Genomic DNA, 115,343 nt, shown 5'->3' with positions numbered 1-115,343 from the left:
GTCGGCGGTGTCGCACCTGCACGGTGTCGCCGACACGCCGGAGCTGCGCCTCGCCTATGCCGAGGGCATGGGCCGGCTGGTCGAGGCGAGCACGCGGCTGCACCAGAACCGCGACATCTACGACCTGCTCGTCGCCTTGACCGCCGCGCCGGCCTTTGCCGACCTTCCCCGGCCCGACCGGGTGGCGGTGGAGCGGGCGACCCGCGACTTTACCCTGTCGGGCGTCGCGCTGGAGGCGGACGCGCGAGCGCGCTTCGCCGCGATCTCTGTCGAGCTGTCGCAACTCGGCACTGAATTCGGCAGCGCGGTGCTGGACGCCACCGATGCCTGGTCCGAACACATCACCGATCCGGCGCGGCTGGCGGGTGTGTCCGATGCCGATCGCGGCATGTTCGCCGCCGCCGCGCAGGCCAAGGGGCTGGACGGCTGGCTGGTCACGCTCCACCAGCCGAGCGTCAGCGCGATCCTGACCTTCGCCGAGGATCGCGACCTGCGCGCCCGCGTTTACGAAGCCTTCGGCACACGCGCATCGGACCGGGGGCCGGACGCCGGTCGTTTCGATAATGGCGCGCGCATTGCCCGGCTGCTGACGTTGCGTCACGAGCTGGCGCATCTGCTGGGCTACACCGATCCGGTGGCCTTGTCGCTGGCGACCAAGATGGCGCCGGACGCGGGCGAGGTGCTGACCTTCCTGCGCGACCTCGCCAAACGGGCCAAGCCGATCGCCGAGCGCGAACTGGCCGAGCTGCGTGATTTCGCAGCGGCCGAGCTGGGCATCGTGGATCTCCAGCCCTGGGACGTCGGCTTCGCCAGCGAACGGTTGCGCGCCTCCCGCTATGCGGTCGACGAGCAGGCGGTGCGCGCGCACTTCCCGGTCGAGCGGGTGCTGGAAGGATGGCAGGCGCTGCTCGGCCGACTGTTCGGCATTCGTCTGAGCCGGCGCGAGGATGTCGACCTGTGGCATCCCGACGCACGCTATTATGACGTTGCCGACGAGGATGGCGGCGTGTTCGCAGGTCTCTATCTCGACCTGCACGCCCGGCCCGGCAAGCGCGGCGGCGCCTGGATGGCGGAGGCGCGGCCGCGCCTGCGCGACGGCAATATCGTCAGCGTCCCGGTCGCCTATCTGGTGTGCAACTTCGCCCCGCAGGGGACGGACACGCCGTCGCTGCTCAGCCATGGCGATGTGTTGACGCTGCTGCACGAGACCGGCCATTGCCTCCATCACCTCTGCACGCTGGTCGACCGGCCGGGCATCGCCGGGACCAGCGGCTTCGAATGGGACGCGATCGAGCTGCCCAGCCAGTTGATGGAGGATTTCGCCTGGGATCGGGCGGTTCTGACGAGCATGTCCGGCCATCACGCTACCGGTGCGCCGCTGCCCCCGGCGATGTTCGAGGCGCTGGTCGCGGCGCGACGCTACCATTCGGCGATGATGGTGGTGCGGCAGATCGAGTTCGCCTTGTTCGACCTGCTGCTCCATCTCGGCACGATGGGCACCGATCCGATGGAGGTGCTGGAGGCGGTGCGCGACGAGGTGGCGGTGATCCGGCCGCCCGAATGGCACCGCTTCCCACACGCGTTCAGCCATATCTTCGCCGGCGGCTATGCGGCGGGCTATTACAGCTATCTGTGGGCGGAGGTGCTCGCCGCCGACGGTTTCCAGCGCTTCGCCGAGGCGGGGCTGGTCGACCGCGCGACCGGCGACGCCTTCCGCGCCGAGGTGCTGGCGCGGGGCGCCAGCCGGCCCGCGGCGGACAGTTTCCGCGCCTTTCGCGGCCGCGATGCCGGGATCGACGCCCTGCTGGTCCGGCGCGGGCTGGCCTGAGCCGAGTGACGGAGACGCGTCAGCCGCGCGTCTCCGCCACCGGCGTCAGCGCGCGGCCGGTCGTGAACCAGGTGGCAAGGTTGTCGACCACCAGCCGGCCCATCGCCGCGCGCGTCCGCTCCGACGCCGAGCCCAGATGCGGGAGCAGCACGACCTGCTCCATCGCGACCAGCGCCTCGGGCACGTTCGGTTCGTCGGCATAGACGTCGAGTCCGGCGGCGAGGATGCGGCGTTCCGCCAGCGCAGCGACCAGCGCATCCTGGTCGACGACGCTGCCGCGTGCGACGTTGACGAACACGCCGTCCGGCCCAAGCGCGTCCAACACCGCCGCATCGACCAGATGGCGGGTGCCGGCCCCACCCGGCACGATCGCGATCAGCACGTCCGATGCCGCCGCCAGTCCAGTCGGGCTTTCGTGATAGGCATAGCTTACGTCCGGCTGTCGCGAGCGGCCGTGATAGGCGATCGGAACGTCGAACCCCTCCAGCCGCCGCGCCACTGCCTTGCCGATCGCGCCCAGTCCCAAAATACCGACGCGCCGGCCGCGCAAGCTCGGCGACAGCGGAAAGGGGCCGCCGGGCCAACGTCCGTCGCGCACGAACCGGTCGGCCTGGGGCAGGCGGCGCAGCGTCGCGAGCAGCAGGCCGATGGTCAGGTCGGCGACCTCCGCGTCGAGCACGCCCGGTGTGTTGGTGACGGTGATCCCGCGCGCGGCGGCGGCGGCGGCATCGATCGTCTCGTAGCCGACGCCGAAATGCGCGACGATCTCCAGCGCCGGAAGCCGGTCGAACCAGCCCGCGTCGATCCGCCCGGCCGCGCCGCCCACCGCCATGCCCCGGATGCGGGGGGCGATGCTCGTCAGATAGCGGTCCGGATCGGACTGCTCCCACAGACGGTGCAGTGCGAAGCGCTGGTCCAATGCCTGGACCACGCCCCGCGCCATCGGGGCGGGCATCAGGATATCGGTGCGATTCGGCGCCGTCATCGCCGACGGCCGGTGCTGCGGGTGTTCAGATCGGGCCGGGGCGGCGGCGTCCAGCCGGGGGGCGGGGCGGGGCGTTGCTGGCTGGTGCCCAGGCCCATCGCGCCCGGTCGCTGGCGGGTCAGCCCCGCATCGCTAGCGGCCCGCGCCTCCTCGGCGCTCGCGCCGCCGCGCATCAGCGCGATCTGGTCGCGCAACCGCGACGCGCGCTCGAAATCGAGCGCCAGCGCCGCCGCCTCCATCTTGGCCTGCAAGGTTTGGATCGTGTCGTCCATCCGGCGGCAACGCGCCGAACGGCGGATCGGCCATGGACCCGGGGCGGAAAAAGGATCATGAATTCGGCATGAGCGACGATCCCGGACCGCCAGCGCCGATGATCCACCGGGCGCGCACCGTTGCCACCGGCCTCGCCTATGTCGGCCTGACCCATGCCGAGGATCTGCTGCGCCGCCTGTCGCCCGAGGGACGCGAGCAGGCGCGACGCGAGCGGGTGGCGAAGGCACGGCGGCAACAGCGGCTGATGATCCGGCTGGTCTTCGCCGCCGTCGCCGCGATGCTGGCCTGGGCGGTGCTGGACCTGCTGGTGCCGTCCGCCATCGCGCTGGTCCTGTCCGTCGCGCTGATGCTGGTGCTGGCGACGCTGATCGTCACGCGGGCCCCGCCGCGCGTGCCGGGGCGGGAGGCACTGGCCGGCGCGGCGCTGCCCGGACTGGCGGGGGAAGCGGGCGTCTGGCTTGCCGCGCAACGGCGCGGCATGCCCGTGCCGGCGCTGCGGCTGGTCGACGACCTTGGCCGCCGGCTGGATGAGCTCGCCCCCCGACTGGGCGCGCTCGACCCCCGCAGCCCCACCGCCGAGTCGATGCGCACATTGGTCGCAGTGGAACTGCCCGCCCTGGTCGAAGGCTGGCGCAGCGTGCCCATCGCGGCCCGCCGCGCCCGTCATGCCGATGGCCGCACGCCCGACGACCATCTGGTCAACGGCCTGCGCCTGATCGACGCCGAACTGGCCCGCGCCACCGAGCAACTGGGGCGCGGGGCGCTGGACGGGATCGCGGTGCAGGGCCGCTATCTCGAGCTCAAATATGACGATGGCGGCGGCCGGCCGCTATAGCGCGGCCCGTCGAATCCGCACCGTCAGCGCCAATTCGTCGCGAGCGGTCAGCAGCTTGCGGCGGATGTCGATCGGCAGGGCGGGTCGCGCCGCCAGGAAACCGTCGACCACCGCCAGCGCCGCCGGGTCGGCCTGGCCGCCCACGAACGCCTCGATCCAGGCGGGCAGGAAGAAGATGCGCCGGTTCTGGCGGATCCATTCCAGCCGGTCGAGCGCCGGACGCAGAAAGGGGAGGGTCAACGCTGCCTGTTCGATCGCGTTGAACGCGCCCAGGCTTTCGCTGGCCCAGGCCTCGTTGAGCGTCGCATCGTCGAAATAGCGGGTGAAATAGGCGGCCTTGACCGACCGGTCCGGCGTCGCGGCGCGGGCGACGAACGCGTCCTTCACCGCCTCGCTGGAGCGGTCCTGCCGCTGCTCCGCGGCGAACAGCGCCGCCGCGTCCGGCGCACCGAGCGCGATCAGCCGCCGTACGATCGCCCAGCGGGTCGGCTGGCGGATCGCCGCGCCCGCCAGCATCGCGCGACCCGCCAGGAAGTCGCGCAGCCGGGCGAGCGCCAGCGGCGTCCGCGCGGTGGCGACCAGCCGGTCGAGCGCGTCCTTGCGCAGGCCATAGCCGAGCTGCGGATCGTCGATCCGCGCGAGCAGCGCCGCCTCCCAGCGCGGGCGGAGCGAAGCGGCCTCGGCGTCGGGCAGATAGAGGTCGAGCGCGGTCGCCCCGCGCGCCAGGATGGTGCGCGAGATCTGCTCGTCGCGCTCGCCCGGCAGATGGTCGAGCAGCACCGTGACATAGTGGTCGGGCGCGACGCGAAGGTCCCGGACGCTGTCCCACAATCCGCTCCACAACAGGGCGCGGAGCAGCGGATCGGCGACGGTGCCGACCCGCGCGACGATCCAGGCGATGGTCCGCTCGTCAGGCAGGAACAGGCCATAGCCCTGGTCCTCGTCATTCGCCCAGACATAGTCCGGCATCGGCAGCCCCGCCGCGCCGGGCAGGCGTGCGGTCGTGCCGTCGAACGCGGCGTCGAGCACGACATCGTCACGGTCATGATAGCCCAGCCGGACGCGCACCTTCATCGGCCAGGCTCCCTCGGGATCGCCGGGCAAGGCGCGGACCGGGCGTTGGACCAGCGTCAGCGCGCCGATCCGGTCGCCCGCCGGCACCAGCTTCGTGTCGACGCGCGGCAGGCCGGTGCGCAGCATATAGTGCCGGCCGAACGCGCCCAGATCGACCCCCGACGCCGTGCCGATCGCGCCCAGCAGGTCCTGCCAGGTGGCATTGCCATAGCCATGCCCGCGGAGGAAATCCCGCAGGCCGCGGCGAAAGCCGTCCTCGCCGACCAGGAAGGCGAGCTGTTTGATGACCGCCGGCGCCTTGTTGTAGACGATCGGGCCATAATTGCTCTTGGCCGCGTCGAGATTGTCGAGCGGCTGCCACAGGGCCTGGGTGCCGCTGGTCGCGTCGGCGCGATAGGCGGGCGTCTTGGTCGACAGGAGAAAGCTGGTCCAGGCATTGCTGTCCGGTTGCAGCTCGGCCTGGATGCGGGCCGCCATATAGGTGGAGAAGCCCTCCTTCAGCCACAGATCGTCGAACCAGCGCATCGTCACGAAGTCGCCGAACCACTGGTGGCTGATCTCGTGATAGATGGTCGCGTCGCGGTTGACGCGCTGCGGCAGCGTCGGCGGCTCGCGGAAGACGAAGCGGTCCTCGTTGTAGAAGACCGCGCCGACATGCTCCATCCCGCCGAACGGGAAGGCGGGGGCCAGCACCAGGTCGAGCTTGGCGAACGGATAGGGGATGGCGAACCAGTCGGCGAGCCAGTCCAGCGCGGCGCGGTTGGCGGCGATCTGCGCCGCGGCGTCCACCTCGGCGCGGCGCGAGCGGCGCGCGAAGAGGCTGATCGGCCGCCCGGCTGCGGGGGCGGAAGTCCAGTGCGTCCAAGGGCCGGCGGCGAAGGCGGCGAGATAGGTGGAGATCGGTTCGGTCTCCGCGAACCGCCAGCGCATGGTGGCGCCGGCCGCTATCTTTTCCGCGAGCGGTCCGTTGGCGATGACCGTCCGGTCGGCGGGCGCGGTCAGCGCCCAGCGGAACCGCGCCTTCAGGTCGGGCTGGTCGAAACAGGGGAAGAGCAGATTGGCGTCGGACGGGACGAGCAGGGTGTAGAGATAGACGCCGCCATCCTTGTCGTCCCGGTAGCGGATGATCGCCGCGCCGGACGCCGCGATCGGGGTGGCGAACCGGGCGGTGACGCGGTTCGCGCCGGTGCGCAGCAGTGCTTGCGGCAGGGTCAGGTGGCCGTCCGCTCGCGCTTCGGTCGTCAGGGGGCGGCCGTTGACCATCAGTTCCGAAAGGCCGGCACCCCGGAAGTCGAGCACCAGGTCGCCGCTGCCGGCGACGCGGTCGAACCGGATGACGGCATCGCCGATCGCGCTGTCCTCGCCGGTCAGGTCGAGCGACAGGTCGTAACGGACGTTCGCAATCTGGCGGGCGCGGCGATCGGCCAGCGCATGGGCGATACCGGGGCCGGGGCCCGAGCCCGGTGTCAGGCCCGCGCTTCGGGCCCGGGCCGCGGTCCACAGGCCGGCGGGCGCGAGCATGGCGGCGCGCAGCAGCGCGCGTCGATCGTCGAGGAAATCCACATCGGCCCCTAAGTCGTTCAGCGCCGGACGATAAGGCGCGGTGCGCGCGCGGCAAGCCATGTCGCGACGGCACCGCGCCGGTCCACGCTCGTTGCGGACCGCATGACGCTCTTCTTCACCGCCGACACGCATTTCGGCGACCACCGCACGATCAACATCCAGAAGCGGCCCTTCGCCGATGTGGCCGCGATGGATGCGGTGCTCGTCGAACGCTGGAACGCCGTGGTCGGGCCGGAGGACCAGGTCTGGCATTTGGGCGATTTCGCGCGTCGCGCGGCGGACGTGCCAGCGCTGCTCGCGCGACTGAACGGGGCCAAGCATCTGCTCCGCGGCAACAACGATCCCGACGCCACGGTCGCGGCGGCAGGCTGGGCGAGCGTCGGCGACTATGCCGAGATCGAGGCCGAGGGCCATCGGCTGGTCTTGTGCCACTATCCCTTTCGTAGCTGGAACGGCCAGCACCGGGGCGCCATCAACCTGCACGGCCACAGCCATGGCCGGCTGAAGCCGATGCCGCGCCAGTTCGATGTCGGCGTCGACGTGCACGGCTTCGCGCCCGTCCGCCTGGCGGAAATCCTCAACCCGGCGGCATGACGCGCCCGGCTATCGCCGCTTCTTCGCCGTGGTGGCGGTGAAGTCCGGGTCCTTGTTTGCGACCCAGTCGACGAACTTGCGCACGTCGGGATGCGCCAACAGCGCGTCCACGTCCATGCCGTGGCGCTGCAGTTCGGAATTGGTGAAGTTCGCCATCAGCGTCTGCTGGCAGATCGGGTGCATCGGCACGACGTCGCGCCCGCCGCGGCTCTTGGGCACCGGATGGTGCCAGACGACGGCCTTGCCGGTCGGTCGGCCGCACAGCCAGCAAGCGACGATCGCGGGCGGCGCGTCGTCCTCGTCCGGCTCCGGCACCGGATAGGGTTCATGTTTCGGGTGCTTGCGCGCCATGGTTCGGATTCGTCTTCCTCTGTTACCGGCCGCCCTGATAGCGCAGGGTATTGGCGAAGCCGTCATTGGCCTTGGTCATCTTGGCGACCTTGCGCAGATGGGCGCGGACGTGGCGTTCGTACCGGCGGTCGTCGTGCACGCCCGTGGCCGGATACGCCTCCCGCGCCAGCAACGCCTTCACCTGCGCCGCGAAGGCCGCCTGATCGTCGGCATGGCCGCCGGTCTGGAGCGCGCGGCAGACCCATTCCTCGGCGGCGGCCAGGTCGTAATCGTCGTTCGCGGCGTAACCGCGCCGGTCCGCCGCCGCCTGGTCAAGCCGGGCCGCCTCAATCCGGCTGGCCAACCATCGGCGGACCTGGTCGCCGTCCCAGTGCTTCGACGCGTCGTTCATCGCTGGTCCCTTCGAGCGCTGGCGGTCGCCGCCTCCTACGCGCCGACCGGTCGCCCTGTCGAGGCGCGGACCGCGAGCGTCGCCGGCACGATGACCGGCGCGGCCAGCGGCGCGCCACCAGCCCGTTCGGCGATGACAAGCGCGACGGCCCGCGCGGTCACCTCGGCGATCGGCTGGACGATCGCGGTCAGCGGCGGGTGGACGAAGCGGACGATCGGCGTGTCGTCGAAGCTGACGACCGACAGCGCGCCCGGCACGTCCAACCCGCGTTCGCGGGCCAGTTCCAGCGTGGCAAGCGCCATCTGGTCGCTGCTGGCGATGATCGCGCTCGGCGGCGCCGGCCCGTCCAGCAGGGCGAGCGCGGCGGCGCGGCCGGTCTCGAAGCCGAAATCGCCCTGGGCGAGCAGGCCCTCGGTCGGCAATCCAGCCTCCGCCAGCACCGCGCGCCAGCCGGTGACCCGCCGGCCGCTCAGCTCATAGTCGTCGGGGCCGGCGATGAGGCCGATCCGGCGATGGCCCAGCGCGACCAGATGTTCGGTCGCCAGCCGCGCCGCGCCCTCGTCGTCGATCGCGACCGCGAAGCCCGCGCCGGGCTTCAACGACCCGATCCTTGCGAAGCTGATCCCCTGCGCCTCCAGCAGCCGGGTGATCAGCGGGTTCTCCGAATGCGGCGGGGTGAGGATGACGCCATCGGGCTGGATCGCGGCGATCGCACCCAGCAGCTCGCGCTCGATATGGTCGCTATGCGTGTCGACCAGCTCGACGAGCAGGCGATAGCCATGCTCCGCGCAGGTCAGCATCCCGCCCAGCAGCATCTGGTCGACCCAGTCCGTGCCCTGCCGGTTGCGCCAGCCGGCAATGGTCCGCTCGCGGTCGTTGAGCGCGACGATCAGATAGGAGCGCGATCCGGCCATGCGCTGCGCCGCGATCGACGGGACATAGCCGAGCCGGGCGATCGACGCCTGGACGCGCTCCATCATCTCGGGCCGGACGTTCGGCTCCTTGTTGATGACGCGGCTGACCGTCTGGAGCGAGACGCCCGCATCGGCGGCGACGTGACGGATCGTCACCGCCTGGCGACGGCGCGCCATCAGGCGGGGGCCGCGCCGCAATAGCGCGCGACATAGTCGGCATGGCGCGGGAGGCCTCGCACCGTCGTCGCCACGCCCTGGCGCAGGCCGCCCAGAAACCGCGCCAGTTCCGCGTCGGGCAGCTTGGTGGCGATCGGGTGATGCGCCTGCGGCACGATGCCCTGGCCCAGCATCACCTGAATCCAGCTATTCTCGGCGAACAATTCGTCGTTGCGTCGGAAGACGCGGCCGGTCTGGCGGAACAGGCCGATCTTCTGCGCCAGGCTGTCGGGGATGTCCATCGCCGCGCAATAGCGCCAGAAGCCGCTGTCGCGCCGCTCGGTGACCTTGTAGTGGAGGATCAGGAAGTCGCGGATCTGGTCCATGTCGGTCAGTTGCTGGTCGTTGAACTCGGCCACGTCGTGCGACGAGATCGGGCCAGCGGGCGGCAGCAGCCGGATCAGCCGCAGGATCGCGCGCTGGATCAGGTGAATGCTGGTCGATTCCAGCGGCTCCATGAACCCGCCTGACAGGCCTATGGCGACGCAGTTGCGGTGCCATTGGCGGCGGCGCGCGCCGGTGACGAAGCGCAGGTGGTTGGGCTCGGTCAGCACCGCGCCCTCCACATTGCCGAGCAGGCGGTCGAGCGCGCCCTCTCGGGACAGGTAGCGGCTGCAATAGACGATGCCGTTGCCGACCCGGTGCTGGAGCGGGATGCGCCACTGCCAGCCGGCGTCATGCGCCATCGCGCGGGTATAGGGGACGGGCGGACGGACGCTCTCGGTCTGCACCGCGATTGCGGCGTCGCAGGGCAGCCAATGCGTCCAATCGTCGTAGCCGACATGCAGCGCCTGTCCGATCAGGAGGGCACGAAAGCCGGTGCAGTCGAGGAACAGGTCGCCTGCGACCCGCCGGCCATCGTCCAGTCGCAGCGCGGCGATGTCGCCGCTCTCGCCATCGAGTTCAATCTCGGCGATCCGGCCCTCGACTCGCATCGCGCCGTCACCCTCCGCCATGCGACGCAGGAAGCGGCCATAAAGGGTCGAGTCGAGCTGATAGGCGTAGCTCATCCGATCGTCGGGCAGATGCGCGAACTTGCCCTCGCGCGCGGCGATCAGTTCGAGGCAATAATCGTCATAGGGCTCCATGTGGCCACGCGTCCGGCCATCGAGCCAGAAATGCTGGAAGCCGGCGGCCCAATGATCCTTGCCGGTCAGGCCGAAGGCGTGGAAATAGCTGTCCTCGGGTCCCTTCCACCCGTCGAACTGGATGCCGAGCTTGAAGGTCGCCTGGGTGGCGGCCATGAACTCAGCCTCGTTGATGCCGAGCAGCCGGTTGAAGGTGATGAGCGGCGGGATGGTCGATTCGCCAACGCCGATGGTGCCGATCGCGTCGGACTCGACCAAGGTCACTTCGACGGTGCGGCCCAGCGTGCGGGTCAGCGCGGCAGCGGCCATCCAGCCGGCGGTGCCTCCCCCGGCGATGACGATGCGGCGGGGCGTGACCGCGTTCATCGGCTGAGCGCCCGCAGCAGGAAGCCGCGCAGCCGCCCGGCCAGCTCCGGCGTCATCGGGTCCAGCACGCCGCGTCCCCCCTCCGGGATATGCGCGGTGACCCGGTCGTCATTGTCGAACACATAATGGTCGAACATGTCGCGCCAATGCGCCTTCTGGTCGGCGGGCAGGTCGCGGATCGCCATCATCGCATGGTTGAGCGCCTCCTGCGGCTGGCCCATCCAGCGCGGGCTCTCGCGCCACCAGTAGTTGACCAGCACGTTGAAGTCGTCGAGCCCCTCGACATGGTGCCACCAGAGCGCGGGGATGTGGAGCGCGTCGCCGGGCCCCATCTCCACCACCAGGCCGTGCGCCACCGCCTCGGCGAAGCGCGGGTGGCGGACGAGGTCGGGCGCGTGGAAGTCGACCATGCTCACCGCGCGGCCGGCGGGGGTGTTGTCGACCGGGCCCAGATAGAGGTTGCGGAACTGCTCGCGCGGGAACAGCGTAAAGCGGCGATGGCCGACCGCGACCACCGCCAAGTTGTGCGGCACGTCGTTATGCGCGGCGATGCGTGTGCGGCCGCCCATCCAGATGCTGGCCAGCGGCTCGCGATCGCCGAGGTCGATCTGATTGGCGGCGTGAAGGCCGTCGAAATATTGATGCACGTCGATCGAGGCGAGATACACGGTCGGCGCGTCCGGATGGCCGGCGAAGGAGGCCAGGCGCGCGAAGATTTCCGGCAGTTTGGCGTCAAAGGTGCGGAAGTTCATCGCCATCGCATCGTCGTAGAACAGCCGTCCGCCGCTGCCCGGCTGACCGACCGAGACGGTGAAGGGCCGGTCACGGTGATGCCGCAGCAGATAGTCGCGCGCCGCGTCCGCCGATCGCAGGCCCGCCTGCACGAGGGGCCAGTCGGCGGCGAGGCCGCGGACGACGAAGGGTGCGTCGGCCGCGCGCAGCCGGGCGTCGAGCGCGGCGGCATCCGCCACCGTCACCTCGGTCACCGGCGACAGGCCGGCGAGCGGTCCCTGATCAGCCCCGGCCATGCGCGATCCGTCGATTGCGCCGCCCGACCAGCTCGCCGAACTGTTCGAGCGATGCGATGGCCATGTAGATCGGCAGCAGATGGCCGGCCGCGTTCAGCTCCGCCAGCATGCCCGCGTCCAGCGTCGCCAGCCGATCTTCGGCGATGATGTGGAAGCCGACCAGCTGGTTGCGCGACCCGTCGTCCAGCGTCACGTCGAGCGTGAAGGGTTCGAGCAGGTCGTGGCGCTGGAGCGCGGCGAAGAAGTCGGGCGCGGCGCGATAGCCCTGGTCCAGCGTGCCGAGCAGGCCGGCGACCCGGTCCAGATAAGGGGTCGGCCGGCCCATCGTGTCGAACAGTCGCTCGCCCTGGCCGCCCTGGTCGATACGGGGGGAGGACAGGTCGATATGGACTTGGCCGATGCCGTCGTCGGTCGGCGAGCCGCCGATCAGGAAGGGCTGGATCTCTATCGCCAGCGGGCGATAGCGCGCGTCCCACCGGCCATCCTCCAGGAACAGGTTTTCGCCATTTTCGAATCCGAACATCGCCAGCGCGGTGAAGCGGTCGCGGGTGTCGCTCAGGCGGAACAGGATCGGATATTCGCTCTGCACCGCGCGGAATTCATCGGGCACGGTGATGCAGCACATCGCCGCATCGCCCAGCGCCGCCGCCCGCTCGGTGCGGATGGTCAGGTCGCGGTGCGCCTCGGCGGTCAGGATCGCGTGCTGGCTGGTCATCGAAGGCAACTCTCGTCGTTGGACGTCCGGCGGCCGGACCGTGCGCAGACGTGCCGGTCCCGCACGAAAAAAGCCAGCCTTCCCGGTGGGGAAGGCTGGCAGGCCGTGGGGGAACTCAGAAGGTGAAGCGCACGCCCGCGGAATAGCGCGCGTCCTGCTTGGTCACGAAATTGATATTGCGGTTGGAGCGCAGATGGCCGCCGCGATTCTCGCCCAGGATGTTGATCCCCTCGGCGAAGATGGTGACGTTGGGCGTGATCGCATAGCTCGCCGTCCCGTCGAGCTGGCCATAGGTGTTGACATAGACCGGGTTGGTCCCGGCCCCGGCCAGATAACCCTTGCGCCAGTTATAGGCGGCACGCGCGTTGATCCCGTATTTGTCGAAGAACAGGACCGCGTTGGCGCTGTCCGACAGGCCGGTGATCGCGAACTGCGACACGGTGGAGGGCAACTGGTTGTTGTACGTCCGGTTGCCGTTCACGATCGTGTAGTTGAGGATCGTGCCGAAGCCGGTGTCCCAGAAATTATGCTGGACGGCGAATTCGAACCCGTCGACCGCGGCGGTCAAGTCGCTGTTGAACGGCGTCGAGACGACGAAATTGACGGATGGATCGTTCGGCTGCGCCAGGATCGTCACCGGGTTGCCCTGCGCATCGCGGGTCACGGTGGTCGGATAGGCCGTGCCGATGAAGTCGCGGATGTTGGCGAAGGTCAGGTCGCGGCCGGCGGCGGTCAGCGCGGCGATCGCGGCCTGATAGCGCGGGCCGCCGACGGGCGTGGTGATGCCCGGCAGCGTCGTGTTCACCTGGGTCTGGCCGATATAGTTGGACACATCCTTGTGGAAGTAGCCAACCGAGAGATAGCTGTCGCTGGTATAGTACCACTCCGCCGACAGGTCGATGTTCTTGGACTTGTACGGGACGAGGCCGGGATTGCCGACCGCGCCGGTGCCGCCGCCGACGCGGAAGAGCTGGTCGATGCGGCGACCGCCCTGCAGGCTGCCATAATCCGCGCGGGTGATGGTGTGGCTGTACGAGGCCCGCAGCTTCACGTTCTCCAGCGGCTGGACGTCGAAATCGACCGAGGGAAGCCAGTTCTGGTAGCTGCCCTTGAAGGTCGTGAAGCCGCTGCCCTCGAACAGCACGTTGAACTCGTTCTGCGAATTCTGTCGCGCGCCGACCGGGGTCGGCACCAGCGCCGAGGCGGAGACGGTCGTGTTCTCGAACCGCAGGCCCGCGATCAGGTGCGCGGTGCGCGAGAACAGGTCGAACTTGCCGTTGAACTGGGCATAGGCCGACATCGTCTTCTCGCGGATGCGCGAGTCCGTATTGTACGGGATCAGGCACTGCCCGTTGCCGCCGCAGATGTTGTAAGCATCGTCGAGCAGCTTGACGACGCTGGGCAGGTCGAAGCTGTAGAAGGACTTGATGATGTTGGGGTCGTTCGCGCCGCTGATGCCCTTGAACTTGTCGGGAATGCCGGTCAGCGTGAACAGGCTGTCGGGCAGGAGCGCCGCTGCCGCCGCGCGCTGCGCCGCGCTGTCGCCGCCGGTGCCGCCCCAGGTGTCGTTCTGGAGCACGCTATAGGCCGAGCGGACCTTGTTGTCGGTATATTCCGCGCCCCAGTCCAGGCTGTCCATGACGCCGTGGCCATGGTCGTAATGGCCGCGCACCTGGACCTGGTTGATCCGGTCGCGGAAGTAGGAATTGCGGAAGGCGTTGCCGGTCGGCACGATGTTCGCCGCGTTCAGCGGATCGATGCCGGGATACATGTTGTACGAGATGACCGGCAGGTCGTTGTCGAAGTTCAGCGTCTGGTTCTGGATGCCGAACACCGCCGTGCCGACCGAGTTGCTGTTGCCATAGGGGCTGTTGGGCTTCGACACCGCGGTCGAATGATGCGCATCGAGCGTCATCGTCACGCCGCCCGGCGCGTTCCAGGTCAGGTTGCCGCCCAGCGACTTGTTCTCGCTGCGCACCGCCGTCTGCGAGGCGGAATAGGCCAGGTCCTTGGCCTCACCCGCGCCGAACCGCTCGGTGTAGAAGATCGGGCCGGCGACCGGGCCGTCGGTCCAGGCGCTCAACGTATCGTTGTGGTTGTACCAGATGCCGACGCTGTTGTCGCGGATGTCGATGGTGTTGCGCGAATAGGTATAGTCGACCGTCGCGGTCAGCTGGTCGGTCGGGCGGAATTGCAGCACCGCCTGGCCGTTGATGCGCTCGCGCCGGCCGTTGACCACGTCATAGCCGCCATTCTGCGGCACCTGGTAGACATCGGTCGCGTCGGGGCGGTTGGTGATGTTGGCGTAGCGCGGGTCGCCCGGCATCGCCAGCGACCCCCAGTTGTTCTCGTTGCCCAGATAGCCGTCGCGCCAGCCGATATTGGCGGAATTGGCGCTGAAGTTGCGGCGCTGGTACGCACCGGTGACCAGGATGCCGATCCGGTCGTCGGCGAAGGTGTCGGAGAGGATGCCCGACACCTCGGGCGTGATGTCCTTCTTGCCGTTTTGCGAAGTGTCGACGACGCCGCGCGCCGAGATCGAGCCGCGCAGGCCCGGCTTGTCGAGCGGGCGGGGGGTGCGGATGTTGATGGTCGAGCCGATGCCGCCGGTCGGCACCGTGGCGCGGCCCGACTTGTACACTTCGAGCGCCGCGACGCCTTCGGACGCCAGGTTGGCGAAGTCGAACGAGCGCGAGGCGGGCGCGCCGTTGCCGTCGCCGATCGTCGAGGTCGGCATCTGCCGCCCGTTCAGCGTGACGAGGTTATATTCCGGGCCAAAGCCGCGCACGGTGACGAACTGGCCTTCGCCGTTCGACCGGTCGATCGACACGCCGGTGATGCGCTGGAGCGACTCGGCCAGGTTGGTGTCGGGGAACTTGCCCATATCCTCGGCGCTGATCGCATCGACGATGCCCTGACCGTTGCGCTTGATATTGATCGAGTCGCGAAGCGAAGCACGGATGCCGGTGACGACGATGTCGCCATCCGCCTGACCGGCCGCGCCGTCGCTGGTCGCGGGCTGGGGGTCGGTCTCGGACGGGCCGGGCGCGCCCATCGTGGCGGCCGCATCCTGCGCGTGCGCGATGCCGGGCAGTGCGGTGAGCGCGATGGTGGAGACGGTGATGGCGAATTGCGAAAGCAGGCGAGCGTGGGCGCTACGCATGAAGAACCTCCCCTGTATGTCGCACGGTCTGCGGCCGTGTCGTTGAGAACGTTCACTTCGCTTAGGACAACGTTGCTGTCAAGCGGCTCTTGCAGATTGAAACTGCATGGTTGTGAACGTTCACTCGGTGTGCTTACAGAGCCACATAAAGGCTGCGGAAGGCGGCCCATCATGGGGAGGATCGCATGATCGCTGGACGACGGACGCATTGGATTTCGATGGCGGCGCTGGGCGTCGCGCTGTGTGGCGCGGCAGGGACGACGGCGCAGGTGCGGGCCGGGCAGGCGGCTGGTGCGCGGGTCTCGGACGCGCGGTCGCGCGCCGACGCCCTGGTGGCGCGGATGACGCTCGACGAGAAGATCGCGCTGCTCCACGGCCTGTTCCCGCCGATGGCGGCCGGCAAGACCGCGAACGAACTGATCCCCTCGGCGGGCCATGTCGACGGCATCCCACGGCTGGGCATCCCGCTGGTGCGCGAGAGCGACGCGTCGCTCGGCGTCGCCAACCAGGTCGAGCAGCGCAAGGGCGACGTCGCCACCGCCTTGCCCTCCAGCCTGGCGACGGCGGCCAGCTTCGATCCCGCGATCGCACGCGCGGGCGGCGCGATGATCGGGGCGGAGGCGCGCGACAAGCGCTTCAACGTGCTGCTCGCGGGCGGCGTCAACCTGACCCGCGATCCCTGGAACGGCCGCAACTTCGAATATCTAGGCGAGGACCCGCTGCTCGCCGGCCTGCTGGGCGGCGCGCATATCGCCGGCGTCCAGTCGAACCGGATCGTGTCCACCATCAAGCATTACGCGCTCAACGCGCAGGAAACCGGCCGCACCGTGGTCGATGCGCGGATCGGCGAGGCGGCGCTGCGGATGAGCGACCTGCTCGCCTTCCAGATCGCGATCGAGCGCGGCCGGCCCGGCTCGGTGATGTGCGCCTACAACAAGGTCAATGGCGACTGGGCGTGCGAGAACAAGCATCTGCTCACCGACGTGCTGAAGCGCGACTGGGGCTATCAGGGCTGGGTGATGAGCGACTGGGGCGCGGTCCATTCCACCGTGAAGGCCGCCAATGCCGGGCTCGACCAACAATCGGGCCAGGAACTGGACAAGGCGATCTATTTCGGCGCGCCGCTTCGGCAGGCGGTCGAAAAGGGGCAGGTGCCGGTGGCGCGGATCGACGACATGGCCGCGCGCTACCTGACCGGGTTGATCGAGACCGGGGCCTTCGCGGCGGCCATGCCGGCCAAGGCGATCACGCCCGATTATGCCGCCCATGCCGAGGTCGCGCAGCGGACCGCCGAGGCGGGGATCGTGCTGCTCAAGAATGACGGCGACCTGCTGCCGATCGCCCGCACCGCGAAGCGCATCGTCGTGATCGGCGGCAATGCCGATGTCGGCGTGCTATCGGGCGGCGGCTCCAGCCAGGTGCGATCGGTCGGCGGCGCGCCGGTCGAGATCCCGCTGTCGACCGGCGGCTCGGCCTCGTTCGCGCGGATCACCTATCATGCCTCCTCGCCGCTCCAGGCGCTGCGCAAGGCGCTGCCGGGGGTGCGGGTCGACTGGATCGACGGGCGTAGCCTCAATGCCACCGTCGAGGCGGCGAAGGCTGCGGACCTCGCCATCGTCTTCGCTACGCAGTGGACGACGGAGGCGGACGACGTGCCGGACCTGCGCCTGCCGAACCATCAGGACGCGCTGATCGAGGCGATCGCGGCGGCGCAGCCCCGCACGGTGGCCGTTATGGAGACGGGCGGACCGGTGCTGATGCCGTGGATCGCCAAGGTGCCGGCGGTGGTGCAGGCCTGGTATCCCGGCCAGCGCGGCGGCGAGGCGATCGCCGCGATCCTGACCGGGCGGGTGTCGCCGTCGGGCCGGCTGCCGATCACCTTTCCGGCCGATGCCTCGCAACCGCCGCGACCGCGTCCGATCGGGCTCGACCGCATGACCGGGCTACAGGCCGCCGCCGCCGCCAATCCCGCCGCCGCCGCCGGCTATACGCTGGAGAGTTTCCCGGTCGACTATGTCGAGGGGGCGGATGTCGGCTATCGCTGGTATGAGAAGAAGGGACTGATGCCGCTCTTTCCCTTCGGCCACGGGCTCACCTACACGCACTTCGCCTATCGCAACCCGGTGGTGCGCGGCGGCCGGACGCTGAGCGTGACATTCGAGGTGGTGAATACCGGCGCGCGCGCCGGCGTGGACGTGCCGCAAATCTATGTGGGGCGCGAGGGTGGGACCGCGCCGATGCGGCTCGGCGCCTTCACGCGGGTGGCTTTGGCACCGGGCGAGACGCGGCGGATCACGCTGACCGCCGAACCGCGCATCGTCGCCGACTACGACACCGGGCTGCCGGGCTGGCGGATCGCGGCCGGCCGCTATCGCGTCGCCCTGGCCCACGATGCCGCCGACCGGACGATGGTGTCGACCGCCACGCTGGAGGCGCAGACGATGAAGCCATGATCCGGTCATTGCCCGGCGGCGTGAAGCCGGGCAGGGCATGTCGATGACGACGTCTTGCATCCCGCTGCGATCGCGGACCTTTCTCAGCGTGATGGCGCTGGCGAATGTGGGCGGGGTGATAGCCTATCTGCCGCTCCTCACGCTGTTGCTGCCCATCAAGGTGGAACGGTTGAGCGGCGATGCGCGGATCGGCCTGTTCACGGCGACGGTCGTCGCCGGCGCGATCGCGGCCAGCCTGTCGAACATCCTGTTCGGCTGGCTGAGCGACCGGTCGGTCGCCCGGGGCGGCGGGCGGCGGGGCTGGGTGGCCGGCGGCCTCATCGCGACCGCGATCAGCTATGCGGGGATCGCACTGGCGTCGACCCCGACGGCGCTGGTCGTGGCGGTCGTCGCCTTCCAGGCGGCGGTCAACGCGCTGCTGTCGCCGATGATGGCGATCATGGCGGAGGAGGTGCCGGACGCGCAGAAGGGTATCGGCGGCGGCCTGCTCGCCTTGGGCAATCCGGTGGCGTCGGGCGTGTCGGCGCTGCTCGTCGGGCAGGCGCTGCTGCCGGAGGGGGGACGGTTCGCAGCCGTGCCGGTCCTCGTCGCCGCCTGCATGATGCCGCTGCTCCTGACTGGTCGGCGCTCGGCGGCGCCGCGAGATGCGCGAAGCGCCGATGCTCCGCTGGCGCGCCGCGACCTGGTCCTCGCCGGCGTCGCGCGGTTGCTCGTCCAGATCGCCGGGGTCGTCACCCAGACCTATCTCCTTTATTATTTCGAGAGCGTCACGACGCTGGCGGAATGGGCGATGCTGCCGGCGCGGATCGGGCATCTGCTGGTCGTGGCGTTCCTGATCCCGCTGCCGCTCGCCCTGCTGCTCGGCCGGCTGTCCGACCTCACCCGGCGACGCAAGCCGGCGCTGCTGCTGGCGGCACTGGTCGCGGCGGCGGGGCTGGTCGGCATGGCGCTGGCGTCGAACTGGCCGAGTGGGGCGGCGGCGTTCGCCGTCTATGCCATAGGATCGTCGGTGTTCGTCGCGCTCCAGGCCGGGGTGGCGATGCTGCTGCTCCCCGATCCCCGCCATCGCGGCCGCGATCTGGGTCTGCTCAACCTCGCCAATACGCTTCCGTCGCTGCTCGGGCCGCCGCTCGCCTGGCTGCTGGCGACGCCGCGCGATTTCGCCGGGGTGATGCTGGTGCTGGCCATGCTGACGGCGGGCGGCGGACTGGCCATGCTCGCCGTCCGGACCGGGCGGTGAGGTGGTCGCCCGGCCGCGGTGCAGGCGGTCAGGCCAAGGTCTCCGCCGCGTCGCCGCCGAGGAGCAGGAGCAGCCCGTCATAGGGCGTCGCCGCGACCTCGCGCGCGACCATCCGGCCATAGCTGCGGCGCGACAGCCGGCCCATGCGGCGCGGCACGTCCGGGATCACGACGCGGTAGCCCAGCAGCCGGAACAGCAGCGCACAGCGCGGCTGGTGATAGCGGCTGGTGCAGCAGATGACGCGCCGGCAATCGCCGCGCTCCTGCAACAGGCGATGGCAAAGCCGCACCGACTCCAGCGTGTCCCGGCCATGGCGTTCGACGATGATGCGTGACGCGGCGATGCCGGCCTCGACCAGCACGCGCCGCATGACCAGCGCCTCGGCCGGGCCATGCGCGCCGACGCCGCCGGTCGGCAGCAGCATCGCGGCTGGATGATCGCGCGCCCAGGCGAGCGCCCCCTCGATCCGCAGGCGCAGCGCCGGGCTGGGTCGCCCTCCCGGCCGGACCGCCGCGCCGAAGATGACGATATAGTCTCGGCGGCCGGATCCGGCGCGTCGCTGCCCCCGGGCTGGCGGATGGCGGCGGATGGTCGGGAAAGGGCGATTGTCACACTTGGCGGTCATGCCACTCCAATGACCATGTCCGCCGGGTCGTTCCGGCCGCGCGACCGGCCTGCCGGATCAGGCCACGACCGTGCCGGCGCGCTTGGTCGAATAGAGCTCCTCATCCGCGCGGTGGAGGATGATGTCGAGGCAGTCGGGGCCGGCCACGCCCGCGCCCGTGCCGACGCTTGCCGTCAGCATCAGCGGCTGGGGGGCAAGGCCCGGCATCGGTCGGCGGACCTCGCGGCGTACCGCGTCGGCCACTGTCGCCGGGTCCTGCCCGTCGGTGATCAGGATGATGAATTCGTCGCCGCCCATGCGAAAGACCAGATGGCCGCCGGCCGCCACGATCAGGCGTCGCGCAACCTCGCACAGCACCTTGTCGCCGATCAGGTGGCCGAAGGTGTCGTTCACCGCCTTGAACCGGTCCAGGTCGACCGACACCAGGGCGAAGGGCGCGCCATGCCGCATCGCCGTCGTCGCCGCTTCGAAGGCGGCGCGGTTGCCGATGCCGGTCAGCGGATCGGTCGCGGCCATGCGTTGGGCCAGCCGCCGCGCGCGCAGATTCGAGATCAGGCTCCGCCGGGTCTGCAGCGCCAGCGTGATCGAACCGGCGGTGACGATCAGGAACTGCACCGCCAGCAGTTCCGCATGCGGGATGGCCGACCGCGCCATGGTGACGGCGAAGGGCAGGGAATAGGCCAGGATCGCCGGCACGGCGAGCCGGGGCAGGCCCGCCCAGCGGGTCGCCATGCCGGTGGCGGTCGCCATGACGGAGATCACCGCCATCACCTGCAACGTCGTGTCGCCGCTCGCGAAGCATCGGGCGCAACCGAAGCCGAAGCCGACAAAGGCCAGGATCGACAGCGCCGATATGCGCCGCGCGACCCGCAAGGGCGTGGTGCGACCGGCCCGCGCGACGGTGACGAGCCGGGCCACGAACAACGCTCCGTTCAACATGCCCCAGCCCAGCGCCCAGCGCGCATGGGTCAGGTGGTAGGCGATGCCGCTCATCAGGAAGATGCCGACGCTGGACAGCAGCAACGCCGCCATCTTCAGCATGACCGCTTCCATGATGTCGGCGCGCAGTTCGGCGGCCTCGTGCCGGGGCAGGCCGGTGAACCAGTCGAACATCCGCTCCAGTCGCCGGTCCAGCCCCCGGTCCGGCTCCCGGCCCGGCCGCTCTGGCGGGGACATGGCGGCCGTCGCCGCCATCCCGTTCGGACGTCGCGTGTTCACATCACACCCCCCGGCGCTGCTGCGATGGTCCGTCGGTTGAAGGATCCATGCGGATGTCTCCGCACCGCTTCCCTGTCATAGCGCGCAGCTTTTTCAAAGGCCTAAACAGGCGGTATCGGCGGTCACCAGCGACCAAGTCTTTGCATTACGAGACTTTACTTGGTCACGACCTGGGACGACGCCGGCCCGGCCCGCGCCGACTGGGCAGGGGCGGCCTATGAACAGGCGGGGGCGACGAAGCGCGGACGCTCGGCGTGTGCCCCGGTGGCCCGCCGCCGACAGGCCGCCCGCGCGATTGCCGCTTGCATCGGACGCGGGCCTGCGCCTAAGGGCACCAACGCGTCGGGGAGTGGCGCAGTCCGGTAGCGCGCCTGCTTTGGGAGCAGGATGTCGCAGGTTCGAATCCTGTCTCCCCGACCATTTTCCTAGGCTTAAGCAGCCCTTCCATTGCCTCCGACCGGAACAATCCGGATACGAACGGAGCAATGTGGAATGACAATCCCCGGAATAATCCCGGACGATGTTCGCGACACGTTCCAATCGCGAATCGCTCGGCTTGTCGCGCGTGACCCCGCCATCGTCCTCGCATACCCCCAGGGGAGGGCGGCGTGACATGGCTCTACGTACCTTCAGCATCTGCGCCGGCGTTGGAGGCCTCGACCTCGGAGTCCGTATCGGTCGACCCGACGCGCGCTGCGGCGCTTTCGTGGAAAGGGAGGCATCAGCCGCCGCAAGCCTGGTCGCGAGCATGGAAGCGGGGCGGCTTCATCCGGCTGCTATCTGGTCTGACCTGCGAACCTTCGACGCTGGCGAGTGGCGTGGCGCAGTGGATTGCGTCCTGTCGGGCGATCCCTGCCAAGGCAACAGCGTCGCCGGAAAGCGGCTCGGTGCCGACGATGACCGCTGGCTGCTCGACCGCGCCATTGAGGTTTTCGACGAAAGCAGGGCTCACACCTTCTTCCGTGAGAACGTACCGGGCAATCTCGCCGGACAGCTCGAAGTCGCTATCCCCGCACTGGAGCGATTGGGCTGCTGCGTTGCGGCTGGAATATTCAGCGCGGCCGAGGCCGGAGCGAACCACCGTCGTGAGCGCTTCTTCATCTTGGCCCACCGCGACAGCGCTCAACCGCCCGCGATCACCGGAGACGATGGAGAAGTGCGCCGCTTTTCGGAAGCGCAACGCCAACCAGAACACCGTGCCGCTTTATCTAGAGGAGGTGGCGATCCAATGGGAGACGCCCAGCGTGGCAGTGACCGCTGGGACCAGGCTTACCCGGGGCGGGGATCGATCGTCGGAGTTGCTGCTTAGCGGGCAGGCAGTCGCGACGGCGGAACACTGGTCGACGCCGAAGGCCAGCGATGGGGAGGAGGGCGGTCCGAATATGCGGGGCAGCAAAGGCGATCAGCCGCTGCCGGCGCAGGCGGCACACTGGCCCGACCCTTGTTCGCTCCCGGACCGTCCGACCCCATCTGGGGAGAAATCATCCGAGACGCGCCGTCGCTTGAACCCGCTGTTTGTGGAGTGGCTCATGGGATGGCCGGAAGGATTGAGCGGCTTCGACACTGCGGGAACGGCGTCGTGCCACTCGCCGCAGCCCCCGCGTGGGTGCGGCTGCATGGACTGCTGGCTGACGAGGCAGCGGGAGGCGCTTTCCAAGCTGCTGACGATCGCACCGCCCGCGCAGGGCAGTCTGTTGTGAGGGCCGCAGCATGACCACCGCAGGTATCCCGGACACTACCCAGGATGGGAGAGCGTGATGGACGATACCGCTCGATTGCGCCGCACGATGACCGACCCGCAACGGATCCTCTGGGGAGATGACGTGCAGTGCACGCTCTGGGCGAAAGCCGCCTGACAGGAAGTAAGGCCATCCGTGGCGACCTTGTGCGATGCGGACGGTTTACATCTTGACGGCAACAGCAAGCGGCAGAGTCGCCTTATGCTCGGCTTGATCGCTGTCGCCGCGCTACTCATCGCACAACCCGGACCAGCCGGTCTTCGAAAAGTGGTGCTTGTTTGTCCGATCCCTTTGGGTTGTCTATCGCCGGTTTGGCCACTGACTGCTTCGGGGTTTCGGAATGGTATACCCACAGCATTCCTGCAAAACCGGCGATTCGCCGCAATTTTGGCGGTATGTCACACGATGTTATGTGAGACATGAGGGCGCAATGCTGGCACAGGGCTAGATCGTTGTTACATAGGGGTGGTTTGGCTATCGCCTCTAGTATAGTTCGAAGGAGCAGGCGTACTAATATGACCTTGCAGATCAACATCACGCCCAACGGGCGCATGAGCCTGCCGGCCGACGTGCGGAAGCGACTTGGTCTGAGTGGCGGTGGTGCGGTCTACCTCGACGAAACTGAGGACGGCGTGGTGTTGCGGACGGCAAGTCAGGCTGTGGCACGCGCCCAGGCTCTGGCCAAGCAGTACACTGGCGGTAATCCCGACGCATCCGTTGACGCATTCCTTGCCCGCCGTCGGGAAGACAGCGGCGAATGACCGATGCCCCGGTTCACATAGGGCTCGCCGGGAAAGCTTGCCGCCAGATTCCAGCGATCCGTGATTGAATCACCAAGAAATACGACCCGGCGCTCGCCAGGCTTGGGCGGGGGTAGTGCGCGATTAGCGGCGGCATAGATGTAGCGTTCACCGAAATCCTGCATCAAGCTCGGCACCAGCTTGGCACGGAAAGGCCCGAGCCACGGTCCCCAATCCTTGTCCACCACCACCCGCCGCTCAGGCGAACTCCGGTAGTCGGTGGGGGAGGGCGGCTCGGCCGGTCTTTGGGCGACGGCAGCATGGCTGACGCCAAGCAGGATCGCCAACAGCGTGGGTCTTATGGCAGCAGCTTGCATTATGCCGTTCAATGAGACGAGCGCCGCATCCGTCAGCTTACGCATTGACTAAATCCCCTCGGGACCTGCCCTACCGGCTTTTATCCGGAGCTCAACGACGTCGAACGACAAGGCTCAATCGTCATGCTGCAGGAACCGTCACAAACGGCCCTCATTAGGGAAGTGGCGGAGAGGTCCTTGATGAGCGCGATCGGGTCGATCTTGACTTATTCTGGAACGGCTCTGAAACCGGTTACGGTTCGTTCAGCCCAGAATGACCAGGCACCCCGTCCTCAGCCCTTTCACGCGGCGGGGTGCCTTCGATCCACAGCACTAGGTTACGAGGCGACGTGGATTGTGAACGGGCTTGCTTCAAGCGGCGGTGAGATCTGGCCGCGGCAGCGCCTCGCGCTCGGGTCGTGCCAGCAGATAGCCCTGGAACAGCTCGATGCCGATCGACCGAAGAACCTCGAGTTCGGCTGCGGTCTCAACTCCTTCGGCAATGCACCGAACATCCAGAGCATTGGCGATCTGCAGCACGCCGGCAACGATCGTGCGCCGTGCAGCCGATCCGTCAATTCCACGGATCAGGGCCATATCGAGTTTCAGCATGTCTGGCTGAAGGTCGGCAAGCAGCCCTAGGCCAGCATAGCCTGCACCAAAGTCGTCGAGCGCCGTAGTGAAACCACGCGCGCGGTAGGCCTCGACGATGCGCCGGACATGCGCCACGTCCTGCATGCGCTCGTTTTCGGTGAACTCGAACATCAGTCGGTTGGGATCGAATGCCACCCGTCTGGCGGCCGCCAGAGAGGCGCGAATGCATGCATCCGGCTCATAGACGGCGTTAGGCATGAAGTTGATCGACAGCCTGGCAGCATCGTCAGGCACGAACAGGTGACCGGCCAGCTCGATCGCTTTGACCCTGCAGGCCTGGTCGAACTTGTAGATCATGTCTGACTCGACGCCCGCCAGAACCGTGGCCGCACCCTCGCCACCAATACCGCGGACCAAAGCTTCATAGGCAAAGACCGAGCCCGTCGTGACATTGACAATAGGCTGGAACGCCATGGTGATAGCAAGGGGTAGCGGTGCACTGGTGCGACACCCGTGGCAGGCGTCATGCAAGGTCACGGGCATGGAACGTTCGACATCCTTTGTCGAGATAGGTGCGTGCATCATACCCAATCTTCCAGTTTACCCATCATGTTTCTGGGCAGTGCATCGCCGAAGCGGATGGCGCGGGGGCGTTCAGGCGGTGACAATCGCTCATCGCAAACGCGTTCGATCATGGCGGCGAGATCCGCAGCCTCAAGGCTGCCGGCGGGCACGATAAAGGCCTTCAGCCGTCCATTGGCCTGCTGACGGACCGCGACGTCGGCGACACCATCGATCCGCCGCAACGTGTCCGCTACGCGGCCAGGCCATACCTTTTCACCACCGACCTGAACCGCTCCGTCCCGCCGGCCAACCGGCCGGAGGCTTTGCTCTCCAATCTTCTCGACATGGTCGGGGAGACTATAGCTTTTCCCTTTGGCGTCACGGAGGCACCAGTCACCTTCTCCATCGGACGATAGCCGCCAACGAGGCAGGAGATCGTAAGCAGCGGCAGGCGCGCTGCGAACAGCAATCCCGCCGGTTTCCGAGGATCCATAAACGTCGAGGAGACGGCTGAGACCGGAGGCGAGTAGGCTGGTGGCAAGAGCATCGTCCAGCGGGCCTGCCGAGCTGCAACCGACAACGTCTGCAGGAAAAGACCGGACCAACCGACGCATGGCTTGCCATTGCTCGGGAACCGCAACGATCAGGTCGCCAGATGCGAGTTCGAGGGGAGCGCCGATTATGCGCGCGACCACCGGAACACCCAGCACGGCAGGCAGGATCGCCGTCCAGACGATGCCATAGAGGTGATGGGCAGGCACCAGGGTCACCACACGACGCCGCTCAGCCACATGCGTGGCAAGAAACTGAGCCTCTGCCAGAAGATCCGGTACAGCATGGACACAAGGCCGGGGTTGGCCGGTCGAACCGGACGTCATGACGGTCAACTCGCCGTCACCACCTTCATGTCGGGACATGATCCAGTCCACCCAGGCGCCGACCGAACGGGGCGGCTCGGTCCCGAGTAGACGGTCATCCAGCCCGAACATCTCCGCGAGCGCTCCGAGCGCGCCTAACTGCTCGAGAGAGTCCAAGCCCAAGCCATCGTCACCGATCGGCAGCGCTTCAGGCCACGTACCGGGCGGAAGGACCGGGTGGTGACGCTCGCGCAAGCGGCCCACCTCGGCCATGACGACGGCACAGGCGATCCCGTGTGCCGTCGAGCGTGGAAGCGCTGCACTCATGCAGCACAGGCTTGAGGTTGATGAACCTGGTTGCGGCCACTCCGTTTGGCTGCGTAGAGGCGCCGATCAGCCAGGGCGATCAGTGCATCGATCGAACCATCGGCTTCTCCAAGCGTGGCGCAGCCGAGGCTGGCGGTGGCGCTCAGCTTGCCCATGGTTGTGTCGATGGACAGTTCGGCGACAGCGGCGCGCATCTCCTCAGCGAGGTTCAAAGCCTGATCGAGGTCGAACCGCGGCAATAGCGCTCCGAATTCCTCGCCGCCAAGCCGGGCGAAGATACCGCGAGGAGGCAGGAGCGCCGCACAGGCTTGAGCCACGTGGCAGAGGAGCATGTCACCAATTGGATGGCCATATGTGTCGTTGACCGCTTTGAAGTGATCGAGGTCAAGAACTACCAGTGCCAAGGAATGGCGCAGCTCACGCCAGTGCGCCTGCTCCCGTTCCATCGCCTCGCTGAAATGCCGCCGGTTCGATGCTCCGGTGAGGTGGTCACAGGTGAGCAGGCGGCGCATATCCTCTGCCGCAGCTTCACGACGCGGCACATCGCGCAGCACCACGGAGTAGCCGCTAGGAGATGCCGAGGCGCTATCGGCCCGTGCAACCACCAGGCGCTGGCACCAGTAGCGCTCACCATCGCGGCGCTGCTGCCATCCTTCCTGCAGATGCCAGCCGTCCCGCTGTGCAATTTCTACCTGCTCCTCCAGGCGTAAGTCACCGCCAGAAGTATCCGAATGAAGGACGTCTGAGAGCTTGTGTCCGATCACCGCCACATAATCATGACCGGTCTGCCGGGTGAAGCAGGGGTTGGCGGACGCGATATGTCCATCCGGCGTGATCGACAGCGCGGCATACTCGTTGACACCGTCCAGCAGCGTTGCAAACCACGTATCGGCTTGCCGCAGCCGTTCCTCCTGAACGACCTGCTGGCTGATGTCGGACAAGGTCACCATCAGGCGGTCGATACCAAGCTTCACCATCGTACATGCCAGAACCTGCGGCGCCTGCTTGCGCCGTCCAGAACCCAGATCGACAAAAATCCGGTGCCCGTCGCAAATCTTGCCAAGGGCAGGCTTGTAGGCAGCCACCAGACTCCGCAACTCAGGAGCGTGTTGTTCGAAAGCGGCGAACAGGTTGCTGGCATCGCGAGGACCCGCGAGCGGCAACAGATGCTGCATCGCATGCGGGTTCATCATGGCGATCTCGCCGGCGAGATCACATTCAAGCAAGCCGACCGGGCACGCATAGAGAAACTCGAGAAGCTGCTCCTCGCTCGACTTTTCGCTCATGGCTATGGCCTCACCGTTCGATCAGGATGTAGCGATGCAGCACATCCTGATTGGCCAGCAGGCGAAGGCGGACCTTGGTTGGGCGCATTCGCAAGGTCAGGACATAGGGTATGATGTCGTCGACTTCAGCTTCATCCTCAAAGCGTTGCGCGACCATGAAGTTATTCATGCATTGGCCAACGGCATCAAAGAAGGGCACACCGAACACCGTAGATGGATCGAGGCCGGACATGCGCGCTTCGGTCGCGTTGTAGATTTTAACGATCGTGTCTGCGTCAAAGCCGACCACGCCATATGGCAGGGCGTCTCGCTCGTCGGCAGTCATTCCATCAAGGTCGCTGATGGCGACCGTCTCAAAGCTAGCTTCTGACACCGGCACAGGCACTCCACGTTCAGCGCTACATGCCCGATCAGTGTTAACCGCCAGCTAAGATTGTCCGGCGGCAAGCTGCAATTTGGACCGTTCTCAGCCACGTATGCCGATCGCGGGAGCCTTCAGGCGGTCGGCAGCGGCCATGAGCCGAACACCTCCAAATAGCCGCTGCCCTTGGCACAGCCGCAAAAGCCTCTAGGCGGCGCTCATGACACCGTTGCTGGATCACTCCATATGAATGAACGTCCGGTTGTCGGAAGCGGCAAAGCCGCGCCAAACGTCGGCTTCTGGGTCTCACCGATCAGGCCGCTCGTGCATTATCGCCAGTGATGCTCGGCATCCGTTCCTTGACGTCACGCGAGGGAGGCAGGCCGAACAGCCGGGCATATTCTCGACTGAATTGCGATGCGCTTTCGTAGCCTACAGCATAGCCTGCTGCGGCGACATCTCGACCTGCAACGATCAGCCGGCGAGCTTCCTGAAGCCGCAGGCTCTTCTGGTACTGTAGTGGGCTCATCGCGGTGGCTGTGCGGAAATGACGATGGAAGGAAGCGGTGCTCATGCCGGCCTCCTGCGCCAGTGACTCGCTGCGGATCCGCTGATCGAAGCGATCGCGGATCATCGCGACCGCGCGGCGCACCTGTGAGAGGCGGCTGTCTGCACGTGCGATCTGACGCACGATCGATCCTTGGGGCCCTTGCACTAATCGATAGAGGATCTCGCGCTCGTAAAGGGGTGCCAGCGCGGCAATATCCTGCGGTGTGTCCAGCAGGCGAAGAAGGCGCAGCCAGGCATCGAGCAGATCGGGGGTGACTGGATTGACGGCAAAGGCAGGCTCGGGTGCGGCTGGCTCCACCTCGACCTCCGTCAGCACCGAAGCCAGTCGCTCGCTGTCAAGGTCGAGGCTGACGGCGAGATAGCGTTCGTCCGGCAAATCCAGTTTGACGCAGCCCGAGGCTGGCAGTTCGACGGTAGCGATGAAGTAGCTCGCTGGGTCATAGCGAAGGCGTCGGTCGCCTATCGCGATTTCCTTGGCGCCGCTGATGATCAGCGCCATCATCGGCTGGTAGACGCCCGAAACCGGCTGCGGCGCGGCGCCGTCCTTGTAGAGTGCGACGCGCGGTAGGGCGCTGGGCTGGTAGCGACCGGAAGCATGCCGATCCACGATGGTACACAAGCTGGCTAACATCTCGTCCATGCCACCAACGTGAGCCGCTCCGGCGTCGAAGACAAGGTGACTGATCGGATCAGGCAAGTTCTCGCGCCGATCGCGCATGTCGGACGTCAGGCGCATCCCATCTGAGGAGCATCTTCTGGAGGAATGCGTATGACGGACAAGCGAAACGCCCTGGTGACGGGAGCGAACAAGGGTATCGGACTGGAGATCGCTCGAGGGCTCGGCAAGCTTGGTTACGCGGTCTGGCTGGGTAGCCGCGACGAACAGCGGGGCCACGCGGCGGCAGGCGCGCTTCGTCAAGAGGGTCTTGATGTCCGCTTGCTGCTGATCGACGTCGCAGACGATGCCAGCGTCGCAGCGGCCGCGAAAGCGCTGAAAGCTGAAGCGGGCAAGCTGGATGCGCTCGTCAACAATGCCGGGATATCGACGGGTTGGGTGGCGCCGACAGAGGACCGGGTCTCGGACGTGCGCGCGATCTACGAGGTGAACGTGTTTGGCGCGATAAGAACGACACAGGCTTTCCTGCCGTTGTTGAAAGCCTCCGACGCTCCGCGGATTGTCATGATGTCCAGCAGCTTGGGCTCGCTGGCATGGGCGTCGGACTTCGAGGCACCGATGGCGTACGAGGCTAACCTACTCGGCTACAACAGCTCGAAGTCGGCTCTGAACGCCGTGACGGTGGCGTTTGCCAAGGAGTTGGCGCCCCTCGGCTTCAAGGTGAATGCCGGCTGTCCGGGCTACACGGCAACCGACCTGAACCAGCACAGCGGCCCTCGCACCCCGGAGCAGGGCGCCGCAATCGCTGTCCGGCTTGCCACGCTGGCTGATGATGGCCCGACGGGTAGTTTCTATGACGACGCGGGCGTGGTCGCCTGGTAGCCGCGCCGTGGCCGGGCGCTTGTTCATGCGAATGAACCAGCGTCTGCTTTTGGCTGTCCTCCAGAGGCACTTGGATGACGGTTTTTGGGTCTGGCCGGCAATGTGGTTGACTTGGCGTTGTCCGTCGCCGTCAATCTTTCTGAGTATCAGGCATCACTCGTTGCATGAATTGATCGAACAACGGAACCGTGAAGGCGGTGTCGCCATGCGCAGGGCTGAAGAGCATGCCCTTAGCGATCAGGCTGTTTCGGGTCGGCGCCACCGAGGAGACCTTGACCTTCAGCTGATCGGCGACATCGCCGGAACGATGCGGTCCAGGGCCAAGCGCTGCCATAGCCCGCAGATACCGTTTTTCGGCGGGTGTCAGCCGATCGAAGCGCACGCGAAAGAAGCTGGCGTCCAGCTCAGCAAGCGCGGCCGCGCGAGCCATATCGACATCAGCTGCCGTGATCGGCGATGCGTCGGCAACCTCCCAGCTATGCTTACCCCATTCCTGCAAGAAATAGGGATAACCTTGCGTATCTCCCACAATGGCCGTCACTGCTTCGGGTGTGATTGCCTCTTCCTCCCGCTCGACGGGAACACGGATGGCGGCTGCCGCTGCGGCTTCATCAAGGGGCCCGAGGCTGACGAACTCAAAGAGGCGTTCGGCATAGGATTTCGCGCGGCCCATCTGACCCAACAGCTGCGGCAAGCCGGCACCAACCAAGGTCACCGGCAACCGGAGTTGGTTTGCCCGGTGCAAGGCGCTGATCAGAGCTGCAAGCTGCTCCTCGGCAACATATTGCAATTCGTCGATCATCAGGACGACTGCGGTTTCTCGTTCGCGCGCCGCTTCGCCAACCGCGACCATCAGATCCGCTAGGTCCAGATCGAGATCGCCCGAGTCCGCGAGACCGGGTTCCGGCTCCAGATCAAGGGCGATTTCGAAATCGTCATATTTGAGCTTGAGCTTGGCAAAGCCGGCCAGTGCGCGCAACGCATGCTTCACGCCTGCACCGGCACGCGCAGTTCGATCGAGCCGCAGCAGCCCCGCGCGCAGCGAGGGGGCGATCAGCGCTGGTAGCGAACGGTTCTCCGGTGCCTCGATTGTCACGGCAAGCATTCGCTCAGCCTCTACCGCTTCACGCACCGCTCCCAGCAGGACCGTCTTGCCCACTCCACGAAGGCCGTAGAAAATGGTTGAGCGTGCCGGACGACCAGCACGGATGCGGTCCAGTGCAATGAGAGTACGCTCGAGGAGCGGCTCACGCCCGGCGAGTTCGGGCGGCGGTGTGCCAGCACCAGGGGCGAATGGATTGCGACGCGGGTCCATAGCGAGTTTATGCGATATTTTAGATATTCTGTAAACTGCGGTAAGGTCACTTTATCCGGCCTAGCCGCACCGACCGCACCTCCGACTATAAGCATTGAGCTTCGTCCATTGCAGTCACGTTGCGCTAATCACATCCCCAATTCGTATATCGGGCCCGAGCACAGCGCGGAGGTAAAAGGACGGCTGAAGTTGGAAATGGAAGAGGGGAAAGGACGTGAGTGTCCGACATGGGTCCCTGCTCATCAGGTAGTGCTGTTTGGTAGGATGGATGAGATGCTGGCGGAAAGATCGGCTGATCGGAACGGTTTAGTCAGACGCGGCAGATCGGGCGCAATGCCTTCAGCTTCAGCGTAGCCCGAAATAATCAGAACCGGGAGCTCAGGAGCGATATCGCGGACGCGCTGTGCGAGTTCAGCGCCGCTCAATCCAGGCATGAGGTGATCAGTGACGAGGATCGTAGGCCGATAACCAGCGCTCAGGCGGTTCAACGCCTCCTCGGCGCTGGCGAGTTCGAGGACGTCGAAGCCCATTTCGCTGAGCATATGCGCCGTGCTCATCCGCACGAGGTCATCGTCGTCGACGAGGATCGCGTTGCCGAGCGCAAACCGGTCAAGGCTCGTGACAGATGCCGCTCCCACATCAAGGATGGGAGCGACGCTGATGGGCAGCCAAAGTATGACCGTTGTGCCTTCTCCCGGTTGGCTCTCGATCGTGAGCGCTCCTCCAAGCTGCGCGGCAAGACCATGCGCCATCGACAAACCGAGACCTGTCCCTTTGCCAATCCCCTTGGTCGAGTAGAACGGCTCGATCGAGCGCCGGAGTGTCTCTTCGTCCATACCTGTACCCGTGTCGGCGACACACAGGCGAACATAGTGCCCACGCTTCGGACCCGAGGGGTGCGTCTCCCGCACGTTCGTTCGTTCGGCACTGATCGTCAGCTTACCGCCTTCTGGCATTGCGTCACGTGCGTTCACCGCCAGGTTGAGAAGCGCCATCTCGAGCTGGTTCGGGTCGGCTACCGCGGGCGGTAGGTCTGCGGCCACATCGGCCTGCACATCGATAGTCGGCCCCACCGATGAAGCAATCAGGGGCGTCATGTCGTATACTAGTCTGCTGACATCAACGGGCGCCGCTTGCAGCGGCTGGCGGCGTGCGAAGGCAAGCAGACGCTGGACCAGCGTCTTTGCCCGTTCTGCCGACTGCAAGGCGCCGTCGATCAGTCGACGTTCCCGTTCACTCCCAATGTTCTTGCGGACGAGAAGGTCGAGCGAGCCGATGATTGGGGTAAGAAGATTGTTGAAGTCATGGGCAACGCCGCCCGTGAGGCTGCCCATCGCTTCCATCTTCTGGCTTTGCCTTAGCGCCTCCTGCGCCATCTCCAGTTCGGCTTGGCGGGCCTTGGTGTCAGCGAGATCACGGCCGACCGTGATGAAGTTCAAGCCGTCCGGTTCGGGAGCGACAGTCCACTCGAATGGCTTCCATTCGCCGTCGCGTGACATAATCCGGCTTTCGAAACGCACGGGCAACCCAGTGCCAGCCATGCGGGCGAGTTGCGCCCGGCACGTAGGGACGTCCTCCGGATGCACCAGCGCCATGTAGTCCCGGGTCAGCAAATCGCGTTCAGACCAGCCTAGAACGCGGGTCCATGCAGGGCTGACCGCAGACAGACCGCCGCCATAGTCCGCGCGCGCCAGCAAGTCCTGCGACAATGTCCATACCCGGTCACGTTCCGCAGATCGGATCGCGACCTGTTCGGCGAGCTCGCTGTTAAGCTCGTGCAGCTCGGCTTCAGAGAGCTTTCGATCGTGGATGTCGACCGATGCGCCAAACCAGCGCTGTATTTTCCCCGTTTCCAGATCCCGATATGGCTCGGCTCTGCCGAGGAACCATCGGTAGTCACCCGATCGTGAGCGAATGCGGTGCTCGATCAGGAAGGTGTTGCCCAAGCGCAGGGCATTCTCGAACGCGATCATGGTCGATGCGACATCGTCCGGATGGACGCAACGAGCAACCACTTCGCTCGCCTTCACGCCATCACATGAGGTTCCGGTGTACTCCGTCCATTGACGATTGAAGAACTCGGCACGGCCTTCCGCATCGGTAACCCAGACAATCTGCGGCACGGTATCGGCCATCAGCCTGAACTGCGCCTCGCTTGCACGTAACGCGGTCTCGGCCTCTTTCCGGTCATGGATGTCGATCGAGCTACCGACCCAGCTGGTGATGGCGTCACCATCATCCCTGATCGGCTCGGCCCGCACAACATACCACCGGTACGCACCATCGCGGCGACGGTAGCGGACCTCGATCTCGTAAGTGGTCCCGCTAGTCCGAGCGTGTTCCCAGCGTTCGGCGGTGGGCGCCACGTCATCGGAATGAAGCGCATTGATCCAACCGTCGGGAAGCGCCTGATCCTGCGACTGTCCGGTATATTCGTACCAGCGATCGTTGAAGTAGTAGAGCTCGCCATTTGGCCGCGCGAACCAGATGAAGCCGGGCAGTGCGTTGGTAAAGCGACGCAGTGTCGCCTCGCTGCTACGCTGACGCTCTTCGTCCTCACGCCGTTCGTTGATGTCAATCACCGATCCAACGTAGCCGAGATAGGCGCCATCGTCCCCATACCGGGGTGACGCCGCGTCCAGCACCCAGCGATAGGTACCGTCGTGTTGTCTTAATCGGTATTCCACCCGGAATGACGACCGGACTGCATTGGCGTCACGAAACACACCCTCGGCTTCTGGTTTGTCATCGGGATGCGTCGCGTCGAGCCATCCAAACCCCTCAGCCTCAGCCGGGCTCTGCCCAGTGACATCGTACCAACGCCGGTTGAGGTAAGTGCAGTATCCGCTGCAATCCGTAACCCACATCATGACGGGGGCATGATCCGCCATGTTGCGAAATCGGGCTTCGCTTTCTTCGAGCGCGCGTTCGGCGACAACGCGGCCGGTCGTTTCTGTGCATGCGCAAAACATCCCCATCACCGTGCCGGATCGGTCGCGCACGGGAGAGTAGGAGAAGGTAAACCAGGTCTGTTCGTCGTAGCCGTGCCGATGCATCAGCAGCGGCAGATCCTGCCGGTACGACGCCTCCCCGCGCAAAGCCGTTTCGACGAGGGGCTGGATGTTGGTCCAGATCTCCGCCCAGATATCTGCGAAGCGGCTTCCGAGGGCAGCCGGGTGCTTGTCACCAAGAATTTCTGCATAGGCGTCATTGTAGAGGAAGCCAAGTTCCCGCCCCCACGCCACAAACATCGGGAACTTAGAAGATAGCATCAGGTCAACGACGAGGCGTAGTGGCTCCGGCCAGTCTTCGGGTTTTCCGAGAGGCGACGTCGACCAGTCATGGCTCTGCATCAGCCTTGCTACCACGCCGGTATTTTGGCGTGACGGCAATCCGGACGGTCCGCCACGTATTGTCATCTGCATCCACCCCTGAATTTTCGAGCCGTGAGCGGCTATGTTTTTCGATCAAGCCTTGCCGTCTAATGCTTAGAAGTCTGCTTGTTGTACTTTCATTCGCAAATGATCTGGTGGCGGGGTGCGTTGTCCGTCATGATGGTATAGCCAACTGAACAAGCTGGTGCGGGAGAACCTTCGCACCGGCAATCGCCTGTTCGAGATCCGCTTGGCGGAACGGCTTCGGAAGGTGGGCGAGGTCGGGGGAAAGCGTCTCGACGTCGGCATAGCCTGAGACGATCAGTACGCCGACCTGAGGAAGCTGGGCACGCAACTGCCGGGCAAGCTCGGTTCCGGTCATCCCTGGCATCAGATGGTCTGACACAAGAAGATCGGGTACCAATCCGTCGGCAATCAACCGCAGTGCTGCATCGGCATTGTCAGCCTCGATGACCTCGTAGCCGATATCACCAAGCATCTGTGCCGCAGCAGCCCTGACCGCGTCCTCATCGTCGACGAGGAGCACACGACCTACCGAGGTGCCGATGTCGGCACCGGCGTCGAATGTCGTTGCTGGCGTGGCGACCACGGTGACCGTGCTGATCGGCAACCACATCTCCGCGGTCGTTCCAGCACCAGGGCTGCTTGTCAGCTGGAACGCGCCCCCGAGCTGACTGGCGAGTCCGTGAACCATCGACAGACCCAACCCGCTGCCTCGTCCCAAGCCCTTGGTCGAAAAGAATGGTTCAATGGCCCTGCTCAAGGTGTCGGCGTCCATGCCGAAACCTGTATCGGTAACAGCTAGATGGACGTAGCTTCCAGGGCTGAGGCGAGGATCGCCCTCATTGATCTGGCGGTCACTGACGTTGATCCTCAGCAGACCGCCGCCCGGCATCGCGTCACGGGCGTTCACTGCAAGGTTGACGAGCGCCATCTCAAGCTGGTTGCGATCAGCAAGGGCAGGGGGGAGATCCTCCTTGGTTTCGATAACGAGCTGCACCCGGGGCCCGAGGGTCGTCAAAAGCAGGGCCGAGATCTCGCGAACCATGGCCGCAAGATCCACTGCGCCAGCCTGTAAAGGCTGGCGTCGTGCGAAGGCGAGAAGCCGCTGGACCAGCGTGCGGGCCCGTTCTGCGGACTGGATCGCGCCATCGAGCAAACGCGAACTGCGATCGTCGTCGGGAACCTTGCGACGGATCAGGTCGAGGCTACCAAGGATGGGTGTCAGCAGATTGTTGAAATCATGTGCAACGCCGCCTGTCAGCTGCCCCATCGCCTCCATCTTCTGGCTCTGGCGGAGTGCCTCCTCGGTGGCGCGCAATATTTCGTCCTTGGCTCTTGCCTCCGTCACGTCACGCCCGGACCCGTAGATCAGGCTTCCGTCGACCGAGGTCAGCCAGGAGATCCAGCGGGTCGAGCCGTCGGTTGCGATGTAGCGGTTCTCAAAAACCGGCACTGGCTCGCCGCTCGTAGCAACCAGCAAGGCAACCTCGGTTCGATCAATATCATCTGGATGAACGAAGTCGCGATAGCTCCGGCCGACCACCTCGGAAGGGTGGTGTCCGAGCACCGTCTTCCAGGCCGGGCTGACCGAGTGAAGCATTCCACTGGCATCGACGGTGATGAGCAGGTCCCGAGATAGCTGCCATGTACGGTCGCGTTCTGCCGTTCTTTCGGTGACGCGACGCTCCAGCGTCTCGTTGGCTGCCTGTACCTCTGCCAGCAAGCGCGCATTCTCGATGGCCACGGCAGCCTGTGACGCAAGGCTGCCAATGAGTTCCTCATGATGATGTGAAAAGCATCCCGGCTTGGGATGGCCGAACAGCAGCCCTCCTAGAACTTTGCCGTCGCGAGCAACGACGGGGACGGCCAGATAGCTCGTAACGACCGGGTGTCCGGGTGGCATACCGCCATAGGGGGCGTTGAACCCGTACCGAGAGTCCTTTGTGATGTCCTCGGAGCGGATGACTTCGTTTCTAAATAGCGGCTCGAGAACCTTGGTGCCGCGCGGACGCCCAAGTTTTGTAAAAACTTCCCGATCGGCACCAGTGAGAGTGAAGAGGTGCAGGCGTTCGCCGCTCTCGTCGAGCACGTTGTGGAAGAATGCGCCCACCGAGGCACCTGTCAGTTCCACCCCCGCATCGGTGACCATCTGAACCAGTCGTTCAAGGTCGTGCTCCGCGGCAAGAGCGGTGTTGATCCGGTTGAGCGCTTTGACTGCCTTCTGTGCTCGGCTCTGCTCGCTGACATCCTCACAGGAAACGGCGACCCCGATCACTGAGCCGGCCGCGTCCCGCATTGGCACCCAATTCTGCCGCCAGACGCTCGTCTGATCGGGACGCGCGCGCGTTGGGCCGACAAGCTCGATATTGGTGAGTTCCTCGCCAGCGAGGACACGGTTGAATGCTGCCAGAGCCTGATCCGAGAGGTCGGGGATCATCTCCGTGACCGACCGACCGATATGGGCGGAGGCGGGTATCCCATTCAGCTGTGCAAGCTGCTCGTTGATGCGGACATAGCGTAGTTCCATGTCGAGAACCGCCAGGCCGATCGGCGATGCGTCGTACATGGCGGCAAGCTGCCTGGCTTGCTCTTCGACCTCAACCACCTGCTTCAATCTCCGGTGAGCTTCAAAAAATTACAAAGTGGCGGTTTGCCGCATTCTATGATGCTGAGAGAGGATGAGTTGATGGAAGGGCCTCTCGCGCATGTGATGGAACCTGCCGATCGATCATAAGTCAGCTGGTTTGGCATAGCCCTCGCTCCCCCTCGTCCAGCGCGACCTACGTGATCATCGCACATTGCGGGTCAGGATAGACCCAGGTGGCGTCCTGAGCCTTGATCCACGGCAAGAGAGTGTCGCCTCCTTCCCACATTTTGTCCTGTTGGTGGGGCTGCAATGGGTGTCGCACCTAGCGGAGCAAATGCGCAAAACCTAGAAACGGTGAGAGCGTTCTAGGGTCCAAACCCAATCAGCATCATGAGGGTTGATGGTTTTCCTGACTCACTGGCGGGTGGATCAGGAGGAGTGAGGCATGGCGCTGTACTGGTTGTCGGATGAAGCGTGGGCGGCGATCGAGCCGCATCTGCCCAAGAACCAGCCTGGCGCGCGGCGGGTAGACGACCGTCGGGTGATCTCCGGGATTGTGCATGTGCTGAAGGTCGGCTGCCGCTGGTGCGACTGCCCGGCCGATTACGGGCCGTCGACGACGATCTACAACCGGTTCAACCGCTGGTCGCGCCGTGGCTTCTGGCTCAGGCTGCTCGACGCGCTGGTGGATGCCGGCGCGGTCACTAGAAGTACCGCGATCGACAGCACCTGCATCAAGGCGCAACGCGCAGCCTTCGGCGGGGAAGGGGTGCCAGTTCCAGGCGATCGGTCGCTCGCGCGGCGGATGGACGACCAAGATCCACGCACTCACCGATGTCATCGGCCGCCCCGATGCGTTGATGCTGACGGCCGGCAATGTCACCCACATCAAGGCAGCGCCCGTCCTTCTCGAGCAGGCGGGCCGGATGCGTTATCTCCTTGGCGACAAAGGCTACGATGCCGACCGGCTGCGCTGCTCGCTACGTGACGCCGGAGCGGTTCCTGTCATTCCCGACAGGCGCAACCGGAAGCGCGTCATCCGATACGACAAGGAGCTACCGTGGCCGCCACCTGATTGAGAACGCCTTCTGCCGTCTCAAGGACTTCCGCCGTGTCGCCACCCGCTACGACAAACTCGCCGCCAACTTCCTCTCAGGCGTCGCCATCGCAACAGCGCTCGCCTTCTGGCTGTGATTGAGTCTTAGCCCTAGCAAGGCGTCTTGGGCCAGCTTATTTCAACAAGCCTGACATGCGCCCAGAGCAAGCAATATCACTGTGCTAAGTCCGCGATCCCGGAAGGTTCTCAGGCTAAAGCGACATGTCATGTGTTTGAGGATCAGCTGACGGTATGTTTCGTCCACCGCGACTACAATCATCGTGATGGCCAAGCCAGATAGAAGGACGGATGTTATTACCTTGTCTAGCGCTCCTCCGTGTGGGAGCGGGCTGGTGCGGGTCTGATCGTTGACCATCAGGACCTTCTCGCTTTCGAGGACATGAACCGAAGTCGATCTTCGCCATGCTCCAACACCACGCAGCCATTAGCCTCCCCTCGCGTTGGTTAGGTGAACGAGAGGATACCCACCGATGGACGATGCCGTGCAGACCCGCCGCCGCGAGATCGCGACCGAGCACCTGCTTTTTAAAACGATCGAGTATGTCGACGCGCGTCATCCAGGGCTGCTTGACGTCCTCGAGGCTAGTCTCGATCACTTAGGCGATCCGGCCGACGGCGCGGATAAGGACGACGAGGCGGTACGCGCGATCGCGCGGCGGATGATCGTCGGTGCTCGGCGCGAGGGCGCCTGAGGCGATCGGATGGCGCTGTACGTCGTCGGCTTTCAAGACGATGAAAGCCTCCGAGCCGTCTGCATGTTCGGCAAGCCCAATCTTCATCCACATCGGCTGGGATAGCTGGGCAAGGCTGGAGATAGTGCATGGCGACGTCGCAGTCTTCGCCATGGGGACCTTCGACGAAGAGCTGTTGCGATGCAGCTACTCTGATCCTCGAGAATGAGTGGAGAGGATGACCATCAAAGACAACGACCTTGCGTACCTACAACGTTGTGTCGAACTCGCTGCCGAGGCTGTCGTCGCTGGCGACCAGCCCTTCGGCTCCATCCTCGTTTCGGCCGTGGGCGAGGTGCTGTTCGAGGATCGGAACAGGACGGGCGGCGGAGACGCGACGCGCCACCCTGAATTTGCAATTGCCCGCTGGGCGGCCGAACATCTGTCCCCCGACGACCGGCGATCAGCAACGGTCTACACCTCGGGCGAGCATTGCGCGATGTGCGCTGCGGCGCATGGCCTGGCCGGGATGGGCCGGATAGTATTTGCCACGTCCACAGCCCAATTGAGCGAGTGGATGGACGAACTCGGCCGACCGTCGTCCGGCATCGCGCCGCTGAGGATCACTGACGTCGTGCCCAATGCGCAGGTCGAAGGACCGGTGGCAGCGTTAACCGATGAAGTTCGCGCGCTCCACACCCGCGCGAGCGTCGGCGTTGCGACGGCCAGTACCTAAGGCGGCAGGGTTCAGACCGCCAGTCCGTTCGCCTCGATGTGCTCGGCGATTTCGCCGGCGACGGTCCACCAGATGCGCGGATCGTCCGTCTCGCGAAGCTCGCTCAGTACCCGCGCGAGCGGGGGAACGCGATGCGCCTGACCCATGATGTATGGGTGGAGTGCGATGCCGAGCACGAGCGGCCGGCGGTCGCACTCGGATAGTAGTTGGTCGACCGCCGACCGGATCATGCCAACAAAGGTCTCAGCTTCCTGCTTGCGCTGGATGATCGCGGGTAGGTCGTTGACCTCCTGTGAGTAGGGCACCGACAGTAGACCGCCATGCTTGGTCATTAGTCGCGTTGGCTGGTCATCGTGGGCCCAGTCGAGAACGTAGCGGTAGCCTTCAGCGGCGAGTAGGTCGGGCGTATGGCGGCTCTCCGAGATCCACGGGCCGAGCCAACCGGTCGGGCGGGTGCCCAAGCTTGCCAGCCGCTCGGTCACGTCGCGGATCATGCGATCCTCGCTCGGCAGGACCATGCTTCCCTGCGCTCTGGCGTTGCTGCCGCCGTGTGCGGCGATCTCGTCACCCCGGTCGCGACAGGCCTCGGCGAGGCCCGGACAGCGGTCGAGCACGTCGGCGTTGAGGAGCGCAGTCGTGCGCAGCTCCAATCGGTCGAAGAGGTCGAACAGGCGCCACGCGCCGACGCGATTGCCATAGTCGCGCCAGGCGTAGTTCATGATGTCGGGCTCGGTCTGCGACGGTGCCAACTCCGCTCCCAGTCCGCCGCCGAAGTCAAACACCTCGTAGTTGACACCCAGGTAGATCGCCAGGCGACGTCCACCGGGCCAGTCGTAGTCCGGTCGGTTGATGATGGGCGAGTAGGGGTAGCGATCGTGCGAACTGCTCATGCGCGCTTGAACGTGCGAGCTCACCAAATGGCACGCGCTTGCAAGAACCCATGGAAGGACGGTCGGACGGCCGGTGTCTCGGCAACCTTCCTACATGCGCAAGGGGTCGGCATAGCCGGTCAGTTCTAGATAGCCTCTTCCGCCGTTGGTCCGAACGGCGCCTTCCCAATAGACCGGCTGACCCGCCGCGCGGGCATCGACCTCTTGGTCGACGAAGATCGGCCGGAGCGGGAAGTCACGGACACCTTCAGGCAATCGTATCCTCAGCAGCTGTGCAACCGGATAGCGCGCGCCCGTCTTCCTCGATCGCCAGCGCGCTATTGGTGAGAAGGTAACGTCTGCGGGCAGCAGTCGGGTCGTGCGACCATCGGGACGACGATAGGAGCCGCCCGACCAGAGCACCCCGCCGCCCTTGCGGCGAATGCTGAAGGCCATGAGCGCGGCACCGTCGTCGAGATTGAGGCCGGTCCAGTCCCAGCCGGCGGCATTCGGCGCGAGATAGTCGGACGACCATTCGCGGTCGAGCCAGGCCTCCCCGGTCATGCGCTCGGGTTTCCCCGCCCGGACGACCGTGCCGGAAACCGCGAAATGCGGCACGGAATAATAATAGCTCGCCTGTTCGGGCCTGGGTCCCTTGCGGCTATAGCCACCCTGGCCCTGTGGCAGCGGGGGCTGCGTGGGGCGGAACGTCAGATCGAGCGAGAAGTCGCGGCCGCCGACGTGGGTGGTGAACCGACCGTCTGCGATATGCCGGAACGTCCAGCCGTTCAGCCGGACGTCCGCGTCGCCGGTTGCGGCGCCCGCGAGCCCGAAGCCGGCGCGGGCGGCGCGCTCAGCATGGAGGATGTGGCCGATGCGCGGGTCGGACAGCGCGGCGTGCGCGAAGATCACCTGACGGGCGGCGAAACGGCTTGGGTTCCCGGCACCGGCGTGCGGGTTGACGCGGAAGAAGGTGACCTGGAAGCCGACGTCCCGGCCATCCTCGCCCTTCAGCCAGCCGGTGACGTACCACCATTCGGTGCGGAAGGCGGGGTGTGCGCCATGATCCGCTGGAAAGGACAGCCGGATGCCGGGGCGGACGACGGGATAGGGCGACGGAGCCGCCAGACCCGCGGCAGCGATCGCGGCGAGAAGCACGCGCATCACCAGTCCTCCCTGACGGCGGCGACCGCGTCGGCGGCCGTGGCGCGTCTGCCAGCTACCATCGCGGTCGCGGCCGCCGCGCCGGTCAGTGCTGCCGTCACGCCTGCGATCGTACCGAACGGCCAGATGGTGGTCATGGTCCAGTTGAACGACTGTGGATTGACGACGTGGATCAGCACTTGGCCGAGCAGTGCCCCAAGCGCCACGCCCGCGACCGCGCCGATCAGCCCGAGCAGCGCGCCCTCGCTCGCCAGCATCGCCGTGATCTGCCCACGGGTGAGGCCGAGGTGGCGCAGCATGCCGAACTCCTTCGATCGGGCGATCGTCTGCGCCGACATCGTCGCTGCCACCCCCGCGAGGCCGACCAGGATCGCCACCGCCTCAAGCACGTAGGTGATCGCAAAGCTGCGATCGAACAAATCCAGGGCGAAGCGGCGGAGCGTCGCCGGCTCTGCCACGGAGACGCCCGCCGGTAGCAGGGCCGCCGTCGCGCGGCGCACCGTGGCAAGGTCGCTTCCCGGCGCCAGGGTGATCGCCGCTTCGTCGCGCCCGCGATCACCGGTCAGGCGGAGATAGTCGACGTCGCGGATCACCAGCGCGCCTTGTTGCCTGGCATAGTCGCGCCAGACGCCGGCGACCGTGAAGCGGATCGGCTGCCCGCCGACTGGGAGGATGACCGAGCGCCCCGGCGACCAGCCATAGAGACGGGCCGCCGGCTCGGACACCCATACCGGTGTCGCGCGGGCGGGCACCGGGGCCCGGTCGATCAGCACCAGCAGCGGGTCACCGGCGTCACCCCGCACCGGGCGTGCGATCAGCGTCACTGGTGGTCGGTCGGCTGCGATCGTGAGAGGCAGTTGACGGCTGAACGCCACGCTTCGGATGCCGCGGACGGCCGCGATCCGGCGCTGCACGGCTTCGTCAAGGTCACCGCTCTCCGCGCGCAGGTAGAGGTCGGCGGAAAGCACCTGGCCCAGCCAGCCGTCGACGGCGCCGCGGAAGCTCGTCACCATCGTCGCCATCGCAATCATCAGCGCGGTGGAGGCGACGATCCCGCACAACGCGATCGCCGCCTGGCCCGGTGCGCCCTGAACGTGGCGGATAGCGAGGAGCCGGGGCACGGATGCGAAGTCGCGCCCTCGCCACGGTGACAGGAGCGACCGGACCAGCCACGGCACGCCGGCAACGCCTCCGGCGAGGAGCAGCGCCATGCTGACGAAACCGAACACCGGCAAGCCGCCCACCGCCGGCAGGAAGGCCGTCGCGGTACCGGCAAGCAGTAGCAGCAGGGCCGGATGCCACGGCACCGGTGCGCGCGGATCCAGCACGTCGCCCGCGTTCCTCAGTGCCGCTGCCGGCGCGGCACGGGAGGCGGTGCGAGCCGGGATGACGCTGCCGAGCAAGGCCGCCGCAAGCCCGAGCGTGAAGAAGCCCGCTGCCGCGGCCCGTTGGAACACGACGTGCGTCGTACCGCCAGCGAAATAGCCGCCGCCCAGGTCGCCGCCGAACAGCCGCAACGCAGCGGCCGCCATGGCATAGCCGGCCGCCAGCCCAAGGGCCGCCCCGACGACGCCGATGATGACGCCTTCCAGCGCCACCGCCGCGACGATGCCGCTGCGCGGCAGCCCGAGCGTGCGCACCAGCGCGAAGGCGCGCAACCGGCGCGCCACCGACAGCGTCTGGGCGGAGAAGACAAGGAAGCCGCCGGTGAGCAACGCCACAAGCGCCAGCATGTCGAGGTTGACGCGATAGGCCCGGCTGAGCACATCGCCTTGGCGCGCCTGGCTCTCGCCCGAGACGATGTTCGCATCCGCGCCGAGCGATGCGGGCAGCGCACGTTCGGCAGCAGCGCGGTCGCCGAGCTTCAGGTCGAGCCGATCGATGCGACCGAGCCTGCCGAAGCGCCACTGTGCTGCCGCAATGTCGATCGTGCCGAGCGCCTGATCCTCGGGTGCGCCCGGAAGGGTGCCTGCAACGACGAGGTTCGCGCTGCGGCCGTTTGCCGTCACCGTAACACGTTCGCCCATCCGGACACCTGTCGCCGTCATCGCGGCGCGCGTCAGGAACAGCGCGTCGTCGGCGAACACGTCGTCGCTCCGCGCGTCGGGTCCGCTGGGCCGCGTGCCGACGAGGCTCGGCGTCACCGCCGCTGCGCGGATGACGTCCAGGCCGAGCAGCGTGAAGCGTCCGGAGCCCGCGCGCGCGGGCAGGCTTACCACGGGGCTCGCGTCCGCGACACCGGCGGTGGTCACGACCCGCGGGTACAGTCGCTCGTCGAAGCCGAGCGGTGTTCGGGCGCGGATCTGGAGGTCGGCGGCTCCGTTTACGCCCGTCACCGCCTGCTCGAACGATGCAAGCGCCGATCCATTGACGAGGTGCACGGCGAAGCCGAGCGCGACGCCGACCGCGATCGCAACCGCCGTGGCGGCGAAGCGGCCCGGATGCCACCGCCACTCGCCCAAGACCAGCCAGGCGAGTGCGAGCCGGGAGCGCAGCAGGCCGGGCTCAGCCATCCGCTGGTATCTGCGCCTGCTCGACCAAGCCATCGGCGGTGAGCCGCAGCACCCGGTCGGCGACGGCTGCGGTGGCCGCCGAGTGCGTCACGAGCACCGCGGCCGCCCCGCGCGACCGCACGGCGCGCGCGAAAAGGGCGAGCACGCGCGTCGCGGTGTCCGGATCGAGATTGCCGGTCGGCTCGTCGGCGAGAATGACGGCCGGGCGGTGGACCAGCGCCCGGGCGATCGCCACCCGTTGCAGTTCGCCGCCGGACAGGTCGCGGGCATAATCCCGGCCCCGGTCGCCGAGCCCGACCTCGGCCAGCATCTCGCCGGCGCGCACCCGTGCCGCCGCGGCGTCGGGGGAAATCAGCGCGAGCGGCAAGGCTACGTTCTGCTCGAGCGTGAGATAGGGCAAGATGTGGAAGGCCTGGAAGACAAAGCCGATGCGTTCGCGCCGCAACCGGGTGCGAGGCGCCTCGGCAAGGCCGGCGAACGAGGTGCCTTCGATCCGGACCTGGCCCGCATCGGCGTCGTCGAGTCCGGCCAGGATGTTGAGCAGCGTCGACTTGCCCACACCGGAGTCCCCGGTGATCGCCACGAGTTCGCCCGGAGCGATCGACATGGACAGATCATGGAAGAGTCGCCTGTCGCGGCCGACCGTCTTCGCCAGCCCTCTCGTCTCGATCGCCTGCATCGTCGCAGAACGGTCTAGCGACCGCTTCGGTCCGGAGGGATTGCCGCGGTCAGGCGCGGGCGTCGACGGCGATCAGCGGATCGCCGGAACGCCCGTCGGCAAGGACGAGCGCGCGAATGTCGCCGAAGCCCGCCCTCTCGCAATAGAGCCGGATGAGGGCGGCCTGGCCTTCCATGTCGAGGTGGCGCCAGATCGCCACGGCTTTCGTGGGGAAGCACCGGTTGGAATAGCTGGCCACGATCACGCCACCCGGACGCAGCACGCGCCGCAATTCCCGGAATACCGATACGGGGCGCTGCAGATACTGGACGCCGACGCAGATGAGGACGGCATCGAAGGCGGCGTCTGGCTCGGCGAGGACCGGGTCGCGATTGAGGTCTTGGACGAACCACCGGCCAAGCCGTGGATTGGCCCCGAGCTCGTCGGCGTTCATGCCGTGACCGACGACGTCCAGAGCCAAGTCTGGTGGCAGATGGCTGACCCAGCTCGACATGAGGTCGAGCACGCGATCGCCGGGCGTGAGTAGCGACGCGTAATGGTGGGTCAGCGCGGCAACCGCAGCGTCGTCGATGTGCGTGACGAGGCGAGGGGCCGAGTAGAAGTCGAGATCCGCCTCGCAGTCCTGCTTGTCGAAGGCGTGCTCGGGAAGCCCGAGTTCCTCCGCCTCGCTCATGGCATATCCTCTGCGGCGGTTAGCCTGCGGGATTCTGGCTGCAAAGCGGTCTTGCTGGCGACATCCGGGGTGCTGTTCGCGTCCATCCTGCAAGGACGTCTGCCAACCCGTGACGTTCCTCCCGTCCCTCGACATGGCAGCCCCACCGCCGGCACCCCATATCGTCGACATGGCGCTGCCCCGGACCCTTATCGATCCCAAGCTCATCTATCTGGAGCCGGCAGTGCGGGAATATCCGCGCGGGCGGGAGGTTCTGGCGCGCTTCCCGGATGCCGAACTGGTCGAGGTTGCGAGCCACTGGCGGATACCGCAGCTCGCCGATCCGGCGCTCGCCGAAAACTGGTTGCGGGTGAAGCGTGAAACGCTTGTGCTCGGCGTCAAGAAGGGCATGGCGATGCGGCCCAACGGCCGCTCGGCCGACTTTATCGCGCCATCCTCGTCCAACGGCTGCGCGATGGCCTGTGCCTACTGTTATGTCGGGCGGCGGAAGGGCTACGCCAACCCGATCAGCGTCTTCGTCAACGTCGACGACGTGACCCGTGCGCTGGCGCGGCATGCGGCGCGGCTTGGCCCCAAGATCGAGCCCAACACCATCGATCCGGTCGACTGGGTCTACGACCTTGGCGAGAACGGCGACCTGTCCGTTGATGCCTCGCTATCGGATAACGTCCGGGACTTGGTGGCTGCGTTTCGCGACATCCCGAACGCCAAAGGTTCTTTCGCGACCAAGTACGTCAACCGAGACCTTCTCGACTATGACCCGCAGGGCCGTACCCGCATCCGTTTCAGCCTCATGCCCGACACGATCGCCAAGGTGGTCGACGTGCGCACGTCGCCGATGTCGGAGCGGATCGCCGCCATCAACGACTTCGTCGCTGCAGGCTACGAGGTTCATGTCAACTTCTCGCCCGTGATCGTCCATGAGAGCTGGGAGGCGGAGTGGAAGGCCCTGTTTGCAGAGCTGGACGCGGCGCTCTCGCGGGCGGCGCGGGCGCAGCTCAAGTGCGAGGTCATCTTCCTCACCCACAATGAGGGGCTGCACGATCTCAACCTTCAGTGGCACCCCCGCGCCGAGGAATGGCTGTGGCGCCCCGACATCCAGGAGGCCAAGTGGAGCCAGTCCGGTATGCGGAACCTGCGATACAAGGCGAACTGGAAGCGGCAATGGCTCGACCGCTTCCTGGGATGGCTCAAGGAAGCCATGCCATATTGTCAGGTCCGCTATGCCTTCTGATCCGGAAGCCTATGACCCTGTGACGCGAAATCCAGTCTGCGAGCTCCGTTTGGCTCCGCAGTGTAATAGGATCACCTGAATTGGCGTCTGCTTCGTGGAACCGTCGACTGGGTGACAGCAACCAAAACTGAGTGTGTCTCGGTGAGTGGGACGAAGACGCGGAGTCAATCGACGACGTCGATCGGGAGCGTCTTGATGATGATCGGTCGCGCTGCCGCGAGGTCGCGTGCGGCCAAGCCAAATGCTTTGAAATGGTCCGAAGCCATATGGGCTGCAACGGCGGCATCATCGACATAGAGCTCGTTGAAGACGTAGCGCTGTTCGCCATTGGTTTCGCGCCACAGGTCATAGTGCAACACGCCCGCTTCGGCGCGGGAAGCGGCGACGCAGAGCCTCGCCGCCTCAACGAAGGCGTCTTCCTGTCCAGGCTTCACTGATACGAACGCAACGACCTTCACCGACATCGTCGATCTCCCGATCCGAAATTGCTGAGTGGACACATTCGGGCATGACATCAAGCTTCCCGACCGACATGAATGGATGACCGCTTCTGGGAAGCCCCGCTTGTACCAAGAACGACCGGACGTGCGTCAACGTACGCGACCTAACTTCCATCGGCTTGACGTATTTGTTCGATGATGGATGCGGCACCAGCGACATGGTCAATTTTCGGAAAGTGGGCGGGCGCAATCGCCCGCCCCACATTCATCAAGACAGCGGCGGTTGCCCGTTTGAGGCAGTAAGGCCGCCATCGACCGGCAGGTTCACGCCCGTCACAAAATGCGCGTCCTCGCTCGCCAGGAACGCGATCGCCCCCGAGATATCGGCTGGCTCGGCGCCGCGGCCCAACGGGATGCGCTCTTCGAACTTGGCGATGAGCTCAGGCTGTTCCTTCATGCCCGCGGTCAGCGCGGTGTAGGTGAGCGACGGGTTGACCGCGTTGACTCGGACGCCGTTCTTTGCCTCATCCATCGCCAGCGCACGGGTGAAGTTGCTCACCGCCCCCTTCGCCGCGCAGTAGAAGCTGTGGTTCCAGTCGCCGCCGAGCCCGGACACTGATGAGACGTTGACAATGCAGCCTTTCGACTGGCGCAAGTGCGCGATCGCCGCGCGGCTCATGTGCACGACGCCGTACAGGTCGGTTTCGATGACCTTGGTGAATTCGGCGAAGTCGCCCTCGTCGACCTTGCCCAGATGATCGACGCCGGCGTCGTTGACCAGCACGTCGATCCGACCGAAGCGATCGATCGCAGCCTGGACGAGCGCCTCGCATGCAGCGTGATCGGACACGTCGGTCTCGCAGGTTTCGACTGTGCCGTGCAGTTCGCCCGCCAGCTTGTCGAGCGCGGCCTTGTCGATGTCGCCTAACACCAGCGTCGCGCCTTCCTCGGCGAAGCGGCGCGCGACGCCTTCACCGATTCCCGAGGCGGCACCGGTGATGACGATGACCTTGTTGGAAAAGCGCGCCATTACGCGTTCTCCGGCTGAATGTCGTGGGTGTCTTGCAGCTTCATGATCGTCCTCTCACACTGAACAGCACTGGCGTTCCAGCTCAGGCCGGAATGTCCTGGATGGTGGCGGTGTTCGCGGCGGCGATGCCGTTCTCCCGGTGGCGGAAGTCGCTGAGCGCCTGGTAGACCTGCATGCGCGCCCGCATCACGCCGCCCAGCGGGCGGTGTGCTTCCAGGCTATGAGCCGGGCGGAACGTCATCACCTCATCGAAGTAGCGGACGCGGTCGGGACCATAGGCCGATTGCCGCGGCAGCCGGATCGTGGCGACGGTGCGGTACGAACTTTCGTTCGTCGGCCAGTCGACGGAGGTGTCCTCGATGGGCTGCGTCTCGGCATCGGTCCACAGCTGTGCCCGAAGCTCGAACATCGCATCGTTGCTCGCGAAGTAATCCACCGCGGCATGGCGGAAGCCATCCTCATCCTGATGCGGGTCGAGCTGCCAATCGGCGAGCGCCCGTTGCTCGGCTGCGACGGGGAAAGCCCCGATCTTGGCGACATGCTCGCCGAAGCGCACCGGGCATTGGCTGAAATATTCCTCGACCAGCGGGTGGCTGAAGGGGTGGCCATAGAAGTCCAGCGTCGGGCTTGGACTCGCACCGACGGCGTTCAACATCTTGTTGATGTTTCGAGCAACAGAGGCTGCCTCGCTCTTTACCCCCTCGGGCATGGGAACCGTCAAGCCAATCTTCTTGGCTTGCGAGAGGAAGCCTGCGGCGGTCCCCGCCGGGAAGGTCGTGCCACTGGCGAGGACGAAGTCCTGCGTCGGCGCGTCATGGCCGGGCAGCTTCGCGCCCTCGACGCCGAACACCTTGATTGACATGCCACGATGGGTCGAGACGCGATCGCCGAGCTTTTCACCGGGTCCTTGCGCGAAGCGGACGGCGACATCGAACGCGCCGGGTTCCGCAAATAGGCCTTGGGCGAGCTCGGGCGGCAACCCGGGTGCGACGATGAGCTGGCCGATCACGCAAGCCGTGCTCTTGGCATGGCTCGCCCGTACCGCGTGCCCGTCACGCTTTTCGACCGTCTGGCTCTCCTGGGTCATGCCCTGGATGATGCCGTCGATGTTCTCCTGTTCGTCGGACTCTGGTGTTTCGATGTTGGGCGAATAGCGCAGATAGGTCATGGGGTGTCCGATCACTTGGCGGGCGCGAAGGAGAATAGTTGCGTCTTGATCGACGGCGGTGCGCCGGGCGTGAACCAGTTGGTGTCCTGAATATGACTAGCGGTGACGTACATCGTCCCGTCACGCCCTTCGGAGAAGGTGTCGGGCCAGCGTAGGCGGCGGTCGGTCAGCACCGTCTCGACGGTCGCGCCGTTCAGCCGCTTGATCGCATAGTCGGTCGGCGAGGTGAGGTAGAGCACGCCTGCCTTGCTCATCCATAGGCCGTCGGCAACGTGGGTCTGCGCGACCGTCTTCACCGCTGCCGCCCTGTCGGCCTCGCTGACGTCCGACCGCAGCTTGGCGGTGTCGATCGCGTACAGCGTCTTTCCGGTCAGCGCCTGATAGTAGAGCGTCTTGCCGTCTTTGGAGATCGCGATGCCATCGGCGGCGAAGGCCGGCTGGCGGCCATCGGGACGGACCAGCGGCTTGCCGTCGAGCGTCACCTTCACCGTCTTGTCGATCTGCGTCGAGGCGTGCCCGTCGAGCGCGCGGTGGCTCTTGCCGCTCTCTAGGTCGACGACGATGATCGCGCCGCGCGTACCGCTGTCGGTGATGTAGCCGGTCTTGCCGTCGGGCGAGAAGCGGATGTCGTTGAGGTAGGTGCCCTGCAATGCCACATCGCCGGGAACCAGGATCGTCTTCGTCACCGTGTTGGATGCCAGATCGATGCGGACGAGCTTGGGCGCGCCTTCGAGGATCTTCTCGTTTCCGGGCGCGCCGGGATCCAGCACCCAGAGATTGCCGTGGCCATCCGGCACGATCGATTGCACGCAGACGAAGTAATCGCCGACCGGCAGTTCGTTGGCGCGGGCGTTGCGCCAGCTGTTCCACTTGGCGTCGGGATAGGGGCGTAAGGATCCGTCCTTCATCACCTCGGCAACCGAGATGGGCGCGTCGTCGGTCCAGCGGGGAAAGTTGACGAAGCGTCGGCCATCTTCGGTCACCGCCACGCCGGTGGCCTGATGATCGAACTGCGCCACCTGGGTCAGCTGTGCGCTGCGTCCCTGGGCATGCGCGACGCCGGCTGCCGCAGCGGCGACCAGGCCGACGGCGGCGATCGCGGCGGCATAGGGGGCGGCTTTCTTCATGGGCAGTTTCCTATCGATGACATCGGTGAGCGCGGCGGGGTCGCCGGCGGATAAGGTGAACAGGTGAAGGGCGGCAGGCGCCGCCCCTCCCTTTGGTCAACGCGCCAGCGCTGTTTTGAGCCGTGCAACGGCGAGATCGTTTGCTTGCTTCGCGCCGCCCACGACTTTGGCCATGCCGAAGAATTCGTGGGTCACGCCCGGATAGGTCTTCTGTTCGACCTGGTCGCCGGCTGCACGCATGGCGGCCGCCAGCGTTTCGCCATCCGAGCGCAGCGGATCGATCTGCGCGTTGATGATCGTCGTCGGGGGAAGCCCACGGAGGTTTGCGGCGACCAAGTTCAACCGGGGATCCTGCGCATCCGCCTTGCTGTTCTGATAGTAATAGCCGAACCAGGGCAGCATGGCGCCGTTCAACGGCTTGGCATTTGCCGAGTCCCGTCGAGACGGCAGGGTCATGCTGCTGTTGGCGATCGGGTAGACCGACACGATGTGGCGCGGCAGCGTCAGGCCGTTGTCACGCGCATAAATAGCTGTCGCGACCGCGAGATTGCCACCGGCGCTCTCACCGACCGTGGCGATCCGGGCCGGGTCGCCGCCCCAGCTCGCCGCGTTCTGCAGCGTCCAGCGGTAGGCCGCTGCCGCATCCTCATGCTGAGCGGGGAACTTGAATTCGGGGGCATGGCGGTATTCCACCGAGACGACGATGGCATTCAACGCCTTCGCCATAGCGCGTGGTGCCGCATCGTAGGTCGCAACATCGGCGATCACCCAGCCCCCGCCGTGGTAATAGACGACGACTGGCATCGGCTTGCCTCCAGCGGGGGCGTTGACCGGCTTGTAGATGCGCGCAAATTGCTTGGTATCTGATCCGTACGGTACGTCTTGGGTCGTCACGGAAGCGTCGGGCTCCGGAGAAATGCCCTTCTTGGCCATCACTGCCTTGGCGCCATCAGCGGCCGACGGCTGCATACGCGCCTCGGCGGGGGTCAGCGTCTCGATTGGCTTGCCGCCAAGTGACGCAAGGGCATCGAGCACGGCCTGCATGTCGGGCGCCGCCTTGGCAGGCTGGACAGACGTCGCGGGAGGCGGGGGAGGGGGCGGAGCGGACATCGAGCGAGGGGATTGCGCGATCGCTGGCATGGCCGCGACGATGAGAGCGGCCGCTAGTGGGCCGAAACGGTAAACGTTGCGCAAATTGTCCTCCTGTATGGTTCAGGAGGCAACACATCGGTGGCGACGACCGTTTCGGTACGAAAGTAGACCAAGCAGATCGGGCTGGCCGATGCCACGTCCCGCTTGTAGGCTGACCGAATGGATACCCAACTTCTAAGCCTAATCGACCCGGCGTCAGCACCTGGTATAGAACAGCATGAGAATGGCTTGCTGCAGGTGCTGTCCGGTGCTGACCGGGCGGCATTGGAGCCCCACCTCGAACGGGTTTCTTTTCGTAACGGCGATATAATCGCACGCGCTGGCGATCCCGCCGACAGCGTCTGTTTCCCGCTCACAGGAATTGCGGCTGTTCTGGACACCCTGGAGGATGATCGGAGGTACGCGGTCGCCCTGGTTGGGAATGAGGGATTCATCGGCTGGCCGGTGCTCCTCGGTAATGATCGCTGGCCACATGATGTCGTCATGCGCGCCGAGGACGGTGTGGCGATGCGCTTGCGAGCAGATCATCTCCAAACGGCGATCAATGCCCAGCCAAATATCCGTGTAGTTCTGCTGCGCTTTACCGGCGTATTGATGAGTCAGATGGCGCGGACGATCGTGTCGTCGCTCGCTCATTCAATCGAGCGACGGATGGCGCGTTGGATCCTGCTCTATCACGACCGTGTCCGCGGGGACGAAATCTGCATGACGCACGAAGAATTTCGCTTGATGCTCGGAGTTCGCCGTAGCAGTGTTACGGATGCACTCCATAGATTGGAGGAAAGCCAGGCGATACGTTCGACGAGAGGAAGCCTTATGGTCCGCGATCGTGACGCGCTGTTGGAGCTTGTGGGCGACACGTATGGCTATGCCGAACAGGAATATCGCCGCCTGTTGCCTGCATCGGGTGCCACTGACTGTGGTAAACTGCGCTAGGAAGGCCCCCTCGTATCTTCGTCAACTTGTCGGCCGAATATGCCCTGGGTGGCGATCTTGTCGCTGGGTGCCGCCTTCCACCCGACGGAACTCTATGTCGTCCTGCGCCACCGTCTCTTTCGAAAAAGTCGACTGAGCCAGCCAATGAGGGCCATGCGCGCTTTCTGACCCGCAAGCGGCCGGCTCGAAGAACATCCTTCCACGCCATTCCCATTGCAAGTTTGAACCCGCGCTTCTGAGAAGATCGGCAGGAATGAATGTCCGAAGCAGCGAGGCGGGCAGGAGCGTTCAATGACCGTTTCCGGGTCCTCTCAGCGATTGAGCAGGGCGGCCGCTATCGTCCGCGATCGATCAATCCCGGGTTCGTTTTCGACCTCTTTAGCGGACCTTTGACCGCGGATCGGAAGCGCCAAGCAGCCAAGCCGTGCCAAGACCAATCCGAACAAGCCGCTACTCGATCAGCTGCTTCTGCCTGCTTGTCCGCAGGATCGGATTATGAGGCGACACTGACCTTCGTGCTAACCCGGCGTCGACGCATTGCGCCTCCAACCATGCCGAAGCCACCGATCATCATGGTCCACGTAGCAGGCTCAGGCACCGCCCCTGCGTTGAGAACGACGTTGTCCAAGGCAAATTCAGGGTAATCCTGGCTTCCGGTGATGGTCAATGACGAGAGGTTCACGAAGTCCGCGAACGTGAAGGTCGCAAAGGTCCCGGCCGCATCTGCGCCGACGAAGATCGTGCTTGTTACTACGCTGTTTGCCTTGATGCCCGTGAGAGTTAGGGTCAGGGGACGGCCCATTCCCAAAAAGGTCTGGGCTGCATCTAAGGAGCTTAGTGAGAATAGGCCGCCGTTGGTTTGAGAAAATGAAATGCTTGTTTCGTTTAAGCCATAGTAAGCCGTCGTGCCGTTCGCCGCGCACCCTTCTGATCCGCACAAGCCCACTTGCCTGGTTGGGTCATTGATAAGGAACATGCCGAAAATGCTTGTTGGGGCTATTTCAACGCGAAAGCCGCCTTCAGTGAATGTAGTTTTTTCGTATCCAAAGTTATCAAAGAACTGAGCTTCAAAATCGATCGTTGATGCATGGGCGGCTGTTGTTAGGAGGGTGGCCGCAACGGCTAATGACGCAAGTCTAATCATCAGAATTCCCCTTATACCTGAAGACGTATTGGGTTGAACCTCTGAATTGCTGCTGGCGTTCTGGCGCGCCATGCGAAGTCCATTGTGCCGTACTAGGTCAACGCTTTGTCGAACGGTCGAAATATGCAGCTAGGCTGCAGGGCTTAGGCTCGCTGCATTTCTCCACACTGTCAATATGGTTAATAACTAATTGTTGTTGCTAGGCTTTGCCGGCGCAAGTCGGGCCTTTTTTCCGCTAGAAAAATGCCTTTCGACAGCGGGCCAGGTCCGCTGCGGCGGTTCCTGCAGCCCCGATTATCGCTTCGTAACGAACCCCAATATCTCTTCCGCTGGGCAGCAGCGCTGGCGGCGATCAGAGCGCTTGGCAAGCGGCAACCAACCGGCCGCATACAGCGACGACGACATGCTGAAAATAAATCGAGCTCTGGCTGTGGAAAGCGAAGAAGAGGCGCGTGAACGCCCAGTTTTCGGTGGCTTTGGCCACCGCGAAAAGGCCGGAACGTTCAAACGAAAAGCTCTCTCTTTGTCTGTGCGATTGGCCAGATCGGCTTGAGCTATTCGATCGCGCTCGGCTACAGCGTGATCGCCGCTTTCAGTCCGACCACGCTTACATTGTCCGCCTGCTTTACGCCGCCCGGATGCCGGATCCATTGCACATTGGGCCTGAGTTCCAGCCCTTCGAGCGGCTGAATCGAGTAGAACAACTCGGCAGCCTGCTCGGCCCCGTCCTGGATTCGTTCCGCCATGGGGGAGAGCCGCTGTCCGCGTGCGACCCGGCCATTCACGCTGGTCCGCGCCACCGCAATGCCGAGCACCTCACCGCGAAGACGGGGCGCGAGGCCACGATAGAACAGGCCGAGCGAAACCTGATTGTCGGTGACGCTGGTCTGCCGGTCCGTCTGGGTGACATTGGCGAAGACACTGAGGCCGGACACTGCCTTGCCGTCTCGGGCGCGGCCAGTGAGCTGCTGTTCCACATTGACGTAGACGCCGTAGCGCGACGAACGCTGCAGGGGCTCCAGGCCGGTAACCGCCTGCGGGCGTCGGTTCACGTCCAGATAGACATCGTTTGCGTCGGCAGTGGCGATCCAGCCACCGATCTTGTACGCGCCGACCCGCCCGTCGCCGGCAGTTGGCGTCCAGCCCGCCTCTACTGGAATCAGCACACCGGTGCCGCCGTCGACATGCGCGACAAAGAAGCCGTCATTCAGGTTGCGCGGGTTGATCTGGTACACCGCCGCCGACACATAGTGCGTCTTGTCCAACGTCACCCGGGCGCGCGCACCCAGCTGACTGACAGGCCAATTGAACCAATAATCGCCGGCCAGATTGCCCGGTTGCGCTCCGCAGAAGCTCAAATTCATGAACTGGCAGGAGAACGCCGCAAAATCCTCGCCTGGGTTGGTGAGGCCAAGCTTTAGCTCCAGCGTGTCGCCGATCACCTGCTCGTACCACAGCTGCGTCACTCGAAGCGTCTGGCCACGTCCATAAACCTCCTGCACCTGTTGAAGCGTGCCAAGCCCGGCATCGTCGCTGAGATTGCGGCCGCGCCGCCAGGTAAGAGTCGCTTGGAAGGCACCGCCCTTCAATCCGGCAACCTTGTCCAGGTCGAGCAGCATGCCTGCGTCGAACTGACCGGTTTCCCGGAACACCTGCCGTTCACCACCGGTGACATTGTAGGCACTTTCTGAGGCGTAGCGCGCGGTCAGGCCGATGCCGCGACGTGCCAGCCGGGTGCGGATCGCGAGCCAGTCGCCGATCAGGCCGGGGGGTGGCGGCCTGCGTGTGTCGGCGGTGAGTGCCGATGGGAACACTTCCTGTTGCGCCGTGCTGGAAGCAGCGGCGCCGCTGTCCGGCTGTGCCTGAGTATTCCCGGGAGAACTGGCAGGGCCCTGTTGCCCGACCGCGCCGCGCCCCTGCACGTCCTGCGCGGGTGCTTGTGAAGCCTCGTCCTGCACGACTTCGTCCCGCGCCTGCTGCGCAGCCGCCGGATCGGTCGCGATCAACAGCGCCCAGCCCAACCCCACACCCAATCTGCTTTTCACGCCACCCCCTTGCTTATAGCCGAAGAGAACGCGGGAGTCGCGAAGCCGTGCCATCTGACGCAGGACTCAGCACCCAACATTGTATCAGCGTCTCTCCGGCACGCGGACCGTAATTTGAAGCTCCCGTCAGCGCGCCACGACGCTGCCCATGTCGATCTTCACAGTTACGATGCGACGCACTGGTTTTCCCTTGCGGACGGCTGGCGGCGAAAACCTCGAGCCGACCGGAAAGAGATGGCAAAGGTCGGGCGGGCGAAGCACGTTCGCATACGCTGCTTCGGCAGGGTCGCAGGCTGAGATGATGCCGGTTGGAGCGACATGGAGGACCGACATGCCCATGCCTTCTTCAATGGCTCTGGTGCCAATCTCGATGGCCTTCGGCTCAACCGGCGGCGGTATGTCATCAGGATAGCGCCATGTGATCTTGGTGGCGTACGTTGAGGCTGTGGGTCGACCTGCTGCATCATGAGCAGCGCTGAAGCGGCCACGCACGAAGATCAGGGAACACGTAGCGGCATCAAGCGAGCGGAAGCCGCATTGCTTTTTCGCTGAGGATAAATGCTCTCCTTGTCTTCTTAGGAGGTGTGGTCGGAAAAGATTGGCTTCTACCAGCAGTAGGGTGGGCAAGATCTGGCGATCGATGGCGGAGGCGGAGACGTGCGGTTCCGCGGCAGCGCGACGGCTAGAGCCGAACCGGCCGACCGCCCTGAAATAGCGCATGAAGCGTTAGAAGGTTGGCATGTTATGAGTCCCATGCTCTGCCAACGGCGAGGCTCTCGTTGCGGCGGATCGCCGCTGCCGGTCGATCGTTTCGAGGCGAGCGCAGGATCAGCGAAGCGATGCCGTCATGGCTAGTAACGCTGTGACCGGATGGTCTTCAAAGCGGTCGATCGCCGCGCGCAGATGTCCGGCGGCGGCGGCTCCGATCCGTGGGCCCGCGAGCGCGTCGAACTTGGCCGCGACCGCAGTGGCCGTGGCGTCCGGCAGCAGGCGCTGCTTTGCCATGTCGCGCGTCTCGCGCAGTGTTCGGCCGTCGTGCAGCTCGACGTCGACCGCGGTCATGTCCTCGGGCCAAGCACCCTCCGCCAGCGTTACGGCCGCCCGATCGTGCAGGCGACGCAGTTCCGAATCGATGACGACGGCGTCCGTATAGGTTGCGGGAATGGCGGTGGCGCGACCCGCGAGCGCGAGGGCGGCGTTGAAGCGCAGGCTGAACTTGGCGGCATTGCCGTCTCGCGGATCGGAGAGGTTGCACATTGCGTCGCGGTCCGGATGCACGGTTAGCCGTACCGCCTTTACGTCCCCGGCGGCGAACGCATGCGCACGCCGCAGCGCGCCGATCGCCTCCAGCGTGCCGTGGACGCCGAAGCAGGCAGCGTGGAACTTGAAGCGGTTGTCGAGCAGATGATAGCCGGACCAGACCGGCGCATCCGCGGGCCAGCCTTCGGCCTGGGTGTCGGCGAAGCCCTGGCTTCCTTCCAATATCGTTGTGGAGCCGGTGACGCCGCGCTCGGCGCGCAGGGCGGCGAGCAAGCCAGCCTCCGCCGCCCGGCCGGCGTGCATGGGCTTCGCCATCGTGCCGAACTGTGCCTTCAACCCGGCCGCCATCGACGCCGCCAGTCCGAGCGCGCGTGCCTGTCCCGGTGCGTCGAGGCCCAGCACATGGGCGCATCCGACCGCCGCGCCCATCGCGCCGATCGTCCCCGTCGCGTGGAAGCCGCGTGCGTAATGCGGGCCGCTCAGCGCGGCGCCGATCATGCCGGCGGCTTCGTAGCCGGCGACGAAGGCGCGTAGCACCGCGTCTCCGCTAAGCCTGCGCATCTCGGCAAGCGCGAGCAGCGGCGGTAGGATCACGGTCGTTGGGTGGACGTGCATTGCGAGGTGCACGTCATCGAAGTCGAGCGCATGCCCGGCGACGCCATGCACCAGCGCCGCCTGCCGTCCGCTGAACAGCTTTCCCATGCCCAGGATCGTCGCCGCCGGTGTCGCGCCCTCGGTCTGCACCTCGGCGAGCAGCAGCTCCGCCACCGGCTCCCGCAACCCTGCGATCGCGAGCCCGAACCAGTCCAGCATGCACAGCTTGGCCATTGCTCGGACAGCGGGCGGCACCTCGGCCGCGGCCGCATCGCTCAGGCGAACGACCACGGCGGTCGCGCCGTTGGTCATGCGAGGTCCGTGGCGGCCGCGGCCGCGTCGAAGTCGAGCGTGAACTCCGCCTGCCACCGCTGCCGCTGTTCGGGCGTCGCCCAGCTTCCCGCGATGCCGTTGAGCATCATGGCGCGCAACGCCGCGACGTCGAAGCCCAGGTGCGAGTACATCAGTTCCCAGGCTCCGGCCGGGGTAACGTTGTGGAGCGTCGGATCGTCGGTGTTCGGGTGCAGCCTCAGGCCGAGCTCCGCCATGCGCCGGATCGGGTGATCGAGCGCCCACCGCTCGCGCGGCAGCGTACGCAGGTACCAGCTGTTGGTCGGTACGACAGTAAATACCATGCCGGCCTTGGCATAACGCTGCGCGAGCATCAGATTGTCGACGATCGTATAGCCGTGGTCGATCCGATCGACGTGGAGGCGGTCGACCGCGGTTTCCACATTGGTCCACGGCTCGCCGAATTCGCCGGCGTGCGCAGTGGCGCGCAAGCCCACCTCGCGCGCCAGCGCATAGGCCGCGACGAAGCGTTGGGGAGGGTTCTCGGTCTCGCGATAATCGATGCCGATCCCGGCGACCCGCCGGTCGGGGTGCGCGATCATCGCCTGCACCATGTCGAGGGCGGCGTCGGCGCCCGCCTCCCGGTCGATGCTGGGGATCAGCAGCGACGTGATGCCATGATCCGCCTCAGCGCGCGTCATGCCGGCGAGGATCGCCGCCTGCATTTCCCCGTAAGGCAGGCCGCGGTCGCGCAGACTTGCGGTCGGGTTCCAGAAGAATTCGGCATGCCGGACGTTCTCCGCCGCGGCATCGGCGAGATATTCGTAGGCGATGCGTTCGAACGCGTCCGGCTCCAGCAGCAGATGTCGTTCCAGCGTACGCAGCACGTGGAGCACGCCGACCGGCTTTTCGCCGCGCGTGTAGAAGCCGGCGATCTCGTCCAGCGTGACCGGCGCATGGTGCCGGGCGGCGAGCTCGGCGAAGGTGTCGTGACGCACGGCACCCAGCAGGTGGCAGTGCAGTTCCACCTTGGGAATGGCGTGGAAGAAGGCGCGCTGCTCCAAAGAGACGTGACGGCCGATGGGGCTCTCGGGAACGTTCCCGAGCTGGGCAGGCTGAGGCATGGCGGGTCAGTGTCCGGTGGCGGCGGTGTAGAAATAATAGCCCAGCGGCAGGCTGAGCACGATCAGGCCCATGGGCAATTCGCGCGCGCGCCCGGCGAGTAGCATGACCAGGACGTGCGCGAGCAGGCCGCCCGCGATGCCGGTGCCGAAGCTGTTGGAGATGAGCGTGAGCAGCACCATCGCCATCGCCGGCAAAAGGTCGGTCGCGTCACTCTGGTGCGCACGCGCGAGCGTGCCGAACATCGAAATGCCGATGAGGATCAGCGCCGGCGCGGTCGCCGCGCGCGGAATCGCCATCGCGATCGGCAGCAGCGCGAGCGTGAGAAGGAAGCAGAGCGCGGCGCACAGCGGCGTCAAACCGGTCCTGCCGCCCGCTTCGACACCGGCAGCGGATTCGACGAGCGCGGTGCCTGCCGGAATACCGATCAGTGGGCCGACCGTCGCCGCGATCGAATCGACCAGGAACGGCCGCTCGATCCCCGGCAGATTACCCTCGGCGTCGGTCAGCCCGGCCTTGGCGCCGATCGCCAGAGTCGTGCCCAGCGTCGAGAAGAACTCGCCTGCGAAAAAGGCGAACATATAGGGCAGGGCCGCGAGCGTCAGCGCGCCGACCGGATCCAGTCGGAAGGCGACCGGCGCGATGCTGTGCGGCAGCGACACCGCACCATGCAGCGTCGTCAGGCCATAGGGGATGCCGGCGAGCGCCGCAGCTGCGATGCCGGCGAGGATCGCACCGGGCACGCGCCGCGCCTGTAGCGCGACGGCGACCGCGAGGCCGATCAGCGCGACGATCGGGCCGGGGGCGGCGAAGTCTCCGAGCGCCAGCGCGTTTGAGCGCGCGTTGACCGCCACCATGCCGGCATCGCGGCAGCCGAGCAGCGCGATGAACAGGCCGATCGACGCCCCCAGCCCCAGCTTGATCTGCGGCGGGATCATCCGCACCACCAGCCCGCGCGCGCCGGTGAGCGTCAGCGCCAGGAAGGCGAAGCCTGAGCAGAGCGCGATGCCGAGGCCGACCGGCCAGGGCACGCCCTCCACCTGCGCCAGCGTGACGCCCAGGATCGCTGACCCGCCGATGCCGGGGCCGACGAGGAAGGGAAGGTTTGCGTAAAGCCCCATCGCCGCACTGCCGCCGGCGAGCAGCAGGATCGCAGCAGTCGTCGCGGCCCCCTTATCCATCCCACCGCTCGACAGCAGCGAGGGGATGACAACGATCAGATAGGCCGCGGCAAGAAAGCTCGTCAGTCCCGCCATTGCCTCGCGCGCGGGCGTGGTGCCGCGGGCGGCGAGGTCGAAGCGGCGCTCCAGAAGCGGGGCCAGGAAGCGGGCGACGCTCATCGTGCGGCCTGTTCGACGAAGCGCCGGGTGAAGCGCGCGGCGTCGATCGCTCGCACCAGATGCACCGCGCGCGTGCCGGCGGGCGCCATGTCCGATTTCCAGATCAGGGGCTGCCCGTAGCTGGCGCTGCGCTGCGTCTCGACATCGAGATGCGCGACCACTTCCTCGGTAACGAGCGTGGGGTCGAGCGCGACCGCGACGGTGATCTCGTCCCACAGCGGCTGGCCGAGGCGGGCGTAGCGCTTTACATAGCTGCCGACCGGCTTTCCCGCGGCGGCGATGCGATCGGCGAGCTCGGGCGTCATCTTGATGCTCGACGAGACGTTGCCGACTGCGGTGATCCGCTTCCATGGCGCGGTGAGGACGATGTGCGCCGCCTCGGGATCGAAGAGAAAGTTGAAGTCGGTGGCGTAGTCGGTGTTGCCGGTCGCGCGGCCGAAGCCGGTGTCGACCTTGCCCGCTTCGATTACGATCGCCTTGGCAAGATCCGGGAGGTCGGGGGCGACGCGCAGCGCGAGCGCGATGTTGGTGAGCGGCCCCGCTGCGACGATCGTGACCTCGCCCGGATGTGCCCGGACGGCGCGGATCAGCGCGGTAACCGCATCGTCGGCAGCGGGCTTCAGCATCGGCGCGCCCTCTGTCAGCGGCGGGACGAGGCGCGGCTGGTCCGGATGATAGGTGCGCCCCTGCCGGGGCGTGCTCCAGGCGCCCTTGAATGGCACCTTGCCGTAGGCGGCCTCCCAATTGGCCATTTCTACGGGCGTGCGCAGCAGCGGCATCTCCGCCCCGGCGTGGACCTTGATGTCGCGACGTTGCGCGATCTCGAGGAAGCGCAACAGGTGCTGCACCTCTTCGGTCAGCCAAGCGTCGCCGGTGACGACGCCGACGCCTTCGAGCCGCACCCGCGGGTCGCGCATCAGCGGGATCATCGCCTGGATGTTGCTCTGCCCAGGCCCCAAAAAGTCGTTGTCGAAGAAGACGCGGATCGTCTCGCCGGCGACCGGTTGTCGGGCGGCGAGCGAGGCGGGCGCGGGGAGGGCGGCCGTTAACACCATCCCCACGCTTCCCAGGCGGCGTGCAAGCCCGCGCATCAGAAGCGCGCGCTCACGCCGGCAAAGACATAGCGGCCAAGCGAGTCGTAGATGCCGGCATAGAAGGGGCCGTTGCTCACCTGGCCCGTGCCGGTGCTGGCGGTCAGCGGCGGATCGGTATCGAACACATTGTTCACCCCCAGCCGCAGCGTGTAGCGGCGCGCGACGTTGATCGACACGCCGAGGTCGAGATAATCTACGGTCGGCAGGTACTTGTCATAAGGCTGGAACGTGCCCGTCAGATAAAGTGCGCTGCTCGACCGGTCGTTGCGGGTCGCGCTGAGATGCCGCCACGTCGCCGAGAACGCTACGCCGTCCGGCATCGTATAGGTGACGAGCACGCGATGCCGCCATTTGGGTATCGGCACGCCACAGGTGACCCCGAAATAGCCTTCGCAGCGATAGGCGGGCGAGCCTGGCAAGATCTGCGTTTCATATTTGCGCGTTGACGTTCCCGCGGCGTTGATCGCGACGCGCCCCGGATTGCCGCCGAATAGGTCAGCAAGGTTCTGGTCCGCCGCGACCGACAGGTCGATGCCGCTGGTCTTCAGATAGCCCGAATTGATGCTGGTGGTGGTAACGAAGCCGCCTGTCACCAGCGACCCGGTCGCGGAGTTGCGCCGGATCAGGTCGCAGAATACGCCCTGGGTGATGCACTGGTTGAGCGTGATGCCGGCAGGCACCGTGGTGATCAGCTTCTTGACCTCGATGTCGAAATAGTCGGCGGTCACGGAGATGCCGCGCAGCCAGCGCGGGGTCACCTGCACGCCGAACGACGTCGTGTTGCTGGTTTCCGGATCGAGCAGAGGATTGCCTCCGATCAGCGCGCCAGACTGCTGTCCCGCGGCGGGCGGGATCAGGCCGTATTGCGCCGCGGTCACGCCGCTCAATGCGCATTGGGCGGCGGTCGCGCGCGGGGCGGTGCCTTCGCAAGGGTCGGAGATGCTGGCGGTCACCTGCCGCTGCGGTCCGAACAGTTCCACCAGATTGGGTGCGCGTACCGCGCGCTGGTAGCTGCCGCGCAAACGGATGTCGCCGATCGGCGACCAGTCGGCACCCGCCTTGTAGGCCCAGGTGTCACCGGCGGTGCTGTAACTGGAATAGCGCACGCCGCCTTCGACGTTCAGGCTGCGGAAGAAGGGCTTGTCCTCGACCAGCGGCACGCGGACCTCCGCATACACCTCCTTGACGTCGAAGGAGCCGGCGATCGGGAATTCACCGCCAGAATTGCCCGCAACGTCGCGGCTTGAATAAAACTGATCGGGAACAAAACGGATTTCCTCGCGGCGGTATTCCGCGCCGATTGCGACGCCAACCTTGTGCGAGGCGAACGGGCTGGCGAAGCCGAGGTCGCCGGTCAGCGACGCGCTCGCGATCGCTTCCTCGGTATAGCCGGTGCGCGTGACGGTGTTTTGGACATAGTCGAGCGCCGTCGGCGTGATGCCGCCGATCGCGAAGATGTTGAGCGGGACGCAGGAGGGGTTGGTCGCCAATGAATCGCAGACGATCTGGCCGCTTGGGTTGGTCACCGCACGCAAGGCGTTGCCGAAGCGCGCGAGCGAGTAATCGTTGATCAGGCGCGAATCGTAATTGGTGCGGCCGTACTGACCGTAGATGTCGTAATGCCAGTTCGACGACAGATCGCCTCGCAGACCGAGCACGCCGCGATAGCTTTCATGGTTGGTATAATCATGCCGCGAGCCGCCCGCTGCATTGCGGAGCGATACGATCACCGTCGCGCTTTGCGCGTTGGTGAGGCCCACAGAGGTGCAAATCTGGTTGCGTTCGGATGGGGAGAGATAAGGGTTCGAACAATTGACGCTGAACGGCACCGAGAAGGTCGCGGTCGGCGACAAGCGGATATCTGCCTCGTCGCGCATGAACATGAACTCGCCATAAAAATCGGCGGCGTCGGAGACTTTGAAGTTGGCGAACAAATCGGCGTTGATGCGCTTGTCGGGCGCTTGCAGATCGTAGGTGTTGCCGTTGTTGAAGCCGTCGGAACTGCGATAGGTGCGCAGGCTGTTCCCTGTTGCGGCATCGAGCGTGAAGCTGCCACGCACCGCGCCTGTAGCCGGGTTAGTGAGCTGGAATTGGGCGGGCGACGTCGCGCTTGACAGCGAGCAGGCGTAGCCGGCGGCGGTCGCGTTGAGATTGCAACTGGAGAAATCGCGGGCGGCGGTGCCGACGCCGTCGATCGACCGATAACCGACAAAGGCGGTGACGTTGCCGCGACCCCCCGCGAAGTTCTTGCCGAACGTCAGCGACACGCTCTGCTGACCGCCGTCCTTGTTGTCGCCGCTATAGGGAGTGACACCGGCGGTGTGGGCGACGCTGCTGATTGGATTGTCATTCGTGTGCGTGAAGAGCCCGGCGGTGGCGTCAAGTTGGAGGCCATCGAAGTCGCGCTTCAGGATGAAGTTGACCACGCCAGCGAGCGCGTCCGAACCATAAACCGCAGACGCGCCGCCGGTGACGATGTCGATGCGCTGGATCAGCGCGGCGGGGACATTGTTGATGTCGGCCGCCTGCGCCGCGCCGCGAGCGGGATCGCCCTGCATCAGGCGGCGGCCATCGATCAGCACCAGGGTGCGCTGGTTTCCGAGGTTACGCAAGTTTACGGTGGCGGTGCCGCTGGCGCCAACCGTGCCGCCGCGATTGCCGCCGCCCTGATCGGCATAGGCTTGGGGCAAAGTATTGATGAGGTCCTCGACCCGCGTCGCGCCGCGACCCCCGATCTCGGCACCCGAAACAGTGTTGATCGGGCTGACGCTCGTCGCGTTTGGGCTGCGGATGCGGGACCCGGTGACGACGATGTCGCCTGCCGGTGCCGCAGTGTCGGCCTCGTCGGATGTCGGTGCGGCCTGCTGCGGCATGTCCTGCGCGGTGGCGGGCGAGGCCACGGCAAGCGCCGCGAGCAGCGCTCCGGCCGAGGCGGTCAGGCGGCTCATCCCGCAGGTCGAGGTCATCAATTGCAATCGGCTCAGCATCGGCGGCGCCCCCACATGACTAGCCAGCCGGCGCAGCAATGCACCGTCTCGCGTGTTTTCGGCCGCAGGCGGGTCTGCCCGCTCGACGGCCACTCATGTCCACCTGCAATGCCTCGGTTGGTCCGCCGCTTGCCGCGGCTGGGTGTCATCCCCCCATCGTCCGTGGTTCTCTCGAAGGAAGCGCATCGGGCGACGGGGTTGAAGATAAAGCGCGATCGAGCGAACGCTATGATTTTCCACCTATTCGGTTATTATGTACTCTTATAATTAGCGTCGGGAGGCTCGCCGATGATCGGTGCAACGGATCGATTGACGGGACGTCTCCAGGCCCTGTCGCTTCGGCAACTGCGTGGGTTCGCCACCGTGGCTCGACTTGGCAGCTTCAGCCGCGCGGCCACGGACCTGTCAGTGACACAGCCGGCTCTTAGTGCGCTGATCCGGCAGATGGAGGGGCGGTTGGAGATGCCGCTGTTTGATCGTACCACGCATATGGTCGCCTTGAGCGAGGCTGGCCGCGCCATCCTGCCGCATGTCGAGCGGCTGCTCGCCACCGCCAATCACGTGTTCGTCGACATGCGCGCTGCACTGGCCAACGAGCGGCCGGCAATCCGTATCGGCGTGATGCCGTCCGCGATGGCCATGGTGGCACGGGCGGTCGCAGCGCTGGACTGCGAGGCCACCGCGCCGTTCGTTCAATTGTCTGACGGTCGAAGTGACGAGTTGCTACGCGGGCTCGGGGAGGGGCGGCTCGACATGATCGTCAGTGCCGCCCCGACCTCCGATCCGCGGTTCGAAAGTCAGCTGCTAGTTGAGGACGACCTGCTGCTGGTCGCCAGCAGCCAGCATTCGCTCGCGCATGGCGATATCCAACCTTGGCTTGCGCTGGCAGGGTTGGAGATAGTGCATTTCGCTGGCGGCAGCATCGGCGAGCTCGCTGCCGCGGCCCTTCTGCCTCACGGCCTCGTCGCTTCGCAACGCTACCGCGTCGATCAAGTTGAGTCGCTTTACGGCTTGGCCCGCAGTGGTCTTGCCGTTGGTATTCTACCAAGACTGTATACCCAATCGATCGAGCACCAGCATGGCATTCGTCTGATCCGCCTCGGCGACCCGGTTGTCACACGCCGGATCATGTTACTGCATCATCGGCAGCTCGCTAAGGAACATCCGTTCGCAGCGGGTTATGGCATGCAGCTACAAAAGCATCTGGCTTCTCAGGCGGGATCACCTGCCTAGATCGATGCCTGTCACAGTCTGACAGTGCGTCTGGTGGATTGCGGACCGGCCGCTTTCGGACAGCCGCAGGCTTAAGCTGCCAGTTGAGCCGCCCCGGGTTCGCCGAAGGCGTTGGATTGTGAGTCACGCCGGCATATCGTTCTGGTCTGCGGCGGCATAAAACAGCTTCTTGGCTTCAGCAGGCGGGATGTTGCCGATGGGTTCAAGCAGCCGACGATGGTTGAACCAGTCGACCCACTCGAGGGTGGCGCATTCGACGACCTCGAATGCTGCGCCGGGATGCGCGTCGGTGGATCACCTCGGACTTGCAAAGGCTGTTCGAGGCGAAAGTCTGTTTCTGGTCGCTCAATCCGGACTGGGAAGCCCGCCGGCCTTGGGAGGCTATCGGCTGCAATCTCCATGCGCCATCCCCGGAGGATGAGGACGCCGCTTACCGATTGTGGGACATGGGCACCAGTCGCGGGTAGGCACAGCGACCGATCTGACGACGTCGTCGCGGCCCCAGGGATATTGGCGTCGCGGCTGGTGTTACCTATTGATGCCTCTCCGCTTTCTTGCTGCCGCCGCCTGCTCGGCCCTGCTTTCAACGACCGCTTCGGCGCAGACCGTGCCTCTCGGCGCCGATCTGGAGCGGTTCGACTATCCGGCCCCCGTGCACTGGTTCGAGACGACGTCACAGGGCCATCCGGTTCGCATGGCCTTTCTCGACTGGCCGGCGACCGACACGCCCAACGGCACCACGGTCGTCCTGCTCCACGGCAAGAACTTCTGCGCCGCGACCTGGGGCGATACCGCACGCGGATTGGCGGCGGCAGGCTACCGCGTCATCGCACCGGACCAGATCGGCTTTTGCAAATCGTCGAAGCCAAGTGGCTATCAATACAGCTTCCACACCATGGCCGCGCTGACCGCGGCGCTGCTCGACCGGGCCGGCGCCGGCAAGGTCGTCTTGGTCGGCCATTCGACCGGCGGCATCCTCGCGACCCGCTTCGCGCTCCTCTACCCCGAGCGGGTCGCGAAGCTGGTGCTGGTCAATCCGCTCGGCCTCAACGACACGCTGAGCGAGGGCGTGCCCTATGCCGATCTCGGCAAGCTGCGCGCCGAAGAGGCGAAGACGGATGCCGCGTCGATCAAGGCCTATCAGCTCCGCAACTATTATCATGGAGTCTGGCGTCCGGCCTATGATCGCTGGGTCGCCATGCTGGCCGGGCAATATGCCAGCCCCGATGGCGACACGGTGCGCGATGCACAGGCCCGTTTGTCCGATATGATCCAGACCCAGCCGGTCGCGGCCGAGCTACCGCGCTTAGCGGTCCCGACCACGCTCATCATCGGCCAGCGCGACTTGACGGCCTTTCGGGCCAACAGTGCGCCCGAGGGCCGGCGCGCCCAAGTCCGCACCGTGCCGCAGGCCGCCGAGGACGCGGTAAAGCGCATCCCCGGCGCCCGCCTGATCCGCCTGGACGATCTCGGCCATTCGCCGCAGGTCGAAGCGCCTGCCGAGTTCCTGCAATCGCTTCGCTCTGCGATGACGCCGTGAAGCGATATGCCTGCGCGTTGGCGCTCCTCCTCGCCAGCGGTTGCGATGCTGCACCTGCGCCACCGCGAGCAGCCGTATCCCGCCCGGTCGAGACGCGCGGTTTGGACAGCGCCATCATGGCCGACACCGTTGCCCAAGCCAGCCGTCTTCCCCGGCTCCGCTCGCTGTTGGTCCTGCGTGACGGGCAGGTGCTGGCGGAGCAGCGGTTCAACGGCGGACCGCCTCTTGAGCGGCCGGTCAACATCAAGTCCGCGTCCAAGTCGGTCCTGTCCGCGTTGGTCGGAATCGCGATCGCGAAAGGCGCGCTGACCGGCGTCGACCAGCTCGTGCTGTCGGTGCTCGGCAGCGATGCGCCCCCCAATCCAGACCCGCGTCTTGCCCGGCTGACCGTCGAGGACCTGCTGACGATGCGCGCGGGGCTGGAGCGGACGTCGGGTGAGAATTACGGGCGCTGGGTGTCCAGTCGCAACTGGGTCCGCTTCGCTCTTGCACGTCCGTTCGTCGACCAGCCGGGCGGTGCGATGCTCTATTCGACCGGCAACACGCATCTGCTGTCGGCGATGCTGACCCGCGCTTCGGGACGTGACACCCACACGCTGATGCGCGACTGGCTGGCGGAGCCGCTCGGCATCACCATCCCGCCATGGTCGCGCGATCCGCAGGGCATCTATTTCGGCGGCAACGACATGCTGATGTCGCCGCGCAGCCTGGCTCGGTTCGGCGAACTCTATCGCCTAGGTGGGGTGATCGACGGGCGGCGGATCGTCCCCGCCCGCTGGATCGCGGAAAGCTGGACCCCGCGCACCGTGTCACCGTGGAGCGGCGGACAATATGGCTATGGCTGGTTCGTCGGCGCCAGTCGTGGCCATCCGCTGCGCTTCGCTTGGGGCTATGGCGGGCAGATGCTGTTCATCGTGCCGGACCTGAAGCTGACGGTCGTCATGACCTCCGATCCCAGCGGTGCGCGCGACAATGGCCATATAGCCGCGCTCCATGCGCTGCTCGACGACGGCATCGTGCCCGCCGCCGAGCGGGGCGGAGCAACGTGACGGACGAAGACGCTCATCCCAAACGCACGACCGCGCCGATGCGAACGGCGTCCAAACCGAGCCATGCCGCCATCCGGTCGAGCTCGACCTGAAGCCGGGGCAACGTATCGGCGGGTGCTCCCGGTTCCAGCGTGATGCGGTGCGCGAGCAGCATCCCCGCCTGCCGATCCGCTTTCAGATCGACCCGCGCGACCAGCGCCTCGTCCATCAGGAAGGGCAGCACGTAATAGCCGTGCGTGCGCCGATCCTGCGGCACATAGATTTCGATGCGATAGTGGAAGTCGAACAGGCGTTCGGCGCGGGCCCGCTCCCAGATCAACGGATCGAACGGCGCGAGCAAGGCCGCGCTGCGCACCCGGCGCGGCATGGTCGCGTCGCGATGCATCCATGCCTTCTGGCTCCAGCTCTCGACCCGCACCGGCACGAGCACGCCGTCCTCCGCCAGATCGGCGATGGCGTGATCGGCTTCGACGGGCTTCAACCGGAAATAATCGCGCAGGTCGCTTGCGGTGGCGATGCCCAAGGCGCGGGCGCTGCGTTCGATCAGCGCTCGTTGCGCCGCCTCGACCGACGGCGTTGGGAGCGCCAGTACCGCTGGCGGAATGACCCGTTCGGTCAGGTCGTACAGGCGCGCAAAGCTGCCCCGCCGGGTTGCGGTGGTGATCTGGCCGGACCAGAACAGCCATTCGAGCGCGTGCTTGACGTGGCTCCATTCCCACCATCCGCTGCGGCTGGACCCGTTCTCGAAGTTGGCCGCCGCCAGCGGGCCTTCGGCGGTGATCCGTTCGAGCACGGCATCCGCCTCGGCCCGGCGCTCGACCGCGAAGCGGCGCAGTGCCTGATAGCCGATCTCGCCTCGCTCCGCCCGCGCCATGCGCCAGCGGAGCAGCGGATGCAGGTCGAGCGGCAGCAGCGACGCCTCATGCGCCCAATATTCGAACATCCGCCGCTGGCGTTTCGGCCCCCATGCATCCCCCTCGAGCAAGGCACGGTCATAGCCGCCGAGCCGTGACAAGGCGGGTAGATAGTGTGCCCGCGTCAGCACGTTGACGCTATCGATCTGGAAGAGGTTGAGCCGCGCGGCGGTGCTGCGCAGGTGGCGAACGGAGGGGCTGTCGGGACGCGCGCGACCAAAGCCCTGGGCTGCCAGGACGATCCTGCGAGCTTCGCGGAGGGAAACGCTCATGATGGATGAGAAGGACGTTAAATAGTCAGCCGTCAATCCAGGGGGGGCGGCAGCGTGTGGTTCTCTGCCCTGCATGGCGTTTCGAGGGAGTGCCTGCCATGTTCCGTACGGACACTCCGCGTGTCCACCAAGGAGGAAGCATTGAAGATCGGGGTCATTGCCGACGCCCATGGAAATCTGGCCGCGCTGGAGGCTGTCCGCGATGCGATGACCGCCGCCGCGCCCGACTTGGTCGTCAATCTGGGCGACCTCGTGTCCGGTCCGTTCGATCCTGGGGCAAGCGCCGAACTTCAGATGCGTGCCGGCTATCTGACCATCGCAGGGAACCACGAGCGGCAGTTGCAGGACGGCAGCGACGGCGCCTTCGACGTACTGGCGCGACCGCTCCTGACCCAAGAGCATTGGGCATGGATCGAGAGCCTGCCCGCGACGCTCACCCTTTGCGACGGCGACGTCTTCGCCTGCCATGGCAGCCCGGCCGGTGGCGATCTGGAGTATCTGCTCGAAGACGTGACCTCCGGCCGCGCGACACTGGATACCGACACCGCCATCCGACCGCGTCTCAAAGGGATCGGGTCGGCCAGTCTGGTGCTGTGCGGGCATACGCATACGCCGCGCATGGTGGCGGTGGATGGCGTGTTGATCGTCAACCCCGACAGCGTCGGCATGCCGTGCTACCGGGACCGGGGCGCGACCCCGCACGTCATGGAAGCGGGAAGCCCGCTGGCGCGCTACGCCATCGTCGAACGTCGTAGCACCGGATGGGCCGCGGAACTGCACGGCGTGCCCTATCACTATGAGATCGCCGCCCGCCAGGCGGAGGCTTTCGGCTTCCCGGTCTTTGCCCATGCCGCCCGGACGGGTCGTATCCTGCCTGGCTGATCCGTCTCCGGTTCGGACGAAGGATCGGAGCGGTGGGGCGGTAACGAAAGCGTCCCACCGATCCTGCGACCGTCAGGCGCGATAGCCGCCCTGGCGTTCCAGCATCCAGCCGGGATATTCCGCCGGCAGCTTGGTCACCGCGTCGAGCGCGGCGAGATCGTCCGCGTCGAGCGAAACCTGGGTCGCGGCGATATTGTCGGTAAGCTGATCGACCCGCTTTGCCCCGACGATCACGCTCGTCACCACCGGCTGGTGAAGCAGCCAGGCAAGCGCGACCTGCGCGACGGTGCAGCCCTTCGCCTCGGCGATGCGGCGCATCTCGGGGATCACCGCCGAACCGCGGGTGCGATCGACTGGCGGAAAGTCGAAATTCGCGCGCCGCCCGTCCGCCGCCTGGCCCTCGCCGTCATATTTGCCCGACAGATACCCGCCGGCCAGCGGGCTCCACACCATCAACCCGATCTTCTCGGACCGCAGCATCGGCACGATCTCACGCTCCAGTTCGCGGCCGACCAGCGTGTAATAGGCCTGGAGCGACAGGATCGGCGCGAGCCGCCGTGCCTCGGCGATGCCGACCGCCTTCACGACCTGCCACGCCGCCCAGTTGGACAAGCCGAGATAGCGGACGTGACCATGACGGACGAGCGTGTCCAGCGCCTCCAGCGTCTCCTCGATCGGCGTCGCGGGATCGAAACCGTGGATCTGGTAGAGGTCGATATGGTCGAGGCCGAGCCGCTGGAGGCTCTGCTTGCACTGGCTGATGATGTGGCCGCGCGAGGCGCCTCGCGCATTGGGACCATCGCCTATCGGCCCCAGCACCTTGGTCGCGATCACGACATCGTCGCGGGCGATGCCCAGGTTCTTTAGCGACTGACCGAGAATGCGCTCGCTCTCGCCGCCGGCGTAGACATTGGCGGTGTCGATGAAGTTGATGCCGGCATCAAGCGCGGTCCGGACGAGCGCATCGGCTTCGTTCTGGCGAAGCTGGCCGATCTGGCCCCAGATGCCCTCGCTGCCGCCGAAGGTCATGGTGCCGAGGCAGAGTTCGGACACGAACAGGCCGCTATGGCCGAGCTGGCGCATACGCATGGGACGATACTCCTGTTGGAATGGATGAGCTGGAGATACGCCGCGAACGTTCGGCGCCGCGACGCCGATCCGATCAAAGTCCTGCCCGATCCTATTAAAGTGATGCCTAGACGGTGCTTTCGGTGTGCAGTGAAGCTACGATGTCTGCCATGACGACGTTGTCCGACCTTGCCCAACTGATCGAGCGCCATTGGTTCGTCCATGGTCGCGAAACGCCGATCCCGGGCCTGCTCATCACCCGCGCGGAGGAGCCGACCGGCATCATCCGCACGGTCTATCGGCCGTCCTTCTGCCTCGTCGTGCAGGGCGCGAAGATGTCGATGCTGGGGCCGACGCCCTATCATTATGCCGAGGGACAATGCCTGCTCGCCTCGGTCGACCTGCCGGTCACGTCACGCATCGTGCGGGCGAGTGTCGACGCGCCCTATCTGGCACTGTCGCTGGCGATCGAGCCGGTGACCGTGGCCGAATTGGTGGCGGAGCAGGTGAGCGTGCCGGGCCCACCCGCCGCCTTCAACGCGCTGGCGACCAGCGACCATGACCCGGCGTTGCGCGATCCTCTCAGGCGTCTGCTTGACCTGCTTGACCACCCGGCCGATCAGGCGGTGCTCGCCCCGCTGATCCGGCGCGAGATCGTCTGGCGGCTGCTCGGCGGCGCGCTGGGACCGGCGCTGCGCCAGATGGGTCTGGTCGACACTCATGCCGCGCGGATCGGCCGCGCGACGGCGTTCATCCGCGACCATTATGCCGAGACGCTGCGCGTGACCGACCTCGCCGCGCTGGCGGGCATGAGCGTCCCCGGCTTCCACCGCCATTTCAAGGCGGTGACGACGATGACGCCGGTGCAGTTCCAGAAGCAGGTCCGCTTGCAGGAAGCACGCCGCCGCCTGATCGCCGCCGAGGAGGTCGCGCGGGTCGGCTTCTCGATCGGTTACGAGAGCCTGTCGCAGTTCAGCCGCGACTATCGCCGCCTGTTCGGGGCACCGCCGGGGCGGGATGCGGCAGCGATGCGCGCGCAACTGGTGCCGGAGCCTGCACTGCCGTGATGCCGGACGGCAGCGGCCGTTCCCCGCTGCCGAGTCAATGCACGTGGCGCCTTACGAACGGGCTCGGCTCCGGAACGCTTCAAGACGGACATGCCGCCGCGCTCGGCTGACGCCGGAACGCCATCAGCATCGCCAGCGCCGCCGCCGCCAACGCCGCACCGGCCAGCGACACGGTGGGCAAGCCCAGCCCAGCCCCGATCACGCCGCCGCCCAGCGCCGCGCCGATCGCGTTGCCGAGGTTGAACGCGCCGATGTTCATCGCGGAGGCGAGGTTCGGCGCGTCCGAGGCCGCATCCATCACCCGCATCTGCAAGGGCGGCACGATCGCGAAGCTGGCGATGCCCCAGATCAGGATGGCGATGGCGGCGGTCGCTGGCCATTGCATGAGCACCGCGAACGCGAGCAGCGTCAGTGCCATGATCGCCAGCATGGTCATGAGCGCACGGTCGACCGAACGGTCGGCCAGCCGCCCGCCGACGCCGTTGCCGATCGTCGCGCCGACGCCGAACAGCATCAGCATCGCGGTGACATAGCCAGTCGAGCCATGCGTCACATCGCGCAGGATCGGCACGATATAGGTGAACACGGTGAACACGCCGCCAAAGCCGATCGTCGTCAGCGCCAGCGCCATCACCACCGGCCCGCGCGTCAGCACGCGCAGTTCGGCCCGCATGTCGCCGCCCTCCGCGGCGGGCAGCGGCGGCAGCGCGAGACGCAGCGACAGCATCGCGATCGCGCCGACGCCCGCGATCCCGGCAAAGGCGGTGCGCCAGCCGATCGCCTCGCTGACCCAGGTCGCCGCCGGCACGCCGCCGATCGTGGCGACGGTCAGCCCGGTGAACATCGCCGCCACCGCGCCCGCGCGCTTGTCCGGCGGCACCAGGCTCGCGGCCACCACCGATCCGACGCCAAAGAACGCGCCATGGTTGAACGAGGTGACGACCCGCGCCGCCATCAGCATCCAGTATCCGTCCGCCACCGCCGACAGCGCGTTGCCGAGCGTGAAGATGCCCATCAGCGCGATCAGCAGTGTTCGCCGGTCGATCCGCCCGGTGGTGAGCGTCATCAACGGCGCGCCGATCAGCACGCCCATCGCATAGGCGCTGACCAACAATCCGGCGGCGGGGATCGACACATGCAGGTCCCCCGCGATGACCGGCAACATGCCCATCGGCGCGAACTCGGTCACGCCGATGCCGAAGGCGCCGACCGCCAGTGCGAGCAATCCGAGGTTGAACTTCATGATCCTGGCTCCCTCAAACCATCGGCGGCGCTAGGCGGGCAAAACCCTCCTGCTGCCGGTAGGGGGTGTGCGGATAGGGCGGCAGCACGTCGCTTGCGGCGTCGAGCGCCGCCACCTGCTCGGGCGACAGCGCCCAGCCGATCGCGCCGAGATTGTCGCGCAGCTGCGCCTCGTCGCGCGCACCGATGATGACCGACGCTACGGTCGGCCGCCGCAGCAGCCAGTTGATCGCGACCTGGGGAACGGTCTTGCCCACTTCGGCCGCCACCGCCTCCAGCGCATCGACGACGCGGTAGAGATGCTCGTCCTCGACCGGCGGCGCGAATTGGGCCGTCTCGTGGAGGCGGCTGCCCGCCGGGATCGGCCGTCCGCGCCCGATCTTGCCGGTCAGCCGTCCCCAGCCGAGCGGGCTCCAGACCAGCGCGCTGACGCCCTGATCGGCGGCGAGCGGCATCAGGTCCCACTCATAGGCACGGCCGATCAACGAGTAATAGACCTGATGCGCGACGAGGCGCGGCCAGCCGTGACGATCGGCCAGGCTTTGCGCCTTCATGATCTGCCAGCCGGGATAGTTGGAGACGCCCGCATAGCGGACCTTGCCGTCGGCGATCAGCCGGTCAAGCGCGCCCATCACCTCCTCGGTGGGCGTAGACGCGTCGAAGGCGTGCAGCTGGAGCAGGTCGATGCGGTCGGTGCCGAGCCGCCGCAATGCCGCCTCGACCGCGCCGATCAGCCGCGCCCGCGACGCGCCCCAGTCCTGCGGGCCGTCACCCATCGGCAGGCCGGTCTTGGTCGAGATCAGGACGGCATCGCCCCGCCCCTTGATTGCTTCGCCGAGAACCTGTTCGGACGCGCCATCCGAATAGACGTCGGCGGTGTCGAACAGCGTCACGCCCGCGTCGAGGCAGATATCGACCAGCCGCCGCGCCTCGGCAGCGTCGCTTGTGCCCCAGGCGCTGAACAGCGGTCCCTTGCCGCCGAAGGTCCCCGCGCCGAACGACAGGGCCGGAACGCGCAGGCCGGACGATCCCAATTGCCGATATTCCATGACACCTCCTTTGCGAATGTCATTGTCAGGCGCATAAATGGACGGTGAAGCAGTGCGGCGGAACCGCCCGCCGGTGCAAAGGATCTATGCCTTGGACGCAAAGGTGATAGGCAATGACGATCGCGCCCGGTCACTCGCCCTGTTCGCGAGCGTGGTGGAGCAAGGCAGCTTCTCCGCCGCCGGCCGCACGCTCGGGCTGACGCCCTCGGCGGTGGCGCGCGCGATCGACCGGATCGAGGCGCGGCTGGGCGTCCGGCTGCTGCTGCGCTCCACCCGCGCGCTGACACTCACCGCCGAGGGGCAAGCCTATCTGCTCGCCGCCCGCCGCATCCTCGCCGATCTCGACGATGCCGAGCAGCAGATCGCCGATCAGGGCGCACCACGCGGACGGCTGCGGATCAGTGCGGCGCTGGCGCATGGCCGGTTGTGCGTCGTGCCGCTGCTCGGCGATTTCGCCCGCGCCTATCCGCACATCCTGATCGATATCGCGCTGACCGACACGCTGGTCGACATCGCTGGGGGACAGGCCGATATCGCGATCCGCTTCGGCCCGCTTGCCGACAGCGGACTTACCGCCCGCAAACTGTCCGAGGCGCGGCGGGTGATCGTGGCGTCACCCGACTATCTGGCGCAGGCCGGCACGCCCAGGGTTCCGGAGGACCTGCACGCCCACAATTGCCTGAACTTCAACTTTCGCCGCGCCGAACCGATCTGGCCGTTCCGCCGCGATGGCAAAGATTTCGCGCTGTCCGTGGAAGGCAACATCGTTGCCAACAATGGTGAGACGCTGGGCCATCTCGCCGCCGCCGGGGTCGGCATCACCCGCGTCGGCCGCTTCAGCGTCGCGGCTGAGATCGCGGACGGGCGGCTCGTGCCGCTGCTGGAAGAATACAATCCAGGCGATGTCGAGTTGATCCACGCCGTCTTCGTCGGCGGCGCCGCCACGCCTGCACGGGTGCGGGTGTTCGTCGACTTCCTGGTCGAGCGCTTAGCCAGCCGGTTCGAGTAACTGGCGCGACACGGCCGATTCCAGAAAGGCGTACAGCCGGTCATCGTCGCTCATGGCGACGTTGAAGCGCATGTGATCCCGCCATCCGCCGCTGGTGCTGAACACCGGGCCCGGCGCCAGGACGATACCTGCATCAATCGCCCTGCGCGCGAGGTCGACTGCATCGACCCCATTCGGCAATTGCGCCCAAAGAAAGATGCCTGCCGCCGGATCGGTCCATGGCTCGATACCGATGGCCCGCAGACGTTTCGCCACCCGGGCCGTAGCCCGGGCCAGCCGGCTCCGGATACCATCAACGTGACGCCGATAGCTGCCATCGGTCAGCACCGCGTGCAGCAGGTTGGCGGCGAGCGGACTGCCCGCCATCGACGTCGCGATGCGCAGGTCGGCCAGCCCTTCGATCCAGTCGGGTCGCGCCGCGATATGGCCACAGCGCACCGCCGCTGACAGCGACTTGGAGAAGCTGCCGATACGGATCGTCCGGTCGAGGCCGTCGAAGGCCGCCAGACGCGGCGAAGGCGCATGCTCGAAGTCGGCGAAGATATCGTCCTCGACGACGATCATGTCGTGCGCCTCTGCGATCTTGAGCAATCGGTGCGCGGTGGCGGCGGCGAGCGACGCGCCGGTCGGGTTATGGACGCCCGAGTTGGTCAAATAGAAGCGTGGTCGATGCGTCGTGGCGGCCTCGGCGAAGACGGCGGCGTCCGGACCGGTGGGTGTCATCGGCACTCCGACTACCTTGGCGCGGTGCGCCCGCAGCAGCGCCAGAAAGTTGAAATAACATGGGTCGTCGACCAGCACGGTATCACCCGGCTGAAGCAGGAAGCGGCAGACCAGATCGAGCGCATGGGTGCCGCTGTCGGTCAGCAGGATCTGTTCGGGGCCGGCTTCGATCCCCTGGTCCGCCATCCGCCTCGCCAACAACGCCCTGAGCGGGGGCGAGCCCAAGGGGGATGCATAGCCCGCCAGCGTGCCGTTCTCGTCGGATCGCGCCGCCCCGCGCATTGCTTTGCGGAGCGCGTCGCCCGCCAGCCAGTCATCGGGCAGCCAGCCGCATCCCGGCATCAATTCATGGCGCCGCTCGCCCAGCGACTGGCGCAGCATCCAGAGCGGATCGACCTCGCGCTCCTTCGTGCTGGCCAGCCGATCCAACGCCAGCGGGGCCAAGGGCGCGGCGACATAAAAGCCCGATCCCGGTCGCGAGCGAATGACGCCTTCGGCCGCGAGGCGATCATAGGCATCGACCACCGTCGAGCGCGCGACGCCGCTCGTCTCGGCCATGGCGCGGATCGACGGCAGCCGAGCGCCCGGCGTCAGCGCGCGGGCATCGATCCGGTCGCGGATCGCGCGGACCACCATGCCGGTGCGGGTTTCGTCGGGGGCGCTCGCCATCGTACTGCCAATCTCACCAATACAGTTCGGCATGATCGTACCGATGTGTATCTGTCAGCGCCAGTTGTCGCGCGATAGGACCAGCTATCATCAACAGGAGATGCCCGTGACCCGCCCCTTTCGCCTCGTCGACGTATTCGGCACTGGTCCGCTGACCGGCAATCCCTTGGCCGTCATCGCCGATGCCGATGACCTGACGACGGACGAGATGCAGGTGATCGCGAGCTGGCTGAACTTTTCGGAGACGACCTTCCTGCTGCCGCCGACCGATCCGTCTGCCGATTATCGCGTGCGCATTTTCACCATGGCGCATGAACTGCCCTTCGCTGGGCACCCGACCTTGGGGACCGCCCATGCGTGGGCGGAAGCGGGCGGGCAGCCGAAGCAGGACGGCATGATCGTGCAGGAATGCGGCGTGGGGCTGGTGACGATCCGGCGCGATGGCGACCAGCTTGCTTTTGCCGCCCCACCATTGCTGCGCGGGGGCGCGCCGACCGACGCGGAGATCGCTCAGGTCGCCGATCTGCTGCGGATCGACCGCGCGGCGATCGTCGATGCCGCCTGGGCGGACAATGGCCCCGGCTGGATCGCGGTCATGCTGGAGTCGGCGGAGGCGGTGCTGGCGGTCGAACCGACGCGGCATCACCCCGAGCATATCGACATCGGCATCGTCGGACCACATGCGCCCGGCAGCGAGGTCGCGTTCGAACTGCGCGCGCTCTTCACCGACGCGCATGGCGGGCTGATCGAGGACCCGGTGACCGGCAGCCTCAACGCGTCCGTCGGCCAGTGGCTGTTCGCAAGCGGTCGGGCCAGTGGCAGCTATGTCGCCGCTCAAGGTACGCGCCTTGGGCGGAGCGGGCGTATCCATGTCTCGCAGAACGAGGCCGGGCAGGTTTGGGTCGCCGGTGCAACTCGAACGCTGTTCTCCGGGCGGACGCAAGGGTGATGCAGGTCGCGGTCCTGACCTTCGACGGCTTCAACGAACTGGATTCGTTCGTGGCCGCCGCGATCATCAACCGGCTGCGCCCGCATGGCTGGGCCGCGCACATCACCGCGCCGACCGAGACGGTGACGTCGTTGAACGGCGTCACCGTCCACCGCCAGCGGCCGCTCGAATTTGTTGAGGAAGCCGACGCTGTGCTGATCGGCAGCGGCGCTCGCACGCGTGAGATTGCCGCCGATGGAGCGACGCTTGCCAGGCTTCGTCTCGATCCGACGCGGCAATTGATCGCAGCGCAGTGTTCGGGGACGCTGTTGCTGGCCAAACTCGGCCTGATCGCCGATCTGCCAGCCTGCACCGACCTGACCACCAAGCCATGGGTGTTGGAAGCCGGTGTCACCGTCATCGACGCACCGTTCGCCGCTCATGGCAATGTCGCGACGGCGGGCGGTTGTCTGGCCGCGCCCTATCTCGCCGCATGGCTGATCGCGCACGGAGGCGAGCCCGAACTGGCGCGCGAGGCACTTCGTTACGTCGCGCCGGTCGGCGAGAAGGCGCACTTCGTCGACCATGCCATGGCAATCGTCGCGGGCGAGTTGGCATTCGCCTGACCCGCCCGCGCGCTCATTTCGTAGGAACCCGCGTCGAGCTTACGCCTGCGGGCTGTCCCAGCCTTCCAGGACTATCTTGCCCCGCGTGGTGGTGCTCTCGATGCGGCGGTGCGCCTCGATCAGGTTAGCGGCATTGATCGGCGAGAGCGTGTCGCTCGCCGTGGTGCGAATGCGTCCTTCGTCCACCAGTTCGGCCACCGCGTCCAACAGTCGACCTTGCTCGCCGACGTCCGGTGTGTCGAAGAGCGACCGCGTGAACATCAATTCCCAATGGACCGACACCGCCTTGCGCTTGAAGGCGACGATGTCGAGGCTGGCGGGATCGTCGATCAGCGCGAAGCGCCCCTGCGGCGCGATCAGCTCGGCGATATCGGTCAGATGGCGATCGGTATGGGTGGTCGAGAAGACGAAGGCGGGCGCACCGATCTCCAGCGCGGCGATCTGCGGTGCCATCGGCCGGGAATGATCGATGACATGATGCGCGCCGAGGTCGCGCACCCAGCCTCCCGTCTCGGCGCGCGAGGCAGTGGCAATCACGGTCAGGTCGGTGCGGGCCCGCGCGATCTGGATCGCCGCGGAACCGACGCCGCCCGCGCCGCCGATGATCAGGACGGCGCGGGCGCCGCCAGCCGGCTGGTCGTCGACCTTCAACCGGTCGAACAGGGTTTCCCACGCCGTGATCGCGGTCAGCGGCAGCGCCGCCGCCTCGGCGAAGCCGATGCTGCGGGGACGATGGCCGACGATCCGCTCGTCGACCAGCTGATATTCGGCATTGCTGCCGTCGCGCATCAGGTCACCCGCATAGAAGACCTCTTCACCCACCTTGAAGCGGGTGGCCTCCGGGCCGACCGCCTCGACCACGCCCGCCGCATCCCAGCCGAGAATGCGCTCGTCACGTCCGTCTAATGGCGCGGCGCCAGTGCGAACCTTCGCGTCGACCGGGTTCACCGAGATGGCCCGAACCGCGACCAGAATGTCGCGCCCGGTCGGAACGGGCCGTGGCAGTTCGACCTCGACAAGGGCTTCGTCCCGGTCAATCGGGCCGGGCTGGCGATAGGCTATGGCGCGCATGGGTCTTGCTCCTTCTGCTGACGCACGCGAGATAGGGACGGTGTCAGCTTACGTCGTAGGCACAAAAAACGCTCATAGTGTCGAAAAGGATACCGCCCCGATGGCGAAGGCCCGTCACTCCCGCCTCGATTGTACCCCGGGCTGCGCCGTCGAGGCGGCGGTGAGCCTGATCGATGGGAAGTGGAAGGCGGTGATCCTCTATCATTTGCAGGACGGACGCACGCGCTTCAACGAGTTGCGCCGCCGTGTCGGTGACGTGACGCCGCGCATGCTGACCAACCAGCTGCGCGAGCTGGAGGCCGATGGCCTGATCGAGCGCGAGGTCTTCGCCCAAGTGCCGCCGCGCGTCGAATACAGCCTGTCCGATCGTGGCCGATCCCTGTCGCCGATCATCGCAGCGCTGAAGGCTTGGGGCGATGCGAATATGGACCTCTTCGCACGGCGGTGATCATCCGGCTGATGCCTCGGCGGTGTTCGCGGCATTGCTCGAACGGCGTCATGCTTGGATGCACGCCAAGAGATGGGCATGTGAGATAAGCGACGGGTTTCCGACGTTTTTGCGCAGTATGTTCACATCCTGTTCTGCATGCGTTAAAAGGTGCGCATGGCGGTGCGTAAGATCATTCACGTCGACATGGACGCCTTCTTCGCGTCGGTGGAGCAGCGTGACGATCCGTCGCTGCGCGGCAAGCCGGTTGCGGTCGGCCATGCCGCCGCGCGAGGGGTGGTGGCTGCGGCCAGCTACGAGGCGCGCACGTTCGGCGTTCGATCCGCGTTGCCCTCGGTCACCGCGCTGCGCCGCTGTCCCGACCTGATCTTCGTGCCGCCCCGCTTCGAAGTGTACCGCGACGTATCGCGCCAGATCCATGACGTGTTCGCGCGCTATACCGACCTGATCCAGCCCCTGTCGCTCGACGAGGCCTATCTCGACGTCACCGCGAACAAGCGCGGCCTAGAAACCGCATGGCTGACCGCCAAGGCGATCCGCGCCGACATTCTGGCGGAGACCGGCCTGACCGCGTCGGCAGGCATCTCGTACAATAAGTTCCTGGCCAAGCTTGCGTCCGATCACCGCAAGCCCAACGGCCAGTTCGCCGTCACGCCGGACATGGGCGCCGCCTGGGTCGAGACGCTGCCCGTCAGCCGCTTCCACGGCGTTGGACCGGTGACGGCGGAGAAGATGAAGCGGCTCGGAATCGAGACCGGGGCCGATCTGCGCGCCAAGTCGCTGGCGTTCCTGCAGCAGCATTTCGGCAGTTCCGCCGAATGGTATCACGCCATCGCGCGCGGGCAAGACGACCGGCCGGTCAATCCGAACCGGGTGCGAAAGTCGTCGGGGTCGGAAACGACGTTCAACCGCGACCTGACGGAACCCGGGGAGATCGAGGCCGGCGTGCTCAATATGGCCGACGATGTCTGGGAGTGGTGCGAGGCACGGCAAGCCTTCGGCCGCACTGTCACGGTGAAGATCAAATACGCTGACTTCCATCAGATCACCCGACGCCGCAGCCAGCCCGTGGCGGTCACCAATCGCGAAGGCCTGCGCCGCGCGGCGCTCGACCTGATCCGGTCGGTTCTGCCGACCCAGAAGGGGATACGACTGGTCGGCGTAACGGTATCGAACTTCGTCGAGGCCGAGGCAGTGGTGGCAATCGAATTGCCGATCTTTGCGGAGGCGGCGGCGTGATGCCCGACCTGTTCGATGCGCCGCTCCTGCCAGGGCTCGCCACGCGGGCGAATCTGATCACGGCGGACGAGGAGCGCATGTTGATCGAACGGATCGACGCGACCGGCCTCGAGCCGTTCCGCTTTCAGGGCTGGACAGGCAAGCGGCTGACAACGTCCTTCGGATGGAGTTACGACTTCGAAGTCGGGCGCCCCACGGATGCGCCGCCCATGCCGGACTGGCTCGTATCTATTCGCGACAGGGCGGCTGATTTCGCCGGCCTCGCGCCCGAGGCGCTGATCCAAGCGCTGCTGATCCGCTACGACCCAGGCGCCGGAATTGGCTGGCATCGCGACCGGCCGATCTACGGGCATGTCCTCGGCATCTCCCTCGGCGAACCGGCGACGATGCGCTTCCGGCGGCGGCGCGCGGACGGTTTTGACCGCGTGTCGGTGCCGCTCGATCCCCGGGGCGGCTATCACATGAGCGGACCCGCCCGCCGCGACTGGGAGCACAGCATTGCGCCGATGGAACACCCGCGCTGGTCGATCACCTTTCGTAGTCTCGCGGAGCATCGGTGATCGACGAAAAGGGTCTAATCGTCGAACATGGCGTCGGCATTCGGGTGAGCCGGACCATCGCGGTGAAGCGGCTCGATAAGGACTTCTTCGCGGACGAATGACGAAGCAGATGGCAGCGACGCTTATAGCTCAGCCGCGCTTGTTCACTTGTACCCCTTATTGTACTCCGTGCTGTGCAACTCGCCGACATGCGGGTTGCATGGCGACGCAAAATCAATGACGTAACGCGCGGGAAAAATTGGTCAGTAATCCTGTCTATTCGACCATCCGCTTGAAAGTCTTTGCTTTATCGTCTTAACGCCGGCGATCACCGACGGTTATGCCCCCGACTGTACCCCTTGGGGTGGGGGAATGGGCTTTTCGAACGTAGGCTTGCCCTGCAGTCTCTATTGGCGGCGCAAGAAAATGACAGTCGCCGGCATGCAATCTACGCTGGCGTAACCCATCGGTGCAATGAGCTTTACGGACGCGCAGGTTACCAAATTGCGCCGTGAAAAGCAGCCATCGGGATTTCCGATCAAGCGACCCTGACAATTCAGCTCACGGATTCGACAGGGGATCGTCAATTGCGGCAAGACTGATAAGCTGATGCCCATCCGCCCCGAACATGTCTCTCTCTACCCGGTCGATTGGCAGCATATCTCACGCTTAATCCGCTTCAAAAGGGCAGGCGGCGTTTGCGAGCGTTGCTGGCGGCCATACGGGACGCACGTCTTTCATCTCGGGGACGGGCGGTGGTGGGACGCAGACCGGGCCTACTGGCGGCGCGCCTGGGGGCGGCGCGCGCGACGCCCCACCGAGGACATCCTGGTCAAGGGCAAGTGGACCAAAACGGTGCCGGTCTGCGCTCACCTCCATCACAATCCAGGCGACAGCGCCTTCGACAAACTGGCAGCCTTATGTCAGCGTTGCCCCATGATCCACGATGCCGCTGAGCATCGCCGTCGTCGCTGGCTGAACGCGCCTCGCCGGCAGGCACCGGGCGAGCTCTTCTACGGCCCATACCCACAGCACGGTGCAGACTGGAGCACGCCGATGCCCATCAGCATGCTGGAAGACGGAAGGGCAATACCCGCGCGCGTCTGGCATACCCGTAAAATAGCGATTGATGCTGCTTGAGACGTTCTTGAAACGGCCAGCATGGATCAATGAGAAAAACGCCAACGGACGTTCGCGGCGACAAGGCGCTCCATGTTTCATTAACCATGTCGCGCTAGGAGGCCGGGAACCCGGCCGGCCGTGCAGGCGGGGTTGGTTAATCTGTCCTCATCCTTTCGAGAGATGGCCATGTCCATGTCCACTGAGCCCGCGCGCTCGTTCCACGTCGTCGCGCGCGCCATCGCGCTCCTGCGTCCCGAGCGGCTGAAGGCCGGCTCGCTGCTTGGCGCGGGTGCGCTGGTCGCCCTGTTACAGGTCGCCGAGCCCCTATTGTTCGGCAAGGCGGTGAACGGACTGACCACTGGTGCCGATCCGATGCGCTATGTCGGGATGTGGTGCGCCATCAGTATCACCGTCTTTGCGGCCGGTGTCGTGATCGCGTTGCTTGCTGACCGGCTGGCGCACCGCCGCCGACTCGCTGCGATGTCGAACTATGTCGAACATCTGCTCGCGCTGCCGCCGGCCTTCCACACCCAGGCGCGCTCGGGGCGGCTGATGCGCATCATGATCTCGGGCTGCGACGGGTTGTTCAACCTGTGGCTGCCGCTGTTGCGCGATCAGATCACGAACATTGGCATTTTGACGCTGCTGCTGCCGATCGCCCTACTGACCAACTGGCGGCTCGCCATGGTGCTGCTGGTGCTGATGCTGGTCTACTCCGCGGTTAACCTGCTCGTCATGCGCCACACCGCCACGGGACAGGCGCGTGTCGAGGATCGCTTTACCGACATTTCGGGCAATCTGGGCGACCTGTTCGGCAACGTGACCGTGCTCCAGAGCTTTCTGGCGGTACCTGGCGAGATGGGCAACGTCCGCCGCTCGCTCCACGACCTGCTGCATGCGCAATATCCGGTGCTCAACTGGTGGGCGGTGTCAGCGGTGCTGACGCGTGGTGCTTCATCAATCGCGATCGTCTCGGTTTTCGGCATCGGCGCTGCGCTGATAGGGCGTGGTCTTGCAACGATCGGCGACGTGGTGTCGTTTGTCGGTTTCGCCACGCTGATGATCGCGCGGCTCGAGACGGTCACTGGCTTCATCGTCAACATCGCGCAACGACTGCCAGCGTTGCGCCAGTTCTTCGAGGTGCTCGACCAGCAGAGCCATATCGCGGAGGCCAACGACGCTCGCCCGCTGGCAGTAGCGCACGGCCGCGTCACTTTCGACGACGTATCCTTCCGCTATCCGACCGGATCGGGTGCGGTACACGACCTTAGCTTCGAGGTGGCACCGGGCGAGACGGTGGCGATCGTCGGTCCGACCGGATCGGGCAAGTCGACCGCATTGGGGCTGTTCCAGCGTGCCTGGGATCCCGAGAAGGGACGCATCCTGGTTGACGGGCAGGACATTCGGGGTGTCACACTTGCCTCACTGCGTGCGGCAACCGGCGTGGTCTTCCAAGAAGCCGGCTTGTTCAACCGCTCGATCGCGGAAAACATCGCGATGGGCAATCCCGACGCAACCATGGAACAGATCGAGGATGCGGCGCGTTTCGCGGGGGCCTATGAGTTCATCATGCGCAAGCCCGACGGCTTCGCCACTCCCGTAGGCGATCGCGGCGCCGGCCTGTCGGGCGGCGAGCGGCAACGGATCGCGATCGCGCGCGCACTGTTGAAGAACGCGCCGATCCTGCTGCTGGACGAGGCGACGAGCGCGCTTGACGTCGCTACCGAGGCGCGGTTGCAGGAAAGTCTGGAGCGTTTGCGCCAGGGGCGCACCACCTTTGTAATCGCGCACCGCCTGTCGACCGTGCGTACCGCCGACCGGATCGTCGTGCTCGACCAAGGGCGGATTGTCGAACAGGGTGGCTTCGACGAACTGCTAGCGGCTGGCGGGGCCTTCGCGAAGCTGGCGCAGGACGGTGGTCTCGCGACGCCCGCCGCCAACGACGACGCCGACGGCCGCGCCGCCGCATGATCCGTGCCTTCCTCGTGGCCTGCTACGACTAGCGATCAGGGGGCAGCTGCTCTCGATCAGATTGGAGAAAAAACGGGGGGTGCCAGTACCAGAGTGGTGACAGCTGGGGCACCTATGCCGGCAACGTTCGTGTCAGTGGCTGCAGGTAAATTGTCTGCACTTGGTGGATCACAGACTGACCGCTATCGGGCGCTGAGGCGGCGTAAGCGGCCTTTCGTTCATCTGTGCGACTAGAGCGTTTTCCGGCCGACCTGAGTCGAAGAGGGATTTGCACGGGCGCGCCGATCTGGTCCACGCTGCTGGCTGGATGGAGGCCGGCATGGATGGGCAAGCCCTTGTCGATGGACCTGCGGTCGCGAACGCTGGCTTCGGTTGACGAGGGGGGGCGCTGCCGGGCTGCGGCGCGGCGGTTCGGAATGGCGGCCGCGACGGTGATCCGCTGGCACGACCAGCGCCGCATCACGGGTGGCTATGCCGCCAAGGCGCAGGGCAGGGACCCGCGGTCGCGTCGGATCGAGGCGCATGCGCCCACGATCCTGGCGCTGCACGAAGCGCGGCGCGACATCACGCTGGACGAACTGCGCCGGGATCTGGGGCCAGGTGGGCGTCGCGGTGGCGATCTCGACGCTGCACCGTTTCTTCGCCCGCCACGGGATCACGCGCAAAAAAAGACTGGCCACGCGATCGAGCAGGACCGCGCCGACGTCCTGAGCCAGCGCGAGGCATGGTGCGACGGGCAGCTCGATCTCGAGCCTGCGCGGTTGGTGTTCATCGACGAGACCTGGACGGCGACCAACATGACCTGGAACCACGGCCGCTGCCGACGAGGCGAGCGGCTGCGGATGGGCTACCCCCCGCACGGCCACCGCAAGACGACTACGCTGGTCGCAGGCCTGCGCATGACCGGCATGGTCGGACCGATGGTGCTCGACGGCCGGATCAAGGGCGACTGGTTCGAGGCCTATGTCGGCCAGGTGCTCGTGCCCGACCTCAAGCGCGGCAACATCGTCATCATCGACAACCTGTCCAGCCACAAGCGCGCCAGCATACGCAACCCGATCGAGACGGCCGCCGCCCGCCTCATGTTCCTCCCGCCCCACAGCCCCGATTTCAAACCATCGAAAAGGCGTTCGCCCGCCTCAAGGCCATGCTCCGCAAAGCCGGAGAGCGGACCGTCTCCGGCCTGTGGTCTCGCATTGGCAGGTTGGTCGATCTATTCCAGCCGCAGCAATGCGCCAACAACTCCAGCTTCTGCGGCTGTGACCCAGACTGAATGGAAACCGCTCTGGATAGCCTGGCCCGCTCTGTCTTTCAGTCCGCTTCCCTCACACATCACGATATCCGCAGCAGCGAAATCACGTGGTAAACGAGGCCATGACGGGGAGATGAATGAGTGTTGGAGGTTGGGAAGCAGGCAAGTAGGCGTGAATGCCCGGATCCGGGTCAAAGCATTGCGCCATGCCAAGACGCTATTCGCGTATTGAGGTCTGCTCCGGCGCTCGCGCATAGCGCATGGGCGGCATGCCGACGTACCGGGTAAAGGCGGTGCTGAATGTGCTGGCCGATCCATAGCCGACCTCGGCGGCGACCTGACCGATCGCGAGACCGCGCGTGCGCAACAGGCGCTTCGCCAACGCCATCCGCCAGGTAAGCAGATACGCGATGGGCGGTATGCCGACGGTGCTGGTGAAGCGCGCGAAGAAGGCGGAGCGCGACATGGCCGCCTCCGCGGCCAAGTCCGTGACCGTCCACGGATGCGCGGGGCGCGCGTGCATGGCTCGCAAGGCGGCAACCAGCCGATCGTCGGACAGGCCTCGCGCGAGGCTCGGCATAGCGGCGGGGCTGGAGCCGCAGCGCAACGCCTCGATCAGAAGGACCTCGAGCAAGCGCTCCAGCACCAATTCACGCCCTGGCCTTGCCTTGCGGGTCTCGTCCCCCACCAAATCCATCAACGTGGCCAGCCGCGGCTCGCCACGGGCCACCACCATCGCCGGTAGCAGCGACACGAGCAGAGCGGCGTCCGGTGACGCGAAACTGCAAATCCCGACCTGCATGCGCAGATTGACGGGCTGATCGGCTTGTCCGATGCGGAACCGACCCTCGCCGATCTCGGTCGGGCTCATGACGGCGCCATACGGCGGTGGGTCCATGCTCTCGATCCCGTCTATGGCCCGGTTGCCCGTGGCCGGCAGCAGCACGAAGTCGCCGGCCCGTACGACGACCGAGGCTTGGCCGGCGCTCACAACCCGGCATTCGCCTTCCAGCACCGCGAAATAGACAGGCTTCCCCTCGACGTCGCGGCGGATGCGCCAGCGCCCGGCATATTCAACGAGTTTCGAGAAGCTCGCGGAGGGCCGCAGCAGGGTCACGATGTCGGCAAGCGGATCGATGCTCATATCAGGACGATCGCCAATGAAGTCAGGATTGACGACCATAGTCAGTCTCGACCCCGGAAACCATCTCCGGCGCTCCCATACTCGTCAATGGAGCAAGACATGCCCAGCGTCCTCATCACCGGCTGTTCCTCGGGCTTCGGTCTCGAAACCGCCAAGCTGTTCCTCGACCGCGGCTGGCGTGTCGTCGCGACGATGCGCACGCCTGACCCGGACCTGATGCCGTCATCGGACCGGCTGACCATCCTGCCGCTCGACGTCACGGACCGCGACAGCATCGCCAGTGCGGTCACGCAGGCGGGGCCGATCGACGTGCTGGTCAACAATGCCGGTTTCGGCGCCGCGGTCCCGATCGAGCTCATCGAGTTCGAGACGGCGCGCCAACTCTTCGAGACCAATATGCTCGGCACGCTTGCGATGATGCAGGCGTTCCTGCCGGCCTTCCGCGAGCGCCGATCCGGCGTGATCGTCAACGTGACCTCGACCGTCACGTTGAAGCCGCTGCCGCTGGTCAGCACCTATCGCGCCAGCAAGGCCGCGGTGAATGCGCTCACCGAAAGCCTGGCGGTCGAGATGCAGCCGTTCGGCGTGCGCGTCCACATCGTGCTGCCCGGCCGTTCCCCGACGACGCAGTTCGGCGCGAATGCGAGGCCGCACCTGCGCGGTCTCGACGATCCCGACTATAAGCCGTTGATCGAGGGCATGATGAAACAGTTCCAGGAGGACACGGGGCCAGTCACCCATGCCCAGGACGTCGCAGCTGCCGTCTTCGATGCCGCGACCAACCCGTCCGCACCGCTCAAGATACCCGCTGGCGCAGATGCGATCGCCTGGATGGAGGACGCCGCCTGACGCGCGAAATGCGGCGGCCGACGGGACTCAACCCGCCGGCCGCCGGGCCGCAGCCCGAAGATCAGGCCGAAGCGAGCCGGACTGCCGTCTCGCGATAGTCGTGCAGGGGCCGGCCGAGCAGGCTGGCCAGGCGCTCGCGGTCGCCTGCTTCCGGGATCATCCCGTCGCTGACGTAGCGCTCGGCCATCAGCCGCATCTCATAGGCCATCCAGCGCGGCATGAACGTCGCCATATTCTGTTCGAAGCCGCTGGGATCGTCGCCGCCATAGGCGACGGGGCGGCCCAGGACGTCGGACCATATCGCTGCCACGTCCTCGCCGGTCAGCGTTTCGGGACCGACCACGTTGATCGTCTCGATCGGCAGCTTTTCAGGTGCGCGATCGCGCCGGATCAGCTCGATCGCCGCGACCTCGGCGATGTCGCGTGCATCGACCATGGCCACGCCCTTGCCGCCGATCGGCATCGGATAGACACCGTGCTGAAGGATCACGTCCTTCACCATCGCCTCGTTGTCGATGAAATAGGTCGGACGCAAAATGGTGGCGCCGAAGTTCATCGCCTCGAGCATCCGCTCGGCACCCGATTTCACCGCAAAGTGAGGCACGTTGACGGCGCGGTCGGCGTCGAACACCGACAGATAGACGACGCGATCGACACCGGCCTCTCGCGCGACGTTCAGCGCGACGATCGCCTGGGTGAACTCGTCACCGGTCACCGCATTGAGCAGGAACAGCGTCCTTACGCCAACGAAGGCGGCGCGCAGTGAGTCGATATCCAGAAGATCGCCTTTGGCAACATCGACGCCCGTCGGAAACGCCGCCTTGGCAGGGTCACGGGTGAGGACGCGGACAGAGGCGTCGCGAGCGACAAGCTGTTCGACGACGTGGCGGCCGACGCGCCCGGTGGGGCCGATTACGAGGATGGTCATGTGGCTTCTCCTTGGGTCTTGCTGACCCGAGCAAGATGCGTGATCCATGTTCCGGCAACTAGGCACACAATCTAGACGCACCGTCTCATGGGTGGAACGATATGGACCTACTCGCGCTCGCCGATTTCACGCTCGTCGCCCGCCATGGCGGCTTCGGCAAAGCCGCGCGTGCCGCGCGCAGGCCCAAGGCGACGCTGTCGCGGCGCGTGTCGGAGCTGGAGGCCGCGCTCGACCTGCGCCTGTTCGAGCGCGGCCAGCGCGACCTCAAGTTGACCGAGGAGGGGCGGGCGCTGGCCGAACGCGCAGGCGCTCTGCTGGCAGAGCTGGAGGAGACGACGATCGAGATCGCATCGGGCAGCGCGGCGGTGCGTGGACGCCTCAGGATCAGCGCGCCCCTGCTTTTCTCCCAGACCGCGATGGGGCGGCTGGCGGCCGGGTTCGCGCAGCGCCATCCCGACGTCCGATTGGAGGTCACGACCGACGACCGCGCGGTCGACATGATCGAGGAAAGCTATGACCTGGTCATCCGCGTAAATCCGGCGGCGGACGATGCACTGGTGGGTCGACCCTTCCTCCACGACCGCCTGGTCGTCGTCGCTGCACCTGACCTGTCGCCGCTGGCCGGCGGCATCTTCCCTGCCGTGGTGCGCGACCGCGACGTCGAGAGCAGCTGGACGATCGACACCGCCGATGGGCAACGCGCGATCGCGGTCGATCCGGTGCTCCGATTGTCCTCGCTGGTAATGATACGAGATGCGGTGCGTCTTGGTGCCGGCGTGGCCCGCTTGCCCCTCTCGCTGGTCAACGGGGACATCGCGAGAGGGCGACTGATCGCATTGGGTGACGTCCCGGCCGCACCGATCGCGCTATGGGCGCTCTACCCCTCGCGACGCCTGCTGAACGCCAGGGTGTCGGCGTTCCTGGAGCATTTGCGGCAATCCTTTCCGAACGGGACGGCCGAAGAACTCGCGGCCTATCTGGATGATCGGTGCTGACCGTCGGCTGTTCGCCGATCACGACGCGTCACCTGAGCGAACGACGGCTAATGGGCAGCCCCTGCCTCGCTCAGGATGGCGGAATGTTCGTCAGGCCGGTCTTGAAGCGGGATTATCCTTTGCCGGAGCTGCGCCATTGAGCGGCACTGTCCTCAGCGACGGTTGAACGGCTGCGCTTGTCCCCGATAGCATCCCGTTGAGTGAACCTCCAGCGATGCCGAGTTCCGCCATCAATCCATCGATAAGCGGACCGCCCACCCGGTACCGCATCGCTGCGGAGACTGCGGCATCCGCGAGGTTTGGATGCCCCCCATTGCCGCCAGCGTCGCTGCCAGGCGTCTCGCCGTGAAGACCGCGAGCATCGACGATGCTGATCCGATCGATGTTCTCCATGGGCTTGCTGGCAGCAGCTATGATGGCGGGCAGGGCCTCCAGCATAGCCTTGCGGATCAGGAGAGCGGTCTGCGCATCACTGAGGATGTTCGTGGCCTCGTTCAGCGATGCCTGGCCGGCGGCATCGACCTTGAAGGCAGCCTCCCGACCCTCGGCGCGTGCTTTTTCGGCATCGGCTTCGGCGACGGCCTCGGTACGAAGGGCACTCGCGCGAGCCTCCGCGGCCTCTTTCTCGGCGGTTGCAGCGACGGTGATCTGCACGGCTTCTTCTTGCGCGCGCTGGGTCGCGGCAATCACCGCGACGTTCTTGTTGCGGTTGGCGATCTCCGTTGCCTTGGCTGTTGCGACACTTTCCTCGGCGCGGACTGCGAGAGCGCGTGCCTCGTTGGCGGCGGCCGTAGCCGTAGACTCTTCCTCGGATTTCTGCGCGGTTTGCACCGCAGTCGTGATGCGCGCGATCTCGATCGTACGGTCGCGTTCGATCGTTGCCGTCTGGATCGCGCCATCGCGTGCGATGGTGGCCGTCTTGATCACCTTGTCGGCCTCGGTCTGCGCCACGGTCTGTGCCTGCGTGGCGGTGATCCGCGCGATTTCGGCGAGGCGGGTCTGCTCCGCCTCGGCCGTTGCGATCGCAGTGGCCTGCTCGGCGCGGCGTGCGGACAAGGTTTGCTCCTGGAGCAACCGCGCCTGCTCGGCGGCCTGCGCGATCTCCAGCGACTGGTTGTTGGCCTCCAGGTTGCGCTGTTCGATCGCCACCCGGTTGGTCGCGACGATATCGTTGCGGGTCTTCTTGCGCTCCTCGATCGTCCGAGTCAGGACGGTCAGACCTTCGGCATCGAAAGCATTGTTTTCGTTGAAATGCTCAAAGGCGGTCTGGTCGAAATGCGTGATCGACACCGATTCGAGGTGGAACCCGTTCATGTCCAGATCGGTGAGCAGTGCCTCCTGCACCTTCTGGATGAAGTCCGCGCGATTGGCGTGAAGATGCTCCATCGTCATCGTCGCGGCGACCGACCGTAGCGCCGAGACCAGTTTGCCGTCGAGCAGCGACTTGACCGCATCAGGATTGTTCACGGAGTCGCCGAGAGTCTGTGCGGCAGCTGCAATCGACTCTGCGTCGGGCTTGACCTTGATATGGAACAGGCCGACGACATCGACCCGCAGCTTGTCGAGCGTAATCAGCGCGTCCTTGTTGAGCCGCGATACCTCCAGCTTCACCGTTGTCAGGCGGACCTGCATCAGTTCGTGCAGAACGGGAATGACCATGATGCCGCCGTTCAGCACCACCTTTTCACCTCCGAAACCGGTTCGGATCAGCGCCACATCCTTGGTCGCGCGGCGATAAAGACGGGTCAGTATGACGCCAATGATGATGAAGGCGAGCAGGACGATGCCTGCGTAGATCAGGACGTTCAGTAGCGATGCAGGCATTTGGTCCCCCCAGTTGATCGTCGTATGTATCAGATCGATCGAAGAAGAGAATTATCTTCCGCCAGGACGAAGAACAGCTGCCCCTCTCGTCGGACCAGCAACGCACGCTCACCCGCCCTGATGACGGTTGTATCATCGTGCGGTTCGACCATGACGATATGCGCCTGTCCGTGCTGGTCGACGACCTTGGCCCGGGCGGGCGAACCGCGCCGCGCTACGCCTTCAAGGATCGTGCCACGGCGTCTCAGCAGGTCGTCCGTCGAGATCACGCTGCTTTCATAGCCCGGCATGATCCGGGCAAGGCCATGAGCAGCCCCGACGTTGAGGAGGCCACCGCCGATCAATGCACTTAAACAAGCCAACGGCCATGTCAGCGGTGCACCGAAGAAAGTGGACACGCCCTGCTGAATGGCAACCCCGGTCAGGGTGAAGCATCCGAGTAGAGAGGTCAGCCAGATCAGGATCGGCAACTCGCCGCTCAGGCCCAGCCAGTCCAGCACCCCTTCATGTCCGTCGACGCCGACGTCGGCGCTCAGGTCGAGATGGCCGAGTCCCAGACCGACCGCCTCGATTAGACCAATTCCGATCATGATGAAGAACGCTATCGCGAACGGTAGATAGGCCGGCGTCAGAAAGTTGGCTAGCATCGGTGGAGACTATCATGGTGGCGCATCGATGCCACCCGCTACGTGGTCCTCTTACCCGGCTGCGAATCACTATCCCAGCCGTTTATGAACCCGCTCGCCGGCTTCGTTTTCTACCCTATCCGGGCGACCGGACAGCGGAAGTTGAAACATCAAATCGGCCAGTGAACGGCCGGTTTCAGGTCTGGTAAGACTTAGCGACGTTGCGTTGCTCCCGCCTTGCGTGGCTTGCCCATCAGGGTAAGCCAGCGCCGCCTGAGCGCTGCGCGGCGTTCCGCGTCGCGCTCGCCCCGAAACTCGATGGCGGCAAGCCGGTCGGTGCGGAACATCCGAAAGTCGCCGCGCAGGTCGGAGCACAGGCTCACCAAGCCAAGCCATCCCTGGACGAACGGCAAAGTCGAGAGGATGAACCGAACCATCAAGGAAGCGACTGTCAAGCGCTTCCACTACGACACCCACGAACAGCCCGGAACGCACCTCGCCGACCTCATGGCCGCCTACAACTTTGCGCCAAGGCTCAAGACGCTCAGCGGCCTTACACCCTACGAATACATCGCCAAGATCTGGACGTCAGAGCCAGACCGTTTCATCGTCGATCTGATCCACCAAGCCGGGACTGGATACCTGGCAGCAGCCCGTTGCCCAACCTGAATGACCTTTCGCGCAATTCGGGCACGAGGTGCCCTGGACGTCGGTCTCGCGTTCGCGCTCTTTCTGGCAAGGCTCATGGCAGCGCGCAGGTCAAGCGCGGGATGGCGTCATTTCGCTTGTCGGTATCAAAGTTTAAATCCTATTGAATCGATAGGAGATATCGTCCTCCTTCCCCGCGGCGCTCGAAACCGGGCAAGTGCCTGATGAAAAGGGGAAAGATGAGGTCCGTAGCATGCTTCACGCTGCCGGTGTGTGCCGGCTTGCTGGTACCGCTCCCACTTCTTGCACAGGAGACATCAGAGGCGGTCGACCGTCCGGCTGTCACCGAGGACGCCGGTGGAGAGATCGTCGTCACGGCTCTGAGGCGAAGTTCGACGGTACAGACGACACCCATCTCCATCTCCGCGCTTGGCGGCGAGCGATTGCAGAATCTAGGGGCGACCGGCATCGCCGACATCATACGGCAGGTCCCGGGGTTGCAGCTTACGGAGAGCGACTCCGGTCGGACGCGGGTATCCATTCGTGGGGTGCAAGCCTCAGGAGAGGCGACAGTAGGACTCTATTATGGAGAGACGCCGCTCAGTGGGCCCTCCGGCACAAGTTCAGACCCAGCGGGTAATACGCCCAACCTCAATCTCTTCGACGTCGAGCGGGTAGAGGTGCTTCGAGGACCGCAGGGGACGCTTTACGGCTCTGGATCGATGGGGGGCACGCTAAGAGTGTTGTTCAACCAGCCGAACGCCAGCCGGTATGAAGGCGCGGCTGAGGTTCAGATGAGCGACACGCAGGGCGGCGGCATCGGCTTCTTTGCCAAAGGCGCGCTGAACGTGCCGATCATCGCCGACACGCTGGCGCTGCGCGTGGTCGGATATGGTGAGCGGCAGGGCGGCTACGTCGACTACACCGTGCTCGATGGCAGGAACATTAATCGAGCGACGCAGAAGGGCGGGCGCGTCATGCTCGGCTTCACCCCGAATGACGACATATCGATCGTCGCGACTGCGATTCTGCAGAAGCAGGACATCGACGGAACGTCGCAATACAGCTCGGTCCTCGGACCGTTTCTGGCCGACTTTCAGGTCCGGCAGCCGTGGCATGACAAGCTTCAGCTTTATAATGGCGTTGGCAAGTTCAATCTTGGCTTCGCGACACTGACAACGAGCGCATCCTGGTACCGCTGGGATGTCGAGAGCACGAACGACAACAATGCCGCCTTTGCCAGCGTCGTGTCGAGTGCCCGGTGGTGCCCACTCTATACAAGCATTGCGCTTGGGGTGCCGACCACGACCTGCACGGCCGCGCAGCGTACCGCCTATCAGACATACGCCCGCTCGAAGGCGCCTTTTGGCGCCTACCAACCGCGTTATGTTCGCAACTTCATCCAGGAGGTGCGATTGGCTTCGAACAGCGAGGGGCCTCTGCGCTACTCGGTAGGGGTGTTTCACGAAGACCGATTTGATCGAACGGATACGTTGCCTTTCGCGGGTGATCCGCAGACCGGTGGGCAGCGTGACCCAGTCGACAATCTGGGCGGCCGCAACATCCTGACCAGCGTCAAGCAGACTGCGTTTTTCGGCGAACTGGGATACCGGCTGTTCTCACCCCTTACCCTCACGGTGGGCCTGCGGCACTTCGACTATACGAAGACGGTCGGTGGTGAATATCAGGGATACAACTTCACCAACGGACAGCAGCCGCGGCCCTATGAAGAGACGCAGGCGAACGCCAAGGGTTGGGTTAAAAAATTCAACGCAGAGTTGCGCGCCACCCGCAACGTCCTGGTCTATGCGAATGCCGCACAGGGCTTCCGTCCGGGCGGCGCCAACAACATACCGAATCTGCCGGCGCAATACCTCGTCTATCGACCGGACTCGCTATGGAATTACGAGCTTGGTGCCAAGACGTCGTGGTTCGACCGCAAGGCGACCCTCAACCTCGCGATCTATCAGACGGATTGGAGCGAAGTGCAGACCTCGGTGTCCACGCTTCAGCAGGGCGGTGGGAACTTCAACTTCATCTACAATCTGGCTGCTGTGCGTGTACGGGGGGTCGAGCTGGAGGCGTTCGCACGACCGGTGCAGCATGTCACTCTGAATGCCAGCTTCAACTATAACAAGGCGGAGCTGACATCCGACCAAGTCGACTCCACCGGCTTCGTGACAGCGCCGGGCCGTACTGGTGATGTGCTGACCTACATCCCGCGCACGACGGCAGCGGCCGGCGTGGAGTACACCCCGCCGATCCGGACCGGGCTGGACGGATTCGTACGGCTCGATTGGACCTATACGGGGCAGATGAACACGGAGCTTCGTCGCACGAACGCCTTCTACCGTGAGATCGGCAACTTCAGTATCTTCAATGCGCGCCTCGGCGTGCAGGGCGCCTCGAACTTTGGGGTTTTCCTCTTCGCGAACAATCTCTTCAACAAATATGGTCTGAACCGCGTCGCGTCGGCGACCGGTTCCCCGGACTATTTCGTCGCCAGCCGGCCCCGGACGATCGGCATCAACATGCGCAAGGGCTTTTGATGACGAACCTGGCGTCCGGCCTTGCCGTAAAGCTTCAGTCGAACAGGATTTCACCCATGACACGCACATCCTTTGCATTCCTGGCCACGGTGGCAACTATCATCCAGCCCCTGGCAGCGACCGCGCAGCAAGCCGCCAAGCGACCCGACCAGGCTGCTTTTCGTGAGCTCTACAAGGAACTGGTAGAGACCAACACGACCTCGTCGGTCGGTGACTGCACAAAGGCCGCGACGCTCGTTGCCGATCGATTGCGGAAGGTCGGCTTCACGGATCGGGAACTGACGCTCTATACGCCTTCCGAACGACCGCGTGACGGCGGTCTCGTCGTGAACTGGGCCGGCGCCAACGCCAGTCTGCCAGCGATGCTGTTAATTGCCCATATCGATGTGGTCGAAGCGAACCGTGAGGATTGGGCGCGTGACCCATTCAAGCTGATCGAAGAAGATGGCTATTTCTATGCGCGCGGCGCGAGTGACGACAAGGCGCAGGCTGCGATTTTCGCCGATACGTTCATCCGCTGGAAGCAGAGTGGCGTAAAGCCGCAACGGACGGTCAAGCTGGCCCTTACCTGTGGTGAAGAGGGGACCAACGAGCACGTGCTCAACGGCGCCGGTTGGCTGGTGGATCATCGTCCTGAACTGATGAAGGCGGGATTTGCCTTCAACGAGGGCGGCGGTGGCCGCACGGCGCCAGGCGGCGGTCCGGAGACGCTTGGCGTTCAGGTTTCGCAGAAAAGCCCCCGCAACTTCGTCCTGGAGGTAACGAACCGGGGCGGCCACAGCTCGCAACCAATGCCGGACAATGCCATCTACCGACTGGCCGCGGCGCTCACCAGGCTGAGCACGCTGCAGTTCCCGGTTCATCTGAATCCCGTCTCCCAGGCCTATCTCGTTCAGGCAGGTGCCATGCGGAAGGATGCAATCGGCGCAGCGATGGTTCGCCTCGGCCAGCAGCCTGCCGATGCAGCAGCGGCGACTTTGGTGGCAGCCGATCCGAGTCTGAACCCCCTGTTGCGCACGACCTGCGTTGCGACCTTGCTATCGGCTGGACATGCCGCCAACTCCCTCCCGCAGCGTGCAACCGCGGGCGTAAATTGTCGGATCGCGCCCGGGGAGACGGCGGAGCAGACCAAGGCCGCCATCGAAAAGGCTGTCGCAGACCCTGAGGTCAAGATTTTACGTAGTGCGATCCAGGAGCGGCCGGTCGCCATCACGCCGGAACTCGACCCAGCCATCTTGAAACCGATCGCCCAGATCGGCGCGAAGCACTTCCCGGGCGTCCCGGTCATACCGACTCAATCGGCGGGTGCGACCGATGCGACGTATCTGAGCAAGATCGGGATACCGACCTATGGCATTCCGGGATTATGGAACGATCCCGCATCGTCGGGCACGCATGGGCTCAACGAGCGCATCTCCGTCGATGCGCTGTATCGCGGGCGCGACTACATCTACGACGTCGCGACGCACTTCGCGATGCGCTGATATTCGATATCTTAGCCGGCCGATCAAGCCGGCCAAGACCTTTTAGCCTGCCAACGCACAAGTCGGCGAGATCAGACCTCGGTGGCGAACCATATGCTCAAACCGTTCGTTGATCCCGTTATACTCTACCTGTCACCGGTGCATGATCATCGCGCCAAAGAACAGTTTGGCATCTACGCCGAAGAATGAGGCTATGAACGTGAACAAATTTCCAAGGTTGGGGAGCGGGCAGGGGAATTTGGACGACCGCGTGTGGGCCTCGTCCCAGGTGTGTGGGAGTACCCCCGTGATCACAGTCATCGGCAATCCCGCTAGCTTGCTGTTCGCAATCAACATTTTCAACTACGCGGAGGGATCGGCGGTGACATTGTATCGGTTGGAATGGCACTAGATTTATCTGTGGCAGCGAGGCATCCGACAACCTCAGGGGTCATAGGGGGAACAACAATCCCGCCAAGAACGTTTACGACGAGAACCTCTGGCGGTGGTGCTAGCGGTAAATCGATAATTAAGTCTGACCAACTCAGCCGTAGATTGCATCGCTTTTTCGGTGTTGATGGATTGTACATCAAGACTAGGCTTCGACGATCGAAAGCGCAGTACGTGCTTTCTGATGTACGCCGCAAGTCAACGATTTGCGCGTTGGGCACAAATTCGGATGTAGCCTGCAAAAGAATACCCGTGACGCGTTCGTGTGCTGTCCGACGTCCTCACGCGACATTCGGTCGAAGGGACGTCGCGTCAGTAGGTTGTCGCCATACTCGGTTCACCAGCAACGATTGACACGTGGCGCGGGGCGGACATGGCTTACGTCCGCGGCAACGATGGGGCGATGTTCGCAATCGATAACGGGCTGCTATTCATCAGGCTGCATGGTCACGACCGTGTTGTGTCGTTCGAGCGCGAGACTGATAAGGGATCAACGTGTGCTTTCCTTTCCCATACTCGGACGCTCGCACGAGACCGTCCAAGATGGAGTATGAGCAGGGTATGCCTTACCTGGAGAGCGGGGCTCAAGAACGAGCAGGCGGGGCATAACGGAGGGCTTCTTCGCTGCGATTGGCCGTCGAGTACGGCGGGGAGCGGACGTTGCCTTCATGGCTTCGCGATGTAATCTGCACGGATGATCGCACGAAACTCTTCCAGTACATGTGCTGCTCTTTGGCGTTATTGATCGATCAGAAGCGAACACGGGTGCGGCTTGTATATGCCCAATCTGCGGCACCTTGCATTGGGTGGCGACTTGTTGGCGCTGGTCACACTTGCCGATATTTTTCCCGGTAGAGGGAAGGATGGCTGTTTGCCACGGCGGGACTGGCTTGTATTGCCGAGCACGTGGAAGTGGATATGTTGCCCAGCACTCTGCCATGGATGCCTTCAACCGAGGCGATCTCGCTTCGCACAGAGACTGGTGGCGACACGCGGTTCGCCTCGATTCCGATTGTTCAAAGCTGCTCAAACGGTTCGAAACGGGGCTGCGTCACCAAAGTGTGCGCGAACGTGGCCGTGGTCGACCGCACCGGCGCGATGATGGATCGCTTTGCTGGAACTGATCGACCTTCATCCCTTGGGGAGTGCGTGACGAACATGGGGCAGGTTGGGTATAATCGGGTACATCAAGCCGAAATTCGGTAACTTCCGGGCCAGAACTCGGCCACCGGAAGACGGTCCGTCCGCCGCGCTGATCAGGTAACATCCACATCGGCGACGAACATGCTTTCCTTTCTCGGGCTTCTCGTTCAGCCTCACTGAAAAGCAGTGTGACACAATCACTTGCTTGCCAGCAGGAGGCTTCAATGGATGTGTTCACCGCCATATTGACCCGCCGGGCTCCCGCTATTCTCTTCGTGCTCAGCGCCGTGATCTTCGTCGGTGGAGTTATCAGCGCGATATCGATCGCCACTCTGACAACGCAGCAGGTTCATGGCCTGGTCGTTGGTGCAGGCGCCCAATCCGTCAAAGGCGTTGCGAAGAGCCAGTTGTTCGCAGGCATCATGGGCGCGTTGCAGAGCGCCGTCTGGCCTTTCGCCGCAGGAGCCCTGATCCAGTCTGTGCAGAGCCGAGGAGCTTGACCGTTATGATCGTGACGACCGTGCTCCTGTCGGTGACGGCACAGCTGGTCCCGGCGACTCCACAAACGCTTGACGCTGATGAAGTCATTGTCCTGGGGCGCCGCGCGGAGAAAGGGCTGACGGATTGTCTGCAGCGACAATGTCCTCCCGCAGAGGACGTCGAAGCGTCCCTGCAGGCCGCTGTCGAGCAATTCGGCGCAGGCCGCTATGCGGATGCACACCGCACCCTTCAGAAAGCGATACACCGCAACAAAAAACATGCCGCAGAGCTGCCAGGCCCTGTTTCAAGCCTTTACGCCACGCTCGCCACCGTCGCGGAACATGAAGGCTATAAGGACCTTTGGAAACACGCCGGACGGCAGAATGTGGTGTTGCTTCGCGAGCATCTCGGCGCGACAACGCCTGCCACATTGACTGAGGAAATCCGCCGCGCCGACGATATGCTGGGCCTTGGCCTGCCGGACGTGGCGGAAGACATTTACAAAAAGGCGCAGCGGCTGGCACTCGCAAACGATCACCGTTCGATCGCGGCCGCCGCCACCTACCGGCGCGCTTGGCTCGCCCTCATGCGCAATCGCTATGCTGAAGCGGATAAGTTGGTGAGGCAGGGGGCGACGATCGCTGGACCAAGCCAACCGGCGATGAATCAAGTACGCGATGTCCTCCTTGCCCGTATCGCCAATCGCAGGGGCGACAAGGGCGCAATCGAGGCCCTGGCAACCCGGTTGCGACAATCCGCCACCCAAGCGCCTACCTTGCTGTCGGCACCGCCCGTCGAGGACATCAATCCCCCTCCGGGTACAAGCGATCGCTATGATCGCGATCCCGTTCGGTGGGCGGACATCGGCTATTGGATCCGCCCGGATGGGCATACTGCGGACGTGGAAATGCTGAGAACCACTGGACTGGGCCAGTGGCGCGTTGGCATCGTGCGGCACGTCAGCGCGAGACGCTATGTCCCGCTGGCTCTGGATCCAAACAGTCCCGGCATTTACCGGATCGACCGCTTCACGGTTCGGGCCAATTTCGGTGTGCCGCTCGGCAGCCGCATCCCCTCACGCATGGGGCCACTTACCGTTCACGTCGTCGACCTGACTGAGACGAATGCCAGGATCGCGTCGCGAGAGGCTGACACAAGGAGGTGATTCAATCCCCGCACATAGCGGAATGACCGGGCCGACGACCGTCCAATCGGACACGATTTGCGATCGTGCGCGCGAATGCTCTGGGTCACCGCATGGGTACATCGAATTACATATCTGGCCTTTGACGGAGAGAGTGCGAGGCATCATTCGACGGGGATGTTCGCCGCATATCACGCCCGCTCACGCCCACTGGCGGACGCTTAGGCGCGACCGCGACCAACTTGCCCTGCGTGAAGGCTTGGGTTGCTCAGTTCGCCCGGAAGGTCCCCGCCGCAAGGACAGCCTCGGGGTTCTTCGGCATAAGTATATCGTGCAACGCAGCGCGTCTGTCCGGCTGCTTGTCACACCAGCGCTGCCAAATGCGTTGTCCCATCCAGTAACCAGCCTCACCGGGACAGCCCTCCGGCGCGCTGTTGTGATTGGCGATCCAACGATAGAAGGTTCACTGGCGTTCGTGCCGGGCTTCAGCTCGGTTTCGGCGGTCGCGCCGCGCGTCGCCTTCAAGTCCGCCTCGAACTGTTTCCAGAGTTCGGCTTCGCGCGGCATCGCCCAATCCGCGCGCGCCTGGTCCATCGGCCGGCCGGTGGCAAGCTCGGCGATGAAGTCGGCCGCTCCTTCCTGCAGCACGCTGGCGAGCAGGATGTTACCGGCTGGAAGGCCGCCTTGAAGAGGGTGAGTCGTCTCGTGCGCATAGAAGCCTCGAACAATGGCCCGCAGCGCATCCGGCGTGGTCGCCCCGCGCCACAATACCTCCAGGCCGAGCACCTGCGCACCCGGAGCCGCCGTACAGCCCGAGTTGCCGGCGCCGACGACCAGGAACAATTGCGGGAGCGGCTTGTCCGGGAACAGGCCATGCAAGGCTAGATAGGTAGCGCGTAGCTCGGCTGTCGTCTGATTCACGATCGGTAGGCAGGTCCTGACCGCGCGGGCATAGACGCCCGGCTTCGCCGCGACGCGATTGACGAGGTCGGCCGCATCTTTGATACGGTTTGGCGTGAAGACCTTAACGCCATAGCTGCCGCGATCCATATAGTCGCGCTGTAACCGTTCGGCGGAGAGCGTCCCGCCCGCTGCCTCGAACAAGGCAGCGAAACGGTCGGCGTCACCAGTCTCCATCTCAACCGTCAGCGGATCGGCGGGCGGTGGTATGACCGGATTCGCCGCAAGCGCCGAAGATGCCAGCAACAATCCAAAGGTCGTGAAAATGCGTCGGGGATTTCCCAATGCGAGGATGTAACGAGCTCTCGCCGAGGGGTCCAAGCGGTAGTCCATCTTGTGCTGGCCTTCGGCGCGGGCGGCCTGTCAGCTCTCCTTCCGGCGCATGCGCTTCGTTCGCCTTGAAGCAAGCGCCGCACGCCTGCCGCTTCCGTGATGAACGGATGGCCGGGTTGGGGACGGGGAAGGCGACCTCGAACGACCACTTCTGGGTCTACGCCGCCATTCCTCGTACATCGCCAACGAAGCGTAGAAGGTCGGCAACCGGTACCGGCCGGCTGATGTGGTACCCTTGGGCCAGATCGCAGTGGTTTGCACGAAGGAACTCAAGGCAAGCCTCGTCCTCGATCCCTTCGGCAACGACCTTGATGCCCAGCCGATGGGCCAGATCGATGGTCGACTGCACCAGGATCGCATCGCTCGCATTTTGATGCGCGAATTGCACAAAGCTGCGATCGATCTTGAGTTCGCTAAGCGGCAGGAGCTGGATGTAGCTGAGGGTCGACTGGCCGGTACCATAGTCGTCCATTGAGACGGCGACCCCCAGATCGCGATAACGGCGCAGTGCTACAATGGCTGCTTCCTGATCATCCATCGCGGCGGACTCGGTAACCTCGAAGATTAGGTCACCAGCGGGCACGCTGGATCGTGCGAGTAGGGCTTCGACTTCATCGTTGAACGCCTTGGATGTCAGCAACGTCGCCGAGATGTTGATTCCGGCAGTCATGGGATACCCCAGGCTGCGCCAATGGCTGGCATCGTTTAGCACGATGGCGAGGATGTGCAGGGTCAGGGCCTGGATACGGCCGGTCTGCTCCGCCATCGGGATGAACTGATCCGGACCGATAAAACCACGTTCTGGATCGCGCCAACGGACCAGCGCCTCGACGCTGGTCACCCGGTTGGTCGAAAGAGACAGCTTTGGCTGGTAGAAAACCTCGATGTGGCCTGCCGCCATGGCGTCTTCCAGATCGCTCATCAGCGACAGCGATCGCTCGAGTTTGCCATGGTTCGCGACGCTCTGCCGCCAGAAGGTATTCGCCGCCTGCGCTTGCTCAGCGGCCAGTGCGGCATCGGTCAGCAAAGTCGCCGGATCGGTCCCGTGAGCTACCCCCACCGAGGTCAGGACATCAATGCGGCGGCCGTTGACCTCGACGGGTTGCCGGAGGATCGCGCGCAACCCTGCCATCGCATCGTCCAACTGCTGATCCGCCGCAACGACATAGGCCAGGTGATGGCCGCGGACTCGGTAGACCTGATGATCGACGCTGGCGAGCTTCAGTCGCTCTGCCGTTCGAATGAGGGCATTCGCCAGTTCCTGCGGGCCAAGAACCGCGGCGATGGCATCGAGATTGTCGATCTTAACGACGGCGACATCGACGGGCTGCGCAAAGCTTCGACGCGTAAATGCCGACCGGTTGGGCAGCAGGGTCGTCTCATCTGTCTGGCTCTGCATCCGGAAGCGGCGAACGATATCGCGGGTGACACAGCCTGCAACCACGAGGCAGATCGTTCCCAGGCCACTGGCTATCGGGTAATCGATCCACAAGGCATATTGCGCCGCGAGAACAGCCACGTGGAACGCGACGATTGCGCCCGTCGTCGAAAGGATCAAGCCTAACGTGTGGCGCCGCCACAGAATGGCAACGCCGAGCAGCAGGGCGGCCAGCAGGGGAATGACTGCATTCCCCTGCTGAGGGACCCCGACGATGAGCGTCTCAGCGGCCAGCGCCTGGATGATCACGCCAGGCAAGACCCCCCACAGCGGCACGGCGTAGCGATCGCCCATCTCGATCGCCGTCGTGCCGATGAGGATGTTCTTCCCACGAACGGCCGCAGGATCGAAATGGCCCTGCATGACGGATGCGAAACTGAGGCGTGGGATCGTTGCAGGATCGATCGACAGATCGATGGGGAAGGTCTGATCTGCCTGTCCTGAACGGCTGGCGACATAGGCAGAGAGCGTCGGGCGGGGAACGCCTGCGGTAATCGTCGCCATGGGCATGGAGCGGACAATGCCGTCGACATCGGGGGCCATGCTGACCGAGGCGAGCGTGACGTTGGGGCGGAATTCCGGGATCGGCAGGGCGTCCAAACTGCGACCGTCGTTTTCCCCGGCTCGTTGCGCGAACGTGGGGAGCACGACGCTCCCCCCGGCACGGGCCAGGGCATCGGCCATCAGGCGGTCGTCCACAACCGTCGAGCGGGACGAGAAGTCGACGTCGAAGACAATGGTGGCGGCGCCAGCGTGGTGAAGCGCATCGATGACTTGCGCGTAATGGCGCCGCGGCCATGGCCAGCTTCGGATGGCGGCGACACTGGCCGCATCCATTTCGACCACAACGGTGGTCTTGCTGGCGGAGCGGTGATGCACCGCAAAGCGAACGGGGTCGATAATCCGGTCGATGGGGCCGCCAATCGCCGGCACCAACAGGATCGATCCGCATAATGCCGCGACCAGCAGGATGATCGCGGACGAGCGGCGCGGTCGACGAGCCATCATCAAAACGCTTTTGCCAGCCGGACGGAGATCCGCGGCCGCTTCGTGCCCGTGTCGAAACGGTTGGCGTTTAACGGCAGCGCCACCTCGATCATCCCGTCGGCCGTTCCCAGGCCGAAGCGGCCGCCACCACCCAGCGAGTAGAGCTGACCGCCACCCAGCCCGCCACGCAGATTGCTCACGCGGCCGCCATCAACGAAACTGTAGAGCTGCAGGCGATTGATGATGCCCGGGATGATCTTGCCGGCATCGGCCCGCAGCTCCAAGGAGCCCATGATGCCGGTGTCACCGGTGCGTTCGGCATAGTCGTAACCGCGCGCGAATGCGGGGCCGCCAAGGCCGATCTCCGCAGTTGCGAGGAGCGGGCGCGATGCCAGCTGCCCGGCCGAGGCGACGACGATGCTGAACGGCCGCGCGATGTTGATCGTCCAGTCGGCAGTGTAGCCGGCAAGGACGAAGCGGGCATCGCCATCGAACCGCGACGTCATGGCGTCGCCCTGATGACTTACCCCGGGCAGTGGCAAGCCGACCGTGGCTCCGATCTCACCGCGCAGGATGCCAGGGCCTATGGGCGTGAAGCCGTTCGACGTGACCGAAAGCGTTGCCAACCGGTCATTGCGGATGCGCCTCCCCGCCAGGGTCTGCTTGATGTCAGCGGCCCTGAACTCGGTACCCACCCACAAGCTGGAGGCTCGACTGCGCAGGACGGGATGGGTGAGGGCGACCGCAACATCGGTGCTCAGGCCTCTGACATCGAGCGGCTTCAACGAGGCCCCTGGATGCGAGCGGCCGTACGAAGCTGCTACCGACAGCACCGAGCCTGCCTGGTCAATCGGGGCGCTATAGCGCCCTCGTACAAAGACGAACTCGCTCGGCTGTAGCGGGGTTTGCGATGACAGGATCGCCAGCTCGTCGCCGGCGCTGGCGATGCCGCGCACATTAGCGAGAATGGTTGAGCGAACCGGACCCACCTCGGCGCTGCCGCGATTGTCGAGCTGCACATAGGCGCTCGCCCGGTCGGCTGCGATGGTCACGAGCAGGATGCCAAAGCCATTCTGCTTGGTGTACCGGCTGCTCGTCACCCGCACGCCCGGCACATCGCCCGTAAGCAGGATCGCCCGTTCGAGCTGATCGCGCCGTACTGGCCCGCCGGTGACCAGGAGACGGTTGAGCAGCGCATCCGCTGCGGCGTTCGACGCGCCGATGACCCGCACGGCATCCACCTTGCCCAGGTCCAGGCTGACATGCAGGATGCCGTTCGCCACGCGTTGGGCTCCGATCGAAGCGCTGGCGAATGGAAAGCCGTTACGGCGCGCTACCTCGGCGATGCGGCCTGCGAGGTCGGCAAGTTCTGTCCGGCTGAGCTCCCGACCGATGAACGGTAAATAGGCGGGCGCATAGCTGGCATCATCCTCGGGCGCTGCTCCGTCGATGACGACGGCGTTTATCGTTCCGGTGATCGCTGTACTTGCGGCAACGCTTGCGCTCCGCGCTTCCGTTTGCAGTATCGGCGCACTCTGAGCAGTTGTAGTTGGGCGTGGCAGTGCCTGTTCGACGATCGTAGGATCAGCTTGGTCAAACCGGTTCTGCGCCGACGCCGGCCCGGCCCAGGAGGTAACGGCGGCGAAGCCCAGCAGCGAATAACGTGAAACGGGCGGCATCAAGCTTCCTTTGGAGATGCCCGGGCTTATCCCGCCGAACCTTTTCAATTCGTTAGCTTTCCTGCGTGGCTAATCGTGCATTTACCGAGCCCGGCAACCTCCCGGAAAGCTGAAGGCTGGATAGCGCAAGATCGAACGGAAATGGGGCCGTTCATCTTCGGAGACCCGAATGCGTAAGCACCTGTTGGCGATGCTGGCCGCCACCTGCTCGTCCATGGCCATTGCGGGTCCACGTGGCTGGACGATCAGCGAAACATCGGGTCAGGTGCAGGTGTCGAGAGGCGGGCTGACGTCGGTGGCGCAGCGCGGTGGAGCGATCGCGCCGGGCGACACCGTGACCACGGGCAAGGGTGGGCGCGCGGTTCTGGTCCGTGGCACCGAATATATGATGGTGGCGCCTGCCTCGCAGGTGCGCTTGCCGCGTGCCGAGGAAGAAGCGACCGGTTTCACGAGGGTCTTCGAGGATTTCGGCAACGTCGTCTTCATGATCAAGAAGAAGATGACGCCCCATTTCGAGGTGAAGACGCCGTATCTGGCGGCAGTGGTCAAGGGCACCACCTTTTCGGTCGGCGTCAGCGAGCAGGGCGCCTCGTTGCAGGTTCTGGAAGGGGCAGTAGATGTCGCGACGCTCGATGGGGGGGCCCATGACCTGATCAGACCGGGCGCGGTTGCCCTCATCTCATCCGGCAATCAGTTCCGGATGCAGGTCGAAAGCGGCGGCAAGACCAAGATCATCGACTCGCCGGCAGCGCCCGATGCCGAAGCGTCAGGCAAGGCCGCCCCGGTCGCCGCAGCAGCGACCACCGAGCCAAGCCAGGCTGCGCCGTCCCGTCCGATGGAGCAACCAGAGGCGGCGGTCATCGCTGACGTCGTGTACGAGCGGCCAGTCTCGCTCTCGGGCATGACAGGGGGGCTTGTCGAGGGAAGCCTCGGCAAGGAAGCGGACCTGGCGGAAGTGGCAGACGCAACCAAGGTTGCGACAGAGGCGTCATCCTCGGCTGTCAAGGCAGTGGAGGTCGTGGCTGCCATCAACGTCGCCGCTGCAACGGACCAGCAAGCAGCAGAAGCAGCGCGTCAAGTTGCGGCGGATGCGGAAAGTGCGGCGCAAGCGAAGGCCGCAGCAGAACGAGCAGCGCAAGCGGTCGCGGCTGCGGCCGAGCAATCCGCCGCCCAAGCTGCTGCCGCGAAGCTCGATCAGGAGCGTAGTGACGCCGCCAGGGCAGCCGCGGCGGCCCTGGCGGAGGCCACCGCCAAGGCAGCTGCCGCAGCCGCAGCGGACGTCGCCAAGGCCGATAGCGAACGGGCCGCTCGGGATACCGCACAGGCCCAGGCGCAAGCCACGGCCGCAGCAGCCGCCAAGCTCGCCGAGGCGGCAGCCAAGGCAGTGGCCGACAACGCAGCTGCTTCCGCTGCACAGGCCGCCTCGGCTGCCGCGGCGCAAGCGGCGTCAAACGCCCAACAGGCTGCGGCGGCGCTGGCTGCTGCACAGGCAGGCGAAGCGCAGCAACAGGCGTTGAAGGCTGCAACACAGGCCCAGGCGGCTCAGGCGGCTCAGGCCGCAAAGGCCGCAGCCGACGCTGCAGCGGCTGATTCCGCCAATAGCGCTGCCCGGCTGGTCGCAGAGCAGTCAGCCCGCGACGCGGCTGCCGCAGCGGCTGCGGCGGCCAAGGTAGCCGCGGATGCGCAACGCGCAAGTGCTGATCGGGCCGCAAAGGAGGCGAGCCAAGCCGCTGCTGCACAAGCCGCGGAAGCGTCGAAGCAAGCCGAACAGGCAGCGAAGGTCGCAGCGGACAGGGCCGCGCGGGATGCAGCGAAACAGGCCGACCAGGCCGCGCGCGAGGCAGAGAAGGCCGCGAAGGAGGCGGCAAAGGCCCAGGAGGATGCAGCTGCAGCGGTTGCGGACAAGATGGCGAAGGAGGCCGCCAAGGCGGCATCCGATGCGGCTGCGGAGAAGGCGGCGAGAGACGCCCAGAAGGCGGCGGATGAGGCTGCTAAAGCAAGTGCTGACAAGGCGGTCAAGGAAGCCGAAATGGCGGCCAGAGATGCCGAAAAGAATGCCGCGAAAGCGGCCGCAGACGCTGCTGCGATTGCGGATCAGGCTGCGAAGGCAGCGCAGAAGGCGGCCGATGACGCCGCCGCAGCGGCAGCGAAGGCTTTGGAAGATGCTGCTGCGAAAGCGGGCGGCACTGCGAACGATGCCGCAAACGCGCTTCTCGAAGCTCTGAAAAAGCTCGGCAAATCCACGTGAATGTTCCTAGCGAGATGAAACTATCGGTCCGCGTGCGAAGTGATGGGCAGGATCACCGTCGCTCGAAGCGGATCAAAGTTTTCAAATCCGCCGATCTGCTCGTCAACGGCGTGAGAAGTCGTAGCCATATCCTGAATGTGTCCGTCACTGGTGCTATGGTCCATACGCCGACCAGCGTGCTGGTCGGATCCATGATACGGATATGCGTCGCCGGGCTGGACCGGCATGGCGTCGTTGTGTGGAAGGATGGGTCTAAATTCGGTCTGCGCTTCAACCGGTTGATCGCCTTGCCGCAAATCCACGCTCTTCAGGTTGAAAACGGTCAGATCTAAACAGGTCGTCCGCTTCGCACCCGCTCAGCCGTTCGTACAGACGCCGGATGGCCCCGATCCGCCAGCTAAATGAACTGCACGAATGGCAGATGTCGGAAACGCGGAGAGAGCTCACGAATGTCGGATTCTGGGTCCTCTCCACAGGGAGCCGACTGCCCCCGAACGTAGCTCGTCGAGTCCCATGCGGTGTGACCGTCGTGACCGTGCCCGCCAAGCCCGTAACGCCCAGCCAAGCTCAGGCGCTTGCGCGCCCACGCAGCGACGAAGCGCAGTGGGGCTCATCGATGGCCGGTCTCTAGATCCAGGTGGCTGAAGAAACGGGGGTCACGTCAGTGGGGGTGTGACGGGCTTGCTCGCCACGCTGAACTTCTGCGAAGTCCGAGCGAGCACAAACGCCGTCACGCCGAACCAGCCGATCGCGACTGTCGCAAAAGCCAGCAAGACAAAGTGCGTGAAGCCCGCCAGGATGAGAAGAGCGCAGGCGAGAGCATAGAAGTCGCGCATGGTGAGGTGGATCAGGCAATCCATGACCATGGTGTGGCTTCTCTGTCGAAGATGACCTTTCACCACGTCGAAGTTCAGGGGCTGGCGTGTCGCGCGGGCGCGGCGACCAATCAGGGCGAGGCCTGCAGCCAGCGCCACCAGCGCGATCCCCCCGGCTGAAGCCGCCAGCCTATCGCCTGCCAGCGCGACGTTGACAGTCACTCCCAACACGAAGCCGAGATTGGTTGCGGCATCGATCGCGCTATCCAGCGCGGCACCGGTTCGCGACGTGCGAAAGGTCGCTCGTGCCATCTCACCATCAACTCCGTCGAATATCGACGCCGCCTGGAACAGCAATGCTCCTGCGATCAGGCCGGCATCTCTGCCCAGCACCAGCGCCAGCGCCATGCAGAGCCCGAGAAGGGCGGTGCCGATGCTGGCATGAGACGGTTCAACCCCATGAACTTTCAACAACTGGCCGCTGATCGCGCGCGAGATCGGTCGATTGACATAACGCGAGACGATCCCGTCGCCGCGCTTTCCGGTAGCGGCGAGGATATCGCGACTTGCACGACGCAGGGCATTCTGTGGCGCTGTCCGCCGGCGGCGGGCATCCATCAGCGCAAACAGCAGGTCGTCGCGCGAGGCTGAGCCATGATGCCGAGCGAGGGCAGCCACAAATGCCTCGCCGCACACCGCCATCGCGTCACCAGCGGGTGGCGTCTGCGCGAAGACGACCGGCAAACCGGGTGCCAGTCGTTCGCATTCCAGGATCAGTTCGCCACTTGCCGTCCATCCCTGGTCCGCGACCAGAGTGCAGCCGCTGATGCCGTCATCACGCGTCAGCGCGTGGACGGCGCGTGCACCGGCGGGGAGTCCTGCGACATTGCATTCGACCGTTGCTGCGTTCTCGAAGACCAGGAAGATGTGAGACAAGGTAATCGTTCCCGCTATGTGCATCGCTGCATTGACGGAGCGAAGCAGCGGGAACCTTGGTCAGAGTGACCGATTTGCGAGCAATCGGCGGTATATGGCGAGATTGGCTGCCGCAAAATCACGCCAATCGAGCTCGGCTGCGCGGATCAGGCCCGCCCGGCGCATTGCCGCCGCCCGCGTGGGCGATTGGACGACAGCCAGCAATCCACTGGCGATCGACGCGATATCATATGGATCGACGAGGAGGGCTGCGCCCTCGGCCACTTCTGGCATGGACGAGGTGTTGCTGGTGACGACCGGGCAACCGCAAGCCATCGCCTCCACTATGGGATTGCCGAACCCCTCGCCGAGCGATGGATGGAGCAGGACGCGCGCTGCGCCGTAGAGCGTTATCAATTGCGCGTCGTTCACGGTTGGAAGAAAGCGGATCCGATCCGCCACGCCCAGTGCTTTTGCCAGCATGATCAGCTTTGCCCGGCCCGCACCTTGGCGTTGCACGAACACCAGTTCGATCGGGGCGTCGCCGGGGAAGGCCGCCGCGAACCCACGGAGCGCGCCTTCATGATTTTTGTACGGCGCATCCTGTCCGATCGTCAGAACGAAGGGCTGGCCAGGGGTAAGGCCCAGTTCGGACAGAATAGCGGAATCTGGGGGCAGGGGGCGGAAGTGCGACGACACGCCGGAAGCAGTGACGCTCGTCCGCGACGCTGCTGGCGGATGGAAGCGCGCGATCTCCGCCGCCGTCGCAGCGCTGATCGCGGCGATCGCATCGGCGTGGTGGATCGCGCGCCGCAAGCCGTGACCGTAAAAATGGCGCTCCACCACGCCGCGCATGCCGGTGCGACACCATGACGGCTTGGTCAGGCGCATGATGTCGTGGATGGTCACGACGCAAGGCATCGTCAGCCCGGCGGGCATGATGTTGAAGGTCGCGTGAAACAGATCCACGCGCGAGAGATCGGCGACTTCGGGCAGCCACCACAGTGTCGCCGGTCCGTTGGCGGCCTGTCGCACCACCTGCTCGATAACGTTGGTGGCATCGCTCAATGGCCCATCATGCGCGGGATGACGCAGCAGCAGGAATCGCAGGTCCGGTGCCAAGGCAGGCAGATGGTCGATCAGCCGCCGCACCACCTCAGCGATCCCGCTAGGGCGTGGTCCGATATAACGGCAGTCGATGCAGATCGTAGGCGTGGAGGGGCCTCGGGCGTTCATGGCAAAGCGTTGTTGATGCCGGTGACCGAGAAGGCGGCGCTGGAGACGATGCTGAGGAACTTTTGAAGATCCGCGATCGGCGCGTTCGAGACGTAGAGCACATCCTTGTCGCGGATCGCAAAATCCTGCGCGGCGAACAACGAAGCCCCCTGGCCCAGGTCAATGCGGTAGACAACCGGGACCAGTCCATCGGCGGTGCGGCGAGCCGTGGCGACAATGTCCTGCGGCAGCGCCTCGGGATGTTCGAGGCGGAAGACGAAGACGCCACGAACATTAGCACGGTCGTCGCGCAGGCCGCCCACCCGGCCAAGAGCCTGGGCGAGAGAGATGCCGCCGCCCTCGAACGGGACCTCGGCATTCTGCCCGACCGCACCCAGTGCGATGAAACTATAGGGTTGGAAGATCGCGGTGACGATATCGCCGGCTTGGACCGTGACGTTCTGTGCGGGGTCGCGCACGATGGCGTCGAGCGGCATGGCGGCGGTACGAGAACCGCGCGTGAGCTGGATGGTGGTCTTGGCAACCGGCTGGCGTGATCCGCCAGCTGCCGCGAGGACGTCGAGCAGTCGTTCGCCGCGCGGGGTCAGCGGCAAGCGGCGAGTTGCGCCGACCTCTCCCATCACGGTCATTGCCCGGCTGTCGTTCTGCGCAAGGCGAACGATCGCTTGCGGGCTATGGGCGCGGCCGGCAAGCCGGGCAACAATCATGCGGCCGACATCCTGCGGGGTACGGCCACGAACCATGACGGTTCCGACAAAGGGGATGGTGACGGTGCCGTCCTCACCCACGACCTGCTGTGGTATGCCGGCACTCTGAGCCAGCGAATTGCCGATGCTGGCGCCGGGGGCGGTGGCACCGAACAGGACCGCAGGCGGCGCTTCCCAGATCGCGATATCGAGCACGTCGCCTGTCCCGATCACGGTGCCGGCGGCAGGGGCCATGCCGAAGATATCGGCGAAGCGCTGCGAACGGGCATAGCTGGCGGTACGACGGCCTGCGGCGTCATCCAGCGGGAGGACGACGATACCCTGTTCGGCGGCGGGAGCGCGGTCAGCGCGCTTGATCGCGCCAACGCTGGGTCCCGATGCACTCATCGTGGAACAGGCAGCGAGCAGCGCGGTGGGCAGGAGGGCGGAAAGCCGCAGCGACGGGGCGGGCATCACAGGAACCTTTGATAGAGCGCGGCGAGCCGGGCTCGGTAACGGTCAGGGGAAAAGAGCGCGGCCTGCGCCAGCCCATGGCGGCTCAGGTCGTCCCGCAGCCCCGTATCCGCGTCCAGGGCGCGGAGGCCCGCAGCGATCGCCGCCGTGTCATAGGGGTCGACAGCCATTGCGGCGTCACCGGCGACTTCGGGCAGCGACGACGTGTTCGAGCAAAGGACCGGGGTGCCGAGCATCATCGCCTCCAGCACCGGCAGGCCAAAGCCTTCATAAAGCGAAGGAAAGAGGGCCGCCCTGGCACCGCGGATCAGGCTGACAAGCAGGCTGAACGGAGCATAGGGCAGGACGATGATCCGGCCGCGCCGAACGTCGCCCTTCATGGGCTTGCCGTTGGTGAAGGCGTCCAGCAGGCGCAGCTCGTTCTCCGACCGCCATGCACGGGCGCCCACGATGACGAGCGGGGTGGTGAGCCCGCTGGCCAGATAGGCCTCGACGATGCGACCGACATTTTTCTTGGGCTCGATGGAGCCCCAGAACAGGAAATAGCCCTTGTACGCCGCGCCGATCGCACCCTCGACCTCCCGGGCGACCTGCTCCTCGGGAAGGTTGCGAAGCCGTGCGGGGATGTCGACCGATTGGTAGGTGTTGGTGACGCGATCGGGTGCGATGCCGGTGAGGTCGATGATGTCGCGGCGCGAACATTCGGATACGGTGACGATATGGTCCGCGGTCTTCACCAGTTGCCGGATCAGCCCGAGATAGCGCCGCTTGTTGTCGAGCGTGGTGTAGGGCAGCCGCAGCGGCACGAGGTCGTGCAGCGTGTACAGGTTCGCCGCGCCGGGGACGTGCAGCGGAAGTGGATAGGTCCAGTGCGCCAGATCCGGCGTGGACGGCAGGCGAACCGGGGTGCTTAGGCCCCAGGTGTTGAAGCGGCCATTGGCGCGACGGAACACATTGGGCGCATTGTAGAGTGCATCATGATGGGGCAGGCGCGCGGCGAATTGTCGCGTGATCACATGCCCGCTGACCTGTATCTCCTCCGCCAGCGAGGGGCGGGGGGAGACGATGCCGGCGATGTCGTGCAGTGGGCGGCGACGCGTACCGTCGTCACCATCGAAGAAGGCGATCTCACGTAGCAGCGGGTTGCGCGGCGAGGGAAGGCGATCGCCATACAGCACGGACGTGCGATGGCCGAGTTGCCCGATCTCATGGCTGAGATTGCGGGCATAGGTGGCGACGCCCGTTCCCTTCTCCAGCCCCAGATTGTACCCGTCGATCAGGACATGCTTCATCGGTGCAGCGCCTCTTGGGTTTGCGGCCAGTCGCCAAAGGCGCCGGCAGCCAGCGCCAGGGGCCAGGCCGGCTCGTCGGCCATGCGCGCGACCAGGTCGGCTGCCTCGACGGGAGGGAGATGAGCGAAGGCGAGAACGCCGATCGCCTCGCCATGCGAGCGGTCCGTCGATGCGGCGATCTCGTCTTGTTCCATGCCAAAGCGGGGATCGGCGATCATCGCCGCGGCCAGCGCATCGCAACTGCCATTGCGCCGGAGCAGCACCAGCGCCTCTGCGTCATCGGGCATCACGCCGTGCCAGAGCAGCCACGCCAGCGCTTCCACATCGGGGCGGCCCGGCGCCTGAATGGCCGCATCGCCTTTTCGATAGGGATGGAGTGGCCAGCGATCGGGATCGTCACCGGCCTGCGCGATCACGAAGCGAAGATGCTCGACGACATCGACGGCAGGCTCACCCATCGCGCAGGCGGTTCGATAGGCGAGTTCGGCCCGCGCGAAATGGCCGCCTTCCTTGGCGACATGGCCAAGCTGCACCCAATAGGAACGCTGATAGGGGTGGAGCGCGAGCGCGGCGGTATAGCGTTCCTCCGCGACGGCCCATGCGCCAGCGTCGCGGCTCCAGTCGCCCTCACGCACCGCCATGCGGAAGCGCTCATCACCGAGTGCGCGATGCTGCGCGACTTCGACCAGCGCGGCGCGATCCGGGGCAGCGGCGCGGTCGATGGCTGGCGGCGCGGCAAGGCCGATCACCTCACGAAACCGGTCATAGGCGATGTCGAAATCGTCGAACAGCGACAGCTTGCCGCCGTGGAGCAGCGCGAAGCGGTTACAATGGTCGCGCAGGTAACCCGGGTCATGCGAGATAAGCACCATCGCCCGATCGCCACGCTTGCCGAAGAGTTCATGATTGCAGCGATCGTGGAAGCGCGCATCGCCGACCGCGCCAATCTCGTCGATCAGGAAACAATCGAATTCGATGATCATCGATATCGCGAAGGCGAGTCGCGCCCGCATGCCCGAGGAATAGCTGCGCACCGGCTCGTGCAGATAGGTGCCGAGTTCGGAAAAATCGGCTACGAAGGCGAGGTTGCGCTGAAAATCCTGCGCATAGATCCGGCTGATGAAGCGGATATTGTCGATACCCGACAGCGTCGGCTGGAACGCCCCGCCAAAGGCCAGCGGCCAAGATACCGACATGTGCCGCTCGACGGTGCCCGAGGTCGGTCGCTCGGCACCGCTGATCAAGCGGACCATCGTCGACTTGCCCGCGCCGTTACGACCCAGCACGCCCAGATGCTCGCCGCGATGCAGGTCGAAGCCGACTCCGTCGAGCACGACATTGTCGCCCGAACGGGTGTGGTAGACCTTGCGGACGTTGTTCAGCCTGATCATTCCGGCACCACCCGCCGCGCCACCCATTGCGTGGTGCCCAGTGCGATGAAGGTCAGCACGAGGCAGAACGGAATGACGTAGCCCAGGTCGTAATGGGCATGGATGCGATTGCCGAAATAGCCCTCGCGCACGATCTCGGTGCCGTGGACCATCGGAATGTAGAGCACGTATTTCTGCGCCGCGGCCGGAAGCGCATCGACGAGAAAGGCCGATCCCGACAGCGGGAAGATCAGGT

Annotated in this window: 92 protein-coding genes, 1 tRNA gene and 4 pseudogenes (2 of these 97 only partly in view); 38 read left to right on the top strand and 59 right to left on the bottom strand. The window is 65.4% G+C overall.

All coding sequences use genetic code 11. The annotated features are described in order from the left end of the window. Positions 1-1,828: the 3' portion of a M3 family metallopeptidase gene (locus GGQ96_RS01165; RefSeq protein WP_184110750.1), read on the top strand. 200 nt of this gene lie to the left of the window's left edge; 1,828 of the gene's 2,028 nt are visible here — the last part of the coding sequence; its start codon lies off the left edge, out of view; the stop codon is at positions 1,826-1,828. Positions 1,829-1,847: 19 nt separating this feature from the next. Here the strand turns inward: GGQ96_RS01165 and GGQ96_RS01160 are convergent, their stop codons facing one another. After that, positions 1,848-2,813, bottom strand: coding sequence for a 2-hydroxyacid dehydrogenase (locus GGQ96_RS01160; protein ID WP_184110748.1), 966 nt, complete (start codon positions 2,811-2,813; stop codon positions 1,848-1,850). Continuing rightward, the gene (locus GGQ96_RS01155) at positions 2,810-3,085 is read right to left on the bottom strand and encodes a UvrB/UvrC motif-containing protein (RefSeq protein ID WP_184110746.1); all 276 of its coding nucleotides are present in this window, start codon (positions 3,083-3,085) and stop codon (positions 2,810-2,812) included. The genes GGQ96_RS01160 and GGQ96_RS01155 overlap by 4 nt, the downstream gene beginning before the upstream one ends. 68 nt (positions 3,086-3,153) lie before the next feature. Between GGQ96_RS01155 and GGQ96_RS01150 the strand changes: the two genes are divergently transcribed. After that, the gene (locus tag GGQ96_RS01150; RefSeq protein ID WP_184110744.1) at positions 3,154-3,921 is read left to right on the top strand and encodes a hypothetical protein; all 768 of its coding nucleotides are present in this window, start codon (positions 3,154-3,156) and stop codon (positions 3,919-3,921) included. Here the strand turns inward: GGQ96_RS01150 and GGQ96_RS01140 are convergent. Further along, on the bottom strand, positions 3,916-6,558 hold the full coding sequence (locus tag GGQ96_RS01140) for a M1 family metallopeptidase (protein WP_343058887.1): 2,643 nt from the start codon (positions 6,556-6,558) through the stop codon (positions 3,916-3,918). The genes GGQ96_RS01150 and GGQ96_RS01140 overlap by 6 nt on opposite strands. A gap of 102 nt (positions 6,559-6,660) precedes the next feature. Here GGQ96_RS01140 and GGQ96_RS01135 point away from each other — a divergent pair, with 102 nt between their 5' ends. After that, complete coding sequence (locus GGQ96_RS01135; RefSeq protein WP_184110740.1) at positions 6,661-7,152, top strand: metallophosphoesterase family protein; 492 nt, start codon at positions 6,661-6,663, stop codon at positions 7,150-7,152. Positions 7,153-7,161: 9 nt separating this feature from the next. Here GGQ96_RS01135 and GGQ96_RS01130 read toward each other — a convergent pair whose 3' ends face one another. From GGQ96_RS01130 to GGQ96_RS01100, 7 genes are all read right to left on the bottom strand, one after another. Continuing rightward, positions 7,162-7,503 (bottom strand): cobyric acid synthase, encoded by a 342-nt coding sequence (locus GGQ96_RS01130; protein WP_184110738.1) that lies wholly within the window; start codon positions 7,501-7,503, stop codon positions 7,162-7,164. A 22-nt stretch (positions 7,504-7,525) separates the two neighbouring features. Continuing rightward, the gene (locus GGQ96_RS01125) at positions 7,526-7,894 is read right to left on the bottom strand and encodes a hypothetical protein (RefSeq protein ID WP_184110736.1); all 369 of its coding nucleotides are present in this window, start codon (positions 7,892-7,894) and stop codon (positions 7,526-7,528) included. 35 nt (positions 7,895-7,929) lie between these two features. Beyond that, the gene (locus tag GGQ96_RS01120) at positions 7,930-8,985 is read right to left on the bottom strand and encodes a LacI family DNA-binding transcriptional regulator (protein ID WP_184110734.1); all 1,056 of its coding nucleotides are present in this window, start codon (positions 8,983-8,985) and stop codon (positions 7,930-7,932) included. Beyond that, positions 8,985-10,478, bottom strand: a complete 1,494-nt coding sequence (locus GGQ96_RS01115; RefSeq protein WP_184110732.1) for a tryptophan halogenase family protein — start codon at positions 10,476-10,478, stop codon at positions 8,985-8,987. The genes GGQ96_RS01120 and GGQ96_RS01115 overlap by 1 nt, the downstream gene beginning before the upstream one ends. After that, positions 10,475-11,506 carry a cupin-like domain-containing protein gene (locus GGQ96_RS01110; protein WP_184110731.1) on the bottom strand — a complete coding sequence of 344 codons (1,032 nt, stop codon included), beginning with the start codon at positions 11,504-11,506 and terminating at the stop codon, positions 10,475-10,477. The genes GGQ96_RS01115 and GGQ96_RS01110 overlap by 4 nt, the downstream gene beginning before the upstream one ends. Continuing rightward, on the bottom strand, positions 11,493-12,221 hold the full coding sequence (locus GGQ96_RS01105) for a SapC family protein (protein WP_184110730.1): 729 nt from the start codon (positions 12,219-12,221) through the stop codon (positions 11,493-11,495). Before GGQ96_RS01105 ends, GGQ96_RS01110 begins: the two co-directional genes overlap by 14 nt. A gap of 115 nt (positions 12,222-12,336) precedes the next feature. After that, positions 12,337-15,384, bottom strand: coding sequence for a TonB-dependent receptor (locus GGQ96_RS01100; RefSeq protein WP_184110729.1), 3,048 nt, complete (start codon positions 15,382-15,384; stop codon positions 12,337-12,339). Between the two features lie 185 nt (positions 15,385-15,569). Here GGQ96_RS01100 and GGQ96_RS01095 point away from each other — a divergent pair, with 185 nt between their 5' ends. Beyond that, positions 15,570-17,837: a beta-glucosidase gene (locus GGQ96_RS01095; RefSeq protein ID WP_425506678.1), complete on the top strand. Its 2,268-nt coding sequence runs from the start codon at positions 15,570-15,572 to the stop codon at positions 17,835-17,837. Positions 17,838-17,880: 43 nt separating this feature from the next. Further along, entirely contained in the window at positions 17,881-19,077 is a 1,197-nt protein-coding gene (locus GGQ96_RS01090) for an MFS transporter (RefSeq protein ID WP_184110728.1), read from the top strand. A gap of 28 nt (positions 19,078-19,105) precedes the next feature. On the opposite strand, the gene GGQ96_RS01085 is transcribed toward GGQ96_RS01090, so the two are convergent. Together GGQ96_RS01085 and GGQ96_RS01080 are read right to left on the bottom strand one after the other, a co-directional pair. Beyond that, positions 19,106-19,702 carry a YdcF family protein gene (locus GGQ96_RS01085; protein WP_184110727.1) on the bottom strand — a complete coding sequence of 199 codons (597 nt, stop codon included), beginning with the start codon at positions 19,700-19,702 and terminating at the stop codon, positions 19,106-19,108. A 57-nt stretch (positions 19,703-19,759) separates the two neighbouring features. Next, the gene (locus tag GGQ96_RS01080; protein ID WP_184110726.1) at positions 19,760-20,878 is read right to left on the bottom strand and encodes a GGDEF domain-containing protein; all 1,119 of its coding nucleotides are present in this window, start codon (positions 20,876-20,878) and stop codon (positions 19,760-19,762) included. Positions 20,879-21,263: 385 nt separating this feature from the next. Here GGQ96_RS01080 and GGQ96_RS01075 point away from each other — a divergent pair. From GGQ96_RS01075 to GGQ96_RS01065, 3 genes are all read left to right on the top strand, one after another. Next, a tRNA-Pro gene (locus tag GGQ96_RS01075) sits at positions 21,264-21,340 on the top strand. 100 nt (positions 21,341-21,440) lie between these two features. Then, positions 21,441-22,229 (top strand): DNA cytosine methyltransferase, encoded by a 789-nt coding sequence (locus GGQ96_RS21825; RefSeq protein ID WP_425506677.1) that lies wholly within the window; start codon positions 21,441-21,443, stop codon positions 22,227-22,229. 945 nt (positions 22,230-23,174) lie between these two features. Beyond that, positions 23,175-23,420, top strand: coding sequence for an AbrB/MazE/SpoVT family DNA-binding domain-containing protein (locus tag GGQ96_RS01065; RefSeq protein ID WP_184110723.1), 246 nt, complete (start codon positions 23,175-23,177; stop codon positions 23,418-23,420). Between the two features lie 707 nt (positions 23,421-24,127). Here GGQ96_RS01065 and GGQ96_RS01060 read toward each other — a convergent pair. The 5 genes from GGQ96_RS01060 to GGQ96_RS01040 form a co-directional block, all read right to left on the bottom strand. Beyond that, the gene (locus GGQ96_RS01060; RefSeq protein ID WP_184110722.1) at positions 24,128-24,892 is read right to left on the bottom strand and encodes an EAL domain-containing protein; all 765 of its coding nucleotides are present in this window, start codon (positions 24,890-24,892) and stop codon (positions 24,128-24,130) included. 38 nt (positions 24,893-24,930) lie between these two features. Then, positions 24,931-26,097 carry an AMP-binding protein gene (locus GGQ96_RS01055; protein ID WP_184110721.1) on the bottom strand — a complete coding sequence of 389 codons (1,167 nt, stop codon included), beginning with the start codon at positions 26,095-26,097 and terminating at the stop codon, positions 24,931-24,933. Then, the gene (locus tag GGQ96_RS01050; protein ID WP_184110720.1) at positions 26,094-27,383 is read right to left on the bottom strand and encodes a sensor domain-containing diguanylate cyclase; all 1,290 of its coding nucleotides are present in this window, start codon (positions 27,381-27,383) and stop codon (positions 26,094-26,096) included. Before GGQ96_RS01050 ends, GGQ96_RS01055 begins: the two co-directional genes overlap by 4 nt. 10 nt (positions 27,384-27,393) lie before the next feature. After that, positions 27,394-27,762 (bottom strand): phosphonate transporter, encoded by a 369-nt coding sequence (locus GGQ96_RS01045; protein ID WP_184110719.1) that lies wholly within the window; start codon positions 27,760-27,762, stop codon positions 27,394-27,396. A 295-nt stretch (positions 27,763-28,057) separates the two neighbouring features. After that, entirely contained in the window at positions 28,058-29,032 is a 975-nt protein-coding gene (locus GGQ96_RS01040) for an AraC family transcriptional regulator (RefSeq protein WP_246359998.1), read from the bottom strand. Positions 29,033-29,083: 51 nt separating this feature from the next. Here GGQ96_RS01040 and GGQ96_RS01035 point away from each other — a divergent pair, with 51 nt between their 5' ends. Continuing rightward, positions 29,084-29,812 (top strand): SDR family NAD(P)-dependent oxidoreductase, encoded by a 729-nt coding sequence (locus GGQ96_RS01035; RefSeq protein WP_184110718.1) that lies wholly within the window; start codon positions 29,084-29,086, stop codon positions 29,810-29,812. 130 nt (positions 29,813-29,942) lie between these two features. Here GGQ96_RS01035 and GGQ96_RS01030 read toward each other — a convergent pair whose 3' ends face one another. The 3 genes from GGQ96_RS01030 to GGQ96_RS01020 all read right to left on the bottom strand — a co-directional run bounded on the left by GGQ96_RS01030 (position 29,943) and on the right by GGQ96_RS01020 (position 37,130). Beyond that, positions 29,943-31,127, bottom strand: coding sequence for an ATP-binding protein (locus GGQ96_RS01030; RefSeq protein WP_184110717.1), 1,185 nt, complete (start codon positions 31,125-31,127; stop codon positions 29,943-29,945). A gap of 242 nt (positions 31,128-31,369) precedes the next feature. Continuing rightward, positions 31,370-34,480 (bottom strand): hybrid sensor histidine kinase/response regulator, encoded by a 3,111-nt coding sequence (locus tag GGQ96_RS01025; RefSeq protein WP_184110716.1) that lies wholly within the window; start codon positions 34,478-34,480, stop codon positions 31,370-31,372. Between the two features lie 196 nt (positions 34,481-34,676). Beyond that, positions 34,677-37,130 (bottom strand): GAF domain-containing hybrid sensor histidine kinase/response regulator, encoded by a 2,454-nt coding sequence (locus GGQ96_RS01020; RefSeq protein ID WP_343058926.1) that lies wholly within the window; start codon positions 37,128-37,130, stop codon positions 34,677-34,679. A gap of 427 nt (positions 37,131-37,557) precedes the next feature. Between GGQ96_RS01020 and GGQ96_RS01015 the strand changes: the two are divergent. The 3 genes and pseudogenes from GGQ96_RS01015 to GGQ96_RS01005 all read left to right on the top strand — a co-directional run bounded on the left by GGQ96_RS01015 (position 37,558) and on the right by GGQ96_RS01005 (position 39,636). Then, positions 37,558-38,306: pseudogene (locus GGQ96_RS01015) on the top strand (IS5 family transposase). A gap of 393 nt (positions 38,307-38,699) precedes the next feature. Beyond that, positions 38,700-38,921 (top strand): hypothetical protein, encoded by a 222-nt coding sequence (locus GGQ96_RS01010; protein ID WP_184110714.1) that lies wholly within the window; start codon positions 38,700-38,702, stop codon positions 38,919-38,921. 217 nt (positions 38,922-39,138) lie between these two features. After that, the gene (locus GGQ96_RS01005) at positions 39,139-39,636 is read left to right on the top strand and encodes a nucleoside deaminase (RefSeq protein ID WP_184110712.1); all 498 of its coding nucleotides are present in this window, start codon (positions 39,139-39,141) and stop codon (positions 39,634-39,636) included. Between the two features lie 11 nt (positions 39,637-39,647). Here the strand turns inward: GGQ96_RS01005 and GGQ96_RS01000 are convergent, their stop codons facing one another. The 5 genes from GGQ96_RS01000 to GGQ96_RS00980 all read right to left on the bottom strand — a co-directional run bounded on the left by GGQ96_RS01000 (position 39,648) and on the right by GGQ96_RS00980 (position 45,534). Next, positions 39,648-40,526, bottom strand: coding sequence for a polysaccharide deacetylase family protein (locus GGQ96_RS01000; RefSeq protein ID WP_184110710.1), 879 nt, complete (start codon positions 40,524-40,526; stop codon positions 39,648-39,650). Positions 40,527-40,616: 90 nt separating this feature from the next. Beyond that, complete coding sequence (locus tag GGQ96_RS00995; protein WP_184110708.1) at positions 40,617-41,669, bottom strand: lipocalin-like domain-containing protein; 1,053 nt, start codon at positions 41,667-41,669, stop codon at positions 40,617-40,619. Beyond that, positions 41,669-44,182, bottom strand: coding sequence for an FtsX-like permease family protein (locus tag GGQ96_RS00990; protein WP_184110706.1), 2,514 nt, complete (start codon positions 44,180-44,182; stop codon positions 41,669-41,671). The genes GGQ96_RS00995 and GGQ96_RS00990 overlap by 1 nt, the downstream gene beginning before the upstream one ends. Then, positions 44,175-44,861: an ABC transporter ATP-binding protein gene (locus GGQ96_RS00985; RefSeq protein ID WP_184110704.1), complete on the bottom strand. Its 687-nt coding sequence runs from the start codon at positions 44,859-44,861 to the stop codon at positions 44,175-44,177. Before GGQ96_RS00985 ends, GGQ96_RS00990 begins: the two co-directional genes overlap by 8 nt. A 49-nt stretch (positions 44,862-44,910) precedes the next feature. Continuing rightward, on the bottom strand, positions 44,911-45,534 hold the full coding sequence (locus GGQ96_RS00980; RefSeq protein ID WP_184110702.1) for a class I SAM-dependent methyltransferase: 624 nt from the start codon (positions 45,532-45,534) through the stop codon (positions 44,911-44,913). Here GGQ96_RS00980 and GGQ96_RS00975 point away from each other — a divergent pair. Then, positions 45,533-46,768, top strand: coding sequence for a spore photoproduct lyase family protein (locus tag GGQ96_RS00975; RefSeq protein WP_221239741.1), 1,236 nt, complete (start codon positions 45,533-45,535; stop codon positions 46,766-46,768). The two genes, GGQ96_RS00980 and GGQ96_RS00975, sit on opposite strands and share 2 nt — an antisense overlap. Positions 46,769-46,932: 164 nt before the next feature. Here GGQ96_RS00975 and GGQ96_RS00970 read toward each other — a convergent pair whose 3' ends face one another. The 5 genes from GGQ96_RS00970 to GGQ96_RS00950 all read right to left on the bottom strand — a co-directional run bounded on the left by GGQ96_RS00970 (position 46,933) and on the right by GGQ96_RS00950 (position 51,577). Continuing rightward, positions 46,933-47,232, bottom strand: a complete 300-nt coding sequence (locus tag GGQ96_RS00970) for a putative quinol monooxygenase (protein WP_184110700.1) — start codon at positions 47,230-47,232, stop codon at positions 46,933-46,935. Positions 47,233-47,476: 244 nt separating this feature from the next. Beyond that, a complete protein-coding gene (gene budC, locus GGQ96_RS00965) occupies positions 47,477-48,238 on the bottom strand; it encodes a meso-2,3-butanediol dehydrogenase (RefSeq protein WP_184110698.1) in 762 nt (253 codons plus the stop codon). An 82-nt stretch (positions 48,239-48,320) separates the two neighbouring features. Next, entirely contained in the window at positions 48,321-49,406 is a 1,086-nt protein-coding gene (locus tag GGQ96_RS00960) for a catalase family protein (RefSeq protein ID WP_184110696.1), read from the bottom strand. Positions 49,407-49,417: 11 nt separating this feature from the next. Next, positions 49,418-50,533, bottom strand: a complete 1,116-nt coding sequence (locus tag GGQ96_RS00955; protein ID WP_246359996.1) for a major royal jelly family protein — start codon at positions 50,531-50,533, stop codon at positions 49,418-49,420. 96 nt (positions 50,534-50,629) lie between these two features. After that, a complete protein-coding gene (locus tag GGQ96_RS00950; protein WP_246359995.1) occupies positions 50,630-51,577 on the bottom strand; it encodes an alpha/beta hydrolase in 948 nt (315 codons plus the stop codon). Between the two features lie 345 nt (positions 51,578-51,922). On the opposite strand from GGQ96_RS00950, the gene GGQ96_RS00945 reads away from it, so the two are divergent. Then, positions 51,923-52,621 carry a Crp/Fnr family transcriptional regulator gene (locus tag GGQ96_RS00945; protein WP_343058925.1) on the top strand — a complete coding sequence of 233 codons (699 nt, stop codon included), beginning with the start codon at positions 51,923-51,925 and terminating at the stop codon, positions 52,619-52,621. 493 nt (positions 52,622-53,114) lie between these two features. On the opposite strand, the gene GGQ96_RS00940 is transcribed toward GGQ96_RS00945, so the two are convergent. The 8 genes from GGQ96_RS00940 to GGQ96_RS00905 form a co-directional block, all read right to left on the bottom strand. Next, positions 53,115-53,837 (bottom strand): NF038120 family PEP-CTERM protein, encoded by a 723-nt coding sequence (locus GGQ96_RS00940; RefSeq protein ID WP_184110693.1) that lies wholly within the window; start codon positions 53,835-53,837, stop codon positions 53,115-53,117. Between the two features lie 500 nt (positions 53,838-54,337). Next, positions 54,338-55,810 (bottom strand): carbohydrate porin, encoded by a 1,473-nt coding sequence (locus GGQ96_RS00935; protein WP_343058886.1) that lies wholly within the window; start codon positions 55,808-55,810, stop codon positions 54,338-54,340. A 126-nt stretch (positions 55,811-55,936) separates the two neighbouring features. Continuing rightward, positions 55,937-56,530: a helix-turn-helix domain-containing protein gene (locus GGQ96_RS21635; protein WP_281392600.1), complete on the bottom strand. Its 594-nt coding sequence runs from the start codon at positions 56,528-56,530 to the stop codon at positions 55,937-55,939. 108 nt (positions 56,531-56,638) lie between these two features. Beyond that, a complete protein-coding gene (locus tag GGQ96_RS00925; protein ID WP_184110688.1) occupies positions 56,639-57,976 on the bottom strand; it encodes an MmgE/PrpD family protein in 1,338 nt (445 codons plus the stop codon). Next, on the bottom strand, positions 57,973-59,079 hold the full coding sequence (locus GGQ96_RS00920) for an adenosine deaminase family protein (protein ID WP_184110686.1): 1,107 nt from the start codon (positions 59,077-59,079) through the stop codon (positions 57,973-57,975). Before GGQ96_RS00920 ends, GGQ96_RS00925 begins: the two co-directional genes overlap by 4 nt. A 6-nt stretch (positions 59,080-59,085) precedes the next feature. Further along, complete coding sequence (locus GGQ96_RS00915; RefSeq protein ID WP_184110685.1) at positions 59,086-60,417, bottom strand: NCS2 family permease; 1,332 nt, start codon at positions 60,415-60,417, stop codon at positions 59,086-59,088. After that, complete coding sequence (locus GGQ96_RS00910) at positions 60,414-61,472, bottom strand: nucleoside hydrolase (RefSeq protein WP_221239740.1); 1,059 nt, start codon at positions 61,470-61,472, stop codon at positions 60,414-60,416. The genes GGQ96_RS00915 and GGQ96_RS00910 overlap by 4 nt, the downstream gene beginning before the upstream one ends. 35 nt (positions 61,473-61,507) lie before the next feature. Next, positions 61,508-64,498: a TonB-dependent receptor domain-containing protein gene (locus GGQ96_RS00905; RefSeq protein WP_221239739.1), complete on the bottom strand. Its 2,991-nt coding sequence runs from the start codon at positions 64,496-64,498 to the stop codon at positions 61,508-61,510. Between the two features lie 288 nt (positions 64,499-64,786). Between GGQ96_RS00905 and GGQ96_RS00900 the strand changes: the two genes are divergently transcribed. Then, positions 64,787-65,731 (top strand): LysR family transcriptional regulator, encoded by a 945-nt coding sequence (locus GGQ96_RS00900; protein ID WP_184110681.1) that lies wholly within the window; start codon positions 64,787-64,789, stop codon positions 65,729-65,731. 123 nt (positions 65,732-65,854) lie between these two features. Here GGQ96_RS00900 and GGQ96_RS00895 read toward each other — a convergent pair. Beyond that, positions 65,855-66,050 (bottom strand): annotated as a pseudogene (locus GGQ96_RS00895) (IS3 family transposase); the annotation flags it as partial. 219 nt (positions 66,051-66,269) lie between these two features. Between GGQ96_RS00895 and GGQ96_RS00890 the strand changes: the two are divergent. Then, positions 66,270-67,271, top strand: coding sequence for an alpha/beta fold hydrolase (locus tag GGQ96_RS00890; protein ID WP_184110680.1), 1,002 nt, complete (start codon positions 66,270-66,272; stop codon positions 67,269-67,271). Positions 67,272-67,387: 116 nt separating this feature from the next. After that, positions 67,388-68,320 carry a serine hydrolase domain-containing protein gene (locus tag GGQ96_RS00885; RefSeq protein WP_184110678.1) on the top strand — a complete coding sequence of 311 codons (933 nt, stop codon included), beginning with the start codon at positions 67,388-67,390 and terminating at the stop codon, positions 68,318-68,320. Positions 68,321-68,333: 13 nt separating this feature from the next. Here GGQ96_RS00885 and GGQ96_RS00880 read toward each other — a convergent pair whose 3' ends face one another. After that, positions 68,334-69,506 (bottom strand): winged helix-turn-helix domain-containing protein, encoded by a 1,173-nt coding sequence (locus tag GGQ96_RS00880; RefSeq protein ID WP_184110676.1) that lies wholly within the window; start codon positions 69,504-69,506, stop codon positions 68,334-68,336. A 141-nt stretch (positions 69,507-69,647) separates the two neighbouring features. On the opposite strand from GGQ96_RS00880, the gene GGQ96_RS00875 reads away from it, so the two are divergent. Beyond that, positions 69,648-70,388, top strand: coding sequence for a metallophosphoesterase family protein (locus tag GGQ96_RS00875; RefSeq protein ID WP_221239738.1), 741 nt, complete (start codon positions 69,648-69,650; stop codon positions 70,386-70,388). Positions 70,389-70,460: 72 nt separating this feature from the next. Here GGQ96_RS00875 and GGQ96_RS00870 read toward each other — a convergent pair whose 3' ends face one another. Then, the gene (locus GGQ96_RS00870; protein WP_184110672.1) at positions 70,461-71,477 is read right to left on the bottom strand and encodes an aldo/keto reductase; all 1,017 of its coding nucleotides are present in this window, start codon (positions 71,475-71,477) and stop codon (positions 70,461-70,463) included. A gap of 149 nt (positions 71,478-71,626) precedes the next feature. Between GGQ96_RS00870 and GGQ96_RS00865 the strand changes: the two genes are divergently transcribed. Next, positions 71,627-72,523, top strand: a complete 897-nt coding sequence (locus tag GGQ96_RS00865; RefSeq protein ID WP_184110670.1) for an AraC family transcriptional regulator — start codon at positions 71,627-71,629, stop codon at positions 72,521-72,523. A 79-nt stretch (positions 72,524-72,602) separates the two neighbouring features. Here GGQ96_RS00865 and GGQ96_RS00860 read toward each other — a convergent pair whose 3' ends face one another. Both GGQ96_RS00860 and GGQ96_RS00855 read right to left on the bottom strand, forming a co-directional pair. Next, a complete protein-coding gene (locus tag GGQ96_RS00860; RefSeq protein WP_184110667.1) occupies positions 72,603-73,766 on the bottom strand; it encodes an MFS transporter in 1,164 nt (387 codons plus the stop codon). Positions 73,767-73,779: 13 nt separating this feature from the next. After that, entirely contained in the window at positions 73,780-74,814 is a 1,035-nt protein-coding gene (locus GGQ96_RS00855) for an aldo/keto reductase (RefSeq protein ID WP_184110665.1), read from the bottom strand. A 91-nt stretch (positions 74,815-74,905) separates the two neighbouring features. On the opposite strand from GGQ96_RS00855, the gene GGQ96_RS00850 reads away from it, so the two are divergent. Beyond that, the gene (locus tag GGQ96_RS00850; protein WP_184110663.1) at positions 74,906-75,823 is read left to right on the top strand and encodes a LysR substrate-binding domain-containing protein; all 918 of its coding nucleotides are present in this window, start codon (positions 74,906-74,908) and stop codon (positions 75,821-75,823) included. Here GGQ96_RS00850 and GGQ96_RS00845 read toward each other — a convergent pair. Beyond that, positions 75,803-77,215 carry an aminotransferase-like domain-containing protein gene (locus GGQ96_RS00845; RefSeq protein ID WP_184110661.1) on the bottom strand — a complete coding sequence of 471 codons (1,413 nt, stop codon included), beginning with the start codon at positions 77,213-77,215 and terminating at the stop codon, positions 75,803-75,805. The genes GGQ96_RS00850 and GGQ96_RS00845 overlap by 21 nt on opposite strands. Before the next feature lie 106 nt (positions 77,216-77,321). Between GGQ96_RS00845 and GGQ96_RS00840 the strand changes: the two genes are divergently transcribed. Together GGQ96_RS00840 and GGQ96_RS00835 are read left to right on the top strand one after the other, a co-directional pair. Next, positions 77,322-78,164, top strand: coding sequence for a PhzF family phenazine biosynthesis isomerase (locus GGQ96_RS00840; protein WP_184110659.1), 843 nt, complete (start codon positions 77,322-77,324; stop codon positions 78,162-78,164). Continuing rightward, entirely contained in the window at positions 78,164-78,769 is a 606-nt protein-coding gene (locus GGQ96_RS00835) for a DJ-1/PfpI family protein (RefSeq protein WP_184110657.1), read from the top strand. The genes GGQ96_RS00840 and GGQ96_RS00835 overlap by 1 nt, the downstream gene beginning before the upstream one ends. Positions 78,770-78,808: 39 nt before the next feature. Here the strand turns inward: GGQ96_RS00835 and GGQ96_RS00830 are convergent, their stop codons facing one another. Then, complete coding sequence (locus GGQ96_RS00830) at positions 78,809-79,840, bottom strand: zinc-binding alcohol dehydrogenase family protein (RefSeq protein WP_184110655.1); 1,032 nt, start codon at positions 79,838-79,840, stop codon at positions 78,809-78,811. A 100-nt stretch (positions 79,841-79,940) separates the two neighbouring features. Between GGQ96_RS00830 and GGQ96_RS00825 the strand changes: the two genes are divergently transcribed. The 6 genes from GGQ96_RS00825 to GGQ96_RS00800 all read left to right on the top strand — a co-directional run bounded on the left by GGQ96_RS00825 (position 79,941) and on the right by GGQ96_RS00800 (position 86,432). Beyond that, entirely contained in the window at positions 79,941-80,288 is a 348-nt protein-coding gene (locus tag GGQ96_RS00825) for a winged helix-turn-helix transcriptional regulator (RefSeq protein WP_184110653.1), read from the top strand. Between the two features lie 156 nt (positions 80,289-80,444). Beyond that, positions 80,445-81,527 (top strand): DNA polymerase IV, encoded by a 1,083-nt coding sequence (gene dinB / locus GGQ96_RS00820; protein WP_184110652.1) that lies wholly within the window; start codon positions 80,445-80,447, stop codon positions 81,525-81,527. Beyond that, the gene (locus GGQ96_RS00815) at positions 81,527-82,087 is read left to right on the top strand and encodes an alpha-ketoglutarate-dependent dioxygenase AlkB (protein WP_184110645.1); all 561 of its coding nucleotides are present in this window, start codon (positions 81,527-81,529) and stop codon (positions 82,085-82,087) included. The genes dinB and GGQ96_RS00815 overlap by 1 nt, the downstream gene beginning before the upstream one ends. A gap of 588 nt (positions 82,088-82,675) precedes the next feature. After that, positions 82,676-83,206: a hypothetical protein gene (locus GGQ96_RS00810; RefSeq protein WP_246359994.1), complete on the top strand. Its 531-nt coding sequence runs from the start codon at positions 82,676-82,678 to the stop codon at positions 83,204-83,206. Positions 83,207-83,380: 174 nt separating this feature from the next. Further along, entirely contained in the window at positions 83,381-85,159 is a 1,779-nt protein-coding gene (locus tag GGQ96_RS00805; RefSeq protein WP_184110643.1) for a glucan ABC transporter ATP-binding protein/ permease, read from the top strand. Between the two features lie 323 nt (positions 85,160-85,482). Further along, a protein-coding gene (locus GGQ96_RS00800; RefSeq protein WP_246359993.1) for an IS630 family transposase occupies positions 85,483-86,432 on the top strand; the annotation gives its coding sequence in 2 pieces (ribosomal slippage) (positions 85,483-86,278 and positions 86,278-86,432; 951 coding nt in all). A 196-nt stretch (positions 86,433-86,628) separates the two neighbouring features. On the opposite strand, the gene GGQ96_RS00795 is transcribed toward GGQ96_RS00800, so the two are convergent. Continuing rightward, positions 86,629-87,594, bottom strand: a complete 966-nt coding sequence (locus GGQ96_RS00795) for an AraC family transcriptional regulator (RefSeq protein WP_246359992.1) — start codon at positions 87,592-87,594, stop codon at positions 86,629-86,631. 60 nt (positions 87,595-87,654) lie between these two features. On the opposite strand from GGQ96_RS00795, the gene GGQ96_RS00790 reads away from it, so the two are divergent. Beyond that, the gene (locus tag GGQ96_RS00790; protein WP_184110641.1) at positions 87,655-88,404 is read left to right on the top strand and encodes an SDR family oxidoreductase; all 750 of its coding nucleotides are present in this window, start codon (positions 87,655-87,657) and stop codon (positions 88,402-88,404) included. 61 nt (positions 88,405-88,465) lie between these two features. Here the strand turns inward: GGQ96_RS00790 and GGQ96_RS00785 are convergent, their stop codons facing one another. Further along, positions 88,466-89,332, bottom strand: coding sequence for an SDR family oxidoreductase (locus GGQ96_RS00785; protein WP_184110639.1), 867 nt, complete (start codon positions 89,330-89,332; stop codon positions 88,466-88,468). A 101-nt stretch (positions 89,333-89,433) separates the two neighbouring features. Between GGQ96_RS00785 and GGQ96_RS00780 the strand changes: the two genes are divergently transcribed. Beyond that, positions 89,434-90,327 carry a LysR family transcriptional regulator gene (locus GGQ96_RS00780; RefSeq protein WP_184110637.1) on the top strand — a complete coding sequence of 298 codons (894 nt, stop codon included), beginning with the start codon at positions 89,434-89,436 and terminating at the stop codon, positions 90,325-90,327. Between the two features lie 90 nt (positions 90,328-90,417). Here GGQ96_RS00780 and GGQ96_RS00775 read toward each other — a convergent pair whose 3' ends face one another. From GGQ96_RS00775 to GGQ96_RS00765, 3 genes are all read right to left on the bottom strand, one after another. After that, a complete protein-coding gene (locus tag GGQ96_RS00775) occupies positions 90,418-92,151 on the bottom strand; it encodes a flotillin family protein (RefSeq protein ID WP_184110635.1) in 1,734 nt (577 codons plus the stop codon). A 29-nt stretch (positions 92,152-92,180) separates the two neighbouring features. Then, entirely contained in the window at positions 92,181-92,798 is a 618-nt protein-coding gene (locus GGQ96_RS00770; RefSeq protein ID WP_184110633.1) for an OB-fold-containig protein, read from the bottom strand. Between the two features lie 191 nt (positions 92,799-92,989). Beyond that, a complete protein-coding gene (locus GGQ96_RS00765; protein WP_184112278.1) occupies positions 92,990-93,160 on the bottom strand; it encodes a hypothetical protein in 171 nt (56 codons plus the stop codon). Between GGQ96_RS00765 and GGQ96_RS00760 the strand changes: the two are divergent. The 6 genes and pseudogenes from GGQ96_RS00760 to GGQ96_RS00740 all read left to right on the top strand — a co-directional run. Then, positions 93,147-93,450, top strand: a pseudogene (locus GGQ96_RS00760) (integrase core domain-containing protein); the annotation flags it as partial. The gene GGQ96_RS00765 and the pseudogene GGQ96_RS00760 overlap by 14 nt on opposite strands. Before the next feature lie 199 nt (positions 93,451-93,649). Next, positions 93,650-94,147, top strand: a pseudogene (locus GGQ96_RS21820) (TonB-dependent receptor plug domain-containing protein); the annotation flags it as partial. A gap of 72 nt (positions 94,148-94,219) precedes the next feature. After that, positions 94,220-95,974, top strand: coding sequence for a TonB-dependent receptor (locus tag GGQ96_RS00755; protein WP_246359991.1), 1,755 nt, complete (start codon positions 94,220-94,222; stop codon positions 95,972-95,974). Then, positions 95,974-97,458, top strand: coding sequence for a M20/M25/M40 family metallo-hydrolase (locus GGQ96_RS00750; protein WP_246359990.1), 1,485 nt, complete (start codon positions 95,974-95,976; stop codon positions 97,456-97,458). The genes GGQ96_RS00755 and GGQ96_RS00750 overlap by 1 nt, the downstream gene beginning before the upstream one ends. Before the next feature lie 1,796 nt (positions 97,459-99,254). After that, positions 99,255-99,530: a hypothetical protein gene (locus tag GGQ96_RS00745; RefSeq protein WP_184110623.1), complete on the top strand. Its 276-nt coding sequence runs from the start codon at positions 99,255-99,257 to the stop codon at positions 99,528-99,530. Positions 99,531-99,535: 5 nt separating this feature from the next. Further along, the gene (locus GGQ96_RS00740; protein WP_184110622.1) at positions 99,536-100,675 is read left to right on the top strand and encodes a hypothetical protein; all 1,140 of its coding nucleotides are present in this window, start codon (positions 99,536-99,538) and stop codon (positions 100,673-100,675) included. A 180-nt stretch (positions 100,676-100,855) separates the two neighbouring features. On the opposite strand, the gene GGQ96_RS00735 is transcribed toward GGQ96_RS00740, so the two are convergent. From GGQ96_RS00735 to GGQ96_RS00725, 3 genes are all read right to left on the bottom strand, one after another. After that, a complete protein-coding gene (locus tag GGQ96_RS00735) occupies positions 100,856-101,947 on the bottom strand; it encodes a hypothetical protein (RefSeq protein WP_184110621.1) in 1,092 nt (363 codons plus the stop codon). 157 nt (positions 101,948-102,104) lie between these two features. After that, the gene (locus GGQ96_RS00730) at positions 102,105-104,393 is read right to left on the bottom strand and encodes a putative bifunctional diguanylate cyclase/phosphodiesterase (protein ID WP_184110620.1); all 2,289 of its coding nucleotides are present in this window, start codon (positions 104,391-104,393) and stop codon (positions 102,105-102,107) included. Beyond that, positions 104,393-106,051, bottom strand: a complete 1,659-nt coding sequence (locus GGQ96_RS00725) for a ShlB/FhaC/HecB family hemolysin secretion/activation protein (protein WP_184110619.1) — start codon at positions 106,049-106,051, stop codon at positions 104,393-104,395. The genes GGQ96_RS00730 and GGQ96_RS00725 overlap by 1 nt, the downstream gene beginning before the upstream one ends. A gap of 169 nt (positions 106,052-106,220) precedes the next feature. Between GGQ96_RS00725 and GGQ96_RS00720 the strand changes: the two genes are divergently transcribed. Both GGQ96_RS00720 and GGQ96_RS00715 read left to right on the top strand, forming a co-directional pair. After that, positions 106,221-108,299 carry a FecR domain-containing protein gene (locus tag GGQ96_RS00720; protein ID WP_184110618.1) on the top strand — a complete coding sequence of 693 codons (2,079 nt, stop codon included), beginning with the start codon at positions 106,221-106,223 and terminating at the stop codon, positions 108,297-108,299. A 14-nt stretch (positions 108,300-108,313) separates the two neighbouring features. Continuing rightward, the gene (locus GGQ96_RS00715) at positions 108,314-108,631 is read left to right on the top strand and encodes a PilZ domain-containing protein (protein ID WP_184110617.1); all 318 of its coding nucleotides are present in this window, start codon (positions 108,314-108,316) and stop codon (positions 108,629-108,631) included. Between the two features lie 324 nt (positions 108,632-108,955). Here the strand turns inward: GGQ96_RS00715 and GGQ96_RS00710 are convergent, their stop codons facing one another. The 6 genes from GGQ96_RS00710 to GGQ96_RS00685 all read right to left on the bottom strand — a co-directional run. After that, positions 108,956-110,050 (bottom strand): CDP-alcohol phosphatidyltransferase family protein, encoded by a 1,095-nt coding sequence (locus GGQ96_RS00710; RefSeq protein ID WP_184110616.1) that lies wholly within the window; start codon positions 110,048-110,050, stop codon positions 108,956-108,958. A 60-nt stretch (positions 110,051-110,110) separates the two neighbouring features. After that, positions 110,111-111,265 carry a glycosyltransferase family 4 protein gene (locus GGQ96_RS00705; RefSeq protein WP_246359989.1) on the bottom strand — a complete coding sequence of 385 codons (1,155 nt, stop codon included), beginning with the start codon at positions 111,263-111,265 and terminating at the stop codon, positions 110,111-110,113. Continuing rightward, positions 111,262-112,206 (bottom strand): polysaccharide biosynthesis/export family protein, encoded by a 945-nt coding sequence (locus GGQ96_RS00700; protein ID WP_246360061.1) that lies wholly within the window; start codon positions 112,204-112,206, stop codon positions 111,262-111,264. The genes GGQ96_RS00705 and GGQ96_RS00700 overlap by 4 nt, the downstream gene beginning before the upstream one ends. A gap of 218 nt (positions 112,207-112,424) precedes the next feature. Continuing rightward, complete coding sequence (locus GGQ96_RS00695) at positions 112,425-113,717, bottom strand: glycosyltransferase family 4 protein (protein WP_184110612.1); 1,293 nt, start codon at positions 113,715-113,717, stop codon at positions 112,425-112,427. Further along, on the bottom strand, positions 113,714-115,108 hold the full coding sequence (locus GGQ96_RS21735; protein WP_184110611.1) for an ATP-binding cassette domain-containing protein: 1,395 nt from the start codon (positions 115,106-115,108) through the stop codon (positions 113,714-113,716). Before GGQ96_RS21735 ends, GGQ96_RS00695 begins: the two co-directional genes overlap by 4 nt. Continuing rightward, a protein-coding gene (locus GGQ96_RS00685) for an ABC transporter permease (RefSeq protein ID WP_184110610.1) crosses the window boundary here: on the bottom strand, positions 115,105-115,343 show its 3' portion. Its footprint extends 559 nt past the window's final position; 239 of the gene's 798 nt are visible here — the last part of the coding sequence; the start codon falls outside the window, past its right edge; the stop codon is at positions 115,105-115,107. Before GGQ96_RS00685 ends, GGQ96_RS21735 begins: the two co-directional genes overlap by 4 nt.

The organism is Sphingomonas abaci (genome assembly GCF_014199625.1).
Lineage (GTDB): Bacteria > Pseudomonadota > Alphaproteobacteria > Sphingomonadales > Sphingomonadaceae > Sphingomonas > Sphingomonas abaci.
The sequence above is the reverse complement of the archived record's forward strand: the minus strand, read 5'-3'. Positions and strand labels throughout refer to the sequence as shown.

Coding starts and splice junctions, on each gene's coding strand:
- GGQ96_RS01160 (WP_184110748.1), bottom strand. CDS start 2,813: ATGACGGCGCCGAATCGCACCGATATCCTGATGCCCGCCCCGATGGCG.
- GGQ96_RS01155 (WP_184110746.1), bottom strand. CDS start 3,085: ATGGACGACACGATCCAAACCTTGCAGGCCAAGATGGAGGCGGCGGCG.
- GGQ96_RS01150 (WP_184110744.1), top strand. CDS start 3,154: ATGAGCGACGATCCCGGACCGCCAGCGCCGATGATCCACCGGGCGCGC.
- GGQ96_RS01135 (WP_184110740.1), top strand. CDS start 6,661: ATGACGCTCTTCTTCACCGCCGACACGCATTTCGGCGACCACCGCACG.
- GGQ96_RS01130 (WP_184110738.1), bottom strand. CDS start 7,503: ATGGCGCGCAAGCACCCGAAACATGAACCCTATCCGGTGCCGGAGCCG.
- GGQ96_RS01125 (WP_184110736.1), bottom strand. CDS start 7,894: ATGAACGACGCGTCGAAGCACTGGGACGGCGACCAGGTCCGCCGATGG.
- GGQ96_RS01120 (WP_184110734.1), bottom strand. CDS start 8,985: ATGGCGCGCCGTCGCCAGGCGGTGACGATCCGTCACGTCGCCGCCGAT.
- GGQ96_RS01115 (WP_184110732.1), bottom strand. CDS start 10,478: ATGAACGCGGTCACGCCCCGCCGCATCGTCATCGCCGGGGGAGGCACC.
- GGQ96_RS01110 (WP_184110731.1), bottom strand. CDS start 11,506: ATGGCCGGGGCTGATCAGGGACCGCTCGCCGGCCTGTCGCCGGTGACC.
- GGQ96_RS01105 (WP_184110730.1), bottom strand. CDS start 12,221: ATGACCAGCCAGCACGCGATCCTGACCGCCGAGGCGCACCGCGACCTG.
- GGQ96_RS01100 (WP_184110729.1), bottom strand. CDS start 15,384: ATGCGTAGCGCCCACGCTCGCCTGCTTTCGCAATTCGCCATCACCGTC.
- GGQ96_RS01095 (WP_425506678.1), top strand. CDS start 15,570: ATGATCGCTGGACGACGGACGCATTGGATTTCGATGGCGGCGCTGGGC.
- GGQ96_RS01090 (WP_184110728.1), top strand. CDS start 17,881: ATGACGACGTCTTGCATCCCGCTGCGATCGCGGACCTTTCTCAGCGTG.
- GGQ96_RS01085 (WP_184110727.1), bottom strand. CDS start 19,702: ATGACCGCCAAGTGTGACAATCGCCCTTTCCCGACCATCCGCCGCCAT.
- GGQ96_RS01080 (WP_184110726.1), bottom strand. CDS start 20,878: ATGTCCCCGCCAGAGCGGCCGGGCCGGGAGCCGGACCGGGGGCTGGAC.
- GGQ96_RS21825 (WP_425506677.1), top strand. CDS start 21,441: ATGTTCGCGACACGTTCCAATCGCGAATCGCTCGGCTTGTCGCGCGTG.
- GGQ96_RS01065 (WP_184110723.1), top strand. CDS start 23,175: ATGACCTTGCAGATCAACATCACGCCCAACGGGCGCATGAGCCTGCCG.
- GGQ96_RS01060 (WP_184110722.1), bottom strand. CDS start 24,892: ATGCCCGTGACCTTGCATGACGCCTGCCACGGGTGTCGCACCAGTGCA.
- GGQ96_RS01055 (WP_184110721.1), bottom strand. CDS start 26,097: ATGAGTGCAGCGCTTCCACGCTCGACGGCACACGGGATCGCCTGTGCC.
- GGQ96_RS01050 (WP_184110720.1), bottom strand. CDS start 27,383: ATGAGCGAAAAGTCGAGCGAGGAGCAGCTTCTCGAGTTTCTCTATGCG.
- GGQ96_RS01040 (WP_246359998.1), bottom strand. CDS start 29,032: ATGCGCGATCGGCGCGAGAACTTGCCTGATCCGATCAGTCACCTTGTC.
- GGQ96_RS01035 (WP_184110718.1), top strand. CDS start 29,084: ATGACGGACAAGCGAAACGCCCTGGTGACGGGAGCGAACAAGGGTATC.
- GGQ96_RS01030 (WP_184110717.1), bottom strand. CDS start 31,127: ATGGACCCGCGTCGCAATCCATTCGCCCCTGGTGCTGGCACACCGCCG.
- GGQ96_RS01025 (WP_184110716.1), bottom strand. CDS start 34,480: ATGCAGAGCCATGACTGGTCGACGTCGCCTCTCGGAAAACCCGAAGAC.
- GGQ96_RS01010 (WP_184110714.1), top strand. CDS start 38,700: ATGGACGATGCCGTGCAGACCCGCCGCCGCGAGATCGCGACCGAGCAC.
- GGQ96_RS01005 (WP_184110712.1), top strand. CDS start 39,139: ATGACCATCAAAGACAACGACCTTGCGTACCTACAACGTTGTGTCGAA.
- GGQ96_RS01000 (WP_184110710.1), bottom strand. CDS start 40,526: ATGAGCAGTTCGCACGATCGCTACCCCTACTCGCCCATCATCAACCGA.
- GGQ96_RS00995 (WP_184110708.1), bottom strand. CDS start 41,669: ATGCGCGTGCTTCTCGCCGCGATCGCTGCCGCGGGTCTGGCGGCTCCG.
- GGQ96_RS00990 (WP_184110706.1), bottom strand. CDS start 44,182: ATGGCTGAGCCCGGCCTGCTGCGCTCCCGGCTCGCACTCGCCTGGCTG.
- GGQ96_RS00985 (WP_184110704.1), bottom strand. CDS start 44,861: ATGCAGGCGATCGAGACGAGAGGGCTGGCGAAGACGGTCGGCCGCGAC.
- GGQ96_RS00975 (WP_221239741.1), top strand. CDS start 45,533: ATGGCATATCCTCTGCGGCGGTTAGCCTGCGGGATTCTGGCTGCAAAG.
- GGQ96_RS00980 (WP_184110702.1), bottom strand. CDS start 45,534: ATGAGCGAGGCGGAGGAACTCGGGCTTCCCGAGCACGCCTTCGACAAG.
- GGQ96_RS00970 (WP_184110700.1), bottom strand. CDS start 47,232: ATGTCGGTGAAGGTCGTTGCGTTCGTATCAGTGAAGCCTGGACAGGAA.
- budC (WP_184110698.1), bottom strand. CDS start 48,238: ATGGCGCGCTTTTCCAACAAGGTCATCGTCATCACCGGTGCCGCCTCG.
- GGQ96_RS00960 (WP_184110696.1), bottom strand. CDS start 49,406: ATGACCTATCTGCGCTATTCGCCCAACATCGAAACACCAGAGTCCGAC.
- GGQ96_RS00955 (WP_246359996.1), bottom strand. CDS start 50,533: ATGAAGAAAGCCGCCCCCTATGCCGCCGCGATCGCCGCCGTCGGCCTG.
- GGQ96_RS00950 (WP_246359995.1), bottom strand. CDS start 51,577: ATGCAGGCCGTGCTCGATGCCCTTGCGTCACTTGGCGGCAAGCCAATC.
- GGQ96_RS00940 (WP_184110693.1), bottom strand. CDS start 53,837: ATGGCGCGCCAGAACGCCAGCAGCAATTCAGAGGTTCAACCCAATACG.
- GGQ96_RS21635 (WP_281392600.1), bottom strand. CDS start 56,530: ATGCGCTATTTCAGGGCGGTCGGCCGGTTCGGCTCTAGCCGTCGCGCT.
- GGQ96_RS00925 (WP_184110688.1), bottom strand. CDS start 57,976: ATGACCAACGGCGCGACCGCCGTGGTCGTTCGCCTGAGCGATGCGGCC.
- GGQ96_RS00920 (WP_184110686.1), bottom strand. CDS start 59,079: ATGCCTCAGCCTGCCCAGCTCGGGAACGTTCCCGAGAGCCCCATCGGC.
- GGQ96_RS00915 (WP_184110685.1), bottom strand. CDS start 60,417: ATGAGCGTCGCCCGCTTCCTGGCCCCGCTTCTGGAGCGCCGCTTCGAC.
- GGQ96_RS00910 (WP_221239740.1), bottom strand. CDS start 61,472: ATGGTGTTAACGGCCGCCCTCCCCGCGCCCGCCTCGCTCGCCGCCCGA.
- GGQ96_RS00905 (WP_221239739.1), bottom strand. CDS start 64,498: ATGCTGAGCCGATTGCAATTGATGACCTCGACCTGCGGGATGAGCCGC.
- GGQ96_RS00900 (WP_184110681.1), top strand. CDS start 64,787: ATGATCGGTGCAACGGATCGATTGACGGGACGTCTCCAGGCCCTGTCG.
- GGQ96_RS00890 (WP_184110680.1), top strand. CDS start 66,270: ATGCCTCTCCGCTTTCTTGCTGCCGCCGCCTGCTCGGCCCTGCTTTCA.
- GGQ96_RS00885 (WP_184110678.1), top strand. CDS start 67,388: ATGGCCGACACCGTTGCCCAAGCCAGCCGTCTTCCCCGGCTCCGCTCG.
- GGQ96_RS00880 (WP_184110676.1), bottom strand. CDS start 69,506: ATGAGCGTTTCCCTCCGCGAAGCTCGCAGGATCGTCCTGGCAGCCCAG.
- GGQ96_RS00870 (WP_184110672.1), bottom strand. CDS start 71,477: ATGCGTATGCGCCAGCTCGGCCATAGCGGCCTGTTCGTGTCCGAACTC.
- GGQ96_RS00865 (WP_184110670.1), top strand. CDS start 71,627: ATGACGACGTTGTCCGACCTTGCCCAACTGATCGAGCGCCATTGGTTC.
- GGQ96_RS00860 (WP_184110667.1), bottom strand. CDS start 73,766: ATGAAGTTCAACCTCGGATTGCTCGCACTGGCGGTCGGCGCCTTCGGC.
- GGQ96_RS00855 (WP_184110665.1), bottom strand. CDS start 74,814: ATGGAATATCGGCAATTGGGATCGTCCGGCCTGCGCGTTCCGGCCCTG.
- GGQ96_RS00845 (WP_184110661.1), bottom strand. CDS start 77,215: ATGGCGAGCGCCCCCGACGAAACCCGCACCGGCATGGTGGTCCGCGCG.
- GGQ96_RS00835 (WP_184110657.1), top strand. CDS start 78,164: ATGCAGGTCGCGGTCCTGACCTTCGACGGCTTCAACGAACTGGATTCG.
- GGQ96_RS00830 (WP_184110655.1), bottom strand. CDS start 79,840: ATGCGCGCCATAGCCTATCGCCAGCCCGGCCCGATTGACCGGGACGAA.
- GGQ96_RS00825 (WP_184110653.1), top strand. CDS start 79,941: ATGGCGAAGGCCCGTCACTCCCGCCTCGATTGTACCCCGGGCTGCGCC.
- dinB (WP_184110652.1), top strand. CDS start 80,445: ATGGCGGTGCGTAAGATCATTCACGTCGACATGGACGCCTTCTTCGCG.
- GGQ96_RS00815 (WP_184110645.1), top strand. CDS start 81,527: ATGCCCGACCTGTTCGATGCGCCGCTCCTGCCAGGGCTCGCCACGCGG.
- GGQ96_RS00810 (WP_246359994.1), top strand. CDS start 82,676: ATGCCCATCCGCCCCGAACATGTCTCTCTCTACCCGGTCGATTGGCAG.
- GGQ96_RS00805 (WP_184110643.1), top strand. CDS start 83,381: ATGTCCACTGAGCCCGCGCGCTCGTTCCACGTCGTCGCGCGCGCCATC.
- GGQ96_RS00795 (WP_246359992.1), bottom strand. CDS start 87,594: ATGGTCGTCAATCCTGACTTCATTGGCGATCGTCCTGATATGAGCATC.
- GGQ96_RS00790 (WP_184110641.1), top strand. CDS start 87,655: ATGCCCAGCGTCCTCATCACCGGCTGTTCCTCGGGCTTCGGTCTCGAA.
- GGQ96_RS00785 (WP_184110639.1), bottom strand. CDS start 89,332: ATGACCATCCTCGTAATCGGCCCCACCGGGCGCGTCGGCCGCCACGTC.
- GGQ96_RS00780 (WP_184110637.1), top strand. CDS start 89,434: ATGGACCTACTCGCGCTCGCCGATTTCACGCTCGTCGCCCGCCATGGC.
- GGQ96_RS00775 (WP_184110635.1), bottom strand. CDS start 92,151: ATGCCTGCATCGCTACTGAACGTCCTGATCTACGCAGGCATCGTCCTG.
- GGQ96_RS00770 (WP_184110633.1), bottom strand. CDS start 92,798: ATGCTAGCCAACTTTCTGACGCCGGCCTATCTACCGTTCGCGATAGCG.
- GGQ96_RS00755 (WP_246359991.1), top strand. CDS start 94,220: ATGAGCGACACGCAGGGCGGCGGCATCGGCTTCTTTGCCAAAGGCGCG.
- GGQ96_RS00750 (WP_246359990.1), top strand. CDS start 95,974: ATGACGAACCTGGCGTCCGGCCTTGCCGTAAAGCTTCAGTCGAACAGG.
- GGQ96_RS00745 (WP_184110623.1), top strand. CDS start 99,255: ATGGATGTGTTCACCGCCATATTGACCCGCCGGGCTCCCGCTATTCTC.
- GGQ96_RS00740 (WP_184110622.1), top strand. CDS start 99,536: ATGATCGTGACGACCGTGCTCCTGTCGGTGACGGCACAGCTGGTCCCG.
- GGQ96_RS00735 (WP_184110621.1), bottom strand. CDS start 101,947: ATGGACTACCGCTTGGACCCCTCGGCGAGAGCTCGTTACATCCTCGCA.
- GGQ96_RS00730 (WP_184110620.1), bottom strand. CDS start 104,393: ATGATGGCTCGTCGACCGCGCCGCTCGTCCGCGATCATCCTGCTGGTC.
- GGQ96_RS00725 (WP_184110619.1), bottom strand. CDS start 106,051: ATGCCGCCCGTTTCACGTTATTCGCTGCTGGGCTTCGCCGCCGTTACC.
- GGQ96_RS00720 (WP_184110618.1), top strand. CDS start 106,221: ATGCGTAAGCACCTGTTGGCGATGCTGGCCGCCACCTGCTCGTCCATG.
- GGQ96_RS00715 (WP_184110617.1), top strand. CDS start 108,314: ATGAAACTATCGGTCCGCGTGCGAAGTGATGGGCAGGATCACCGTCGC.
- GGQ96_RS00705 (WP_246359989.1), bottom strand. CDS start 111,265: ATGAACGCCCGAGGCCCCTCCACGCCTACGATCTGCATCGACTGCCGT.
- GGQ96_RS00700 (WP_246360061.1), bottom strand. CDS start 112,206: ATGGCCCCTGCCGCCGGCACCGTGATCGGGACAGGCGACGTGCTCGAT.
- GGQ96_RS00695 (WP_184110612.1), bottom strand. CDS start 113,717: ATGAAGCATGTCCTGATCGACGGGTACAATCTGGGGCTGGAGAAGGGA.
- GGQ96_RS21735 (WP_184110611.1), bottom strand. CDS start 115,108: ATGATCAGGCTGAACAACGTCCGCAAGGTCTACCACACCCGTTCGGGC.